We start from the raw sequence: 85,815 nt of genomic DNA, 5'->3' as shown, positions 1-85,815 counted from the left end.
CGCGTCCCGATCGTGACGACCGGAGACGGGGTATCAACATATCTGGCGTTGACTTTTGGCACGCTGTTGAGTTCTCAAGGAACGGTCGCTTCCTTCGTACTCACCCTCTCGGGCTTTCCTCCGGGCTTCCCTTCGGTCTTGCGTTTCCGACTCTATCAGATCCTTTCGGGCCTGATTTCCGATCGGTGCCATCCTGCTTGAGCGGGATATTGGCGTGTCGTGGGCTTCCGGCTTTCGCCTGTCGGCCTTTCGACATTCACTACGTTAGCGGATTCCCTCGGTGACTCATAATCGAGTCCCGCGCGTTCGAATTCGGACACGCGGGCGCGCCGAAATCGACCCCGTTCGAGGGGGTGAGGCTAGGTAGTGGGTTGGCCGCTCCGGCTGCAGACGACTGCCGTACCCGGTTCAGCGGCTCGGGCCACATTACGCACCTTCGGGAGGCGAGTCAACTTCGGCGCCGCCGGGGGACGTGGGCCCGGTAGGGGCTCACCGTCGGGTCGCCGGCGATCCAGAAGCGCCACGGATGGACGCCGCCGTCGCCGCCCTCGCCGGCGACTCCGGTGCGCGGTCCGCTGCGTACCTGGTCGGGCGGGACGGGGCTGCCGGTCAGGACGCGCATCGGGGTCTCGCCGGCGGCGCAGGCGTCGGTGCCGTCCAGGGCGCGGTCGACGTCGAGCGCGGTGGCCAGCCTGGCCGGGCCTTTGGCCAGTTCCTTGTCGTTGCGGGCCGAAAGGCGGCGCTTCCGGGCCGCCTCCACGCCTTCGACGACCTCCCCGGCGCGCAGCAGGACGGCGCTCGCCCTGCCCTCGGGGCCACAGACCAGGTTCATGCAGTGCCACATGCCGTAGGTGAAGTAGACGTACAAGTGTCCGGGCGGGCCGAACATCACCTCGGTGCGCGGGGTGCGGCCGCGGTAGGCGTGGGAGCCGGGGTCGTTGGGGCCGTCGTAGGCCTCGACCTCGGTGAGGCGGACGGTGATCGGGCCGTCCGGGGTGGTGCGGACCAGGAGGCGGCCGAGGAGGTCGGGGGCGACGTCCAGGACGGGGCGGTCGAAGAACTTCCTGGGCAGGGGCGTACGGTCCGGGGGCGCGATCATGCCGTCCGAGGGTAGTGCAGTCGGTGCGGAACCGGCGGGGGCCGGATCGCGTTTGTAGGGGTCAAGCGTCCAATCGTCAAGGGAGAGTCATGGCGTTCAAGAAGCTGCTCGCGAGCCTGGGGGCCGGTGGGGCGTCGGTCGAGACCGTGCTGACCGAGGTCAACGTGGTGCCGGGCGGCGTCGTCCAGGGTGAGGTGCGGATCCAGGGCGGGTCCGTGAACCAGGACATCGAGGGCCTCTCGGTCGGGCTGCAGGCCAAGGTCGAGGTGGAGAGCGGCGACCAGGAGTACAAGCAGGACATCGAGTTCACCAAGGTGCGGCTCGGTGGTGCCTTCGAGCTCCAGGCGGGGGCCGTGCACGCGGTGCCGTTCGGGCTGGAGATCCCCTGGGAGACGCCGATCACGATGATCGACGGGCAGTCGCTGCGCGGGATGCACATCGGTGTGACGACCGAGCTGGAGATCGCCCGTGCGGTGGACTCCGGTGACCTGGACCCGGTCAACGTGCACCCGCTGCCGGCGCAGCAGGCGATCCTGGACGCCTTCATCCAGCTGGGCTTCCGCTTCAAGAACGCGGACATGGAGCGCGGGCACATCCGCGGCACGCGGCAGCGGCTGCCGTTCTACCAGGAGATCGAGTTCTACCCGCCGTCGCAGTACCGCGGGCTGAACCAGGTCGAGCTGAGCTTCGTGGCCGACGAGAACGCCATGGACGTCGTCCTGGAGATGGACAAGAAGCCGGGGCTGTTCAGCGAGGGCTCGGACACCTTCCGGTCCTTCCAGGTCGGTCTGCGCGACTACCAGGGCACCGACTGGGCGGCCTACCTCAACCAGTGGCTCTCCGAGGTCGGCAGCCGGCGCAACTGGTTCTGAGCCCTGAACCCTTAGGCTCGGAAACCACTGACTCCAGAACTTCCAGGAGGTACCGAGGTGACCGAGCTCAAGCGGCGGCCGCTCCCCCATGACTTCCATCCGCCCGTGCCGTCGTTCACGGTGACGAGCGAGGACGTCGAGGAAGGGGCGGCCCTCAAGAGCGCTCAGGTCCAGGCGGAGGGCAACACCTCGCCGCAGCTGCGCTGGTCGGGCTTCCCGGCCGGGACCAAGAGCTTCGCCGTGACGTGCTACGACCCGGACGCGCCCACGGGCAGCGGGTTCTGGCACTGGGTGCTGTTCGACATCCCGGCGTCGGTGACCGAGCTGCCGGCGGGTGCGGGCGGTGGCGCGTTCGAGGGGCTGCCCGAGGGTGCCGTGCACGCGCGCAACGACTACGGGTCGAAGGACTTCGGCGGCGCCGCCCCGCCGCCCGGGGACGGCCCGCACCGGTACGTCTTCACGGTGTACGCGGTGGACCAGGAGAAGCTGGGTCCGGACGCGGACGCCTCCCCGGCCGTCGTCGGCTTCAACCTGCGGTTCCACACGATCGCGCGCGCCCAGCTGATCGGGGAGTACGAGGTTCCGGCACAGGGCTGAGCAAGCCGGTCGGTCCCGGAACGTTTGCCCGCCTCTGGTCTTGAAATAGATCAGGGGCGGGCATTTTTTATTGCGTTGTCCATCCCGGCGCGCCCGTCCAGAGTTGATCCGGGCCCGCCGGGGGGTGGGCAGGTGCACACGGGAGGTGGGCCGGATGCGTGACACGCTGGTGCTGAACGCGAGCTTCGAGCCGCTGTCGACGGTGACGTTGAACCGAGCCGTCGTTCTGGTGCTCCAGGACAAGGCCGTCGTCGAGCAGGCCCACCCCGAACTGCGGATGCGCGGGGCGGACGTGGAGATACCCGCGCCCCGGGTGATCCGGCTGTGCCGGTACGTCCGGGTGCCGTTCCGAAGACAAGCCCCGTGGTCCAGGCGGGGCGTGCTGGTCAGGGACCGGCACCGGTGCGCGTACTGCGGACGCCGGGCCACGACCGTGGACCACGTGGTGCCGCGGTCGCAGGGCGGTCAGGACACCTGGCTGAACACCGTGGCCGCCTGCGCCGAGGACAACCACCGCAAGGCGAACCGGACTCCGGAGGAGGCCGGGATGGCGTTGCTGCGCCAGCCGTTCGAGCCGACCCCCGCCGACGCGATGCTGCTGGCCGCCGGACACGGGGACTTCACGGCGCTTCCCGCCTGGCTCGGGGCCGACGCGGCCTAGGCGGCCATGCGGGCCTTGGCGGCCACGCGGAGCCTTGAGCTGCTCCGCGCGGCCGCGAGGGGCCGGTCTCAGTCGATGAGCGGCTTCTCGCGCCGTTCGGTGCCGCCGTTGTCGCCGGACGAGCCGCCGTTGCCCGGAGTCCCGCCCGTGGGGCCGAAGTTGCCCATGGCGCCGGACAGGCCCTTGAGGGCGTCGCCGATCTCGCTGGGCACGATCCAGAGCTTGTTGGCGTTGCCCTCGGCGATCTTCGGGAGCATCTGGAGGTACTGGTAGCTGAGGAGCTTCTGGTCGGGGTCGCCGGCGTGGATGGCCTCGAAGACCGTACGGACGGCCTGGGCCTCGCCCTCGGCGCGCAGGGCGGCGGCCTTGGCCTCACCCTCGGCGCGCAGGATCTGGGACTGCTTCTCGCCCTCCGCGGTGAGGATGGCGGCCTGCCGGGTGCCCTCGGCGGTGAGGATCGCGGCGCGCTTGTCCCGGTCGGCGCGCATCTGCTTCTCCATCGAGTCCTGGATGGACGTCGGCGGCTCGATGGCCTTCAGCTCCACGCGGTTGACGCGGATGCCCCACTTGCCGGTGGCCTCGTCGAGGACTCCGCGCAGGGCCGCGTTGATCTCCTCGCGGGAGGTCAGCGTGCGCTCGAGGTCCATGCCGCCGATGATGTTGCGCAGGGTGGTGACGGTGAGCTGCTCGATCGCCTGGATGTAGCTGGCGACCTCGTAGGTGGCGGCCCGGGCGTCGGTCACCTGGTAGTAGATGACGGTGTCGATGTTCACGACCAGGTTGTCCTGGGTGATCACCGGCTGGGGCGGGAACGGCACGACCTGTTCGCGCAGGTCGATGCGGTTGCGGATGGTGTCGATGAACGGGACCACGATGTTGAGGCCCGCGTTCAGGGTGCGGGTGTAGCGGCCGAAGCGCTCGACGATGGCCGCGCTGGCCTGTGGGATGACCTGGATGGTTTTGATCAGGGCGATGAAGACCAACACCACCAGAATGATCAGGACGATGATGACCGGTTCCATCGTGTTTCCCCGTTCCCCTTCTCCGCCTCGGCGCTCGGAAGATCTCGTGCCTGCTGAAGATCTTGTTCGTCGAGTCTGACAGACCGCCACTCAACTCGGGGGGCGTTCGGTTCAGTTGAGTCGTGCGAGGTCAGATGACGATCGCGGTGGCTCCTTCGATGTCCACGACGTCCACCTCCTGGCCGACCTCGTAGGCGCGGCCGGTGTCGAGGGAGCGCGCGGACCAGATCTCCCCGGCGAGCTTGATGCGGCCGCCCGAGCCGTCGACGCGCTCCAGGACCACGGCCTGCCTGCCCTTCAACGCGTCGATGCCGGTGGCGAGTTGGGGCCGCTGCCGGGTGTGGCGCGCGGCGATGGGCCGTACCACGGCGATGAGGGCGACCGAGACGACGACGAAGGTGAGCACCTGGACCACGGCGTCGAACCCCAGCCCGGCGACGGCGGCCGCCGCGACGGCGCCCACCGCGAACATGCCGAACTCGGGCATCGCGGTGACCACGAGCGGGATTCCGAGCGCTGCCGCGCCGACGAGCCACCACACCCATGCGTCGATGTCGTTCACATGGTCATGGTAGGGCCGCCGCCGTGCCGCGGACAGGGCGCGAAGGGCCGGGACGCCGCGGCGGCCGGGCGGGCGCGCCGGACGGGGCCTCAGGAGAGGGGCAGGCCCTGGGCGGTCCAGCGTTCGCCGACCTGCTGCACCACGAGCGGGAGGCCGAAGCAGCGGGAGAGGTTGCGGGAGGTCAGCTCCAGCTCCAGCGGGCCGGCGGCGAGGACCTTGCCCTGGCGGATCATGAGCACGTGCGTGAAGCCGGGGGCGATCTCCTCGACATGGTGGGTGACCATGATCATGGAGGGTGCGATGGGGTCGCGGGCGAGCCGGCCGAGGCGGCGCACCAGGTCCTCGCGGCCGCCGAGGTCGAGGCCGGCGGCGGGCTCGTCGAGCAGCAGCAGCTCGGGGTCGGTCATCAGGGCGCGGGCGATCAGGGTGCGCTTGCGCTCGCCCTCGGAGAGGGTGCCGAAGCGGCGGTCGAGGTAGTCGCTCATGCCGAGGCGGTCGAGGAAGGCGCGGGCGCGCTGCTCGTCGACGTCCTCGTACTCCTCCTGCCAGCCGGCCGTCATGCCGTAGGCGGCGGTGAGCACGGTCTGGAGCACGGTCTGGCGCTTGGGGAGCTTCTCGGCCATGGCGATGCCGGCCATGCCGATGCGGGGGCGCAGGTCGAAGACGTCGACGCGGCCGAGGGTGTCGCCGAGGACGGTGGCGGTGCCCTTGCTGGGGAAGAGGTAGCTGGAGGCGACGTTCAGAAGGGTGGTCTTGCCCGCGCCGTTGGGGCCGAGGATGACCCAGCGCTCGCCCTCCTTCACCGACCAGGAGACCTGGTCCACCAGAGCCCGGCCCTCGCAGACCACGGATACGTCCTGAAGCTCCAGAACATCGCTCATGAGCGCGTTGTCTCCCCTTGCAGTGCGGCCGGTCTCGGCTGTCGCGTACGGCTGTGGCTCGGGCCGCCGCGCCGGTGGGCGCAGCCCCTACGAAATCTACGCCACCGGCGCGGCGCTCCATTCCATCGGTCGGGTCCTTAGGGTGGAGGCATGCTCGTGGAACCGCGTTCAGGACGCCTTGCCGCATGGGGAAATGCCCTATTGGCCGGACTCGTCTCGCCGGATGACGCCGTGCTCACCATCGTGGGCGGGGACGCCGTGCACCGGGTGGAGGGGCTGCCGGGCGAAGCGGCGCCGGTCGGACTCACACTCGCGCTGGGACGGCTGCGGGCGCTGGGGGTGTCGGGGCTGCGGGTGGCGCTGCCGGCGCCGGGGCATCCGCTGGGGCTGAGCGGGCCGCCGGAGTTCAACGCGCGGGCGCTGGAGGCGGAGGAGGCCGTGGTCTGTCACGGCGCCGCGTACGGGCTGGTGCCGGAGGTGTCGGAGGCCGGGCCGGACGGTGACGTCCATGTCGAGGTGGTGTGGCACTGCCTCCCGGTGCGCCAGGCGCCGCCGGCCGACGTGCCGTCGCTGGGTGAGGCCGAGCGGGAGCTGGCGGAGGCGCTGCGGGAGGCGACGGAGGTGCTGTCGCGGCTGGACCTCGCCGGGTCGGGGCCGGTGGCCGAGGCGGCGATCGACGCGTACCGGGCGCGGGCCGAGAAGGGCCGGGAGGTGCTGGCGCCCGGGTATCCGCCGCGGGCGGTGCGGGTGCTGGAGCTGGCGCAGCGGGTGGGGCTGCTGGTGTCGCTGGCGTACGGCAACGGGCACGGGGCCGCGGTGAGCGCCTCGGAGATGGCGGCCAGGTCGCACGCGCTGCGGCCGGTGGAGCGCACGGCCCGGCGGGCGCAGGTGGCGGCGTACAACGCGGTGGTGGAGGAGCGCGAGCGGGGCGTCCGGTAGGCGGGCGGGTCGCGGAGGACCCCCGAGCGGTCAGGGGCTCGGGGGCCTTCGCGGGCGGACCTGCCTCGGCGGTTCCTCAGTGGTACTGAGTGGTCCTCGGCGGTCCTCAGCGGTTCCTCAGTGGTCGAGGCCGACGTTGCCGAGGGCCGGGTTCCGCGCTCCGCCGGCCGGCGGGCGGGGCGGAGGGCGTTTCAGCCGGTCACATCGTGACGTACGGCCCACAGGGCGGCCTGGGTGCGGTCGGCGAGGTCGAGCTTCATGAGGATGTTCGACACGTGCGTCTTGACGGTCTTCTCGGACAGCACCAGGGCGCGGGCGATCTCGCGGTTGGAGCGGCCGTCCGCTATCAGAGCGAGCACCTCGCGCTCCCGCTCGGTGAGCGAGCCGCCCCGGCCCTGACCGGCGCCCGTCTCGTCCTGGGAGAGCAGCATGCCCGCGACCTCCTGCTGGAGCAGGACGTGCCCGGCGTGGACGGAGCGGATGGCACCGGCGAGGGCGTCGGGGTCCACGTCCTTGTAGACGTACCCGGCGGCTCCCGCGCGCAGGGCGGGCACCACCGTGCGCTGCTCCGTGAAGCTGGTGACGACGAGCACGCGCGCCGGGTTGCCGAGGTCGCGCAGCCGGCGCAGCGCCTCGACGCCGTCCATGCCCGGCATCTTCACGTCCATGAGGACGACGTCCGGGCGCAGCTCCTCGGCGCGGGCGACCCCGTCGGCGCCGTCGGCGGCCTCGCCCACCACCTCGATGTCGTCCTGCACCTCCAGGAAGGTGCGCAGGCCCCGGCGGACCACCTGGTGGTCGTCGACGAGCAGCACCCTGATCGCCTCAGGCACCGGGGACCTCCATCTCGATCGTGGTGCCCTTGCCGGGCGCCGATTCCACCCTCAGCGTGCCACCGACCCCGCTCGCCCGGTCCCGCATGGAGACCAGGCCCAGGTGGCGTCCGGCGCGGCGGACGGTGTGCGGGTCGAAGCCGGTGCCGTCGTCGGTGACGCGCAGGACGGCGCCGCCGCCGCGCCTGCCGAGGCGGACGTCGACGTGCGCGGCGCCGGAGTGGCGCAGCGCGTTGTGCAGGGCCTCCTGGGCGACGCGCAGCAGGGCTTCCTCCTGGGCGGCGGGCAGGGCGCGGAAGCCGGTGCCGGTGAAGGTGACGCGGGCGCCGTGGGCGCGGTCCAGGACCTGGATCTGGGTGCGCAGGGTGGCGAGCAGGCCGTCCTCGTCGAGGCCGGCGGGGCGCAGCTCGACGACGGCGGCGCGCAGCTCGTCGGCGGCCTCGGCGGCGAGCGCGGCGACCTGGTGCAGCTCGCCCTTGGCGCGGGCGGGGTCGCGGTCGACCAGGGCGGCCGCCGCCTGGGCGGTCAGGCGCAGGGAGAACAGCTTCTGGCTGACGGCGTCGTGCAGCTCGTGGGCGAGGCGGGAGCGCTCCTCGGCGATGGTCAGCTCGCGGCTGCGCTCGTACAGACGGGCGTTGGTGAGGGCGATGGCGGCGTGCTGGGCGAGGATGGCGAGCAGTTCCTCGTCCTCCTCGGTGAAGCGGCAGGTGCCCCCCGGTGCCGGGTGCGGGGTGCCGTCCTGCGGGGAGCACCGTTTGTTGGCGAGGAAGAGGGCGCCGATGACCTCGTCGCCGTCGCGGACGGGCAGGCCGAGGAAGTCGGACATCTCGGGGTGTGCGGGCGGCCAGCCCTCGAAGCGGGGGTCGGTGCGGACGTCGGCGAGGCGCTCGGGGCGGGCCTCGTGCAGCATCGCGGCGAGGATGCCGTGCTGGCGCGGCAGCGGGCCGATCGCCTTCCACCGCTCGTCGCTGACGCCGTCGACGACGAACTGGGCGAAGCCGCCGTGGTCGTCGGGGACCCCGAGCGCGGCGTACTCGGCGCCGAGCAGCTCGCGGGCGGAGGCGACGATCGTCTTGAGGACGTCGCGCACCTCCAGGTGCCTGCTCATGGCCAGCAGCGCGGCGCTGACCGCGGCGAGGCCGGAGCGGGGTCCGTTGTTCATGGTCCTCACGGTACCGGCGGGTGCCGGCGCTGCGGATCGGACCGGGGGCGGCCGGACCTGGTCCGGGAGGCGTAGGGCGACCGGTCTACGCCTCCCGGCCGCGACTCGGGTGTGGGCGCGGACCGGCCGGGCAGGAGAGGAAGGGTCCCGGCACGGGCCGCACCCGGCGCCGGTCGCGACGGGGCGGCGCGGGCCCCGGCCGGGCGCGGGTAGCCGGGCGCGGGTGGCCGGGCGCGGCAGAGCAGGGCGGCCCGGCGGCACACCCTCGGACCGGCGGGACAGCCGGGACGGCGCGGGCCCCCGGGCCGGGCTCGAGTGAAGAGAGGGCGGAGCGGCCTCGCGTCGCCGGCCTCTCGCCGCGGGTGGTCGACAGGCCCGCCATGGGACTCACTCAGTGCATTGCGAGCGCAACACACGGTAAGAACGCCGTGTGTCCGCTGTGAGCCCGCGCATAGGGCGCACATCACGTACTAGTGGACATAGGAGATGTACCGCCCCCGCACGAACGGGGCGGACTGCCTAATCTGTCCCGATTTGCCCCTCCCTGATCCACTACCGGGCATCGTACGTCACACCTTTGCCACGGCATTTTGCGGCCGCTAAGAATTGCTCACGTCGCTCAGCGCCGCGGGTTCCGCCCCGCGGCGTTCGTGCGGGTCGGAAGATCCCCCGCCGGACGAAGAGCGATCTCCGCGCTATTCGAAGAGGTCCCGCCTGCTATGCCCAAGAACATCTTCGCTCGAGCTCATAGTCGTGCCCTGACCAAGCAGCACAAGATCGCGCTCGCCGGTGTCTCCACCCTCGGTGCCGCCGCCCTGGCCTTCTCCACCGTTCCCGGCCACGCCGACACCCAGGTGACCGGCGCCCCGGCCGCCGCCACCGCGCAGGTGGCGTACGGCACCCAGCCGATCAAGGACGTCAAGGGCACGGTCACCGACCAGCTGGCCACCCGGACCGTCAAGATCGACGCCATCGCCGCGCAGAAGAAGGCCGCCGCCGACGCCGCAGCCGCCAAGAAGGCCGAGGCCGCCGCGAAGGCCGCCGCCGCCAAGAAGGCCGTCGCCGACGCCGCCGCGAAGAAGGCCGCGCAGGAGCGCGCCGCGGAGGCGGCCGCGAGCCGCTCCGTGCAGCGCCCGCAGATGCAGACGGTGGCCGCGAAGACGTACGCGAACAACCTGGACGGCTGGATCCGCCAGGCCCTGGACATCATGCACTCCAAGGGCATCCCCGGCAGCTACAACGGTCTGCACAAGAACATCATGCGCGAGTCCTCCGGCAACCCCCGCGCCATCAACGACTGGGACATCAACGCCATCAACGGCGTCCCGTCCAAGGGTCTGCTGCAGGTCATCCCGCCGACCTTCAACGCCTACCACGTCGCCGGCACCTCGTGGAACATCTACGACCCGGTCGCCAACATCACCGCCGCCGCCAACTACGCGGCCGACAAGTACGGCTCGATCGACAACGTCAACAGCGCGTACTGAGGTCGGCGCGGACCTCTGAGTGACGCGGAAGGGCGGCACCCCCTCGGGGATGCCGCCCTTCGCGGTGGGTGGGTGCGGTTACTTCCGCATCACCTCGGGCTCGTGCCGGCGCAGGAAGCGGGCGACGAGGAAGCCGCAGGCCACGCCGAGGACGACCAGGGCGGCCATGTCCATGCCCCAGGCGGACGCCTGGTGGTCCCACAGCGGGTCCGTGTCGGTGGGGTCGTCGGCATTGGGCGCGATGTTGTTGAAGTCCAGCGTGGTGCCGGCGGCGGCCACGGCCCAGCGCGACGGCATCAGGTACGAGACCTCGTTGACGCCCGGGGCGCCGTGCAGGGTGAACAGGCAGCCGGTGAACACGACCTGGATGATCGCGAACATCACCAGCAGCGGCATGGTCTTCTCGGCGGTCTTCACCAGCGAGGAGATGACCAGGCCGAACATCATCGAGGTGAAGCCGAGCGCCATGACCGGCAGGCACAGCTCCAGCAGCGTGGAGCCGCCCAGGACCAGGCCCTGGTCGGGGATCTCCCGGCTGGAGAAGCCGATCAGGCCGACCATCAGCCCCTGGAGCACCGTGACCGCGCCGAGGACGACGACCTTGGACATCAGGTACGCCGACCGGGACAGGCCGGTCGCGCGCTCGCGCTCGTAGATGACCCGTTCCTTGATCAGCTCGCGGACGGAGTTCGCGGCGCCCGCGAAGCACGCGCCGACGGCGAGGATCAGCAGGACCGTGGTCGCCGTGCCGTTCGGGATCGGCACGTGGGTGCGCGGGTTGACCGGGTTGACCAGCAGGCCCTTGTCGGAGTCGATCAGCAGGCTGACCGCGCCGAGCACCGCCGGCAGGATCACCGTGAGCGCCAGGAAGCCCTTGTCGGAGGCGATGACCGCCACGTACCGGCGGATCAGGGTCAGCAGCTGCGAGCCCCAGCCCTGCGGCTTGGGCGGCTTCATCGCCTGCGGCGGCGGCATGGCTACGGACTGCGGGGCGACGGCGTCGATGTCCGCGGCGTACATCTGGTAGTGCTGCGAGCCCTTCCAGCGGCCCGCCCAGTCGTAGTCGCGGTAGTTCTCGAAGGCGGAGAAGACGTCGGCCCAGGTGTCGTAGCCGAAGAAGTTCAGCGCCTCCTCGGGCGGGCCGAAGTAGGCGACCGCACCGCCCGGCGCCATCACCAGCAGCTTGTCGCAGATCGCCAGCTCGGCCACGGAGTGGGTGACGACCAGGACCGTACGGCCGTCGTCGGCGAGACCGCGCAGCAGCTGCATCACGTCGCGGTCCATGCCCGGGTCGAGGCCCGAGGTCGGCTCGTCCAGGAAGATCAGCGACGGCTTGGTGAGCAGCTCCAGGGCGACCGAGACGCGCTTGCGCTGGCCGCCGGAGAGCGAGGTGACCTTCTTGTCCTTGTGGATGTCCAGCTTCAGCTCGCGCAGCACCTCGTCGATGCGGGCGCTGCGCTCCTGCGCCGTGGTGTCGGCCGGGAAGCGCAGCTTGGCCGCGTACTTCAGGGCCTTCTTGACGGTCAGCTCCTTGTGCAGGATGTCGTCCTGCGGGACCAGACCGATGCGCTGGCGCAGCTCGGCGAACTGCTTGTACAGGTTGCGGTTGTCGTAGAGCACCTCGCCCTGGTTGGCGGGCCGGTAGCCGGTGAGCGCCTTGAGCAGGGTGGACTTGCCGGAGCCGGACGGGCCGATGACCGCGATCAGGGACTTCTCGGGGACGCCGAAGGAGACGTCCTTCAGGATCTGCTTGCCGCCGTCGACCGTGACGGTCAGGTGGCGCGCGGAGAAGGAGACCTCACCGGTGTCGACGAACTCCTCGAGGCGGTCGCCGACGATACGGAAGGTGGAGTGGCCGACACCGACGATGTCCGTCGGGCCGAGCGGCTGCGAGCCGCCCTTGGCGATCGGCTGGCCGTTGACGTACGTGCCGTTGTGCGATCCGAGGTCGCGGATCTCGAAGCGGCCGTCGGGCATCGAGTGGAACTCGGCGTGGTGGCGGGAGACCTGGAGGTCGGAGACGACCAGCTCGTTCTCCAGGGCGCGGCCGATGCGCATGACCCGGCCGAGGGAGAACTGGTGGAACGTGGTCGGGCTGCGGTCGCCGTAGACCGGCGGCGCCCCCGCGCCACCACCGGACACCTGCTGCGGGTAACCGTCACCCGGCCCGCCCTGCTGCGGGATCGCGGCGGCCTGCTGCGGCTGCGGCCAGCCGGCCTGCGGCGCCTGCTGCGGCGGGACCGGGTGCTGCGGGGCCGGGTGCTGCGGGGCGTGCTGCGGCGGGGCCCAGCCGGGGCCCGCGGCCTGCGCGGCGTACGGCGTGGCCTGCGGCTGCTGCCGGGGCTGGGCGACGGCCGCGGCGCCGGAGAGATTCAGCCGGGGCCCGTCGGTCGCGTTGCCGAGGTGCACGGCCGAGCCCGGCCCCAGCTCCGTCCGGTGCACCCGCTGCCCCTGCACGAACGTGCCGTTGGTGCTGCCGTGGTCCTCGATGACCCAACCGCGGCCGTCGAAGCCGACGGTGGCGTGCCGCCAGGAGACCCTGGCGTCGTCGAACACGATGTCACCCTGCGGATCGCGCCCGAGGGTGTAGGACCTGGACGGATCGAGCGTCCAGGTCCGTCCGTTAGTTTCCAGTACGAGTTCCGGCACTCCATGCCCCATGAGTAGTCCCCCGAGTTACCCCCATCACAGGGAGTCTAGGGATGTCGAACATCGTCGGGAACTATTTCAGGCTCCGCCCCCTGACCGAAACCCGGGCCTTGTGAAGGGCGCGTACACGCGCTCCGATCCGCCCCGTTGACGGGGTTGAAACCGGCCCGGAGAGTGGTAATCCCCCGCGAGGGGGACATGCGCGGCGCCGCTGCGGCGCCGCCGATCGGGGGGCCTGCCATGAGCGCTGCCACGGGCGTCGACACCGCGCGGCACGGCACGGGACTGCCGTGGACGGACATCCTGCTGTCCGCGATCGCCGCGGTGAGCTGGGCGTTGGCCGGGATGGCGGGCGCCGCCGCGCTCGGCCTGCACCTGCTGGGCGCGGACGCGCGGGGATCGCTGGGCCCGATGACGGCGGCCGTGGTGGCGCTGGCGGTCGGTGGTTCGGTCACGCCGTCCGGTGACGTGTCCGCCTTCGGACTGTCAGGGGCCGAGGCGACGACCGCCATCGAGATCACGCCACTGGGCGTCAGCCTGGTGGGCGCCCTGCTGCTGGCCTGGCTCTTCCTGCGATCCCTGCGGACGGCCGCGGTTGTGCTCCCGCCGGCCGAACTCCTGGCCCGCGCGGGGACGTTGCTCGCGCTGTTCACGGCGATCCTCGGCGGGCTCGCCTGGGCGGGTCACGACGTCGTCACCATCGACGGCGGCGCGCTCGGCCTCGACGGGCTGCCGGGCGGCGGTCGCGGTGGCGGCAGCGGGATCGGCATCCCCGGCGTCGGGGACCTGGGCGACCTCGGCGGGCTGCTCCCGGACCGCGTCGGTGACCTGGTGGACGCGCGGGCGGCGGTGGGGTTCACGGTGGACACGGCGGCCACCCTGCTCGCTGGCCTGTGCTGGTGCGCCGCCGTGCTGCTGATCGCCCTGCTCGCCTCCCGCCGGACGCCCCTGCCGCCCGGCTGGGACGCCGTGCACCGCGTCGTACGGCCGGTCGTCTCCTCGCTGGTCACCGTGGGACTGCTGGCCGTGGCGGCGGGGTGGGCGGCGGCCGGTTACGCGGCGATCGGTGACGACCACCCCCGGCGCATCGCCGGCGCCGCCCTCCTCGGGGCGCCCGACGGGGTCTGGCTCGGGGTGCCCCTGGGCCTGCTCGTCCCCTGGGACGGCGAGGCCACCGGGCCGCTCGCCGCACTGCTGCCCCATCCCCTGGACGACCTGCTCGCCGAGCGCTCCGGCAAGCCGGTGACGCTGGGGCGGCTGGCGGAGCTGGACGGACGGGTGTGGCTGCTCGCGGTCGCCGCCGCGCTGACGCTGCTGCTGGCCGGAGTGCTCACGGCGGTACGGACACCGGTGCCGATGAGGAACCGGGTACCGACGGGGCCCGGAGCGGGATCCGGGGCCGGGTCCGGCGGTGCGCGGGGTGGGCCGGGTGCGCGGCGCGGTGCGCTGGGGTTCGCGGGCCGGTGCGCGCTGCGGCTGGGCCTCGCCTGCGCCCTCGCCCTGCCGTTCCTCACCTGGCTGACAGGCGTGTCCGTGACCGCCTCGCTGTCCGTCCTCGGCGTCGACGCCTTCGGCGCGGGCGTCGAGCTGCACGGCCACCTCGGCGCGGCGCTGCTCCTGGGGGCGGTGTGGGGAGCGGTGGCGGGAGGCACGGGAGCGCTGCTGGCGTGGGCGACGGGATCGGCGGGGGCGCGGGTCGCCTGGCGGGCGGCGGGTGCGGGGGCCGGAGTGGGCCCGGGCGGTGTGCAGCGAGGTGGCTCCGGGGGCGGGGAGCGCGGTGGGGCGGATGGGGCGCGAGGTGGCACGGGGAGCGGGGATGTCGGGCCGTATGCGCGGAGCACGCCGTACCGCCCGCCGAATCCCGGGACCAACCCGTACCTTCGGATGCCGGTCGAGCCGCGGGACGGTGACGGCGGCGCGGTGGTGTCCGCGGGTCCGGCACCGGCCGGGGCGGTGCCGCAGGACGGGGACGTGCACGGCGCTGCGACCATGACGGGCCCGTTCGCGCAGCTGCCCCTCTCCCCGCGCGACCGCCCCGGGCAGCCGCCGGGCGACCGGACGCGGAACGCGTCCGACGGTCCGCCGCCGCCCCCTCCCCCGCCGCCGCCGAGGAGACCGGGTCCCCGGGGATGACGCCGGACAGCGGTACGGGCGGGCGGGCCGGCGCGGAGGCCCCTGCCCCGCCGCCGCACGGCCGGTACGGCGCCGCCGGAGCCGGGGCGGCAGTGGCGGCACAGCCCGGCCGGAGGCGGGGTCCTGCGGGCCTGGACCGGCGGCCGAGGGCGGACCGGGCGGCGAACGGCGGACCGGGCGCCGAAGCGTCCGGCGGCCCGGTGCCCGGGCCGGGCGCGCGTCCGCCGGATGTGGCGCCTGTACGGCTGCTGAGCTGGGCCGGCGCCGGCCGCTGGGCGGGGCCGCCGGTCCGCGCGGGGCGCCGGTGGCCGCAAGCGCGTAGCATCACGGCCGTGGCCGGTGGGCCATCCCTCCGCCACCGGTTCGACACCCATTGTTCCGTGTCCGTCAGGCGGACCGCATGGGCGGACGGCACGGGGTGCCGGTTACGGTGGTGACACCATGAGCGCTTCGCAGACCTCCGAGGTCCCCACTCTCCTCGTCAAGATCTTCGGCAAGGACAGGCCGGGCATCACGGCCGGCCTCTTCGACACCCTCGCCGCCTACTGCGTCGACGTGGTCGACATCGAGCAGGTCGTCACCCGGGGACGTCTGGTGCTGTGCGCACTGGTCACTCCCCCGGCGGCCGGGCTGGAGGGCGATCTGCGGGCGACCGTGCACAGCTGGGCCGAGTCGATGAAGATGCAGGCGGAGATCCTCTCGGGTCGCGGCGACAACCGGCCGCGCGGGCTCGGCCGCTCCCTGGTGACCGTCCTCGGCCACCCGCTGACCGCCGAGTCGACGGCCGCCATCGCCGCCCGGATCGCCAAGGCCGGCGGCAACATCGACCGTATCTTCCGGCTGGCCAAGTACCCGGTGACCGCCGTGGAGTTCGCCGTCTCCGGAGTGGAGACCGAACCGCTGCGCACCGCCCTGGTCTCGGACGCCGCCGCCCTCGGTGTCGACATCGCCGTGGTGTCGGCGGGGCTGCACCGCAGGGCCCAGCGCCTGGTAGTCATGGACGTGGACTCCACCCTGATCCAGGACGAGGTGATCGAACTCTTCGCCGCGCACGCCGGCTGCGAGGACAAGGTCGCCGAGGTGACGGCGGCGGCGATGCGCGGGGAGCTGGACTTCGAGCAGTCCCTGCACGCGCGGGTGGCGCTGCTCGAGGGGCTGGACGCCTCGGTGGTGCAGAAGGTGCGCCGTGAGGTCCGGCTGACCCCGGGCGCGCGGACCCTGATCCGTACGCTGAAGCGGCTCGGCTACCAGGTGGGCGTGGTCTCCGGCGGCTTCACCCAGGTCACCGACGACCTCAAGGAGCGGCTGGGGCTGGACTTCGCCCAGGCCAACACGCTGGAGATCGTCGACGGGAAGCTGACCGGCCGGGTCACCGGGGAGATCGTGGACCGGGCGGGCAAGGCACGGCTGCTGCGCCGGTTCGCCGCCGAGGCGGGTGTGCCGCTGGCCCAGACGGTGGCGATCGGTGACGGCGCCAACGACCTCGACATGCTGAACGCCGCCGGGCTGGGCGTCGCCTTCAACGCCAAGCCGGTGGTCCGGGAGGCCGCGCACACGGCGGTGAACTTCCCCTTCCTCGACACCGTGCTCTATCTGCTGGGCATCACCCGGGAAGAGGTCGAGGCGGCCGACACCCAGGACGAGTCCTACGACGACATTCCCGCCGAGGTCCGCGAGGACCGGCGCGAGGACCGCGACGACGACGTCCACGAGCCGGATCAGGCGGTCGAGGCCGCGGCAGGGGCCGGGGCTGAGGGCGGCGGAGCATAGAGCCGCACGGGCCCCGGGGCAGGGTCCGGACGAGTGCCGGGCGGCCCGGCGCCGTGGCGGTGCCGGGCCGTCGTCATGAGGTGACCATGGAAGTCAGCCGGATCGTGAGGCCATCCGGATCAGGGGTCATCCGGACCTTGTGGTCATCCGGACCCTGAGGTCATTCGGACGGGGCCCAGTAGTCCACCAGCGTGGCCGCTCCCGGCTCCAGGCTCTTCCAGGAGCCGTCGTAGGACAGGACGGCGTAGGCGGCGGCGGGGAAGCCCCGGCGGCCCATTCGCTGTCCGGCATCGCCCTCGGCCGACCCGGAGAGGATCTCGGCCAGGCCGTGCACCCCGGGGTTGTGACCGATCAGGATCACGCTCTGCACGTCGTCGGGAAGCTCGTTGAACACGGCGATCAGCTCACCCGGCGAGGCCTCGTAGACCCGCTCCTCGTAGACCGTTCTCGGCCGGTGCGGCAGCTCGTGGACGGCGAGCTTCCAGGTCTCGCGGGTGCGGACCGCGGTGGAGCAGAGGGCCAGATCGAGGGGGACGCCCATGTCGGCGATCTTGCGCCCGGCCACGGCGGCGTCCATGCGGCCCCGCTCGGCGAGCGGCCGCTCATGGTCGGTCACCTGGGGCCAGTCGGCTTTCGCATGCCGGAAGAGGACGATCCTGCGGGGTTCTGCGACGCTCATGCAACCCAGCTTCGCACGAAACAGACCACCCGGCGCAGGGAGTTGACATGCGGCTTCGCCACGGGAGGGGCCGTCTACCGGCGGGCGAGAAGCTGCTGGAGGTGCTCGAACACGTGAGTGATACCGGGGCCGTCCGTCGCCGCCTGGGCGTCGGACGGGTTCAGTATCAGCATCAGCAGGGCGACGAAGGCGAGCGCGGGCAGGGCGAGGGCCCACCAGGGCAGCCGGCTGTCGATGCCGCCCCTGGCCGACGAGGGGGGCCGGGTGTGCGTGTGCGCCGCCGGCATGATCGCCTCCGCTGGTCTCGGCGTGATCCGTGTGCTCGCGACCGGCTGTCGCGGTCACGTCTCGACGCTACGGGCTGTGCGGGCGCCGACCCATCCGGCGATCCACCCACTTGACCCTGACCCTGGCCCCCTAGGGGATGGGGGGCCAGCCCTACCCTCCGCCGGCGGGCAGGCGCCCGGGACCGGCAGCCGCTCAGGAACGCCCGGCCCGTGCGCGGGCCGACGGATCGGTCAGGGAGAGGCGATCGTCGCGATGACGGCGATGACGATGAAGATGGCGAAGAACGAGCCGAAGACCAGCAGCATCTTCTTCTGGCCGTTCTTGGGATGCGGATCGAGCACTGGCATACGGCAAGTCTCCCATCTCCGCGCGGCGCCCGGTGCCGCGGGGCGGCTCAGCGCGTCGCCTCGTCCTCCACCGTGCGGTCGCGGCCCGCCAGGACGCCCACCGCCATCTGCGGGAGCATCAGGCCGGCCATGAGCGCGATCGGCAGGCCCCAGCCGCCGCTGTGCTGGTAGAGGACGCCCACCAGGAGCGGACCCGGGATGGAGATCAGATAGCCGGTGCTCTGGGCGAAGGCGGACAGCTGGGCGACGCCCGCGCCGGTCCTGGCCCGCATCCCGACCATGGTCAGGGCGAGCGGGAAGGCGCAGTTGGAGATGCCGAGCAGCACGGCCCAGGCCCAGGAGCCGCCGGCCGGGGCGAGGTACAGACCCGCGTAGCCGGCGAGTCCGCAGACGCCCAGGGCCAGCACGATCGGGCCCTGGTGGGGCAGACGGGTGGCCAGCCGGGGGATGACGAAGGCGAGCGGCACGCCCATCACCATGGTGACGGCGAGCAGTACGCCGGCCGTGCCCGCGGGGACGCCCGCGTCCCGGAAGATCTGCGCCATCCAGCCCATGGTGATGTAGGCCGCGGTGGCCTGGAGCCCGAAGAAGACCGCGAGCGCCCAGGCGGTACGGCTGCGGGTGATGCGCAGCGGGGCGTGGGCGGACGGGGTGGCGGCACCGGTGCCGGAGGCGGCGGCCGAGGCAGGGGCGGGGGCCGGTCCCCGGTCGCGGACCAGCGGGAGCCACGGCAGCACCGCGGCCGCGGCGAGGCCCGCCCACACGGCGAGGCCGGACCGCCAGTCGCCGCCCATCGCGTCGGTCATCGGCACGCTGACGGCGGCCGCTAGGGAGGTGCCCAGGGCGAGTGCCATCGAGTACAGGCCGGTCATGGAACCCACCCGGTCGGGGAACCAGCGCTTGACGATGACCGGCATCAGGACGTTGCTGACCGCGATGCCCATGAGGGCGAGCGCGGTGGCGGCCAGGAATCCGGCCGTGCCGCCCGCGTACGGCCGTATCAGCAGGCCGGCCGCGATGGCCGCCATGCCGGCGCAGACCACGGCGGCCGGGCCGAAGCGGCGGGCGAGGCGGGGTGCCATGACGCCGAACAGCGCGAAGCAGAGCGGGGGCACGGAGGTGAGCAGCCCGGCCACGCTGCCGCTCATGCCGAGCCCGTCGCGGACCTCCTCCAGGAGGGCGCCCGAGCTGGTGATGGCGGGGCGGAGGTTGAGCGCGGAGAGCACGATGCCGACGACGACCAGCCGGGCCGCCCACGCGCGCGTGGCGGGTACGGAGGAGCCCGCTCCCTCGTGCGCCGGACCCGTCGTCGGGGTCGCGGTTGTGCCGGTGCTGCTCCCGGGTGTCGTGCGTGTGTCCTCGCGTCCCATGCCGACCATCATAGAATCATGGGATGATTGGTTGTCCATTCCCGGGGCGGCGTCCCGGGGCCCTCGCGTGCGAAGGTGTGCCATGCCCCTGAGCCACCCCCGCCGTTCGGCCCTGTCCGAGCAGGTCATCGCCGAGCTGCGGCACCAGATCACCTCGGGCGAGTGGCCGGTCGGCTCCCGCATCCCGACCGAGCCGGAGCTGGTCGAGCAGCTCGGCGTCGCCCGCAACACCGTCCGCGAGGCGGTCCGCGCGCTCGCGCACAACGGCCTGCTGGACATCCGCCAGGGCTCGGGGACGTACGTCGTGGCCACCAGCGAGCTGGCCGGCGTGATGCACCGGCGCTTCGCCGACGCCGATCCGCGCCACATCGCCGAGCTGCGCGCCGCGCTGGAGTCGGCCGCGGCGAAGCTGGCCGCCGAACGGCGCACCGAGAAGGACCTCAAGCAGCTGGACGCCCTCCTGGTGCGGCGCGAGGAGGCCTGGGCCACGGGCGAGGCGGAGGCCTTCGTGGCCGCGGACGCCACCTTCCACCTGGCGGTGGTGGCCGCCTCCCACAACGACGCCATGACGGCGGTCTACGCGGACCTGGGCGAGGTGCTGCGGGACTGGCTGCGCGCGGACGTCGGCGCCGAGCTGACGCCGCACAGCCACATGGACCACACCCGGCTGGTGGACGCCATCCGCGCGGGGGACGCGGAGACGGCCGCCGCGGAGGCCGCCGCCTATCCCTTCCTGTGCCGCCCGGACCGGTTCAGCGCACGTCCTGGTGACTGACCCAGGCCGAGCCGACCTCCTCCCAGCAGCGGCCGGTCAGCCGTACGGTCATCGCCGGTCCGGTGTCGGCCGGGGCGCTGTCGGTGTCGATGTCCCACCAGCGCGCGCACTCGATGTGCAGGCGCACCCGGTCGGTGTCGACGTAAGGGTTGTGACAGTAGGCCACCACGTGGGAGCCGCGCACGGCCGTCCGGCACTCGGCGCCGAACAGGCGCGGTGCGGGGGGCTTGCCGTCGCTCACGCCCGCGTGGGGCGTCGCGTCGTACGCCACGCAGACGACGAGGGTCACGGCGACGGTCGCTGAGGCCAGGCTGCGGAACAGGCGCACAAGGGGATCTCCTCGGCCGGGCTGCGGAGAAAAGCGCGGGTGAACGCCTGTCCAGGGTGCGCCGCGCGGGCCGGTGCGCGCCCGGCCGGTGAGCCGAACGGGTGACGCCCCGCCTCCCGCGCGTGCGGGGAGGCGGGGCGTCGGCGGTACGGGAGGGTCAGGCGCCGATGGCGTGCAGACCGCCGTCCACGTGGATGATCTCGCCGGTGGTCTTCGGGAACCAGTCGCTCAGCAGGGCGACCACGCCGCGGCCGGCCGGCTCCGGGTCCTTGAGGTCCCACTCCAGGGGCGCGCGGCTGTCCCAGACGGAGGCCAGCTCCGCGAAGCCCGGGATGGACTTGGCGGCCATGGAGCCGATCGGGCCGGCGGAGACGAGGTTGCAGCGGATGTTCTGCTTGCCCAGGTCACGCGCCATGTAGCGGCTGGTGGCCTCCAGGGCGGCCTTGGCCGGGCCCATCCAGTCGTACTGCGGCCAGGCGAAGGAGGCGTCGAAGGTGAGGCCGACCACCGAGCCGCCGTTCTGCATCAGCGGCAGGCAGGCCATGGTGAGCGACTTCAGGGAGAACGCCGAGACGTGCATGGCGGTGGCGACGGACTCGAACGGCGTGTTGAGGAAGTTGCCGCCGAGCGCGTCCTGCGGGGCGAAGCCGATGGAGTGCACGACGCCGTCCAGGCCGCCCAGCTCCTCGCCGACCACGTCGGCCAGGCGCGCCAGGTGCTCGTCGTCGGTGACGTCCAGCTCGATGACCTTGGTGGGCTTGGGCAGCTTCCTGGCGATGCGCTCGGTCAGCGTCGGCCGCGGGAAGGCGGTCAGGATGATCTCGGCGCCCTGCTCCTGGGCGAGCTTGGCGACGTGGAAGGCGATGGAGGACTCCATCAGCACACCCGTGACCAGGATGCGCTTGCCCTCGAGAATTCCGCTCATGTGATCAGTGACCCATTCCCAGTCCGCCGTCAACAGGGATGACGGCTCCAGTGATGTACGAGGCGTCGTCGGAGGCGAGGAACCGCACCGCCGCGGCGACCTCCTCCGGCTGCGCGTAACGGCCCAGCGGGACCTGCGTCACGATGTTCGCACGCTGCTCGTCGGTGAGCGCCTTGGTCATGTCGGTGTCGACGAAACCGGGCGCGACGACGTTGAAGGTGAGGTTGCGCGAGCCCAGCTCGCGGGCGAGGGAGCGCGCGAAGCCGACCAGGGCGGCCTTGGAGGCGGCGTAGTTGGCCTGGCCGGGGCCGCCGTAGAGGCCCACGACCGACGAGATCAGGACGACCCGGCCCTTCCTGGCGCGCAGCATGGCCCGGTTGGCGCGCTTGACGACGCGGAAGGTGCCGGTGAGGTTGGTGTCGATGACCGAGGTGAAGTCCTCCTCGGTCATGCGCATCAGCAGCTGGTCCTTCGTGATGCCGGCGTTGGCGACCAGGACCTCGACCGGGCCGTGCTGGTCCTCGATCTCCTTGTAGGCCTGCTCCACCTGTTCGGTGTCGGTGATGTCGCACTTCACGGCGAGGAAGCCGGCCGGCGGCTCACCCGAGCGGTACGTGATCGCGACCTTGTCGCCGGCGTCGGCGAAGGCGCGGGCGATGGCGAGGCCGATGCCCCGGTTGCCTCCGGTGACGAGAACCGAGCGGCTCAACGGATCACCCTTTCGATAGCGGTCTGCCTGGTCCGCCCGGACACCTGGATGACAGGCGGCTTCCTCGAAAACCTATCGGTAAGCCCTCTCGCCCGGCCAAGCGGGCACCGACAGTGGCACGCGGGAGTGACTGTCGGGTCCCTACAGAAACGCCCCGGACACGACCGGAAAGGCATGGAGGCGGTGCGAAACCTGTGGTCCGGGCGGCGCCGCCGCGACATGATCGGACCGACAGGCCACGACAGCAGGGAGACCTCCGTGCCTCATTCCATCGACGAAGCCTTCACGGCGCTGCCGCTGCGGGCCCTGGCCGATGCCGCGCTGGCACGCGCGCGTGCGCTGGGGGCCGAGCACGCGGACTTCCGGTTCGAGCGGGTCCGCAGCGCCTCCCGGCGGCTGCGGGACGCCAGGCCCGCCGGCTCCTCGGACACCACGGACCTGGGGTACGCGGTGCGCGTGGTGCACGGCGGCACATGGGGCTTCGCCTCCGGGGTGGACCTGAGCATGGACGCCGCCGCGAAGGTGGCCTCGCAGGCGGTGGCGATGGCGAAGCTGTCGGCGCGGGTGATCGGGGCGGCCGGGTCGGTCGAGAGGGTGGAGCTGGCCGACGAGCCGGTGCACGCCGAGAAGACCTGGGTGTCGTCGTACGAGATCGACCCGTTCTCGGTGCCGGACGAGGAGAAGGCCGCGCTGCTGGCCGACTGGAGCGGGCGGCTGCTGGCGGCGAACGGCGTGGACCACGTCGACGCCTCGCTGCTCACCGTGCACGAGAACAAGTTCTACGCCGATACGGCGGGCACCGTGACCACGCAGCAGCGGGTGCGGCTGCATCCGCAGCTGACGGCGGTGTCGGTCGACGACTCCAGCGGCGAGTTCGACTCGATGCGGACCGTCGCACCGCCGGCCGGGCGCGGCTGGGAGTACCTGACGGGCACCGGCTGGGACTGGGAGGGCGAGCTGGAGCGGATGCCGGAGCTGCTCGCCGAGAAGATGCGCGCGCCGAGCGTCGAGCCGGGCCTGTACGACCTGGTCGTCGACCCGTCGAACCTGTGGCTGACGATCCACGAGTCCATCGGGCACGCCACCGAGCTGGACCGCGCGCTCGGCTACGAGGCCGCGTACGCCGGCACCTCCTTCGCCACCTTCGACCAGCTGGGCACGTTGCGGTACGGCTCGGAGCTGATGAACGTCACCGGGGACCGGACCGCCGAGCACGGCCTGGCGACCGTGGGCTACGACGACGAGGGCGTGCAGGCGCAGTCCTGGGACCTAGTGAAGGACGGCACGCTCGTCGGCTACCAGCTGGACCGCAGGATCGCGCGGCTGACCGGCTTCGAGCGGTCCAACGGGTGCGCGTTCGCCGACTCGCCGGGACACGTGCCCGTGCAGCGCATGGCCAACGTGTCACTGCGGCCGGACCCGGCCGGGCTGTCCACCGAGGACCTCATCGGCGGCGTCGACCGGGGCATCTACGTCGTCGGGGACCGCTCCTGGTCGATCGACATGCAGCGCTACAACTTCCAGTTCACCGGGCAGCGCTTCTTCCGGATCGAGAACGGGCGGATCACCGGGCAGCTGAAGGACGTCGCCTACCAGGCCACCACGACCGACTTCTGGGGTTCGATGGCGGCCGTCGGCGGCCCGCAGACGTATGTCCTGGGCGGTGCCTTCAACTGCGGCAAGGCCCAGCCGGGCCAGGTCGCCGCGGTGTCCCACGGCTGCCCGTCGGCCCTGTTCAAGGGCGTCAACATCCTCAACACCACGCAGGAGGCCGGTCGATGAGCGCCCGTACCAGCAAGCCGCACGAGATCGTCGAGCGGGCCCTGGCGCTGTCCCGGGCCGACGGCTGCGTGGTGATCGCCGACGAGCACTCGACCGCCAACCTGCGCTGGGCGGGCAACGCGCTGACCACCAACGGCGTGACCCGCGGCCGTACGCTCACGGTGATCGCGACCGTGGACGGCGCGGAGGGGACGGCCTCCGGTGTGGTATCCCGGTCGGCGGTGACGGCCGACGAGCTGGAGCCGCTGGTGCGGGCCGCCGAGGCCGCCGCGCGCGGCGCCGGGCCGGCCGAGGACGCCCAGCCGCTGGTGACGGGGGTGCCGGAGGCGCCGGACTTCCGCGACGCGCCCGCCGAGACGTCCTCCGCCGTGTTCGCGGACTTCGCGCCCGCCCTCGGTGAGGCGTTCGCACGCGCGCGTGCGGGCGGCCGGGAGCTGTACGGCTTCGCCAACCACGAGCTGGTGTCGACCTACCTGGGCACGTCGACGGGGCTGCGGCTGCGGCACGACCAGCCCACCGGGCTGCTGGAGCTGAACGCCAAGTCCCCCGACCGGACGCGTTCGGCGTGGGCGGGCCGCTCCACCCGGGACTTCAAGGACGTCGACCCGGGCGCCCTGGACGCGGAGCTGGCCGTGCGGCTGGGCTGGGCCGAGCGGCGCGTGGAGCTGCCGGCGGGCCGCTACGAGACGCTGCTGCCGCCGACGGCGGTCGCCGACCTGCTCATCTACCAGCTGTGGTCGGCGTCGGGCCGGGACGCGGCCGAGGGGCGGACGGTGTTCTCCAGGCCCGGCGGCGGCACCCGGATCGGCGAGCGGCTGACCGACCTGCCGCTGACCCTGCGCAGCGACCCGGACGAGCCGGGGCTGCAGTCCGCGCCGTTCGTGGTCGCGCACTCCTCCGGGGGCGACCAGTCGGTGTTCGACAACGGGCTGCCGGTGCGGGCCACCGAGTGGATCGGCGGCGGCGAGCTGCGCAACCTGACCACCACCCGGCACAGCGCCGGTCTGACCGGGCTGCCGGTAGCCCCGGCGATCGGCAACCTGGTGCTGGACGGCGGGCAGGACCGGTCGCTCGAGGAGATGGTCGCCGCGACCGGGCGCGGGCTGCTGCTGACCTGCCTGTGGTACATCCGGGAGGTGGACCCGGCGACGCTGCTGCTGACCGGGCTGACCCGGGACGGCGTCTACCTGGTGGAGAACGGCGAGGTGACCGGGGAGGTGAACAACTTCCGGTTCAACGAGTCGCCGGTGGGCCTGCTCGGGCGGGCCACGGAGGCGGGGCGCACGGAGCAGACGCTGCCGCGCGAGTGGAGCGACTGGTTCACCCGGGCCGCGATGCCGCCCCTGCGGGTCCCCGATTTCAACATGAGCAGTGTCAGCCAGGGCGTATAACCTCGTAGGCGGCTGTCGCCCGACCGCCGCACGATCATCCTAGGAGATACGAGAAACGTGACGGACATCGTCGACGACCTGAAGTGGCGGGGGCTGTTCTCCCTGTCCACCGACGAGGACGCTTTGCGCAAGGCGCTCGCGGACGGTCCCGTCACGTTCTATTGCGGCTTCGACCCGACTGCGCCGTCGCTGCACGTGGGGCACCTGGTGCAGGTGCTCACCGTGCGCCGGCTCCAGCAGGCCGGGCACCGGCCGCTGGCCCTGGTCGGCGGCGCCACGGGCCTGATCGGCGACCCGCGCCCGACCGCGGAGCGCACGCTGAACGACCCGGAGACGGTCGCCGGCTGGGTGGACCGGCTGCGCGGCCAGATCGAGCCGTTCCTGTCCTTCGAGGGCGAGAACGCGGCCGTCATGGTCAACAACCTGGACTGGACCGCGGGCCTGTCCGCGATCGAGTTCCTGCGGGACATCGGCAAGCACTTCCGCGTCAACAAGATGCTGACCAAGGACTCCGTGGCCCGGCGCCTGGAGTCCGACCAGGGCATCAGCTACACCGAGTTCAGCTACCAGATCCTCCAGGGCATGGACTTCCTCCAGCTGTTCCGGCGCTACGGCTGCACGCTCCAGCAGGGCGGCAGCGACCAGTGGGGCAACCTCACGGCCGGCCTGGACCTGATCCACCGGCTGGAGCCGCACGCCCAGGTGCACGCGCTGGCGACGCCGCTGATGACCAAGGCGGACGGCGCCAAGTTCGGCAAGACCGAGGGCGGCGCCGTCTGGCTCGACCCGGAGATGACGACGCCGTACGCGTTCTACCAGTTCTGGCTGAACGTGGACGACCGGGACGTCTCGACGTACCAGCGCATCCTGTCCTTCAAGTCCCGCGAGGAGCTGGAGGAGCTGGAGCGGCAGACCGCGGAGCGTCCGCAGGCCCGGGCCGCGCAGCGCGCGCTGGCGGAGGAGCTGACGACGCTGGTGCACGGCGCCGACCAGACGGCCGCCGTGATCGCCGCGTCGAAGGCGCTGTTCGGCCAGGGCGAGCTGGCGGACCTGGACGAGCGGACGCTGGCGGCGGCGCTGTCGGAGGTGCCGCACATCCGGGTCGCCGAGCCGCGTCCGGTGGTCGACCTGTTCGCCGAGGTCGGACTGGTCGCCAGCAAGTCGGCCGCGCGCCGCACGGTGAAGGAGGGCGGCGCCTACGTGAACAACGCGAAGGTGACCGCCGAGGACGCCGTACCGGCGCGGGAGGACCTGCTGCACGGGCGGTGGCTGGTGCTGCGGCGCGGCAAGAAGAACCTGGCGGCCGTGGAGGTCGTGGACGCGTAGGCCGTCCGGCGGATCGGACCGGGGGGAAGGCGGCGGCTCGCCCGCGCGCCGCTCCCCCCGGTCCTCGCCCGCGGGTGAGGCGCGGTTCAGACGCGCTGTCTGCGCTTGCCGAGGGTCGCCACGTAGAGCCTGTCGACGGCGAACACGATGATGACCGCCGCGATGAGCTGGAAGGCGTGCCGGCTCCAGTCGATGCCGGGGGTCGCCTCGACCCCGAGGGCGCGGGCGAGGGCGTTGCCCGCGATGGCGCCCAGGATGCCGCAGATGGTCGTCAGCCAGAGCGGGCTGTGCTGTTTGCCCGGGATGACCGCCTTGGCGATCAGGCCCAGCACGAAGCCCACGATGATCGCCCACAGCCAGCCCATGGCCGCCTCCTCGTACGCCGGTGGGTGAGCAGTACGGCCAGTGTCGGTCCGGCGACGGCGGGTCGCACGCCGGGTGCCGCCGGACGCGGTACGGCCGGGCGGCGTCCGCGCGGGTGCCCGGCGACCCGGGGGCGGGGCCGGCGCGGACGCGGCGTACCGTGGAAGCTGCCCGGCCGGTTCCGTGCCGGGCGGGCACGGGTGGTGCGGCGGGAAGTCCGATGCGGGCGGATGGTGGAATGCGATGCGGAAACAGCACGGTGGCGGCGGCGCCCAGGTGTTCCGGATCACCGGAGCCCGGACGGGCCTGGCCGAGGACGTGCGGGGCCGGCAGCGGCGGTACGTCATCTCGATGACGATCCGCACGATCTCGGTGATCCTCGCGGCCACCCTCTGGAACGTCGAACGGTACGTCGCGATCGTGGCGCTGGTGCTGGGCGCGGTGCTGCCCTACATCGCGGTGGTGGTGGCCAACGCCGGGCGTGAGCGACCGCCGTCCCTGCCGTCGACCTTCGTGACGGTTCCGCTGCGGCCGATGATCGCCCCGCCGGTGGACCAGGACGCGCCCGGGGAGTCCGCGGTCGCCGACACGCCGGTGGACCCGGCGGCCGGGGTGCCCGGTGAACGGCCCGACCACGTGTGACCACCGGGGACGCCGGGGCCCGCGGTGGCCGCCGGGCCAAGCTCAAATAAAGCTCAGATCAATCGTGCGGTTCCAGTGCCGGGCGACGGGCTACCCGTGACATACTTCGTACGCGCTCCGCATCCCCCGTCGGAGCGACAGACCGACGCCGGGCAGCTCCCCCCGTGGCTGCTCGGCGTCGCCTTGTCGGGGCGCCGTTTCCGTGCCGCTTCCTGTGAGACTTCCTGTGAGTGACGAGACCCCCATCTGCTCCGCCAAGGGCTGCCGTACCGACGCCGTGTGGGTGCTGGCGTGGAACAACCCCAAGATCCACACTCCGGAGCGGCGCAAGACCTGGCTGGCCTGCGAGGAGCACCGCGAGCACCTCGCGCAGTTCCTCGGCGTACGGGGCTTCTTGAAGGACGTCGTCCGCCTCGAGGACTGGGTGGCACCGGAGGGCGGCTAGCGCCGGAGTGGCCGGCGCCGCGGGGTGGCTAGCCTCCGATCGCCGACATCGGGCGGTCCGGCTGTACGAACGACGGGTCGTCCAGGCCCGCGCCGGCCTTCTTGCCCCACATCGCCAGCCGCCAGATGCGGGCGATCTCCTCGTCGGGCGCGCCGGAGCGCAGCGCGCCGCGCAGGTCGGTCTCCTCGGTGGCGAACAGACAGGTGCGCACCTGGCCGTCGGCGGTGAGCCGGGTGCGGTCGCAGGCGGCGCAGAAGGGCCGGGTGACGGAGGCGATGACACCGACCCGGTGCGGGCCGCCGTCGACCAGCCAGCGTTCGGCCGGGGCCGAGCCGCGCTCGTCGGCGCCCTCCGGGGTGAGGTCGAAACGGGTGCGCAGGGAGGCCAGGATGTCCCCGGCGGTGACCATGCCCTCACGCTTCCAGCCGTGCTGGGCGTCCAGCGGCATCTGCTCGATGAAGCGCAGCTCGTAGGCGTGCTCGACGGCCCAGGCCAGCAGGTCGGGGGCCTCGTCGGCGTTCAGGCCCGGCATCAGCACCGAGTTGACCTTGACGGGGGTCAGCTCCGCCTCGCGGGCGGCCTGGAGTCCCTCGAGGACGTCCCGGTGGCGGTCGCGCCGGGTGAGGGTCTTGAACACCTCGGGGCGCAGCGTGTCCAGGGAGACGTTGACCCGGTCCAGGCCCGCGGCCTTCAGGGCGGCCGCGGTGCGCTTGAGACCGATGCCGTTGGTGGTCAGGGACATCCGGGGGCGCGGTTCCAGGGCGGCTACGCGCTCCACGATGGAGACGAGGCCGGGGCGCAGCAGGGGTTCGCCGCCGGTGAAGCGGACCTCCTCGACGCCGAGGACGGCGACCGCTATGCCGATGAGGCGCACGATCTCGTCGTCCGTGAGCAGGTCCGGCTTGGCCAGCCACTGCAGGCCCTCCTCGGGCATGCAGTAGGTGCAGCGCAGGTTGCACCGGTCGGTCAGCGAGACCCTGAGGTCGGTGGCCACTCGGCCGAAGGTGTCGATGAGCACGTTGGGCCCCCTCCCGCGGTTCGGATCGATCTGTTCCGTCACTGGGAAGCCTACGTGAGCGCACCGACAGGGACAGCGGCCCGATCCCACGAGGTGGGACGCGGCCGCGTCGTAGGACCCTACGATCCCGCCGACGCGGCCGCTCCGTGGGAAGCGTCAGTGCGCGCCCGTGCCGGTGAGCGAACGCACCTCCAGTTCGGCGTACTTGCCGGTGTCCGGTGCCTCCTTGGACAGCAGGGTGCCGACGACGCCCAGCAGGAAGCCGACCGGGATGGAGATCAGGCCGGGGTTCTCCAGCGGGAACCAGTGGAAGTCGACGTCGGGGAACATCGAGGTCGGCTTGCCGGACACCACCGGTGAGAACAGCACCAGGCCGACCGCGGTGACCAGGCCGCCGTAGATCGACCACAGGGCGCCCGCGGTGGTGAACCGCTTCCAGAACAGGCTGTACAGGATGGTCGGCAGGTTGGCGGAGGCGGCGACCGCGAAGGCCAGGGCGACCAGGCCGGCGACGTTGAGGTCGCGGGCGAGGGCGCCGAGCAGGATCGAGACGGCGCCGATGCCGATGGTGGCGTAGCGGGCCGCGCCGATCTCCTGCTTCTCGGTGGCCTGGCCCCGCTTGATGACGTTGGCGTAGATGTCGTGGGCGAAGGAGGAGGACGAGGCCAGGGTCAGGCCCGCGACGACCGCGAGGATGGTGGCGAAGGCGACGGCGGAGATGGTGGCCAGCAGGATCGCGCCCCAGGTGGAGTCGACGCCGCCCAGGTGCAGGGCGAGCAGGGGCGCCGCGGTGTTGCCGGCCTTGTTGGAGGCGATGATCTCGTCGGGTTCGATCAGCGCGGCGGCGCCGAAGCCGAGGGCAAGGGTCATCAGGTAGAAGACGCCGATCAGGCCGATCGCCCAGATGACGGACTTGCGGGCGGCCTTGGCGGTGGGGACGGTGTAGAAGCGGATCAGGATGTGCGGCAGGCCCGCGGTGCCCAGGACCAGGGCGACGCCGAGCGAGAGGAAGTCCAGCTTGGTGGTGCCGGTGGCGCCGTACTTCAGTCCGGGTTCCAGGAAGGCGGAGCCCTTGCCGCTGTTGTCGGCGGCCTTGCCGAGCAGGTCGGAGAGGTTGAAGTCGAACTTCAGCAGCACCAGGAAGGTCAGCAGCAGCGCGCCGATGATCAGCAGGACGGCCTTGACCATCTGCACCCAGGTCGTGCCCTTCATGCCGCCGATGGTGACGTACACGATCATCAGGACGCCGACCAGGGCGACGATGCCGATCTTGCCGCCGTCGCTGGTGATGCCGAGCAGCAGCGAGACCAGGACGCCGGCGCCCGCCATCTGGGCCAGCAGGTAGAAGATCGAGACTACGATCGTGGAGACGCCGGCCGCGGTGCGCACCGGGCGCTGGCGCATCCGGTAGGCGAGGACGTCGCCCATGGTGTAGCGGCCGGCGTTGCGCAGCGGCTCGGCGACCAGCAGCAGGGCGACCAGCCAGGCGACGAGGAAGCCGATGGAGTACAGGAAGCCGTCGTAGCCGAAGAGGGCGATGGCGCCCGCGATGCCCAGGAAGGACGCGGCGGACATGTAGTCACCGGAGACGGCGAGGCCGTTCTGGAAGCCGGTGAACTGCCGTCCGCCCGCGTAGAAGTCGGCGGCGTCCTTGGTCTGCCGGCCCGCCCAGACCGTGATGACGAGGGTCGCGACGACGAAGACCGCGAACAGGGTGATGATCAGGGTCCGATGCTCACTGGCCTCGCCGGCGGCGAGCAGGGTGTGCGGTGCGGGGCTCATGCGCCGCCCTCCATCCGGTTCTTGATGGCCTGGGCCTTGGGGTCGAGCCGGGTGGCGGCGTGGCGCGCGTACCACCAGGCGATGAGGAACGTGGTGAGGAACTGGGCGAGGCCCAGCACGATCGCCACGTTGACGTTGCCGGCGACCTTGGTGCCCATGAAGCCGCCCGCGTAGTTGGACAGCAGGACGTACAGCAGGTACCAGGCGATGAAGCCGACGGTCAGCGGGAAGGCGAATCCCCGGTGGGCGCGGCGCAGTTCACCGAACTCCGCGCTGTGCTGCTCCTCGGTGAACTTCTCGGCGGACGGGAGCCGGTGCTGCGCGTTCGAGGGGGGCGGTGTCTCGGTGGCCACGGAGTCTCCTCGCTTACGGACGTGCGGTTCGCTTCGGACGTGCGGTTCGCTTCGGACGTGCGGTTGCCGGTCCCGCCCGGACAATGGATCACGTGACGACCTGTGCTGTCACGACCCCGGTGCGTGAAAACCGGCAGGGGGCCTCGATCCTGCTGGCGGTTCCTGCTCAAGGTCACGGCGCCACGCGTGGACCGGTTCAACCCCGTCGGCCTCTTTCGGGTGGCGGGTGTCTGTGGATAGCTTCGCCCTGCACCGCTCGTCATGCACCTGCCCGGCCAGCCACCCCGGCCCGGGCGGTTTCGTTTCCGGATGATGTGGAGACCCCATGGCTCATCTGCGCTCCGGACGGCGGCTCATGCTCGCCGTTCCGGTCGTGCTGTCGCTCACCGCCTCCCTCGGCTTCCTGCCGGGAACGGCCTCGGCGGCCCCGGCCACGGCATCGGCGGCGCGCGCGGCCGGCGGCCCGGCGGCCTTCGACGGCCCGGAACTGGCGTACGTCGTCAACACCCGCACCGACCCCCGCACACTGCGGTCGGTGCGCGCGGCGATCGTCCGCGACGGCGGCACCGTCGTCGCGTCCTACGACCGGATCGGTGTGATCGTCGTCCACTCCGCGAACCCGGAGTTCGGTGCGCTGCTGCGGGCCGTGCCCGGGGTGCAGTCGGCGGGCGCCACCCGTACGGCGCCGCTCAGCGCGACCGGGACCACCGGCGAGGGCGCGGTCCAGGTGCTGTCGAAGGCGGAGGCCGCGAAGGTCTCAAGCAGCGCGGCCGCGGGCGAGGAGCCCCTGGAGGCCGACCAGTGGGACCTGCGGGCGATAGGCGCCGACCGGGCCGCCCGGATCGACCCGGGCAGCGACCGGGTGACCGTCGCCGTCATCGACACCGGGGTCGACGACACCCACCCGGACATCGCGCCGAACTTCTCGGCCGCCCAGTCCGCGAACTGTGTCAGCGGCAGGGCCGACACCACGTACGGGGCCTGGCGGCCGGCGGACGCCGACCACTACCACGGCACGCACGTGGCCGGGGAGATAGCCGCGGCCCGCAACGGCGTGGGCGTGGCGGGCGTGGCGCCGGGCGTGAAGGTCGCGAGCATCACGGTGGCGCAGCCCGACTCGACGCAGCTGTTCTACCCGGAGAGCGTGGTCTGCGCCTTCGTGTTCGCCGCCGACCACGGTGTCGAGATCACCAACAACAGCTATTACGTGGATCCCTGGATGTACAACTGCATGGACGATCCGGACCAGCGTGCCATCGTCGACGCGGTGGGCAGGGCCGAGTCGTACGCCGAGCGCAGGGGCACGCTCAACGTGGCGTCGGCGGGCAACTCCGGCGACGACCTCGACGCCTCGTCCCTGACCGACGACTCCAGCCCCGACGACTCGGTCCCGGTGCCCCGGACGGTGGACCCGCACACGTGCTTCGACGTGCCGACCCAGCTGCCGGGGGTGGTCACGGTCAGCGCGGTCGGTGTGACGGGCGCCAAGTCGTACTACTCCAGCTACGGCCGGGGTGTCATCGACGTGGCGGGTCCGGGCGGTGACAAGTATCAGATCCCGGACACGCCGTCGAAGAACGGGCGCATCCTGTCGACCCTGCCGAACGGCGCGTACGGCTTCCTCCAGGGCACGTCGATGGCCTCCCCGCACGTCGCCGCCGTGGCCGCGCTGCTGAAGTCCGCCCACCCGCACGCCACTCCTGCCCAGTTGCGGGCGCTGCTGAAGGCCCAGGCGGACAACCCCGGTTGCCCGGCCGGCCCCTACGACGGCGACGGCGACGGCGTCGTGGACGCGACCTGCACCGGCGGCCGGCACGTCAACAGCTTCTACGGTCACGGCGTCGTGGACGCGCTGCGGGCGGTCGAGTGACCTGCGCGCGGCGCCCGGTGGTCTGACCCGGGCGCCGCCGCGCCGGCGGCACCTGGGGCCACCTGGCCGGCACCTCGATACACGGCGTCCACCGTGCCGTCCGCGTCGATGTCGTAGGGGCCGGACCGGCGGCGTATGTTGATTGAGTCAATCATGCATAGTGGAATCATGACTGCGATCAGCTCAGCCTGGGCCGCCCTGGACGGCGATCCCGCCCTGCTCGACCGGGTGGACACCCTGGAGCGGGCGGGCGTGCTCACCGCGCGCCTGCCCGTACGGAAGCTGGCCCGCGCCTGTGTGGGCGCCTGCGCGCTGGCCGCCGCCGAGCTGGGCGCACGGCGGGCGGGGCTCGCCGGGGTCCCGGCCGCGCGGGTCGACGACGGCGCCGTGGCGGCCGCCTTCCACAGCGAGCGGCACCTGCTGGTGGACGGGCGGGCGCCGGTCTCCTTCGCGCCGTTGTCGCGGTTCTGGCGCACCGCCGACGGCTGGGTGCGCACCCACGCCAACTACCCGCACCACCGGGCGCGGCTGCTGGGCGCGCTGGGACTGCCGGACACCGCCACGCAGGAGGACGTGGCCGCGCTGCTGGCCGGGCGGGCCGCCGTGGAGGTGGAGGACACGGTCCAGGGCGCGGGCGGGCTCGCGGTCGCGCTGCGCACTCCGGCGCAGTGGGCCGCGCACGCGCAGGCCGCCGAGGTGGCGGCGCGCCCGCTCGTCGAACGCGGCCGGCTGGACGGCGGACACGCGCGCGTGCTGCCGCCGCTCGACCCCGCCGCCCGCGCCCTGCTGCCGACGGCCGGGCTGCGCGTGCTCGACCTGACGCGGGTCCTCGCGGGCCCCGTCGCCACCCGGACTCTCGCGCTGCTCGGCGCCGACGTCCTGCGCCTGGACGCGCCGTGGCTGCCCGAACTCGCCGACGCCCACGCCGACACGGGCTTCGGCAAGCGGTCGGCGGTCCTCGACCTGGCCGCCGGGCGCGACACCTTCGAGGAGCTGCTGGCCTCGGCGGACGTCGTGGTCACCGGCTACCGGCCGGGCGCCCTCGACCGCTTCGGGCTCTCCCCGCAGGCACTCGCCGAGCGGCGGCCCGGGCTCGTCGTGGCCCAGATCTCGGCATGGGGCGCGTACGGGCCCTGGGGCGGGCGGCGCGGCTTCGACAGCCTGGTGCAGGTCGCGACCGGCATCGCGGCGCTGGAGGGGCGGGGCGGGGAGCCCGGCGCCCTGCCCGCGCAGGCACTGGACCACGGCACCGGCTATCTGCTGGCCGCGGCCGTGCTGCGGGCGCTGACCGAGCGGTCGTACGACGGGGGCGGCCGGTTCGTGCGCCTCGCCCTCGCCCGGACCGCGCGCTGGCTCACCGACGAGATCCGGCCGGAGCCGCCCGCCGTGGCGTCACCCGCCGGGACGCCGGGCAGCGGGACGCCGGACACCGCGGCGCGCGACACGGGCGCGCCGTTCACCGGGCCGGACGCCTGGCTGGCCGGGGCGGACAGCGGGCTGGGACGGCTGCGGTACGCCCGGTCGCCGGTGGCGTTCACGGGCGGCCCCGCCGACTGGAACCGGCCCCCGTCGCCCTGGGGTTCGGACCCGGCTCGGTGGGCGTGAGCGCCCGAGCGGACGTGAACGCCCGAGCGGCCCGGTGGTCACCACCCCTCGGCAGGGCGCGCGTCTAGACCCCGGCCGCGCCGAGCAGCGTTCCGGCCGCGTAGGTGACGCCCATCGCCAGTGCGCCGCCCGCCATGTTGCGCAGCACCGCGCGCACCGGGGGCGCAGCGCCCAGGCGGGCGCTGCTCCAGCCGGTGAGGGCGAGCGCGGCCAGCACCGACCCGACGGTGACCGTGAGCCGCCAGGGCGCCGGCGGGAGCACGATGGCCAGCAGCGGCAATAGGGCGCCCGCCGTGAAGGACAGGAAGCTGGCCCAGGCGGCGTGCCAGGGGTTGGTCAGCTCGTCGGGGTCGATCCCCAGCTCCACGCGCGCGTGGGCGCGCAACGCGTCCCGTTCCGTCAGCTGGACCGCCGCCTCCCGGGCCACCTCCCGTGACATGCCGCGCTCGTGCAGCAGCACGGTCAGCTCCTCCAGTTCCGCCTCCGGCTGTTCGCGCAGCTCCCGCCGCTCGACGGCCAGGGCCGCCATCTCCGAGTCCCGCTGGGTGGAGACGGACACGTACTCCCCCGCCGCCATCGACATCGACCCGGCGAGCAGCCCGGCCAGGCCCGCGGTGAGCAGGGCGGCCCGGTCGTCCGTGGCCCCGGCCACCCCGACGACGAGCCCGGCCGTGGACACGATGCCGTCGTTGGCGCCGAGCACGGCGGCCCTCAGCCAGTTCAGCCGCGAGCCCAGCGCGCCGTGGGTCTCGGCATGGGGTGGTTGCGTCACAGCACGGAGGATCGCACCCCGGGCCGCGCCGCACCGGCACCGACGCGTAACCGTGCTTGAGCGTGCGGAACTTGACGCCGGGTCGGGTGCGGGGCACGCGCGCGCGGTTCGAACGGGCCCTCACGAAAGGGCCGCTGGGGAGCCTGCGGGGCCGGACTGTCAGTCGTGGCCCGTATCCTCAGTGACCATGCTCGAAGACCCCATGACCGCAGCGTCCTCCGCCACCGAGTGGCCGGCCGCGTATCCGCTGGGATACGCGGTCGTTGACGTGGAGACCACGGGACTGGCCCGTGACGACCGGATAATCTCCGCCGCCGTCTACCGGCTGGACGCCCGCGGCGAGGTCGAGGACCACTGGTACACGCTGGTCAATCCCGAGCGCGATCCGGGCCCGGTGTGGATCCACGGTCTGACGAGCGAGGTGCTCGAGGGCGCGCCCCTCTTCCAGGACGTCGCCGGGGAGTTCGCCGCCCGGCTCGACGGCCGGGTCCTGGTCGCGCACAACGCCGTCTTCGACTGGCAGATGATCGCGCGCGAGTACGCGCGCGTGAAGCGCGAGGCCCCGGTACGCCAGCGGCTGTGCACCATCGCACTGTCCAAGGAGCTGGGCCTGCCGCTGCCCAACCACAAGCTGGAGTCCCTGGCGGCGCACTTCGGGGTGGTGCAGCAGCGGGCGCACCACGCGCTGGACGACGCGCGCGTGCTGGCGGAGGCGTTCCGGCCGAGCCTGCGGGCCGCGGCGGCGGGTGGCGTACGGCTGCCGCTGCTGGAGTGCCGCCCGCTGACGGAGTGGTCGGACACGCCCCGGATCGGCCGGCAGGCGAGCGGGGGCTACGCCGGCCGGTCGCCGGGCGGTTGGCGGCAGTCCCGGAAGCGGCCCGCCTGCCCGTATCCCAACCCGGGCCGCTACGAGGAGGGCAAACGCCTCAAACAGGGCATGCGGGTGGCCTTCTCCGGGGACACCTCGGTCGACCGGGAGCTGCTGGAGGACCGCGCCGCCGAGGCGGGACTGCACGTGGCGACCAGCCTGTCCCGGCTGACCAGCCTGCTGGTCACCAACGACCCCGGCTCGCACACGTCCAAGGCGGTCAAGGCCCGGCAGTACGGGACGCCGGTGGTGGACGAGGCGGCGTTCGGGCAGCTGCTCGGGGATGTCGAGCCGGCCGAGGGGTGACCGTACGGATGGGTGATTGCCGCGCGACTCGCCCGGCGGCCGCTCGCCCGGGCGGCCGGTGACGGCTCACTCTGTGGCGCATGGCGACCTGCGAAGTATGCGGCAATGACTACGGAATGTCCTTCGAGGTGCACGCGCAGGGCGCGGTGCATGTCTTCGACTGCTTCTCCTGTGCGATCCACCGCATGGCCCCCATCTGCGAACACTGCCGGGTGCAGATCATCGGGCAGGGCGTGGAGGCGGACGGCCACTGGTACTGCGGTGCCCACTGCGCGCGGGCGGAGGGGAAGGCGGGCGTCGTCGACAAGGTCTGACGGCGTCCGGCCCGGCGCCCGCCCCGACGGCGGCCCGGCCCTCCGCCGCGGCGGGTGCCCGGAATGCCGCCCCGCCCACCGGGACGGCATTCCGGGCACCCGCCGCAGGACACTCCGGTACCCGCCGCACGGCATCCCCGGCCGCGGAGGTACCTTCGTGGGGTGTACCGCTTCCTCCTGACCCGCCAGTGGGTGATCCTCACCCTCGTCGCGATCGCGCTCGTCCCGACGATGATCAAGCTGGGTTTCTGGCAGGAGCACCGCTATCAGATGCGGACCGACCGCAACCAGCTCGTCTCCCGGGCGCTGCACGCCGAGCCGGTGCCCGTGGAGCGGCTGACCTCCCCCGGGCACGCCGTGACGACCGGCCAGAAGTACCGCACCGTGACCGCGACCGGCACCTTCGACACCGCCCGGGAGGTCGTCGTGCGCCGCCGGGTCAACGCCGACGACGAGGTCGGCTTCCACGTCCTGACCCCGTTCGTGCTGACCGACGGCAAGGTGCTGCTGGTCAACCGGGGCTGGATCCCGGCGAGTGCCTCGCAGACGGCCTTCCCGAAGATCCCGGCCCCGCCCGCCGGCCGCACCACCGTCACCGGGCGGCTGATGGCCGACGAGACGACCGCGGCGAGCGGCATCAAGAACGTCAAGGGCCTGCCGGCCCGGCAGATCATGCTGATCAACAGCGGGGCGGAGGCGCGGCGGCTCGGCGCCTCGGTGCTCGGCGGCTACATCCAGCAGACGGGGCCCGCCCCGAAGGGCGGCACGCCGCAGCAGATCTCCGACCCGGGCAGCGAGGACGCTCCACTGAACTACGCCTACATGATCCAGTGGTGGCTGTTCGCGGCGGCCGTCCCGGTGGGCTGGTGGTTCCTGGTCCGCCGCGAGGTCCGCGAACAGGCGGAGGCCGCCGGGGAGCGGACCGAGGAGTCCGCCCCGGCACCGGTGTGACCCGGGTGACCGTGTGACCGGTGTGCCCCACCCGGCCGCATGTCCTGATTGCCCCTCCCGGCCACCGGGAACCTGGACTGCGTGCAAGCCCGTATCGAGGACTACGCCCTCATCGGCGACGAGCAGACCGCGGCCCTGGTCGGCCGGGACGGCTCCATCGACTGGCTGTGCCTGCCGCGCTTCGACTCCCCCGCCTGCTTCGCCAGGCTGCTGGGCGACGAGGGCAACGGCCACTGGCGCATCGCCCCGCTGGGAGCGGGGACCTGCACCCGCCGCGCCTACCGCCCCGACACCCTCGTCCTGGACACCGAGTGGGAGACCGACGCGGGCACGGTGCGCGTCACCGACCTGATGCCGCAGCGCGACCGCGCCCCCGACGTCGTACGCATCGTGGAGGGCGTCAGCGGCCGCGTCACCGTCCGCAGCACCCTGCGGCTGCGCTTCGACTACGGCTCGATCGTGCCGTGGATGCGCCGCTCGCACGGCCACCGGGTGGCGGTCGCCGGCCCGGACTCCGTGTGGCTGCGCACCGAGCCGTCCGTGCACGCCTGGGGCGAGGACTTCGGCACGCACGCGGAGTTCACCCTCACCGAGGGCCGGCGGGTCGCGTTCGTCCTCACCTGGCACCCCTCGCACGAGCCGCGCCCGCCGCTGATCGACCCCTACGACGCGCTGCGCACCAGCGTCACCTCCTGGCGCCGCTGGACCGCCCGCTGCCGGTACGACGGGCCCCACCGGGACGCCGTGATCCGCTCGCTCATCACGCTCAAGGCCCTCACCTACGCGCCCACGGGCGGCATCGTGGCGGCCGCCACCACCTCGCTGCCCGAGGAGCCGGGCGGCGTGCGCAACTGGGACTACCGCTTCTGCTGGCTGCGGGACGCCACCCTCACCCTCGGCGCGCTGCTCGCCGCCGGCTACCACGGGGAGGCCGGCGCCTGGCGCGACTGGCTGGTGCGGGCCGTCGCGGGCGACCCGGCGGACCTTCAGATCATGTACGGGCTGGCGGGTGAGCGGCGGCTGCCGGAGACGGAGCTGCCCTGGCTGCCGGGGTTCGCGGACTCCCGCCCGGTGCGCACCGGCAACGGCGCGGTCGACCAGCTCCAGCTGGACGTGTACGGCGAGGTGATGGACTCGCTGGCGCTGGCGCGCGCGGCGGGCCTGCCGACCCGGCCGCACATGTGGTCCCTGCAGTGCGCGCTGGTGAAGTTCCTGCGCACGGCGTGGCGGCAGCCCGACGAGGGCCTGTGGGAGGTGCGGGGCGGCCGGCGGCCGTTCGTGCACTCCAAGATGATGGTCTGGGTGGCCGTCGACCGCGCCGTGCGCGCGCTGGAGGAGCACCAGGACCTGGAGGGCGACCTGGCGGGCTGGCGCGCCCTGCGCGACGAGGTGCACCAGGAGGTGTGCGAGAAGGGCTACGACGCCGAGCGCAACACCTTCACCCAGTCCTACGGCTCGCGCGAACTCGACGCCGCTCTGCTGCTGATGCCCCGCACGGGCTTCCTGCCGCCGGACGACCCGCGGGTGACCGGCACGGTCGACGCGATCCGCGCGAACCTCGGCCACCACGGCTTCCTGCGCCGCTACGACGCCGGGGAGTCGGCCGTCGACGGGCTGCCGGGCAGCGAGGGCGCCTTCCTGGCCTGCTCGTTCTGGCTCGCGGACGCCCTGCACCTGACCGGCCGCACCGAGGAGGCCAGGGAGCTGTTCGAGCGGCTGGTCGGCCTCACCAACGACGTCGGGCTGCTGGCGGAGGAGTACGACCCGGTCACGGGCCGCCAGCTCGGCAACTTCCCGCAGGCGTTCAGCCATGTCGGCCTGGTCAACACCGCCCTGGCCCTGTTCGGGGACCAGCGGGCAGGATAGGGGCATGGATCTTGGACTGAAGGACCGGGTGTACGTGCTCACGGGCGCCACCCGCGGGCTGGGCAACGCCGCCGCGCGTGAACTCGTCGCCGACGGGGCGAAGGTGGTCGTCACGGGCCGGGACGCCGGGCGGGTCGCCGACGCGGCGGCCGCGCTGGGCCCGGACGCGGCCGGGGTGGCCGTCGACAACGCCGCCCCCGGGGCCGCCGGGCAACTGTTCGAGGCCGCCCGCGAGCGCTTCGGCCGCCTCGACGGCGTGCTGATCAGCGTGGGCGGGCCGCCACCCGGGTTCGTCGCCGACAACACCGACGAGCAGTGGCGGGACGCCTTCGAGTCGGTGTTCCTCGGTGCCGTGCGGATCGCCCGCGCGGCGGCCGCGGAGCTGGGAGAGGGCGGTGTCATCGCCTTCGTGCTGTCCGCCTCGGTGCACGAGCCGATCCCGGGGCTGACCGTCTCCAACGGGCTGCGGCCGGGGCTCGCCGGGTTCGCCAAGTCGCTCGCCGACGAACTGGGGCCGCGCGGCATCCGGGTGGTCGGGCTGCTGCCGTCGCGCATCGACACCGACCGGGTGCGGGAGCTGGACGCGCTGTCCGCCGACCCGGCGGTCACCCGGGCGGCGAACGAGTCGCGCATCCCGCTGCGCCGGTACGGCACGCCGGAGGAGTTCGGCCGGGTCGCGGCGTTCCTGCTGTCCCCGGCGGCCTCCTACCTGACCGGCATCATGGTGCCGGTGGACGGCGGCATGCGGCACGGCTTCTGAGGGCGCCGTCCGAGCGCGCCGCCCGTCACCGGGTGGGGGCGGTCGTCAGGTGACCCGTTCCGCCCGGTGCCGGACCGCCCGCAGGCGTACCTCCGCGGGCAGCTTCGCCAGGCCGGCCGACTCGCGCGCGTGGGTCAGCCCCCGGTCGGTGAGGTCGCCGAGCACGGCGCCCGGGTCGACGTGCGGCTCGAGCCGGAGCCGGACGCGGGCCCGCGGCGCACGGCGACGGCCGGTCAGCCGCACCCGGGTGCCGGCCACCCCGTCCTGGCGTTCCGCGTCCTCGGCGAGCACCCCTTCCAGGGCCCGGCCCCGCAGCAGGGCGCCCTCGCCGTCACCGGTGTCCACGACGACCTCTCCGAGGCGGCGCCGGCGCAGGACGGCGATCAGCCACCACAGGGCGAGCAGGACCAGCACCGCCAGCGCGGCGATGACGGCGGGCCACCACCAGCCGGCGCCCCGCCAGCGCGTCCGCTCGGCGACGGAGAGCAGCACGTCGTGCCGTCCCTGGTGGAGCCACCAGGAGGGCGAGGGCGCGCCCAGGCCCACGGCGAGCACCGACCCGCCGACGGCGAGCAGCAGCAGTCCGGCGAGTGCGAGCAGTACGCGGTTGACGGTCTTGAGCACCGCCCTCACCCCTTCCGTCCGGGCCGTACGACCCGCACCGCGGGCGCCGGCGGATGGCTCAGGCCGAGTCCCCGGACCGCGCCGGTGAGCGCGGTCTCCAGCTCGGCGCGTACCTCGTCGAGTTCCCGGAAGTGCACGACCGCGCGGACGTCGGCCCGGCGCCGGCCCATCCGCACCCGCGCCGACCGCACCCCGGAGACCTCCATGGCCCGGTCGCGCAGCACCAGCGCGGCGGCGTCGCGCCCGAGCCCGGCCCGGACGTCCGGGTGCGGGCGCCGCATCGGCAGCAGGTGCCGCAGCCCCGGGGTGAGCGCCAGCACGAGAAGCCAGAGGCCGAGGGCGGCGGCGACCGCCGCGCCGGCCAGCACCCAGGTGTCGTCCAGCGGCCGCTCGGCGAGCTGGCGGGCCAGCACGCGGCGCCCGTGCAGCGCGGGGCGGTGGACGCGTACGGCGACGATGTCGTACAGCAGGACGCCCGCGCCGAGCAGGACCAGGGCGGCGACGATGCCCGCCGGGACCCGGCGCGAGGACCAGAAGCGGCCGCTGCCGTCCGCAGGCGGCGGCGCCCCGGACCCGGGCTTCTCCACCGTGACGGGCAGGGGCTCGGTGGTGCTCTCGGTCCCCCGGGGTTCGCTCATCGCGTCCTCCCCTGTACGGCGCCGGGTACCGGTGCCGGATGCAGCCGCTCCACCTGGACGGCGACCTCCGGGACCGTCATGCTCACCAACGCGCCTACCCGCTCGGTGACCTGACGACGCACCGCCGCGCAGCGGGCCCCGATGTCGTCCGGGTAGCCGAGTTCGACCTGGACGCTGACCCGGGCGCTGCCGTGGCGCACCACGACACTGGCGTGGGGCTTCTGGGCGCCGGCCGGCAGCGGGCCGAGCGCCTCGCGCGCGGCCTGCGCGGCGATCTTGGCGACGACCCGGTCGGCGATCCGGGTCGCCCCGCGTTCACCGGACGGCACGGCGCCCGGATGTCCGTACATCTCGGCGGCGTCCCCGCTCGCGGACGTCACCCTCCGTCACCGCATCCGGTCGCGCCCACCGCCGCGGCGGTGGAAGAAGTCACCCGGTTCCAGGTCGCCGTCCAGGAAGAGGCCGACGACCAGCCCGACGGCGCCCAGCACCGCCACCAGGACGAAGGCCCCGAAACCGCCGAAGTACCCGGCGAACGCCAGCGTCATCCCGGCGATCATGCCGACCACGGCCTTGCTCATGAAGCGCTCCTCAGATGTGTTGGGCCGGTGGGCCGGCGTGCCTCACTGGATCCGGGGCGCCGGCTCCTCCTCCTCTTCCTCGTCCGGCAGCTTGACGTCGCCCACCGCGATGTTGACCTCGACCACCTCGAGGCCGGTCATCCGCTCGACGGCGGCGATCACGTTCTCCCGCACCTCGCCGGCGACGTCGGTGATGGAGACGCCGTAGTCGACGACGATGTCCAGGTCGAGCGCGGTCTGCACCTCGCCGACCTCGGCCTTCACCCCGCGGGTCACCGACTTCCCGCCGCCGGGCACCCGGTCGCGTACCGCCCCGAAGGTGCGGGACATGCCGCTGCCCATGGCGTGCACGCCCGGCACGTCGCGTGCCGCGAGCCCCGCGATCTTCTCGACGACTCCGTCGGCGATGGTGGTCCGGCCCCGCGTCGACGGGTCGCCGCCGCCTCGTCCGAGGTTCTTGCGCAACTGCGACTGGGCTCCCGTTTCGCCCTGTGCTGTCCGGTTCGGGTCGCTCATCTCGGTCATCGCCGTACGTCCCTTTCGGTCGTCCTCTGTGACCACCGTAAGCGCGCTGGCGCGCTCGCGCGCCATGGATGCGGCAGGCTGGAGGAATGACGGCCGATCAGTGGACCCAGACGGTACGGCAGCGGCTGCGCCTCGGGAGACTGCTGCCGCTCGGCGGCCCGCCCGACGGCGCGTGGATCGCGGAGGGCGCGGCCCGGTCGGCGCTGGAGCGCGCGGTGGCGCCGGCGGTGCCGGGGGTGCGGCTGCGTTCGCTGCGGATCGCGCTCGCCGACCCGGAGGACTTCGGGGAGAGCGCCGTACCGGCGCCGCCGAGCGCGCTGCCCCCGGGGCCGCTGCGGCTGACCGCGGACGTCGCCGCCGGGCCTGACGAGCCGCTGCCGGCGGTGGCCGCGCGGCTGCGGCTGGCCCTGGCGACGGCGGCGACGGAGGTGCTGGGGCTGGCGGTCGCCGAGGTGGACCTGCGGGTGACCGAGCTGCTGGCGGACGGGGCCCCGGCCGCGCCGGCTCCCCCGCCGCCCCCGGCGCCGGCCCCGCAGGCCACGGACCCCGACGAGGTCCTCGCCCGGGCCGCCGCGCTGGCCGTCCCCGGCGTCGTCGGGACGACCGGCACCCTGGGCCGGGCGGTGCACATCGAGCGGCGGCCCGCGCCGGACGCGCTGCCGCGCCGCCATGTCCGCATCGAGGTGGTGGTGAGCGCGGAGCACCGGGCCGTGGACGTGGCCCGGCGGGTGCGCGCCGCCGTGGGAGCGGCCCTGGGGGACGACCCGAGCGTGGCGGTGCTGGTCACGTCGGTGACCTGAGGGTCACTCCGCCAGGCCCGCCAGGTCCCGCAGCCGCCGGGCCTGGGCGGCGCGCTCGGCGGCGCGCTGCTCGTCGTAGGTGCGGCCGGCGGCGCCGCGCAGCAGCGCCTTGGTCTCCACGACGGCGTCGCGCGGGGCGGCGAGCAGCGCCGCCACCAGGTCCCGCACCGCCCCGTCGAGTTCGGCGGCCGGCACGGCGAGGTTGGCCAGCCCGGAGGCGACGGCCTCCTCGGCCTGCACGAAGCGCCCGGTCACGCAGATCTCCAGGGCGCGGGCGTAGCCGACCAGGCCGACCAGCGGATGCGTCCCGGCGAGGTCGGGCACGATGCCCAGAGCGGTCTCGCGCATGGCGAACTGCACGTCGTCCGCGACGATGCGCAGGTCGCAGGCGAGCGCGAGCTGGAAGCCGGCGCCGATGGCGTGCCCCTGGACGGCGGCGACGGACACCAGGTCGGTGCGCCGCCACCAGGTGAACGCCTCCTGGAAGCCGGCGATGGCCGCGTCCAGGTCGGCGTCCGCGCTGCGCGCCAGCTCGGTGAACGTGGGCTCGCCGGGGATGCCCTCCGGCGTGAACATCTGCCGGTCGAGACCGGCGGAGAAGGACTGTCCCTCACCGCGCAGCACGACGACGCGGACGGAGCCCGGCAGCAGCCGGCCGGCCTCGGCCAGCGCCCGCCACAGGGCGGGGCTCTGGGCGTTGCGCTTGGCCGGGTTGGTCAGCGTCACCGTGGCGAGCGCGTCGTCGACGGTGAGCCGTACGCCGTCCTTGTCGAGTACGGGAATGAGGTCCTGGTCGGGCGAAGCCATGGGGCGCCTCCGATGGGTGCGGTCGTCGCGCTGCGGGACCACGGCGGTTCACCGCGGTCGGGCACAGCTAAGTGACTGCACAGTAACCACCCGGTCGATGGGGTTCTCGCCCCGGGCCCCTCACGGGACCGGGGTGAGACCGACCGGGTGGCCACCATCGAAGCCGAGGGGCCCCCGGGGAGTCAGGACGACGTCGGGGCCTTCTTGCCCCGGGTCGCTCCGCCACGCCCACGCAGCGTGACGCCCGACTCGCTCAGCATCCGGTGGACGAAGCCATACGAGCGGCCGGTCTCTTCGGCCAGCGCCCGGATGCTCGCACCGGAGTCGTACTTTTTCTTCAGGTCTGCCGCGAGCTTGTCGCGCGCGGCGCCGGTCACCCGGCTGCCCTTCTTCAGAGTCTCGGCCACCCGTGCCTCCTCATGGGAAGTGCGCTCTGGTCTCCTCATGATCACCCCTCCGGGGCGGGATGGCCACCCATTCGGCAAGGTCCGTGAGACAAGGTTGTGACGACAGGAGCGCGTCCCCACATGCGGAATCCGCCATTCCAAGTCGATCCGTCGGCGGGGCCGAACGGGTGATCTGGGGAACTCCCAGGTCAGAGACGCGCGACGGCCGACCCCTTGTCGACAAAGGGATCGGCCGCAAAATCCGTGTACGACACACCTCGATACGAGGAGATCTCACACAGATGATGGATCACCGGTGGGCCGAATGATCCATGGCCGGTTCCCTGGTCAGGGCGCCGGGCACCCGGTCGCCCGCCCCGGCCGGGCAGCCGGTCAGGCGAGGGCGACCAGGTCCGCGTAGTCGGCGCCCCACAGGTCCTCCACGCCGTCGGGCAGCAGGATGATCCGCTCCGGCTGGAGCGCCTCGACGGCACCCTCGTCGTGGGTGACCAGGACCACCGCGCCCTTGTAGGTGCGCAGCGCGCCGAGGATCTCCTCGCGGCTGGCCGGGTCGAGGTTGTTGGTGGGCTCGTCCAGGAGCAGCACGTTGGCCGAGGAGACGACCAGGGTCGCCAGCGCGAGCCGGGTCTTCTCGCCGCCGGAGAGCACCCCGGCGGGCTTGTCGACGTCGTCGCCGGAGAACAGGAAGGAGCCGAGCACCTTGCGCACCTCGACCAGGTCGAGGTCGGGCGCGGCCGAGCGCATGTTCTCCAGGACCGTGCGCTCGGGGTCGAGGGTCTCGTGCTCCTGGGCGTAGTAGCCCAGCTTCAGGCCGTGGCCCTCGATCACCTGGCCGGTGTCGGGCTTCTCCACCCCGCCGAGCAGGCGCAGCAGGGTGGTCTTGCCGGCGCCGTTGAGGCCGAGGATGACCACCCGGGAGCCCTTGTCGATGGCCAGGTCGACGTCGGTGAAGATTTCCAGCGAGCCGTAGGACTTCGACAGGCCCTCGGCCGTCAGCGGGGTCTTGCCGCAGGGCGAGGGGTCGGGGAAGCGGAGCTTGGCGACCTTGTCGGACTGGCGGACCGCGTCCAGCCCGGCCAGCAGCTTGTCGGCGCGCCGGGCCATGTTCTGCGCGGCGACGGTCTTGGTGGCCTTGGCGCGCATCTTGTCGGCCTGCGAGTGCAGCGCGGCGGCCTTCTTCTCGGCGTTGGCGCGCTCGCGCTTGCGGCGCTTCTCGTCGGCCTCGCGCTGCTGCTGGTAGAGCTTCCAGCCCATGTTGTAGACGTCGATGTGGGCGCGGTTGGCGTCCAGGTAGAACACCTTGTTGACGACCGTCTCGACCAGGTCGACGTCGTGGCTGATGACGATGAAGCCGCCGCGGTAGGTCTTGAGGTAGTCGCGCAGCCAGACGATGGAATCGGCGTCGAGGTGGTTGGTCGGCTCGTCCAGCAGCAGGGTGTCCGCGTCGGAGAACAGGATGCGGGCCAGCTCGATACGGCGGCGCTGACCGCCGGAGAGGGTGTGCAGGGGCTGGCCGAGCACGCGGTCGGGCAGGTTCAGCGCGGCGGCGATGGTGGCGGCCTCGGCCTCGGCGGCGTACCCGCCCTTGGTGAGGAACTCGGTCTCCTGGCGCTCGTACTGCCGCATGGCCTTCTCGCGGGTGGCGCCCTGGCCGTTGGCGATGCGCTGCTCGTTGTCGCGCATCTTGCGGATCAGGACGTCGAGGCCGCGGGCGGAGAGGATGCGGTCGCGGGCGAGGACGTCGAGGTCGCCGGTGCGGGGGTCCTGGGGGAGGTAGCCGACCTCGCCGGAGCGCGTGATGGTGCCGGCGGCGGGGACGCCCTGGCCGGCGAGGCACTTGGTGAGCGTGGTCTTGCCGGCGCCGTTGCGGCCGACCAGGCCGATGCGGTCGCCCTTGGCGACCCGGAAGGTGGCGTTCTCGATGAGGACGCGCGCACCGGCGCGCAGCTCGATACCGGAGGCGGAGATCACGGACAGACTCCAGAGCGGATGGGTGGCGGGAAGGTTGGCTGAGGGCGTTCCCGCCGTCTAATGCGCGAGGAGAATGGCCATGGGCCAAGTCTAACGGTGCGATGCAAGCGCTTTTTCTGCGTCGCGGTCGTCGCCGTCCGGGTCGTTGCCGAGGGCCTCGCGGTGCGGGGCGATCGGGCCGAGGTCGTCGACGGCGACGAGCTGCGCGGTCCAGGCGCCCCGGGCGCAGGGCTGGGCGACGAGCAGGGCGGTGCCGTGCCGGGCGGCCGCGCCGGACCGGAACGCGCAGCCCGGCCGGGCGGGCAGCATCCAGCGCAGGTCGCCGTCGAGGGTGCGGTAGGCGGTGATCCGGGCCGGGGTGACGACGGCGAGCATGCCGCGGCCGAGGGGGCGCAGGACGCCGGTGCCGCCCCGGGCGCGCAGCCAGCCGGCGGTCGCGGGCAGGGCCCGGTGCCAGCGCACCGAGTGGCCGTCGGTGGCGGTCAGGAGGCCGTCGTCCCAGAGCGCGACCACGTGCCCGCGCGCGGGCAGCACGGCGAGCGGCCGGTGCCCTTCGCGCGCGTAGCGCCAGCGCAGCCGTCCGGAGCCCGGGTCGTAGGCCTCGACGGCCCGGGCCCCGGCACGCGCGCGTGGCGCCGCCCGGCCGCCGTGCGCGCCGGTGAGGCGGTCCCCGTAGGGCGCCGGGCGCAGCTCGTGCACCGCGCCGAGGGCGAGGAGCGCGAGGAGCAGCCAGAGGACGGCCCGCGGGACGCGCGGCGGGGTGCGCGCGGGCGAGGGGGTTTCGGGGGCGGCCGGCGGGGTCACCCTGTGCGGCAGAACGGCCACCGGTCCCCTTTCGGTGTCCGCTGTGTCCCGCGCGGGGTCGCACGCCCGCGGATCAGGCGGAGAGCGTAGGGGGACGGGGCGGGCGGACGGGCGGGACACGGCGGCCGGGTGCGGGTGCGTCACCCGTGCGGCGGCCGTCCGGCGGGTCACGCCGGAGGCAGGGTGCGGACGGCCCCGGGGCGGACCCGGGCGGAGGGCGGTAACCGGTGCAGTTCGACGACGACGCGGATCTGGACACCTCGGAGGTCCAGGATGTGCGCGGGGGCGGGATCCCGGGCGGGAAGGCGACCGTGGGCGGCGGGATCGCCGGGCTGGTCGTCCTGCTGGTGGGGCTGTTCCTGGGCGTCGGCCCCGACCAGCTGGGCCTGTCCTCCGGCGGCGACTCCCCCGCGCCCGCCGGCTCCTCCCTGGCCGAGGTGCAGCGCGACTGCCGCACCGGGCGGGACGCGAACGCCCGGGAGGACTGCCGCATGGTGGCGGTCGTCAACAGCGTGCAGGACTACTGGGCCCGGGAGCTGCGGCGGCGCGGCGGGAGCTACGGCACCTCCCTGACCGTCTTTTTCGGCGGCCGGGTCGGCACGGCCTGCGGGACGGCGACCTCGGAGGTCGGGCCGTTCTACTGCCCCGGCGACCGGAAGGTCTACCTGGACCTGGGCTTCTTCGACGAGCTGCAGACGAAGTTCGGCGCCACCGGCGGCCCCTTCGCGCAGGCCTACGTGGTGGCGCACGAGTACGGCCACCACGTGCAGGACCTGGCGGGCACGCTCGGCCGGTCGCAGGACGGCCTGACCGGGGCGCGCAGCGCCTCGGTCAGTGTGGAGCTGCAGGCGGACTGCTACGCGGGCGTCTGGGCGCACCACGCGACGACGGTGCCGGACGAGTCGACCGGGCGGCCGCTGATCACCAGCCTCACCGAGGCCGACATCACCGACGGCCTCGACGCGGCGGCGGCCGTCGGCGACGACCGCATCCAGGAGCGGTTCCAGGGGCGGGTGACGCCGGACACCTGGACGCACGGGTCGGCGGCGCAGCGGCAGCAGTGGTTCCGGCAGGGCTACCGGACCGGGGACATGGACCGCTGCGACACCTTCGGCTGAGCACGCCGGGCGCGGTCACCGGGCGTTGTCGGTGCCGGGTGCCAGACTGGGCGGCAGTCCGGATCGCCGGTTGTGCGGCGACTTCTTCCGGAGGCACCGGTTCACGAGGGAGTGATCGGCATGGCAGGCACGGGCGGCGGGCGACCGAGCATGTTTCCGACGCTGTTGTACGCGGACGCCAAGGCGGCGATCAGACAGCTGACGGAGGCCTTCGGCTTCACCGAGCTGTCGGTGTACGAGGCCGGGGACGGCACGGTGATGCACGCCGAGCTGGTGCAGGGCAACGGCGTGGTGATGCTCGGGTCGAAGGGCCGCGGCGGGCTGTTCGACACGGCGATGAAGGGCGCGGGTCCGGCGGGGGTGTACGTCGTCGTGGACAACGTCGACGCACACCACCAGCGGGCCGTGGAGCACGGCGCGGAGATCCTGATGCCTCCGACGGACCAGGACTACGGCTCCCGGGACTACATGGCCCGGGACGCCGAGGGCAACATCTGGAGCTTCGGCACGTACGCGCCCGAGATCGGCGGCTGACGCGCCCCGCCCGGCCGCTCAGCCTCCGGTGTGCACCTGGAAGGCGGCCCGGCGCACCGCCTTGGCGAGGGCCGGGTCGGGGTGGGCCGCGGCGAGCGCGACCAGCACCTGCACGGTGCGCGGATGGCCGACGGCGCGCACCTCGTCCAGCAGCTGCGGGACGGTCGGCTGCACGGCGGACTCCAGGTGCCGCACCAGCATCGGGGCCTCGCCGTGGTCGGCGACGGCGGCGGCGGTGTCCACCCACAGCCAGGTGGCCTCCTGCCGGGTGAGCACCTCGTGCGCGTCCTCGGGGTCGATCCCGTCGTGCTCGGCGAGCCACAGCAGGGCGTACGGCCGCAGCGCCGGCTCGTCGAGGACCGAGCGGACGTCGGGTTCGGCGGGGGCGCCGACGACGCGCAGCGCCTCGAAGGCGAGCCCGCGCAGCAGGGCGTCCTCGCCGCGGGCGGCGTCGATCAGCTCGCTCACGGCGCTGCCCACGGTGCGGGCGGCGAGCCAGGCGCGGTATTCGGCGCGGGCCGCGTTGGGGCGCAGCTGGGCGCAGCCGCGGAGCATGCTCTCGGCGGGCTGCTCGATGTTGCCGGCGGGGCTCTGCGCGGCCACGCAGATCTGCTCCAGCTTGACCCAGACCGCCCAGCTGCCCAGCGGGGTGAGCGTGGCCTGGCCGTCACCGCAGGTCAGGGCACCGACGGAGGCGAGGGCGTGCAGGGCCCAGTCGAGCAGCGGGGCGAGGGCCGCGTCCTCGGCGGGAGCGGGCCGCGCCGCGGCGGCGACGATCGCCGGGACCGCGGCGAGCGCGGGGGCGGCGGGGCTCCCGGCGCCGGGCGTGTAGGGGACCTCGCAGCGCTCGGTGCGCAGTTCGGTGACGCGCTGCCGGAGCAGGTCGAGCAGCTGCTCGACCGGGACGGGGCCGGCCGACAGCTGGAGGAAGGACAGCACCTGGGGCATGGCCGAGACGACCTCGGCGACCGCGGAGGGCTCGTGGTCGGCGGGCTCCGGGTAGGCGAGCGACCAGGCGTCGAACAGGGCGACCCAGCCGCGCAGGACGGCGCTGTCGTCGCGGTCCCAGGCGCGCAGCCGCCAGCCGGGGCGGGCGCTGTCGCCGTGCACCTCGACGAGTCCGGCTAGCCGGGCGGTGTCCCAGTCGGCCCGCACCTGGGCCGCGGTGAGGCCGAGGTCGGCCGCGGCGCGTTCGGCGGTCGCCGGGGAGAGGGTGGCCTTGCCGTCGTCGGTGCCGCCGTCCCTGCCGGGTCCGAGGGAGGCGTCGGCCCAGTGGGCGACGCGGGCGGCGCCCGCGAGGCCGGAGCGGGCCATTCTGGCCAGTTCGGCGGGGGCGGGGGTGCCCTCCGGCGGCCGGGGTGCGGGGCGGCGCGGGCGCCGCTGGTTCACAGCTCTGGGGGCGGCGGCCAGGGGTCGCGGTCGGACGAGTCGGAGCCTGGAGTCGCGCGGGATACGGGACGTCACGGGTGCAGTCTTCCGGTTGACGGTCCGAAAACCCAAACGGAATGTCACGGCGGGCGACGGGGCCGGACGGCGTACGCGCCCGGACGGGGCTCGCGCAGGCGTGATCCGGCCAGTGGTACGGGGTTAAACGGAATGGTCGCCGCCGGGACCGGGCGGACCGTGCGGACAGGGTCACAGCAGGGGGGTCAGAAAGCGGCGCAGCCGCTCCTCGTACTCCGCCGGGCCGGCGTTCCACATGGCCGCGTGCGGGGCGTCGCGGACGGTGTGCAGGGCGGCGAGGCCCGGGTTGCGGGCGGCGAGGCGGCGGGAGAGGTGCCAGGGGGCGACCGTGTCGCCGGGGCCGTGGACGATCAGCGTCGGCACCGTGACCGGTTCGCTGCCGCCGCTCGCGCCGGCGTGGGCCGGACGGCTCCCGGCGGACCGGTCGGCCTCCAGTCCCGCGCGGCCCTGCGCGGCCCGCACCGCGAGCGGCAGCAGGGGTTCCGGGGTGTGCCGGGCCCGGGCGAGGGCGCGCAGCGTGGCCTCCCAACTGAGCACCGGCGAGTCCAGGACCAGCCCGGCGACGCGGTCGCGCAGCGGGGAGCGGGCGGCGGCGCGCAGCGCCATGGTGGCGCCGGTGGACCAGCCGTACAGCACGACGCTGCGGGCGCCGTGGCCGACGGCGTAGCGGATCGCCGCGTCCACGTCGCGCCACTCGGTCGCGCCGAGGTGGTTCAGCCCGTCCGGCGGGCGGGGGGCGCCGGGGTCGCCCCGGTAGGCGAGGTCGAGCACCGGCAGGCGGCGGCTGTGCAGGAACTCCATGACGTTCATGGGGTGCTCGCGGGTGGTGCCGAGGCCGTGCACGGTGATGACCCACATGTCGCGGTAGCCGGGCACGTACCAGGCGGGCAGCGCGCCGAGTTCGCCGGGCACCTCGACGTCGGAGTGGTCGAGGCCGAGGGCGGTGCCGGGGTCGCCGGTGTGCACGTTCGGGGTGAGCCGGACGCGGTCGCCGGCGTGCGGGGTGCCGCGGGTGACGCGGTCGAGGCGGCGTACGACGGTGTCGGCGGTGGGGGCGGCGCCCTCCACGACGGGGCCGACGACGGCGTGCGAGCCGTGACCGGTGAGGCCGTAGGTGCCCGGGCGCAGGGAGGCCAGGTCGCGGGTCAGGGTGATCTGTCCGGCGGCCGTGCCGTGCACGGTGAGCCGGGGTTCGGTGGGCAGGGGGCGGCCGGCGGGGGCCTTCAGCGCGGCGTCGCTGGCGAGCCGTCCGGCGGCCACCGAGGCCGCGCCGGCGGCCAGGACCGCGGTGACCGCGGCGGCGGTCGCTCTGGCAGTGCGCACGCCTCCAGTGTCCGGGCGCGGTCCGGCACCGGCCAGCGGGAAGGGCGCACGGGGTGACGTCCGCCCGGCCGCCGGCGACCGGGACGCCCAGGTGGCCCGGAACGCCGACGAGGCCGCCGCGGTCCACGGCGCCCACGGCGGGCGCCGGGAGCCTGCGAAGCGGGGAAGGGGCCGGAAGAGGGGGAAGGGGAGCTGGGGGCGGGGGAAGCGGGGCGTGCGGGACTGGGGTCGGCGGGGCGCGTGGCTGCCGTGCATCGGGTCACCTCCGTTGGCCGTACCCCTTAAGGCGTTCCCCCGCTTCGGCGAGTTGTGCCTCCGACAGCAGGGACGGGGTCAGGCCGGGCACGGAGGAGGCCGTCAGCCACAGCCGGCACATCCACTCCAGCTGGGCGGTGCGGTCGTAGGCCTGGTCGAGGCCGGCGCCGTAGGTGAGGGTGCCGTGGTTCTGCATCAGGCAGCCGGAGCGGCCGTCGAGGGCGCGCACCACGCGGGCGGCCAGTTCCTCGGTGCCGTAGGTGGCGTAGGGGGCGACCCGGACGGGTCCGCCGAGGGTCCCGGTCACGTAGTGCACCGCGGGCAGTTCGCCGACCAGGGTGGAGACGGCCGTGGCGTGCACGGCGTGGGTGTGCACGACGGCCCCGGCGCCGGTGGCGCGGTAGACGGCGAGGTGCAGGGGCAGCTCGCTGGTCGGGACCAGGGTGCCGAGGACCTGCCGGCCGTCGAGGCCGACGCCGGTGATGTCGTCCGGGGTGAGCCGGTCGTAGGGCACGCCGGAGGGGGTGACCAGCACGGTGTCCCCGACGCGTACGGAGACGTTGCCCGAGGTGCCGACGACCAGTCCGTCGGCGACGGTGCGGCGGGCGGTGGCGACCAGCGCCTCCCACGCGCGGGCCGTCCTCCCGTCGTCGCCCGGTCCCGCGACCGGTGTGTCCTCCGGGCCGTCGCCCGCTTCCCGCTGTCCCCACCGCTGTTCGGCCATACGGCGATCCTGCCAGTCCGCGCCGGGCGGACCGGCCTCCCGGCGGGGCGACGGCGGCGGGCGCCCGCGGGGTGACCGGAATCTCTTCCACGGCTCCCGGGACCGGCCGGCGGGGTCCGCGCGGGGGCGGAGCCCGGACGCCACACGGGCCGCCGGGCGTGGCGGAGCGCGGACCCCGGATTTGTGACACCGGTATGCCTGGCCCAGTTCACCTTCCGTTCACCCGGGGTGCTTACGTTCGTCGCGCCAACGACCTCTGAACGATTGCCTGGGTACATGGAAAGCTTCTCGCTGATCCTCGCGATTGTGGTAGTGACCGCACTCGCGTTCGATTTCACGAACGGTTTCCACGACACCGCCAACGCGATGGCCACCACCATCTCGACCGGTGCCCTCAAGCCCAAGGTCGCGGTGGCCATGTCCGCCGCATTGAACCTTGTGGGCGCTTTCCTCTCCGTGGAGGTCGCCAACACGATCTCCAAGGGGCTCGTCGACGAGACGGGCATCCGTCCCGAGGTCATCTTCGCCGCCCTGGTCGGCGCGATCCTCTGGAACCTGGTCACCTGGCTGGTGGGTCTGCCCTCCAGCTCCTCGCACGCCCTGATGGGCGGTCTGATCGGCGCCACCGTCGCCTCGGCCGGCCTCGGCGCGGTCCACGGTGACGTGCTGGTCACCAAGGTCCTGATCCCGGCCGTGGCCGCCCCGGTGGTGGCGGGCGTCGCGGCGATGTTCGCCACCCGGTTCTCCTACGCGCTCAGCCGCGGCGCCGAGGGCGAGGCGACCCGCAAGGGCTACCGCGCCGGCCAGATCGCCTCCGCCGGCCTGGTCTCCCTCGCGCACGGCACCAACGACGCGCAGAAGACCATGGGCATCATCACCCTCGCGCTGATCGCGGGCGGCGCGGTCGACCCGGGCTCCAACCCTCCCACCTGGGTGATCCTCTCCGCGGGCCTCGCCATCGCGCTCGGCACCTACCTCGGCGGCTGGCGCATCATCCGCACCATGGGCAAAGGCCTGACCGACCTCCAGCCGCAGCAGGGCTTCGCCGCCCAGACCAGCGCCGCGACCGTCATCCTGGCCTCCGCCCACCTGGGCTTCTCCCTGTCGACCACGCACTCCGTCTCCGGTTCGGTGATGGGCGCCGGTCTCGGCCGCAAGGGCGGCGTGGTCCACTGGTCCACGGCCACCCGCATGTGCGTCGCCTGGGTGCTGACGCTCCCGGCGGCCGCGCTGGTCGGCGCGCTCGCCGAGTCCGTGACGGACCTGGGCGACTGGGGCACCGCCACCGTCGCCGTCTTCCTGGTGGCCTCCGGTGCCGCGATCTGGAAGCTGTCCCGCCGGGAGGTCGTGGACGCCTCCAACGTCCTGGGCGCCGACGAGCCCGCCGGTGTGGTGACCACCGCCATCGCCGCCGTGGCCCCGCCGCCCGCCGGCCCCGTCACCGCGGACCTGACGGCCACCATCGCCGCCCCGGTCCCGGCCCTCTCCGTCCCGGCCGCCCCCGTCCCGGCCGGCGCGGTCACCGCCGCCCCCGTGGCGGTCGGCGCCGAACCGGCCGTCCCGCCGGCCGCCACCGTCTGACCCGAGCACCCGGTCACCGACCCGGTGACCAGAAAGCAGCACCGATATGCAGATCGACTGGGCAGCCCTCGGCTCCGTCTTCGGCGTCAGCCTCGTGGTCACCGTGGCCCTGGTGGCCCTGTTCACCCTCGGCGTCGCCGGCCTCTCCCGCCGTGAGCGGGCCGCGGCCCGGGGCGACTCCGCCGTCCTCGCCGTGACCGGCTCCTACGTGTGCTTCACCGCCTGCGCGGCGGCGGTGGCGTACGGCATCTTCCTGATCATGGCCAAGGCCTGATCCCGGGTGGCCGGCCACCGGGCCGGCCGCCGTCCGACGGGCTCCTCCCGCCGGTTCCGCTCAGCCGGGGCCGGGGAGGAGCCTTTCGCATGCCGTGTGCGGCGGGCGGGACCTGACGGGCGGTCGGCCGGGGGTGTGGGCCTGAGCACACTCTCCTCCCGCAGGTCAACGGCAAGTTGACGGCCGTTCCGGGGGCGTGGTGGACTGCCGGGGCCACTACGGCGGCAGAAGAGGAAGCCGGTGCGATTCCGGCGCGGTCCCGCCACTGTCACCGGGGTAGTACACCCCGGGAGCCAGGAACTCTCGCCGCCGGTCTCGTCGAACCAGGGCGTGGACACCCTGAGTGAGGACACACACCGCATGCTCGGCTGCCGATCGAGGCTCAGCACCAGGCCCGCGCTCCCCGCCGTACCCGACCCCACGGCCGGCTGAGCCGATGGGTGCCGATCGCGTCTTCGCGTACGGCGCCGCCGCCGGCCTCCTCGGTGACCTGCTCCTCGGCGACCCCCGCCGCGGGCATCCGGTCGCCGTGTTCGGACGGGCGGCCGGCGCCGTGGAACGGGTGCTGTGGCGCGACCACCGCGGCCGGGGCGTGCTGCACACCGCCGTGTGCGCCGGTGGCGCCGTCGCCCTCGGTGTGCTGGCCGAACGCGCCGTACGCCGCTCCCCCGCCGCCTCCGTCGCCCTGACCGGCGCCGCCACCTGGGCCGTCGTCGGCGGCACCTCGCTCGCCCGGGAGGCCCGGGCCGTCGGACGCGCCCTGGAGGCGGGCGACCTGGCCGCCGCGCGGGCCCGGCTGCCGCACCTGTGCGGCCGCGACCCGCAGACCCTGGACGCCGACGGGATCGCCCGGGCGGTCGTGGAGTCCGTCGCCGAGAACACCTCCGACGCCGTCGTGGGCGCCCTGGTGTGGGGCGCCGCCGCCGGAGTGCCGGGGCTGCTGGGCTTCCGCGCGGTGAACACGCTCGACGCGATGGTCGGGCACCGCTCGCCCCGCTACCGGCGCTACGGCTGGGCCTCCGCCCGCCTCGACGACCTCGCCGGATGGCCCGGGGCCCGGCTGACCGCCGCCCTCGCCGCCCTCGCCGGGCCCGACCCGCGCGGCGCGCTGCGGGCCTGGAAGGCCGACGCGCACCGCCACCCCAGCCCCAACGCGGGCCCCGTGGAGGCCTCGTTCGCGGGAGCGCTCGGGGTGCGGCTGGGCGGCACGCTCTCCTACGCCGGGCGCGTCGAACACCGGCCCGTGCTCAACGGGGACGCCGGACGCGCCGTCCGGGTCACCGACGTCGACCGGGCCGTGCGGCTCTCGCGCCGTGTCCAGCTGCTCGCGCTCGGCGTCACGGCCGCCGCGCGCCTCCTCGGGAAAGGACGGTGCGGATGAGCGGCGGGCTCCTGGTCGCCGGCACCACCTCCGACGCCGGCAAGAGCGTCGTGACGGCCGGGATCTGCCGGTGGCTGGTGCGGCAGGGCGTGAAGGTCGCGCCGTTCAAGGCGCAGAACATGTCGCTGAACTCCTTCGTCACGCGGGAGGGCGCGGAGATCGGCCGGGCGCAGGCCATGCAGGCCCAGGCCTGCCGCATCGAGCCGACCGCGCGGATGAATCCCGTGCTGCTCAAGCCCGGTGGCGAACAGAGCAGCCAAGTGGTGCTGCTGGGCAGGCCGGTGGGCGAGCTGAGCGCCCGCGGCTACCACGGCGGGCGCCAGCAGCGGCTGCTGGGCACCGTGCTGGACTGCCTCGCCGAGCTGCGCGGCACCTACGACGCGGTGATCTGCGAGGGGGCCGGTTCGCCCTCGGAGATCAATCTGCGGCGCACCGACATCGTGAACATGGGGATCGCGCGGGGCGCCCGGCTGCCCGTGCTCGTGGTCGGCGACATCGACCGCGGCGGCGTCTTCGCCTCCTTCTTCGGCACCGTCGCGCTGCTCTCCCCCGAGGACCAGGAGCTGGTCGCCGGCTTCCTGGTCAACAAGTTCCGCGGTGACGTGTCGCTGCTGGAGCCGGGGCTGGACATGCTGCACGGGCTCACCGGACGGCGCACCTACGGCGTGCTGCCCTTCCGGCACGGCCTCGGGATCGACGAGGAGGACGGGCTGCGGGTCTCCCTGCGCGGGACCGTCCGGGAGTCCAGCACCGCCCCGCCCGTCGGTGAGGACGTGCTGCGGGTCGCCGTCTGCGCGATCCCGCTGATGTCCAACTTCACCGACGTCGACGCGCTGGCCGCCGAACCGGGCGTCGTGGTGCGGTTCGTGGACCGGCCGGAGGAGCTGGCCGACGCCGACCTCGTCGTCATCCCCGGCACCCGGGGGACCGTACGGGCCCTGAAGTGGCTGCGGGAGCGGGGGCTCGCGGCGGCCGTCGCGCGCCGGGCCGCCGAAGGACGGCCCGTACTCGGCGTCTGCGGGGGCTTCCAGATCCTCGGCGAGCACATCGAGGACGACGTGGAGAGCCGCCAGGGTCACGTCGAAGGGCTCGGCATCCTGCCCGTGCGGGTGCGGTTCGCCCGCGAGAAGACCCTCACCCGGCCCGTGGGCGAAGCCCTCGGCGAGCGGGTCGAGGGGTACGAGATCCACCACGGGGTCGCCGAGGTCGGCGGCGGCGAGGCGTTCCTGCGCGACGCCGGCGGACACCCCCTCGACGGCTGCCGCGTCGGGCAGACCTGGGGCACGCACTGGCACGGATCGCTGGAGTCGGACGGCTTCCGGCGCGCCTTCCTGCGCGAGGTGGCGGCCGCCGCGGGCCGCCGGTTCGTGCCGGCCCCGGACACCTCCTTCGCCGCGCTGCGCGAGGAGCAGCTGGACCGGCTCGGCGACCTGATCGAACAGCACGCGGACACCGACGCGCTCTGGCGGCTCATCGAGTCGGGCGCGCCGCAAGGACTGCCTTTCATTCCACCGGGAGCGCCCGCATGAGCACAGTGTTGTTGTTGTCCACCGCCGACACGGATCTGCTGGCGGCCCGGGCCTCCGGCGCCTCCTACCGCATCGCCAACCCGACCCGGGTGGACGTGGCACAGGAGCTGCCCGCCCTCCTGGAGGGCGCCGGCATCGCCGTCGTACGGCTGCTCGGCGGGAAGCGGGCCTGGGAGGACGGGCTGGCCCGGCTGAGGGCCTCCGGCGTCCCGACCGTCCTCCTGGGCGGCGAGAGCGTCCCGGACGCCGAGCTGATGGCCGAGTCGTCGGCGCCGGCCGGCGTCGTCGCGGAGGCGCTGCGGTACCTGGTCGAGGGCGGCCCGGAGAACCTGACCGAGCTGGCCCGGTTCCTGTCGGACACCGTGCTGCTGACGGGTGAGGGGTTCGTCGAGCCGCAGAAGATGCCCGAGTTCGGCGTGCACGGCGACCGGCCCGCCGTCGAGGGCCGCCCCACCGTCGGCGTGCTCTTCTACCGGGCCCACGAACTCAGCGGCAACACCGCCTTCGTGGACACCCTGTGCGACGCGATCGAGGCGCGCGGCGCCAACGCCCTGCCGGTGTACTGCGGTTCGCTGCGCGGCGCGGACACCGGGCTGTACGACATCCTCGGCCGCGCCGACGCCCTGGTCGCCACCGTGCTGGCCGCGGGCGGCACGCACGCCTCGCAGGCGTCGGCGGGCGGGGACGAGGAGGCGTGGGACATCGGTGCGCTGGCCGACCTGGACGTGCCGGTGCTGCAAGGGCTGTGCCTCACCTCGTCCCGGGCCGCCTGGGCGGAGTCGGACGCCGCCCTCTCCCCGATGGACGCGGCCATGCAGGTCGCCATCCCGGAGTTCGACGGACGGCTGATCACCGTGCCGTTCTCCTTCAAGGAGCAGGGGCCGGACGACGTCCCCGTGTACGTCGCCGACCCCGAGCGGGCCGCGCGGGTCGCCGGCATCGCCGTACGCCACGCCCGGCTGCGGCACAAGCCGAACGCCGAGAAGAAGCTCGCGCTCGTCTTCACCGCCTACCCGACCAAGCACTCCCGGGTCGGCAACGCCGTGGGACTGGACACGCCCGCCTCGGCGGTACGGGTGCTGGACGCGCTGCGGGAGGCCGGGTACTCCCTGACCGAGTACCCGGCGGGCGGCGACGAGCTGATCCACCGGCTCATCGCGGCCGGCGGCCACGACGTGGAGTGGCTGACCGAGGAGCAGCTGGCCGCCGCGCCCGCGCGCGTGCCGCTCGCCGACTACCGGGCGTGGTTCGACACGCTCGACCCGGCCCTGCGCGAGGGGATGCTGGAGGCCTGGGGCGAGCCGCCCGGCAGCCTCTACGTCGACGGCGACGACATCGTGCTCGCCTCCCTGCGGTTCGGGAACGTCGTCGTCATGATCCAGCCGCCGCGCGGCTTCGGGGAGAACCCGATCGCGATCTACCACGACCCCGACATGCCGCCCTCGCACCACTACCTGGCGGCCTACCGGTGGCTGGAGAACAGCTTCGGCGCCGACGCGATCGTGCACATGGGCAAGCACGGCACGATGGAGTGGCTGCCGGGCAAGGGACTCGGCCTCGGCGCCGGCTGCGCCCCCGACGCCGTGCTCGGCGAACTCCCCCTCGTCTACCCGTTCATCGTCAACGACCCCGGCGAGGGCACCCAGGCCAAGCGGCGCGGGCACGCCACGGTCGTCGACCACCTCGTGCCGCCGATGGCGCGGGCCGACACCTACGGCGACCTGGCCAAGCTGGAGCAGCTGCTCGACGAGTACGCGCTCGTCTCCGACCTGGACCCGGCCAAGGCACCGGCCGTACGCGCGCAGATCTGGACGCTGGTGAAGGCGGCCGAGCTGCACCACGACCTGCACGTGGACGACCAGCCCGACGACGAGGCGTTCGACGAGTTCGTCATGCACATCGACGGCTACCTGTGCGAGATCAAGGACGTCCAGATCCGCGACGGCCTGCACATCCTGGGCGGCGGCCCGGTGGGCGAGCCGCGGGTGAACCTGGTGCTGGCCGTGCTGCGCGCCTCCCAGGTGTGGGGCGGGCAGGCGAACGCGCTGCCCGGTCTGCGGGCCTCGCTCGCCGCCCACTTCGGGCTGGTGGAGAAGGAGCTGCTGGCCGAGCCGGGCGCGCCGCTGAAGGTGCCCGCGGAACTGACGGACCTGGTGGCGGGGCCGGGCCGGACGGCCGCCGACGCCGTCGACCTGCTGGAGCAGCTGTGCCGGCGGTTCGCGCAGGGCCTGGAGGAGCGCGGCTGGGCGGCGGCGGAGTGCGGCGCGCTGGTGCGCGAGGTGCTGGGCACGGAACTCGCCGACGCGCAGGCCGTGCTGGAGTTCGCCTGCACCGAGGTGGTGCCCCGGCTGGCCCGCACCGGCGACGAGATCGGTCACATCCTGCGGGCCCTGGACGGCGGTTACGTCCCCGCGGGCCCGTCGGGATCGCCGACGCGCGGTCTGGTCAACGTCCTGCCGACCGGCCGCAACTTCTACTCCGTCGACCCCAAGGCGATCCCCTCCCGGCTCAGCTGGGAGGTCGGGCAGTCGCTCGCGGACTCGCTGGTGCAGCGCTACCTCCAGGACACCGGCGGGTACCCGACGTCGGTCGGCCTGACGGTCTGGGGCACGTCCGCGATGCGCACCCAGGGCGACGACATCGCGGAGATCCTGGCGCTGCTGGGCTGCCGCCCGGTCTGGGACGACGCCTCGCGCCGGGTCACCGGCTTCGAGATCGTCCCGCCGGCCGAACTGGGCCGGCCGCGCATCGACGTCACGGTCCGCATCTCCGGGTTCTTCCGCGACGCCTTCCCGCACGTGGTGGGGCTCATCGACGACGCGGTGCGGGCGGTGGCCGAGCTGGACGAGCCGCCCGAGTCCAACTTCGTGAAGGCGCACGCCGACGCGGACACCGCCGAGCACGGCGACCGGCGCCGGGCCACGGCACGGGTCTTCGGCTCCAAGCCGGGCGCGTACGGCGCCGGTCTGCTGCCGCTGATCGACGCCCGCAACTGGCGCTCGGACGCGGACCTCGCCGAGGTGTACGCGGTGTGGGGCGGCTACGCCTACGGGCGCGGGCTGGACGGGCGGGCCGCCCGCGGCGACATGGAGACGGCGTTCCGGCGGATCGCGGTGGCGGCGAAGAACGTCGACACGCGCGAGCACGACCTGGTCGACGCGGACGACTACTTCCAGTACCACGGGGGCATGGTGGCCATGGTGCGGCACCTGACGGGCGCGAGCCCCGAGGCCTACGTCGGCGACTCCGCCGTCCCGGACCAGGTGAGGACCCGCACGCTCGGCGAGGAGACGCACCGGGTGTTCCGCGCCCGGGTGGTCAACCCGCGCTGGATGGCGGCGATGCGCCGGCACGGCTACAAGGGCGCCTTCGAGATGGCGGCGACCGTGGACTACCTGTTCGGCTACGACGCCACGGCCGGGGTCGTGGACGACTGGATGTACGAGAAGTTGTCGGCGGAGTACGTCTTCGACGCCGAGAACCGGGACTTCATGAAGCAGTCCAACCCGTGGGCGCTGCGCGGCATCACCGAGCGGCTGCTGGAGGCGGCCGACCGGGGCCTGTGGGCCGAGCCGGACGCGGACACCCTGGAACGGCTGCGGGAGACGTACCTGGAGCTGGAAGGCGACCTGGAGGGCGACGAGAAGTGACCACTCCCTTTCCGTTCACGGCCGTCGTCGGACAGGACGACCTGCGTCTGGCGCTGCTGCTCAACGCCGTGAGCCCCGCCGTCGGCGGGGTGCTGGTGCGCGGCGAGAAGGGCACCGCCAAGTCCACGGCGGTGCGCGCGCTCTCGGCGCTGCTGCCCCCGGTGGACGTGGTGACCGGCTGCCGCTTCTCCTGCGACCCCGCGGCGCCGGACCCGGCGTGCCCGGACGGGCCGCACGAGCCGGGAGCCTCCGGGTCGCGTCCGGCGCGCATGGTGGAGCTGCCGGTCGGCGCCTCCGAGGACCGGCTGGTCGGCGCCCTCGACATCGAACGGGCCCTCGCCGAGGGCGTGAAGGCCTTCGAGCCGGGGCTGCTGGCCGCCGCGCACCGCGGCATCCTCTACGTCGACGAGGTCAACCTGCTCCACGACCACCTGGTCGACCTGCTGCTCGACGCGGCCGCGATGGGCGCCTCCTACGTCGAGCGCGAGGGCGTCTCCGTACGGCACGCGGCGCGTTTCCTGCTGGTCGGCACGATGAACCCGGAGGAGGGCGAGCTGCGGCCGCAGCTGCTGGACCGGTTCGGGCTGACCGTCGAGGTGGCCGCGTCGCGGGAGCCGGAGCAGCGCGTGGAGGTCGTGCGGCGGCGGCTGGCGTACGACGACGACCCCGCCGCCTTCGCCGCCCGGTGGGCCGCGGAGGAGGGCGCCGTACGGGCGCGGATCACGGCGGCGCGGGAGCTGCTGCCGTCGGTGCGGCTGGGCGACGGGGCGCTGCGGCAGATCGCGGCGACCTGCGCGGCGTTCGAGGTGGACGGCATGCGGGCGGACATCGTGATGGCCCGGACCGCGACCGCGCTGGCCGCCTGGGCCGGGCGGACGGACGTGCTCGCCGAGGACGTGCGGCAGGCGGCGCTGCTGGCGCTGCCCCACCGCAGGCGGCGCAATCCCTTCGACGCGCCCGGGCTGGACGAGGACAAGCTGGACGAGACGCTGGAGCAGTTCGCCGGCTCCCCCGGCGACGACGACCCCGACCCCGACCCCGATCCCGACGGCCCAGACGGGCCGGAAGGCGGCGGTGGCGGACAGCCGCCGCGGGGCGGCGAGGGTCCGGCGGGCGGTGACGGCGCCGCACGCCCCGAGGCCGGCGCGGACGGGGAGCCGCGCGGCGCGGGAGCGGGCGAGCAGGCGCCGGTGGCGGCCGCCGAGCCGTTCCGCGCCAAGGCGCTGAGCGTGCCCGGCGTCGGCGAGGGCGCCGCGGGCCGGCGGTCCCGGGCGCGGACCGAGCACGGGCGGACCACCGGGGCCCGGCGCCCGCGCGGCGCGCTGACCAAGCTGCACCTGGCGGCGACCGTGCGGGCCGCCGCTCCGCACCAGCGGGCGCGGGGCCGGTCCGGGCCGGGTCTGGTGGTGCGCCGGGACGACCTGCGGCAGGCGGTCCGTGAGGGGCGCGAGGGCAACCTGGTGCTGTTCGTGGTGGACGCCTCCGGGTCGATGGCGGCGCGGCAGCGGATGAGCGCGGTGAAGGGCGCCGTGCTGTCGCTGCTGCTGGACGCCTATCAGCGGCGGGACAAGGTGGCCCTGGTGACCTTCCGCGGCGCGGACGCGCAGGTCGCCCTGCCGCCCACCTCCTCGGTGGACGCGGCGGCGGCCCGGCTGCAGTCGCTGCCCACCGGGGGCCGGACACCGCTGGCCGCCGGGCTGCTGCGCGCCCACGAGGTGCTGCGGGTGGAGCGGCTGCGGGACCCGGCGCGGCGGGCGCTGGTGGTGGTGGTGACCGACGGACGGGCCACCGGTGGCCCGGAGCCGGTCGCGCTGGCGGGGCGGGCGGCCCGGCTGCTGGCGGCCGGCTCGGTCGCCTCCGTGGTGGTGGACTGCGAGTCGGGACCCGTGCGGCTGGGGCTGGCCGGACGGCTCGCCCAGGACCTCGCGGGTACGGCGGTGACGCTCGGGGAACTGCGGGCGGACGCGATCGCCGGGCTGGTCAGGGATGTGCAGGGGACGTCGAGGAGGGCCGCGTAATGCCGCAGGGACAGCCGAGTGCCGTACCGGACGACGGGCTGACGACCCGGCAGCGCCGCAACCGGCCGCTGGTCGTCGTCCACACGGGCGTCGGCAAGGGCAAGTCGACCGCCGCGTTCGGGCTGGCGCTGCGCGCCTGGAACCAGGGGTGGCCGATCGGGGTGTTCCAGTTCGTCAAGTCGGCGAAGTGGAAGGTCGGCGAGGAGAACGCGCTGCGCGTGCTCGGCGCCTCCGGCGAGGGCGGCAGCGTCGACTGGCACAAGATGGGCGAGGGGTGGTCCTGGGTCCAGCGGGACCAGCAGCTGGACAACGAGGAGAAGGCCCGCGAGGGCTGGGAGCAGGTCAAGCGGGACCTGGCCGCCGAGACGTACCGGCTGTACGTGCTGGACGAGTTCGCCTACCCGATGCACTGGGGCTGGGTCGACACCGACGAGGTCGTGCGGGTGCTGCGCGACCGGCCCGGGACCCAGCACGTCGTGATCACCGGGCGGAACGCGCCCGCGGCGCTGGTGGAGTTCGCCGACCTCGTCACCGACATGTCCAAGGTGAAGCACCCGATGGACGCCGGGCAGAAGGGGCAGAGGGGCATCGAGTGGTGACCTCCGCCCCGGTGCCCCGGCTGGTCGTCGCCGCGCCGTCGTCCGGCAGCGGCAAGACCACCGTGGCCACGGGGCTGATGGCGGCGCTGACCGGGCGGGGGCTCGCCGTCTCCCCGCACAAGGTCGGGCCGGACTACATCGACCCCGGCTACCACGCGCTCGCCACCGGGCGGCCCGGGCGCAACCTCGACGCCTACCTGTGCGGGCCGGAGCTGGTCGCCCCGCTGTTCCTGCACGGGGCGCGCGGCTGCGACATCGCGGTCGTCGAGGGCGTGATGGGGCTGTACGACGGGGCCGCCGGGGAGGGTGAGCTGGCCTCCACCGCCCAGGTGGCGAAGCTGCTGCGGGCGCCGGTGGTGCTGGTGGTGGACGCGTCGTCGCAGTCGCGGTCGGTGGCGGCGCTGGTGCACGGCTTCGCGTCCTGGGACCCGGGGGTGCGGATCGGCGGCGTGATCCTGAACAAGGTGGCGTCGGACCGGCACGAGGAGCTGCTGCGGGAGGCGCTGGACGGCGCCGGGGTGCCCGTGCTGGGCGTGCTGCGGCGGGTCGCGCAGGTGGACGTGCCGTCGCGGCACCTGGGGCTGGTGCCGGCCGCCGAGCGGCGGGAGCAGGCGGTGGAGGCTGTGGCCGCGATGGCGGCGCAGGTCTCGGCCGGCTGCGACCTGGACGCGCTGGTCGCGCTGGCGCGCGGTGCGGGCGCGCTGCCGGACGACGCCTGGGACCCGGCCGGGGCGCTGGACCCGGCCGGGGCGGCGGGCGCCGGCCGCCCGGACCGGCCGGTGGTGGCGGTGGCCGGCGGGGAGGCGTTCACGTTCTCCTACGCCGAGCACACCGAGCTGCTGCGGGCCGCCGGTGCCGACGTCGTGCCCTTCGATCCGCTGCGCGACGAGCGGCTCCCGGAGGGGACGGCCGGGCTGGTGATCGGCGGCGGCTTCCCCGAGGTGTACGCCGCCGAGCTGTCCGCCAACGAGCCGCTGCGCACGGCCGTCGCCGCCCTGGCCCTGAGCGGCGCGCCGGTCGCCGCGGAGTGCGCCGGGCTGCTCTACCTGTGCCGGGAGCTGGACGGGCGGCCGATGTGCGGGGTGCTGGACGCCGCCGCCCGGATGACCGGGCGGCTGACCCTCGGCTACCGGGACGCCGTCGCCGTCGGCGACAGCGTGCTCGCGGCGGCCGGGACCCGGATGCGCGGGCACGAGTTCCACCGCACGGTGGTCGGGCCCGGCGCGGGAGCGGCGCCCGCCTGGGGCGTGCGCGCCCCCGAGCGGCGCGTCGAAGGTTTCGTGCAGCAGGGCGTGCACGCGAGTTATCTGCACACGCACTGGGCGTCCGAGCCCGGTGCGGCCCGTCGGTTCGTGGAGAGGTGCCGGACGTCATGAGCAGCAGGCTGATCGGAGTCGGGGTCGGTCCCGGGGACCCGGAGCTGGTGACCGTCAAGGGGGTCAACGCCCTGCGGGCGGCGGACGTCGTGGTCGTCCCGGTGATGGCCGCGGCCGACGGGACGGACGGCGGTGAGCGCGGGCGCGCGGAGGCGACCGTGCTGCACTACGTGCCCGCCGAGAAGGTGGTGCGGGTGGTGTTCGCGCTGAACGAGCGCAGCGACCGGGCGCGCCGCGAGGCCGCCTGGGACGTGGCCGGCGAGCGGGTGGCTCAGCTGCTGCGCGGCCGGGGGTGCGTCGCCTTCGCGACCATCGGCGACCCCAACGTGTACTCGACGTTCACCTATCTCGCGCAGACGATCGCCGGGCTGGTGCCGGGCGTGGTGGTGGAGACGGTGCCCGGGATCACCGCCATGCAGGACCTCGCCGCGCGCTCGGGGGCGGTCCTGACCGAGGGCACCGAACCGCTGACGCTGGTGCCGGTCACCGCGGGTTCGGCCGTGCTGAAGGAGGCCCTCGCCGGGCCGGGGACGGTCGTGGCCTACAAGTTCGGGCGGCAGGCCGCGGAGGTCGCCGAGGCGCTGCGGGAGACCGGGCGGCTCGGGGACGCGGTGTGGGGCTCGGCGCTCGGGCTGCCCGAGGAGTCGGTGCGCCCGGCCGCGGAACTGGCCGGTCAGCCGCTGCCGTACCTCTCCACGCTCATCGCGCCGCCGCGGCGCGAGGGCGGCCGGGGCGGCAAGCTGTGAACCGTCCCCCGCTGCGGACCCGGGCGGCCGTACGGCCGGTCCCGCGGTCAGCCGGAGAGGCCCACCAGCAGCCAGATCAGCGCCGCGCCGGCCACCGTGCACAGCACGGTCGAGCGGGCGGCGTGTTCGTGGTGGGCCTCGGGCAGGATCTCGGCGGCCGCGAGATAGAGCAGTACGCCGCCGAAGAGGGCGAGATAGCCGCCGAGCACCCCCTCCGGGATGGTGAACAGGGCGGTCGACAGGGCGCCCAGGACGGGTGCGCAGGCGTCCGCCACCAGCATGGCGACCGCTCGGCGGCGGGCGTTGCCGTAGAGGCTGGTGAGGGTGAAGGTGTTGAAGCCGTCGGCGAAGTCGTGGGCGATGACGGCCAGCGCCACGGTCGCGCCCATGCCGCCGCCCACCTGGAAGGCCGCGCCGATCGCCACGCCGTCCATGGCGCTGTGACCGACCATGGCGCCCGCCGCCGTGAGGCCCACCTCGGGCACCCGGTGGCCGTGCTCCTCACCGCCGTGGGCGGCCTGGCGGACGGCGAGCAGCCGTTCCACCAGATGGGCCAGCAGGAAACCGGTCACGAACAGCAGCAGGGCCGCCGGCACGCCGAACACCTCCTGGCCGGCCGCGCGCAGCGCCTCCGGCAGCAGGTCCAGGCCGACCACGCCCAGCATCAGACCGCCCGCCAGGCCCAGCACCAGGTGGCGACGGTCGGTCACGCGCTGTGCCGTCCAGCCGCCGGCCAGCGTCATCAGGAACGCGCCGAGCGCGACGAAGACCGCCATGGGCCCTTGCTATCCGATCGACCCCCGATCGCGCACATCCGGCCACGTACCAATCCGACCACACTGTGATATTTCGCATGAGAGGACCTCTTCCCATGGCCGATGCCCCCACCGGCAAGGTGACCTTCGTCGGGGCCGGCCCCGGCGCCGCCGACCTGCTGACGTTCCGGGCCGCGCGCGCCATCGCCGAAGCCGACGTGGTGATCTGGGCGGCCAGCCTGGTCCAGGCGGAGGTCCTCCAGCACGCGCGCGAGGACGCGGAGATCCTGGACTCGGCGGTGCTGTCCCTGGAGGACGTCGTGGCCGTCTACCGGCGGGCCCGCGCGGACGGCCTGCGGGTGGCCCGTATCCACTCCGGCGACCCGGCGCTGTGGGGCGGCACGCAGGAGCAGCTGGACCGGTGCGCCGAGATCGGCATCGCGACGGAGATCGTGCCCGGGGTGTCGTCCTTCTCCGCCGTCGCCGCCATCGCGCAGCGCGAGCTGACCGTCCCGGAGGTGGCGCAGTCGGTCGTGCTGACCCGGCTGGGCGGCGGCAAGACGCCGATGCCGCCCGGTGAGGAGGTGCGCGAGTTCGCCCGGCACGGCACCACCATGGCGGTCTTCCTGTCCGCCGCCCGCAGCGGCCAGCTGGTGCGGGAGCTGCTGGAGGGCGGCTACCCGGCCACCACCCCGGTCGTCGTCGCCCACCAGGTGACCTGGCCGGAGGAGCTGGTGGTGCGCTGCACCATCGGCACGCTGGAGGAGACGGTCAAGGAGCACAAGCTGTGGAAGCACACGCTGTTCCTGGTCGGCCCGGCCCTGGACGCCCACGGCACCCGCTCGCACCTGTACCACCCCGGCCACTTCCACGGCTTCCGCAAGGCCGACCCCGAGGCGCGCCGGGAGCTGCGCGAGCGCGGGGCGAGCACATGACCCCGGCGATCACGGTCGTCGGCACGGGCACGGGGGCGCCCTGTCCGCCGGACGTCCTGGCCGGGGCCCGGCTGGTCGTCGGCGGCCGGCGGCACCTGGACGCCGTACGGCTGCCGGAGGGTGCCCGGCAGGTGGTGCTCGGGCCGCTGGCGCCCGCCCTGGACACGGTCGGGGAGTACCTGGGCAAGGAGCTGCCGGTCGTGGTGCTGGCCTCCGGGGACCCGGGGTTCTTCGGGATCGTGCGGGCGCTGGCCGAGCGGTTCGGCCCCGGCCGGCTGGACGTGCGGCCCGGGGTGTCCTCCGTGGCCACCGCCTTCGCCCGGCTCGGGCTGCCCTGGGACGACGCGGTCGTGGTCAGCGCGCACGGGCGGGAGCTGCGTACGGCCGTCAACGTGTGCCGGGCGCACCCGAAGGTCGCCGTGCTGACCGGGCCCGGGGCGGGTCCGGCCGAGCTGGGCGCCGCGCTGCCCGGGGGGCGGGTGCTGGTGGTGGCGAGCGCGCTCGGCGATCCGCTGCGCGAGCGCGTGGAGCGGGTGACGCCCGCCGAGGCCGCGGCCCGCGACTGGGGGACGGCGGTGAGCGTCGTGCTCTGCCTGGACGAGCGGCGGGCGCTGGGCGGGCCGCGCACGGTCGCCGGGGTGCCCGGGCGGCCGGCGCGCTGGGCGCTGGCGGAGGACGAGTTCGCCCACCGCGACTCGATGATCACCAAGTTCGAGGTGCGGGCGCTGGCACTGGCCCGGCTCGGGCCGCGCCTGGGCGAGCTGGTGTGGGACGTCGGCGCGGGCTCGGGCTCGGTGGCGGTGGAGTGCGCCCGGCTGGGCGCCGCCGCCGTCGCCGTGGAGAAGAGCGCGGACGGCGTCGCGCGGGTCCGAGCCAACGCGGCCGCGCACGGCGTCGACGTGGACGTGGTCCACGGCACGGCACCGGACGCGCTGGCCGCCCTGCCCGACCCCGACGCCGTGTTCGTCGGCGGCGGGGGCCGCGAGCTGCCCGCCGTGGTCGCCGCGTGCGCGCGGCGGGCCCGGCGGACGGTGGTGGTCGCCGTGGCCGCCCTGGACCGGGTGCCGGTGGCGCGCGAGGCGCTCACGGCCGCCGGGTTCGACTGCGACGGCGTGCTGTTGCAGTCGTCGCGCCTGGCACCGCTGCCCGGCGACGTGACCCGCCTCGCGGCGGCCAATCCGGTTTTCCTGCTGTGGGGTGTGCGGCCCCCGGCGTCCGACGACATCGAAGGAGTTGCTCAGTGATCGGCCTGATTTCCGCCACCGCGGCGGGGGCGCTGGCGCGGGACCGGCTGGCGGCCGCGTGGCCGGAGCGCACGCGCGTGTACGAGGGCGACGTCAAGGACGCCGTCCGGCGGGCGTTCGCGGAGTGCGAGCAGCTGGTGTGCTTCCTGGCCACGGGGGCGGTGGTCCGGCTGGTCGCGCCGCTGCTGCGGGGCAAGGCGGCCGACCCGGGCGTGGTCTGCGTCGACGAGGCCGGACGGTTCGCCGTGTCGCTGCTGGGCGGGCACGGCGGCGGTGCCAACCGGCTCGCCCGCGAGACCGCCTCGGTGCTGGGCGCACAGCCCGTGGTGACGACCGCGACCGACGCGGCCGGGCTGCCCGGGCTCGACGACCTCGGGTTGCCCGCCGAGGGCGCCGTGGCGGCGGTCTCGCGGGCGCTGCTGGACGGCGAGGACGTCGTGCTGGAGGCCGAGGTGCCCTGGCCGCTGCCGCCCCTGCCGACGGTCCCCCCGGAGTCGGCGGCGCCCGGCGCGTACACCGTCCGGGTGACGGACCGGGCCGTCGCGCCCGGCGCCCGGGAGGTGCTGCTGCGGCCGCCGTCGCTGGTCGTCGGGGTCGGCTCGGCCACGGAGGTGCCCGCGGCGGAGGTGCTCGGCCTTATCGAGGACGCGCTGCGGGAGGCCGGTCTGTCGGCGGCGTCCGTCGCCGAACTCGCCACCGTCGACGCCAAGTCCGGCGAGCCCGGCATCGTCGCGGCCGCCGAACGGCTCGGGGTGCCCCTGGTGACGTACCCGGCGCAGGCGCTGGCCGCGGTCGCGGTGCCCCACCCCTCCGACGCGCCCCTCGCTGCGGTCGGCACCCCCTCGGTCGCCGAGGCCGCCGCCCTGCTGCGCGGCGGCGAACTCCTCGTGCCCAAGCGGAAGTCGGTACGGCGGGACGGGCGCCCGGCGATGGCGACCTGTGCCGTCGTCCGGCGGCCCGGGCGCGGCCGGCTCGCGGTGGTCGGGCTCGGTCCCGGCGCCCGGGACCTGCTGACCCCGCGCGCCGAGGCGGAGCTGCGGCGCGCCTCGGTGCTGGTCGGGCTGGACCAGTACGTCGACCAGATCCGCGATCTGCTGCGGCCCGGCACCCGGGTGCTGGAGTCCGGGCTCGGCGCGGAGGAGGAGCGGGCCCGCACGGCGGTCGCCGAGGCCCGCCGGGGACACGCGGTGGCGCTGATCGGCAGCGGCGACGCGGGGGTGTACGCCATGGCGTCGCCCGCGCTCGCCGAGGCCTCGGACGACATCGACGTGGTCGGCGTGCCGGGCGTCACCGCGGCGCTCGCGGCCGCGGCGGTGCTGGGCGCCCCGCTCGGCCACGACCACGTGTCGATCAGCCTGTCCGACCTGCACACACCGTGGGAGGTCATCGAACGCCGGGTACGCGCGGCCGCCGAGGCCGACCTCGTGGTCACCTTCTACAACCCCCGCTCGCGCGGCCGGGACTGGCAGCTGCCGAAGGCCCTGGCGATCCTCGCGGAGCACCGGGACCCGGCCACGCCGGTGGGCGTCGTACGCAACGCCTCGCGGCCGGACGAGTCGGGCCGGGTGACGGCCCTGGGCACGCTGGACCCGGCGACCGTCGACATGATGACGGTCGTCACCGTGGGCAACACCGCGACCCGGACCGTCGCCGGGCGCATGGTGACGCCGCGCGGCTATCGCTGGCAGCACGCCACGACGAACGGCTCCGCGGTGACGGACGGCTCCGCGGCGACCGGTGGTCCGGCCGCGGGACAGGAGGGCGGCCGGTGAACCGGGTGGTCCATCCCATCGAGCAGGAGTCCTTCCGGCGGCTGCGGTCCCGGCTGGACACCTCGCACTTCCCGCCGCTGACCCGGGCGGTGGTGGAGCGGGTCATCCACTCCGCCGCCGACCTGGACTACGCGGCCGACCTCGTCACGGACGAGGGCGACCTGACCCGGGCGCACGCGGCGCTGCACGCCGGGGCGCCGGTCGTGGTGGACGTCGAGATGGTCGCCGCGGGCATCACCCGGCGGGAGACCGTCTGCCGGCTGAAGGACGCCACCGCGGGCCCCGGGCTGACGCGTTCGGCGCACGCCGTCCGGCTCGCCTACGAGCAGGTCGGGCCCGGCGCCCTGTGGGTGATCGGCTGCGCGCCGACCGCCCTGGAGGAGCTGCTCACCCTGGACGCCTCCCCCGCGCTCGTCATCGGCCTGCCCGTCGGCTTCGTCGGCGCGGCCGAGTCCAAGGCCGCGCTGCGCGCGAGCGGACTGCCCGCCGTGAGCAACGTGTCCGAGAAGGGCGGGTCGGCGGTCGCCGCCGCCGCGCTCAACGCCCTGCTGTACCACCCCGTTCCACTTGAGGAGACATCGTGACCACCCCGCCGCCCGCTCTGCTCATCGCCGGCCACGGCACCCGTGACGAGGCCGGGGCCGAGGCGTTCCGGGACTTCGTGCGGCGCCTGGGCCACCGCCACCCCGAGCTGCCCGTCGCCGGCGGCTTCATCGAGCTGTCCCCGCCGCCGCTGGGCGAGGCCGTCGCCGAGCTGGTCGGCAGGGGCGTACGCCGGTTCGCCGCGGTGCCGCTGATGCTGGTGTCGGCCGGGCACGCCAAGGGCGACATCCCGGCGGCGCTGGCCCGGGAGAAGGAGCGGCACACCGGCATCTCCTACACCTACGGCCGGCCGCTGGGCCCGCACCCGGCGCTGCTGAAGGTGCTGGAGCGGCGCCTGGACGAGGCGCTGGGCGGCGCGGCGCAGGCCCCCGGGGACCGGGCGGACGTCACCGTGCTGCTGGTCGGCCGCGGCTCCACCGACCCGGACGCCAACGCCGAGGTCTACAAGGCGGCCCGGCTGCTGTGGGAGGGGCGCGGCTACGCCGGGGTGGAGACGGCGTTCGTGTCGCTGGCGGCGCCGGACGTGCCCAGCGGGCTGGACCGGTGCGCCCGGCTGGGCGCGCGGCGGATCGTCGTCCTGCCGTACTTCCTGTTCACCGGCGTGCTGCCGGACCGGGTGCGGCAGCAGACCGGGGACTGGGCGGCCGCGCACCCGGAGGTGGAGGTGCGGTCGGCGGACGTCATCGGACCCGAGCCGGAGCTGCTGGACCTGGTGATGGAGCGCTACCGCGAGGCCGTCGGGGGCGATGTGCGGATGAACTGCGACTCGTGCGTGTACCGCATAGCGATGCCGGGCTTCGAGGACAAGGTGGGTCTGCCGCAGCAGCCGCACTTCCACCCGGACGACGACGGCCACCACCACGGGCACGGTCACGGGCACGGTCACGGGCACGGAGGGCACACCCACAGCCATGCGCACTGAGAGCACCGCGGCCGGCGCGGGCCGCGCGGGCACCGGTGGCGGCGGCGGTGACACCGGGCACGACCTGCGTCATCACGGGGACGCCGAGGTGCGCGACGGCGGGGCCGGGCTGGTCGACCTCGCCGTCAACGTCCGGGCCGGCACGCCGCCGCCCTGGCTGCGCGAGGAGATCGCCGCCTCCCTGTCGTCCCTCGCGGCCTACCCGGACGGGCGGGCCGCGCGGGCGGCGGTGGCGGCGCGGCACGGGCTGCCGGTGGACCGGGTCCTGCTGACCGCGGGGGCCGCCGAGGCGTTCGTGCTGCTGGCCCGGGCGCTGGCGGTGCGCCGCCCGGTGGTGGTGCACCCGCAGTTCACCGAGCCCGAGGCGGCCCTGCGGGACGCGGGGCACACGGTGGGCCGGGTGCTGCTGCGGGCCGAGGACGGCTTCCGGCTCGATCCGGCGGCCGTGCCCGGGGACGCGGACCTGGTGGTGATCGGCAACCCGACGAATCCGACGTCGGTGCTGCACCCGGCCGGGGTGATCGCCGCGCTCGCCCGTCCCGGGCGCACGCTGGTGGTCGACGAGGCGTTCATGGACGCGGTCCCGGGTGAGCGGGAGGCGCTGGCCGGGCGTACCGACCTGCCCGGTCTGGTCGTGCTGCGCAGCCTGACCAAGACGTGGGGGCTGGCCGGGCTGCGCATCGGGTACGTGCTGGCCGCCCCGGAGGTCGTCGGCGCGCTGGAGCGGGCCCAGCCGCTGTGGCCGGTGTCGACGCCCGCGCTGGCCGCCGCGCGCGCGTGCGTGGCACCCCGGGCGCTGGCCGAGGCCGGGCACGCGGCGCACCGGATCGCCGCGGACCGGGCCCACCTGGTGGCGCGGCTGCGCGCCCTCGGCGAGCGCGGCGTGCGCGTGGTGGAGCCCGCCGAGGGGCCGTTCGTCCTGATCCGGGTGGAGGGCGCCGCCGCGGTACGACGGCGCCTGCGCGACCTCGGTCACGCCGTGCGCCGGGGGGACACGTTCCCGGGGCTCGGCGAGGAGTGGCTGCGGGTGGCGGTGCGGGACCGGGACACGGCGGACGGGTTCCTGCGGGCCCTCGCCGTGGCACTCGACCCGGCGACGACGACGTCAACGGCCTGAGCCGGTGCGCCCTGGGGCGGTCGCCGAGGCACCGGGGGTGCCGTCAGCTCTCGCGGCGGCGGGCCACGGCGACCGCTCCCCCGCCGGTCAGCAGCAGCGCGAGCGCGCCGCCCGCCCTGCGGGTGAAGGGTCAGGCAAGGTGGGTCACTTCCATCGCGGAGTTCCCGCACGCCTCTGCGATTCACCGAGCACAGGCGTTCCCTCCGGCCGCCCCGTCCGCCGCCTCCCGGCGGCTACCCCACGACCCGCCCCCTGAGCACCACCCGGCGCGGCGCCGCCAGCACCCGTACGTCCGCGCGCGGGTCGGTCTCGTAGACCACCAGGTCCGCCGGGGCGCCCTCCTCGAGGCCGGGGCGGCCCAGCCAGGCGCGGGCGGCCCAGGTCGCCGCCGACAGCGCCTCGGCCGGCGGAATGCCCGCGGTGACCAGTTCCGCGACCTCGGCGGCGACCAGGCCGTGGGCGAGCGAGCCGCCGGCGTCGGTGCCGACGTACACCGGGATGCCGGCGTCGTAGGCGCCGCGGACGGTGTCGTAGCGCCGCTCGTGCAGCCGGCGCATGTGGGCCGACCAGCGCGGGTACTTGCTCTCGCCGCCGTCCGCGAGCCGCGGGAAGGTGGCGATGTTGACGAGGGTGGGCACGATCGCCACGCCGCGCTCCGCGAACAGCGGGATCAGATCCTCCGTCAGACCAGTGGCGTGTTCGACGCAGTCGATGCCCGCCTCGACCAGGTCGCGCAGGGAGCTCTCGGCGAAGCAGTGCGCGGTGACGCGGGCGCCCAGGCGGTGGGCCTCGGCGATGGCCGCCTCGACCGCCTCGCGCGGCCAGCAGGCCGACAGGTCGCCGAGGTCGCGGTCGATCCAGTCGCCGACCAGTTTCACCCAGCCGTCGCCGCGGCGGGCCTCCCGGGCGACGAACTCGACCAGCTGGTCCGGCTCGATCTCGTGGGCGTAGTCGCGGATGTAGCGGCGGGTGCGGGCGATGTGGCGTCCGGCGCGGATGATCTTCGGCAGGTCGGCGCGCTCGTCGATCCAGTGGGTGTCGACGGGCGAGCCCGCGTCGCGGATCAGCAGGGTGCCGGCGTCCCGGTCGGTCAGCGCCTGCTTCTCGGCCACGTCCGGGCCGACCGGGCCGTGCGCGCCGAGGCCCACGTGGCAGTGGGCGTCGACCAGGCCGGGCAGCGCCCAGCCCTCGACGGTCCGGACGTCGCGGGCGCCGGCGGGACGCTCGTAGCAGACGCGGCCGCCGATCACCCACAGGTCGTCGCGGACGTCGTCGGCGCCCGGTCCGACGAGAATCCGTCCCTTCACGTGCAGCACCGAGTGATCGCTCATGTACGGCACCCTAAAGGCTGCCCCGCGGTACCCGGAGGGCGGTCACCCGCCGGTCCCGGCCGGCCGGTCCGGGCCGTCCTCCCCGTCCTCCTCCACCCGGGCCATCGCCGGGTCGAGCAGGCGGGCCAGGAAGTGGCGGGTGCGTTCGTGCCGGGGAGCGCCGATGACCTGGCCGGGAGTGCCGTCCTCGACGATCACACCGCCGTCCATGAAGACCACCCGGTCGGCGACCTCACGGGCGAAGGACATCTCGTGGGTGACGACCATCATGGTCATGCCCTCGTCGGCGAGCATCCGCATGACCGCCAGGACGTCGCCGACCAGCTCGGGGTCGAGGGCCGAGGTCGGCTCGTCGAAGAGCATCACCTCCGGGCCCATGGCCAGGGCGCGCGCGATGGCCACCCGCTGCTGCTGGCCGCCGGAGAGGGAGGCGGGGTAGGCGTCCGCCTTCTCGGCGAGGCCCACCCGGAGCAGGTTCTGCGCGGCCACCTCGGCGGCGGCCGCCTTGTCCCGGCGCAGCACCCGCCGCTGCGGCAGGGTGAGGTTCTCGGTCACGGTCAGGTGCGGGAACAGGTTGAACTGCTGGAACACCATGCCGATACGGCGGCGTGCGGCGTCGATGTCGACGTCCGGGTCGGTGAGTTCGGTGCCGCCGACGACGACCCGGCCCGCGCCGGGTTCCTCGAGCAGGTTCACGCAGCGCAGCAGGGTGGACTTGCCGGAGCCGGAGGGGCCGATGACGCAGACCACCTCGCCCTGGCCGATCTCCAGGTCGACGCCGCGCAGGACGTGGTTGTCGCCGAAGGACTTGTGCAGCCCCTGGACGCTGATCTCGCTGCGGCTCACCGGATCTCCTCCTGGGCCTTGGCCTCCATGCGGCGCACGACGAAGCCGAGCGGGACGGTGACCAGCAGGTAGCACAGTCCGGCGACGAGGATCGGCGTGGAGTTGGCGGTCGTGCTGGCCAGGTCGCGGCCGAACTTGGACAGGTCCCGCTCCTCCAGGGTGACGCCGAGGAGCAGCACCAGGGAGGAGTCCTTGAACAGGATGACCAGTTCGTTGGTCAGCGGCGGCAGGATGATCCGCACCGCCTGCGGGATGACGACGGAGACCATGGCGCGGGCGGGCGAGAAGCCCAGCGAACGGGCCGCCTCCATCTGTCCCTTGGGCACCGCCTGGATGCCGGCGCGGAACGTCTCGGCCATGTAGGCGGCGCCCACCAGGCCGAGCGCGAGGGCGGCCTTGCCGTAGGTGCCGCCGACGATCTCCGTGCCGGGGAAGGCCAGGGGGACGGCCACGGCGATGAACACGAAGATCAGCAGGGCCGGGAGGCCGCGGAAGATCTCGATGTAGAGGCCGGCCAGCCACCGGTAGGGGCCGACGGAGGACAGCCGCATCAGGGCGATGAGCAGGCCGAGGGCCAGGCCGACGGCGAACCCGGACGCCGTGTACAGCACGGTGTTCTTCAGCGCGAGGGTGATCACGTCCGGGAACATCTGCCGGGCGATGTCGCCTTGCGCGAACTGGTTCCGCAACCGGCCCCAGTCGGCCGTGAAGCCGACGGCGATCAGGGCCGCGACGAAGACGGCGTACTGGATGCCCCGGGACAGCCGGCGCCGCTGCCGCCGGGTCATCCCCTTCTTCTTCGGCCTCGGTTCTGCGGTGGTGTCGGTCATGGGGTTCAGGATGCGGCCGGGGAGGCGGCGGAGGCGTCGTACGGGCCGATCCACTGCTCGTACAGCTTCTTGTAGGTGCCGTCGGCCTTCGCCGAGGTGATCGCCTTGTCGATGGCCTCGCGCAGGGCGGTGTTGCCCTTCTTCACCGTGAAGCCGTACTGCTCGCCGGTCTTGAGGTTGTCGACGACCTGGAAGGCGCCGGCGTTGGCCTTGTCCTTCAGCCAGCCCTGCACGACCGGGTAGTCGATGATGACGGCCTGGACCTGGCCGGTGCGCAGGCCGTTGAGGACGGCGTCGGAGGATTCGAAGGAGACCGGGTCGTAGCCCTTGCTCCGGGCGTAGTCCTCGCCGGTGGTCTGCGCCTGCGCGCCGAGCTTCCTGCCCTTGGCCTTGACGTCGGCGAGCGAGCCGATGCCGCTCTTCCTGTCGACGAGGACGGCCTGGGTGGCCTCGAAGTACGGGACGGAGAAGTCGACGTTCTTCTTGCGCTCGTCGGTGATCGTCATACCGGCGGCGGCGAGGTCGCAGGCGCCGGAGTTGAGGAAGGCGCCGGTCTTGAAGTTCTCGAACGGCGTGTCGAGGATCTGCTGCCGGACGCCGAGGTCCTTGGCGACGAGGTCGATGAGGGAGACGTCGAAGCCCTGCACCTTGCCGTCGATCTCCGACTGGAACGGCGGGTAGGGCAGGTGGGTGCAGGTGGTCAGCTGCCCGGCCTTGACGAGGTGGACCCCCTTCACGGTGGTCTTGCCGCTCCCCCCGTCGTCCGACGAGGTGCAGCCGGCCACGGCGAGGGCGAGCCCGGCGGTCACGGTGGTGGCGGCCAGGAGGCGGGTCCGGCGGCCGAGGAGCGTGTGCATGGGGGGTCTCCTAGGGTAAGCTATGGGTTCCGATTATAAGGAAATGTTTGGGTCTCTCAAAACAAACCGATGGCTTCGGGCCCGTCCGGCCTAAGAAGTCGGCGGTCGAAGAGGGTCCGAGGGGCGGGAGTTACGCTCGTCACCGTCGATCTCCCCCGGGTCCTGGCGGACCCCTCGTGAGCGAAGAGAGCAGCGCTGTGACCCACCCCTTCCTCGATCTGCCCCCGCTGACCGCCGAGCGCTTCGCCGCCGTCGAGGACCGGGTGGCCCGGCTGCTGGACACCCGGCACGACGTCCTGGTCACCCAGGGCGAGGCGCTGCTGCCGCTGGAGGGCGCGATCCGGGCGGCGGCCGGGCCGGGGACGACCGCGCTGAACGTGATCACGGGGCCGTACGGGCAGACCTTCGGCGGCTGGCTGCGGGACTGCGGCGCGACCGTCCACGACCTGGCGGTGCCCTACCACACGGCCGTGACGGCGGCGCAGATCCGGGAGGCCTTCGCCGAGCACCCGGAGATCGACTTCGTCTCCCTGGTGCACGCGGAGGCCGCGACCGGCAACACCAACCCGGTGGCCGGGATCGGCGAGGCGGTACGGGAGCAGGGCGCGCTGTTCTACCTGGACGCCGTCGCCTCCGTGGGCGCCGAGCCGGTGCTGCCGGACGCCTGGGGCGTGGACCTGTGCGTGATCGGGGCGCAGAAGGCGATGGGCGGGCCGGCCGGGGTGTCGGCGGTGTCGGTGAGCGAGCGGGCCTGGGCCCGGATGGCGGCCAACCCGCACGCCCCGCGCCGCTCCTACCTCTCCCTGCTGGACTGGAAGGAGCGCTGGATCGACGGCGGCCGCCGGGCGCTGCCGCACGCCCCGGCCCAGCTGGAGATGCTGGCGCTGGAGGCGTGTCTGGAGCGGATCGAGGCGGCGGGCCTGGACGCGGTGATGGCCCGGCACCGCCGTGCCGCGCACGCCACCCGGGCCGGGGCCCTGGCCCTGGGCGGGGGCCTGGAGCCGTACGTGACCGACGCGAAGGACGCGGCGCCGGTCGCGACGACGCTGCGGGTGCCGTCCGGGGTGGTGGCGTCGGAGCTGGTGGCCCGCGCGCTGGAGAGCGACCCGGCGCTGCCGCTGGCCGCGGGCGGCGGGGCCCTGGCGAAGGAGATGGTCCGGGTCAACCACTACGGCGCCGACGCCACGCCGGCCGCGGTGCGGGCGAGCCTGGCGGCGCTCGGCGCGGCGCTGGCCGAGCGGGGGCTGCCGGTGGACGTGGCCGCGGCCCACCGGGCGGCCGACGAGGCCGGTGCGGGCGCGGGCGGCTGAGAGCCGGGCGGCGGTCGGGCGCCGGACACCGGCGCCCGCACCGGAATGCGCATTCAATTGAGCTTCACCATGTCCGCCCAATCATTCCTGCTATTTCCCTCATACGCACCCGCCGAGAGTTTCCGTCATTCTGCTGCCCGCTTTTTGCGAAGCTAAACAGAAGGTTCTTCGGGGAGCTTTCGGCGGGTTCTCGACCTGTGACGGACTGCACAGCGGAAGCGATTTGCCCCGATATTTGGCGGTACTTTTCCGGCATTTCGCCGAAGCGTTCCAGGGCCCCACGCCATCCGATCGTGCGTTTTCGCATTTGCCTCGCTAAATTCAAGCCGTATGACTGCCGCACAAGCAGACCTGCTCATCGACCGACCGGCGGTGACCGACGGAGCCGCCCTCTGGCGCATCGCCAGGGATTCGAAGACCCTCGACCTGAACTCCTCGTACAGCTATCTGCTGTGGTGCCGGGACTTCGCCGACACGTCCGCCGTGGCCCGCGGCGCCGACGGCCGGCCGATCGGTTTCGTCACCGGGTACGTGCGGCCGGAGGACCCCGGCACCCTGCTCGTCTGGCAGGTCGCGGTGGACTCCGCGCACCGCGGCCGCGGCATCGCCGCCGCGCTGCTGGACGGCCTGACCGCGCGGCTGGCCGCCGAGCGCGGCATCACCGCCGTCGAGACCACGATCACGCCGGACAACACCGCCTCCGAGCGGCTGTTCACGTCGTACGCCGCCCGGCACGGGGCCACCGTCGCCCGCGAGGCGCTGTTCGCCGCCGACCTGTTCCCGGACGGTCCGCACGCGCCGGAAGTGCTGTACCGCATCGGCCCGCTGACCAAGCCGTCGCCGACCCACCCGTCGTACTGAGGAGCGCACCACCGTGACCATCACCCAGCCCGATCTCAGCGTCTTCGAGACCGTCGAGTCCGAGGTGCGCAGCTACTGCCGCGCCTGGCCCACGGTCTTCGACCGGGCCCGGGGCAGCCGGATGTACGACGAGGACGGCCGCGACTACCTGGACTTCTTCGCCGGGGCCGGCTCGCTCAACTACGGGCACAACAACCCGGTGCTGAAACGGGCGCTGCTCGACTACCTGGAGCGCGACGGGGTCACCCACGGCCTGGACATGTCCACCACGGCCAAGCGGACCTTCCTGCGGACCTTCCAGGACCTGGTGCTGCGTCCGCGCGACCTGCCGTACAAGGTCATGTTCCCGGGCCCCACCGGCACCAACGCCGTCGAGTCGGCGCTGAAGCTGGCCCGGAAGGTCAAGGGCCGCGAGGCGATCGTGTCCTTCACCAAGGCCTTCCACGGCATGTCCCTGGGCTCGCTCGCCGTGACCGGCAACGCCTTCAAGCGGGCCGGTGCCGGTGTGCCCCTGGTGCACGGCACGCCGATGCCGTTCGACAACTACCTCGACGGCCAGGTGCCCGACTTCCTGTGGTTCGAGCGCCTGCTGGAGGACCAGGGCTCCGGGCTGAACAAGCCCGCCGCCGTGATCGTGGAGACGGTCCAGGGCGAGGGCGGCATCAACGTGGCGCGCCCGCAGTGGCTGCGCGCGCTGGCCGGTCTGTGCGAGCGCCAGGACATGCTGCTGATCGTCGACGACATCCAGATGGGCTGCGGCCGTACGGGCGCCTTCTTCTCGTTCGAGGAGGCCGGGATCACGCCCGACATCGTCACCGTCTCCAAGTCCATCAGCGGCTACGGGCTGCCGATGTCGCTGTGCCTGTTCAAGCCCGGACTCGACGTGTGGGAGCCGGGCGAGCACAACGGCACCTTCCGCGGCAACAACCCGGCGTTCGTCACCGCCACCGCCGCCCTGGAGACGTACTGGACCGACGGCTCGGCCATGGAGAAGCAGACCCGGGCCCGTGGCGAGCAGGTCGAGCGGGCGCTGATCTCCGTCACCGAGGAGAACCTCGCCGACGTGAAGGAGTACCGGGGCCGGGGCCTGGTGTGGGGTCTGGAGTTCCACGAGAAGGCGCGCGCCGAGCGGGTCGCCCGGCGGGCCTTCGAACTCGGGCTGCTGATCGAGACGTCCGGCCCGCAGAGCGAGGTCGTCAAGCTGCTGCCCGCCCTGACCATCACCCCGGACGAGCTGGACGAGGGCCTGAGCGTCCTCGCCCGCGCCGTCCGGGAGACCGTCTGACCGTCACCGTCCGAACCACCACGACCCGGGAGGGATCGCACCACCGTGATCGTCCGATCGTTCAAGGAGATCGAAGGCACCGACCGGCACGTGAAGGCGGCGTCCGGCACCTGGGAGAGCAAGCGGATCGTCCTCGCCGGGGAGCGGGTCGGCTTCTCCCTCCACGAGACGGTCCTGTACGCCGGGACCGAGACGTCGATGTGGTACGCCAACCACGTCGAGGCCGTGGTCTGCGTCGAAGGCGCGGCCGACCTCACCGACCACGAGGCCGGTACGACGCACTCGATCACGCCTGGCACCATGTACCTCCTCGACGGGCACGAACGGCACACGCTGCGCGTGCGGGAGGACTTCCGCTGCATCTGCGTGTTCAACCCGCCGGTGACCGGGCGGGAGGACCACGACGACAACGGCGTCTACCCGCTGCTCACCGAGGACGAGGAGACGTGACGACGCCACCGTGACGGCGCCCGGCGCGCCGGGTCGGCCCTTCAGTCCGACAGCGCGTCCAGCAGACGGTCCACGTCCGCGGGTGTGTTGTACAGGTGGAAGGCGGCGCGCAGGTGGCCCGCGCGGTCGGAGACCTCGATGCCGGCGCGGCCGAGTGCGGGCTGGCGGGCGCCGAGCCCGGGCACCGAGACGATCGCCGAGCCGGGGGCGGGCACGGGCTCGTGGCCGAGCGCCGCGAGCCCGGCCCGGAACCGGTCGGCGAGCGCCAGGTCGTGGGCGTGGACGGCCTCGACGCCCAGCTCCTCGATCAGGGCGAGGGCGGGACGCAGCCCGGCGTAGGTGAACAGGGCCGGGGTGAGGTCGAAGCGCCGGGCGGAGCGGGCCGGTTCGGCGACCGGCCCGTAGCAGCTGTTCCAGGGTTCCTCGGCCCCGACCCAGCCGGAGAGCAGCGGGCTCAGGCCGCCGAGGTCCTCCGGGACGGTGAGGAAGGCCGCGCCGTGCGGTCCGAGCAGCCACTTGAAGGAGACGGTCGCCGTGAAGTCGTATGCGCCGGCGTTCACCGGCAGCCAGCCCGCGGCCTGGGAGAAGTCCACGTAGGTGCGCGCCCGGTGGGTGCGGGCGGCCTCGCGCAGGGCGGCCAGGTCGGCGATCCGCCCGTCGGCGGACTGTACGGCGCTGACCGCGACGAGCGCGGTGCCGGGCCGGACGGACTCGGCGATCCGCTCCAGCGGGACGGTGCGGACCTTGAGGTCGCCGCGGACGTGGAAGGCGTTGAGCACGGAGGTGAAGTCGTCCTCGGCCGTCAGGACCTCGGCGCCCGGCGGCAGGGACGCGGCGATCACACCGGTGTGCGCGGCGACCGAGGCGCCCGCCGCGACCCGGGTGACGGGGACACCGGCGAGCCGCGCGTAGGCGGCCCGGCAGCTCTCCACGTTCTCGTGCAGCGGGGTCAGCGGCCGGCCCTCGGCCCGCAGGACGGCGGCCTCGTGCAGGGCGGCGACGGTCCGGGCGGGCAGCAGACCGTTGCTCGCGGTGTTGAGGAAGGTGTGCGCGGGGGCGAACTCGGCGCGGACGAGGCTCTCGAACGTTCCCGTTGTCTCCATGACTCCACTCTGGAGCCCGCCGCGCTGAAAGTCCATCACCCGCTTTCGCGCCTACCCCCCAAGACTTCCTTATACGAGGGTTCCCGCCTGCGCTTCTAGGCCTGCGGCACCGCGCATCCGTCCGGACCGCAGGCGCCGGCGTCACCCTGGCCGACGGCGGTCAGCGGCGAGCGCGCGTCCCAGGCCTGCCGCAGCACCTGGGCGAAGACCTCGGCGGGCTGGGCCCCGGAGACGCCGTAGGCGCGGTCGAGGACGAAGAAGGGCACGCCGCGGGCGCCGAGCCGGGCGGCCTCCCGCTCGTCGGCGCGGACCTCCTCGGCGTAGGCGCCCGGGTCGGCCAGCACCCGGCGGGCGGCGTCCGCGTCGAGGCCCGCCTCCACCGCCAGCTCCACCAGCCGCTCGTCGCCCTCGGTGAACAGGGAGCGCTCCTCGGCGAAGTTGGCCCGGTACAGGATCTGGATCAGCTCGTCCTGCCGGCCGTGTTCCTTGCCGAGGTGCAGCAGGCGGTGCAGGTCGAAGGTGTTGCCGTGGTCGCGGCCGCGGGTGCGGTAGTCGAGGCCCTCGGCGGCCGCCCGGGCGCCCAGCTCCTCCTCGCCGGCCTGCGCCTGCGCCTCGCTCATGCCGTACTTCGCGGTGAGCATGCTGATCACCGGCTGGGTGTCGCCCTTGGCGCGGCCGGGGTCCAGTTCGAAGGAGCGGTGCACCACCTCGACCTGCTCGCGGTGCGGGAAGGCGGCCAGCGCCTTGTCGAAGCGGGCCTTGCCCACGTAGCACCAGGGGCAGGCGATGTCGCTCCAGATCTCGACGCGCATGACGACGGTTTCCTCCGGGTCGTTCGGGGTGGGTACGGAGGCTGTCTCCGCCGCAGGGTGTGAACGGCCGGACGGCGCCGGTCATTCCCCGGGGGCACCGCGTGGCGCGGGTACCGGTGACGGCCGCCCGCTCAGCTGCCGTCCCGCAGATCGGCCGGCGGGGCGGACCGGAACTCGATGCGGTCGTAGGTCACCGCGCAGCCCTCCCCCACCGGCGACTGGGCCAGGAAGCCGACCAGGGCGGCGCCGGTCTCCCGCTCGCCGCCCAGCGTGAACAGCCGGACGAAGGTCCAGTGCTCGCCGTCGCGGGAGGCGTGGCAGGCGAAGGCCCGGCCGGTGCGGCTGATCCGCAGCCAGGCCGCGTCGCCGTCCACGGTGAAGGAGTTGGCGTCGTCGGAGTGGTCCCGGGTGACCACCGTGCAGATGGTGGGGACGTCCGGGGAGTACTCCAGGCACAGCTTGGCCCAGGCACGGTCGCCGACGTGGACGTAGAGCGCCCCCGCGTCGAAGGCACCGGCGAAGTCCACGGTGACCCGTGCGATCAGCTGGAAGTCGCCCTCGGGCGCCCCCAGCAGCCGGGGGGCGTCGGAGGCGGACTCCAGCGCCTCCCCCGTGGGCGGCACGAAACGGTCCTGGCGGGCACCGGCCCGCCCGGTCAGCAACCCGTCCGCGTAGGACCAGGCGCCGTCGGGACCGTGGGGGCGCAGCGGGAAGGGCAGTTCGGGAATGCGCACGGGCGTCGTCCGGGGGTCGGGGTCGGAGGTCGTGGGTGGGAAGCCGGGGGCCGGCCGCGGGTGGGCGGGGCACCGGCGCGCGGCCGGCCGGACGGGAGCCGGCGGCCGCGCGCGGCCGCGCCCGTCCCGGGTTACCGCTCCAGCACTCCGTCGAACCGCCGGGGCAGGCCCAGCGGGTTGTCGTCCCGCAGCTCCGGGGGCAGCAGGGCCTCCGGCGCGTTCTGGTAGGCGACCGGGCGCAGCCACCGCTCGATGGCGGTGCCGCCGACGGACGTCGACGTGGACGTGGTGGCCGGGTAGGGGCCGCCGTGGTGCTGCGCGGGTGCCACCGCGACCCCGGTCGGCCACCCGTTCACCAGCACCCGTCCGGCGAGCGGCGTCAGCTCCGCGAGGATCTGCCCGGCCCGGCCCGCGCCGGCCGCCTCCTCGCCCGAGACGTGGACGGTCGCGGTGAGGTTGCCCGGCAGCCGGGACAGCACGGCGGAGACCTGCGCCTCGTCGTCGTAGCGGACCACGACGGTGACCGGCCCGAAGCACTCCTCCAGCAGCAGGTCGTACTCGCCCCCGGCGGTCAGCCGCCGGGCGTCGACCGTGAGGAACCCGGCGCTGACCGTGTGCTCGCCGCCGGCGCCCGGTGTCACCGGCGACTCCACGCCGGCCAGCTTCGCCCGCTCGGCGGTCCCGGTGAGGAAGTTCTCCCGCATCCGGTGGTCGAGGAGCACACCGGCGTCGGTGTCGCTGACCGCGTCCGTGAGGGACTCGACCACGCCGTCGCCGGCCGCGCCGGACGGCACCAGGACCAGGCCCGGCTTGACGCAGAACTGGCCGACGCCCATGGTCATGGACCCGGCGAGCCCGGCGCCGATGTCCGCGCCGCGCTCGGCGGCCGCGGCCTCGGTCACCACCACGGGGTTGAGGGAGCCCAGCTCGCCGTGGAACGGGATCGGCACCGGCCGCGCGGCCGCCGCGTCGAACAAGGCGCGGCCCCCGCGCACCGAGCCGGTGAAGCCGGCGGCGGCCACCAGCGGGTGCTTGATCAGCTCGACGCCCGCCTCGAAGCCGTGCACCAGGCCGACGACGCCCGCCGGGATGCCGTGCGCGGCGGCGGCCCGGCGCAGCACCTTGGCGACCAGCTCGGACAGGGCCGGGTGGTCGGGGTGGCTCTTGACGACCACCGGGCAGCCCGCCGCCAGTGCGCTGGCGGTGTCGCCGCCGGCCACGGAGAAGGCGAAGGGGAAGTTGGAGGCGGAGTAGACGGCGACCACGCCGAGCGGGATCTTGTAGCGGCGCAGGTCGGGGACGGGCGGGGTGGCGGTGTCGTCGGGGTGGTCGATGACGACGTCGAGGTAGGCGCCCTCCTCGACGATGTCCGCGAAGGCGCGCAGCTGGTAGCAGGTGCGGGCCAGTTCGCCGGTCAGCCGGACCGGGCCGAGGGCGCTCTCGGCGTCCGCGGTCTCCACCAGGCCGTCCTTGGCCGCGTCGAGCCCGTCGGCGGCGGCCCGCAGGAAGGCGGCGCGGACGCCGCGGTCGGCCAGGGAGCCGCGCGCGGCGTGGGCGGCCCGGACGGCCTCGTCCACCTCCTGGGCCGTGGCCTCCACCGCGACCTGCTCACGCTGCTTCCCGGTGCGCGGGTCGACACTCCAGACTGGTGCTGCTGCCACCGCGGGTCCCTCCACATGTCATGCCGCAGTACGGGGGTCATGCCTCGCAGTCGTTCGATATACTGAACGCTGTCTCTGATGATGAATACACCGGAGACTATTTGGCGTCCAACGAAGGGGTCAAGGGCGATGTCGGCAGCCGAGACAGGCGGCGGG

At 74.0% G+C, this 85,815-nt stretch carries 84 protein-coding genes and 1 riboswitch (1 of these 85 only partly in view); of the genes, 44 read left to right on the top strand and 40 right to left on the bottom strand.

Going from position 1 to position 85,815, the window contains the following annotated elements:
• A partial coding sequence (locus ACZ6CZ_RS28215) for a hypothetical protein (protein ID WP_469026617.1) occupies positions 1-201 on the top strand: 201 nt, incomplete at its 5' end.
• Positions 202-448: 247 nt separating this feature from the next.
• On the opposite strand, the gene ACZ6CZ_RS28210 is transcribed toward ACZ6CZ_RS28215, so the two are convergent.
• Positions 449-1,099 carry a DNA-3-methyladenine glycosylase gene (locus tag ACZ6CZ_RS28210; RefSeq protein ID WP_469026614.1) on the bottom strand — a complete coding sequence of 217 codons (651 nt, stop codon included), beginning with the start codon at positions 1,097-1,099 and terminating at the stop codon, positions 449-451.
• Between the two features lie 89 nt (positions 1,100-1,188).
• On the opposite strand from ACZ6CZ_RS28210, the gene ACZ6CZ_RS28205 reads away from it, so the two are divergent.
• From ACZ6CZ_RS28205 to ACZ6CZ_RS28195, 3 genes are all read left to right on the top strand, one after another.
• A complete protein-coding gene (locus ACZ6CZ_RS28205) occupies positions 1,189-1,971 on the top strand; it encodes a sporulation protein (RefSeq protein ID WP_469026612.1) in 783 nt (260 codons plus the stop codon).
• A gap of 57 nt (positions 1,972-2,028) precedes the next feature.
• Positions 2,029-2,568: a YbhB/YbcL family Raf kinase inhibitor-like protein gene (locus ACZ6CZ_RS28200; protein ID WP_469026610.1), complete on the top strand. Its 540-nt coding sequence runs from the start codon at positions 2,029-2,031 to the stop codon at positions 2,566-2,568.
• 154 nt (positions 2,569-2,722) lie between these two features.
• Positions 2,723-3,229, top strand: coding sequence for an HNH endonuclease (locus tag ACZ6CZ_RS28195; RefSeq protein ID WP_469026607.1), 507 nt, complete (start codon positions 2,723-2,725; stop codon positions 3,227-3,229).
• 68 nt (positions 3,230-3,297) lie between these two features.
• Here ACZ6CZ_RS28195 and ACZ6CZ_RS28190 read toward each other — a convergent pair whose 3' ends face one another.
• The 3 genes from ACZ6CZ_RS28190 to ACZ6CZ_RS28180 all read right to left on the bottom strand — a co-directional run bounded on the left by ACZ6CZ_RS28190 (position 3,298) and on the right by ACZ6CZ_RS28180 (position 5,694).
• Positions 3,298-4,251, bottom strand: coding sequence for an SPFH domain-containing protein (locus ACZ6CZ_RS28190; RefSeq protein ID WP_469026605.1), 954 nt, complete (start codon positions 4,249-4,251; stop codon positions 3,298-3,300).
• 130 nt (positions 4,252-4,381) lie between these two features.
• Complete coding sequence (locus tag ACZ6CZ_RS28185; RefSeq protein WP_469026603.1) at positions 4,382-4,813, bottom strand: NfeD family protein; 432 nt, start codon at positions 4,811-4,813, stop codon at positions 4,382-4,384.
• 89 nt (positions 4,814-4,902) lie between these two features.
• A complete protein-coding gene (locus ACZ6CZ_RS28180) occupies positions 4,903-5,694 on the bottom strand; it encodes an ABC transporter ATP-binding protein (RefSeq protein WP_469026600.1) in 792 nt (263 codons plus the stop codon).
• A gap of 150 nt (positions 5,695-5,844) precedes the next feature.
• On the opposite strand from ACZ6CZ_RS28180, the gene ACZ6CZ_RS28175 reads away from it, so the two are divergent.
• Positions 5,845-6,633 (top strand): hypothetical protein, encoded by a 789-nt coding sequence (locus ACZ6CZ_RS28175; protein WP_469026598.1) that lies wholly within the window; start codon positions 5,845-5,847, stop codon positions 6,631-6,633.
• Positions 6,634-6,824: 191 nt separating this feature from the next.
• Here ACZ6CZ_RS28175 and ACZ6CZ_RS28170 read toward each other — a convergent pair whose 3' ends face one another.
• Positions 6,825-7,466, bottom strand: coding sequence for a response regulator (locus ACZ6CZ_RS28170; protein ID WP_469026596.1), 642 nt, complete (start codon positions 7,464-7,466; stop codon positions 6,825-6,827).
• The gene (locus ACZ6CZ_RS28165) at positions 7,459-8,628 is read right to left on the bottom strand and encodes a GAF domain-containing sensor histidine kinase (RefSeq protein WP_469026592.1); all 1,170 of its coding nucleotides are present in this window, start codon (positions 8,626-8,628) and stop codon (positions 7,459-7,461) included. The genes ACZ6CZ_RS28170 and ACZ6CZ_RS28165 overlap by 8 nt, the downstream gene beginning before the upstream one ends.
• 719 nt (positions 8,629-9,347) lie before the next feature.
• On the opposite strand from ACZ6CZ_RS28165, the gene ACZ6CZ_RS28160 reads away from it, so the two are divergent.
• Positions 9,348-10,115 (top strand): transglycosylase SLT domain-containing protein, encoded by a 768-nt coding sequence (locus ACZ6CZ_RS28160; protein WP_469026590.1) that lies wholly within the window; start codon positions 9,348-9,350, stop codon positions 10,113-10,115.
• Positions 10,116-10,193: 78 nt separating this feature from the next.
• Here ACZ6CZ_RS28160 and ACZ6CZ_RS28155 read toward each other — a convergent pair whose 3' ends face one another.
• A complete protein-coding gene (locus ACZ6CZ_RS28155) occupies positions 10,194-12,776 on the bottom strand; it encodes an ABC transporter ATP-binding protein/permease (RefSeq protein ID WP_469026588.1) in 2,583 nt (860 codons plus the stop codon).
• 228 nt (positions 12,777-13,004) lie between these two features.
• Between ACZ6CZ_RS28155 and ACZ6CZ_RS28150 the strand changes: the two genes are divergently transcribed.
• Entirely contained in the window at positions 13,005-14,897 is a 1,893-nt protein-coding gene (locus ACZ6CZ_RS28150) for a streptophobe family protein (RefSeq protein ID WP_469026586.1), read from the top strand.
• A gap of 441 nt (positions 14,898-15,338) precedes the next feature.
• Complete coding sequence (gene serB, locus ACZ6CZ_RS28145) at positions 15,339-16,667, top strand: phosphoserine phosphatase SerB (RefSeq protein WP_469026583.1); 1,329 nt, start codon at positions 15,339-15,341, stop codon at positions 16,665-16,667.
• Positions 16,668-16,827: 160 nt separating this feature from the next.
• On the opposite strand, the gene ACZ6CZ_RS28140 is transcribed toward serB, so the two are convergent.
• The 4 genes from ACZ6CZ_RS28140 to ACZ6CZ_RS28125 all read right to left on the bottom strand — a co-directional run bounded on the left by ACZ6CZ_RS28140 (position 16,828) and on the right by ACZ6CZ_RS28125 (position 19,351).
• Positions 16,828-17,346, bottom strand: a complete 519-nt coding sequence (locus tag ACZ6CZ_RS28140; RefSeq protein WP_469026581.1) for a SixA phosphatase family protein — start codon at positions 17,344-17,346, stop codon at positions 16,828-16,830.
• A gap of 74 nt (positions 17,347-17,420) precedes the next feature.
• A complete protein-coding gene (locus tag ACZ6CZ_RS28135) occupies positions 17,421-17,633 on the bottom strand; it encodes a hypothetical protein (RefSeq protein ID WP_469026578.1) in 213 nt (70 codons plus the stop codon).
• 231 nt (positions 17,634-17,864) lie between these two features.
• Positions 17,865-17,981: an SGM_5486 family transporter-associated protein gene (locus ACZ6CZ_RS28130; RefSeq protein ID WP_469026576.1), complete on the bottom strand. Its 117-nt coding sequence runs from the start codon at positions 17,979-17,981 to the stop codon at positions 17,865-17,867.
• 47 nt (positions 17,982-18,028) lie between these two features.
• Positions 18,029-19,351: a CynX/NimT family MFS transporter gene (locus tag ACZ6CZ_RS28125; RefSeq protein ID WP_469026573.1), complete on the bottom strand. Its 1,323-nt coding sequence runs from the start codon at positions 19,349-19,351 to the stop codon at positions 18,029-18,031.
• An 82-nt stretch (positions 19,352-19,433) separates the two neighbouring features.
• Between ACZ6CZ_RS28125 and ACZ6CZ_RS28120 the strand changes: the two genes are divergently transcribed.
• Positions 19,434-20,126, top strand: coding sequence for a FadR/GntR family transcriptional regulator (locus ACZ6CZ_RS28120; protein ID WP_469026571.1), 693 nt, complete (start codon positions 19,434-19,436; stop codon positions 20,124-20,126).
• On the opposite strand, the gene ACZ6CZ_RS28115 is transcribed toward ACZ6CZ_RS28120, so the two are convergent.
• From ACZ6CZ_RS28115 to fabG, 3 genes are all read right to left on the bottom strand, one after another.
• The gene (locus tag ACZ6CZ_RS28115) at positions 20,104-20,454 is read right to left on the bottom strand and encodes a hypothetical protein (protein WP_469026569.1); all 351 of its coding nucleotides are present in this window, start codon (positions 20,452-20,454) and stop codon (positions 20,104-20,106) included. The genes ACZ6CZ_RS28120 and ACZ6CZ_RS28115 overlap by 23 nt on opposite strands.
• Positions 20,455-20,611: 157 nt before the next feature.
• Positions 20,612-21,379 carry an enoyl-ACP reductase FabI gene (gene fabI, locus ACZ6CZ_RS28110; RefSeq protein WP_469026567.1) on the bottom strand — a complete coding sequence of 256 codons (768 nt, stop codon included), beginning with the start codon at positions 21,377-21,379 and terminating at the stop codon, positions 20,612-20,614.
• Positions 21,380-21,383: 4 nt separating this feature from the next.
• The gene (fabG, locus tag ACZ6CZ_RS28105; RefSeq protein WP_469026564.1) at positions 21,384-22,088 is read right to left on the bottom strand and encodes a 3-oxoacyl-[acyl-carrier-protein] reductase; all 705 of its coding nucleotides are present in this window, start codon (positions 22,086-22,088) and stop codon (positions 21,384-21,386) included.
• A gap of 258 nt (positions 22,089-22,346) precedes the next feature.
• Here fabG and ACZ6CZ_RS28100 point away from each other — a divergent pair, with 258 nt between their 5' ends.
• The 3 genes from ACZ6CZ_RS28100 to tyrS are packed head-to-tail and all read left to right on the top strand — an operon-like array spanning position 22,347 to position 26,587.
• On the top strand, positions 22,347-23,870 hold the full coding sequence (locus tag ACZ6CZ_RS28100) for a TldD/PmbA family protein (protein ID WP_469026562.1): 1,524 nt from the start codon (positions 22,347-22,349) through the stop codon (positions 23,868-23,870).
• A complete protein-coding gene (locus ACZ6CZ_RS28095) occupies positions 23,867-25,261 on the top strand; it encodes a metallopeptidase TldD-related protein (RefSeq protein WP_469026559.1) in 1,395 nt (464 codons plus the stop codon). The genes ACZ6CZ_RS28100 and ACZ6CZ_RS28095 overlap by 4 nt, the downstream gene beginning before the upstream one ends.
• A 57-nt stretch (positions 25,262-25,318) precedes the next feature.
• Entirely contained in the window at positions 25,319-26,587 is a 1,269-nt protein-coding gene (gene tyrS, locus ACZ6CZ_RS28090; protein WP_469026557.1) for a tyrosine--tRNA ligase, read from the top strand.
• Between the two features lie 86 nt (positions 26,588-26,673).
• Here the strand turns inward: tyrS and ACZ6CZ_RS28085 are convergent, their stop codons facing one another.
• On the bottom strand, positions 26,674-26,952 hold the full coding sequence (locus ACZ6CZ_RS28085; protein ID WP_469026554.1) for a GlsB/YeaQ/YmgE family stress response membrane protein: 279 nt from the start codon (positions 26,950-26,952) through the stop codon (positions 26,674-26,676).
• Positions 26,953-27,193: 241 nt separating this feature from the next.
• Here ACZ6CZ_RS28085 and ACZ6CZ_RS28080 point away from each other — a divergent pair, with 241 nt between their 5' ends.
• Positions 27,194-27,592 (top strand): DUF3099 domain-containing protein, encoded by a 399-nt coding sequence (locus tag ACZ6CZ_RS28080; protein ID WP_469026552.1) that lies wholly within the window; start codon positions 27,194-27,196, stop codon positions 27,590-27,592.
• Positions 27,593-27,818: 226 nt separating this feature from the next.
• Positions 27,819-28,037 carry a hypothetical protein gene (locus tag ACZ6CZ_RS28075; protein ID WP_469026550.1) on the top strand — a complete coding sequence of 73 codons (219 nt, stop codon included), beginning with the start codon at positions 27,819-27,821 and terminating at the stop codon, positions 28,035-28,037.
• A gap of 28 nt (positions 28,038-28,065) precedes the next feature.
• On the opposite strand, the gene moaA is transcribed toward ACZ6CZ_RS28075, so the two are convergent.
• The 3 genes from moaA to ACZ6CZ_RS28060 all read right to left on the bottom strand — a co-directional run bounded on the left by moaA (position 28,066) and on the right by ACZ6CZ_RS28060 (position 31,190).
• Entirely contained in the window at positions 28,066-29,055 is a 990-nt protein-coding gene (gene moaA, locus ACZ6CZ_RS28070; RefSeq protein ID WP_469026546.1) for a GTP 3',8-cyclase MoaA, read from the bottom strand.
• A gap of 156 nt (positions 29,056-29,211) precedes the next feature.
• Positions 29,212-30,837 carry a solute symporter family protein gene (locus tag ACZ6CZ_RS28065; RefSeq protein WP_469026543.1) on the bottom strand — a complete coding sequence of 542 codons (1,626 nt, stop codon included), beginning with the start codon at positions 30,835-30,837 and terminating at the stop codon, positions 29,212-29,214.
• On the bottom strand, positions 30,834-31,190 hold the full coding sequence (locus tag ACZ6CZ_RS28060) for a DUF485 domain-containing protein (protein WP_469026541.1): 357 nt from the start codon (positions 31,188-31,190) through the stop codon (positions 30,834-30,836). The genes ACZ6CZ_RS28065 and ACZ6CZ_RS28060 overlap by 4 nt, the downstream gene beginning before the upstream one ends.
• Positions 31,191-31,515: 325 nt before the next feature.
• Between ACZ6CZ_RS28060 and ACZ6CZ_RS28055 the strand changes: the two genes are divergently transcribed.
• Together ACZ6CZ_RS28055 and ACZ6CZ_RS28050 are read left to right on the top strand one after the other, a co-directional pair.
• Positions 31,516-33,060 carry a S8 family serine peptidase gene (locus ACZ6CZ_RS28055; protein ID WP_469026539.1) on the top strand — a complete coding sequence of 515 codons (1,545 nt, stop codon included), beginning with the start codon at positions 31,516-31,518 and terminating at the stop codon, positions 33,058-33,060.
• A gap of 168 nt (positions 33,061-33,228) precedes the next feature.
• A complete protein-coding gene (locus ACZ6CZ_RS28050; protein WP_469026537.1) occupies positions 33,229-34,665 on the top strand; it encodes a CoA transferase in 1,437 nt (478 codons plus the stop codon).
• 64 nt (positions 34,666-34,729) lie between these two features.
• On the opposite strand, the gene ACZ6CZ_RS28045 is transcribed toward ACZ6CZ_RS28050, so the two are convergent.
• Complete coding sequence (locus ACZ6CZ_RS28045) at positions 34,730-35,437, bottom strand: VIT1/CCC1 transporter family protein (RefSeq protein ID WP_469026535.1); 708 nt, start codon at positions 35,435-35,437, stop codon at positions 34,730-34,732.
• Positions 35,438-35,624: 187 nt separating this feature from the next.
• Between ACZ6CZ_RS28045 and ACZ6CZ_RS28040 the strand changes: the two genes are divergently transcribed.
• The 5 genes from ACZ6CZ_RS28040 (at position 35,625) to ACZ6CZ_RS28020 (ending at position 40,502) form a co-directional block, all read left to right on the top strand.
• Entirely contained in the window at positions 35,625-36,611 is a 987-nt protein-coding gene (locus tag ACZ6CZ_RS28040; RefSeq protein WP_469026533.1) for a DEDDh family exonuclease, read from the top strand.
• 80 nt (positions 36,612-36,691) lie between these two features.
• Positions 36,692-36,925: a hypothetical protein gene (locus ACZ6CZ_RS28035; RefSeq protein WP_469026531.1), complete on the top strand. Its 234-nt coding sequence runs from the start codon at positions 36,692-36,694 to the stop codon at positions 36,923-36,925.
• Positions 36,926-37,087: 162 nt separating this feature from the next.
• Positions 37,088-37,876 carry an SURF1 family cytochrome oxidase biogenesis protein gene (locus tag ACZ6CZ_RS28030; protein ID WP_469026528.1) on the top strand — a complete coding sequence of 263 codons (789 nt, stop codon included), beginning with the start codon at positions 37,088-37,090 and terminating at the stop codon, positions 37,874-37,876.
• An 81-nt stretch (positions 37,877-37,957) separates the two neighbouring features.
• Positions 37,958-39,742 (top strand): glycoside hydrolase family 15 protein, encoded by a 1,785-nt coding sequence (locus ACZ6CZ_RS28025; RefSeq protein WP_469026525.1) that lies wholly within the window; start codon positions 37,958-37,960, stop codon positions 39,740-39,742.
• A gap of 4 nt (positions 39,743-39,746) precedes the next feature.
• Positions 39,747-40,502, top strand: a complete 756-nt coding sequence (locus ACZ6CZ_RS28020) for an SDR family oxidoreductase (RefSeq protein WP_469026523.1) — start codon at positions 39,747-39,749, stop codon at positions 40,500-40,502.
• Between the two features lie 45 nt (positions 40,503-40,547).
• Here ACZ6CZ_RS28020 and amaP read toward each other — a convergent pair whose 3' ends face one another.
• Genes amaP through ACZ6CZ_RS27995 form a run of 5 tightly spaced genes read right to left on the bottom strand, consistent with a single transcriptional unit; the run spans position 40,548 to position 42,870 of the window.
• Complete coding sequence (amaP, locus tag ACZ6CZ_RS28015) at positions 40,548-41,135, bottom strand: alkaline shock response membrane anchor protein AmaP (protein ID WP_469026520.1); 588 nt, start codon at positions 41,133-41,135, stop codon at positions 40,548-40,550.
• Positions 41,132-41,764 (bottom strand): DUF6286 domain-containing protein, encoded by a 633-nt coding sequence (locus ACZ6CZ_RS28010; RefSeq protein WP_469026518.1) that lies wholly within the window; start codon positions 41,762-41,764, stop codon positions 41,132-41,134. Before ACZ6CZ_RS28010 ends, amaP begins: the two co-directional genes overlap by 4 nt.
• Positions 41,761-42,114 carry an Asp23/Gls24 family envelope stress response protein gene (locus ACZ6CZ_RS28005; protein WP_469026630.1) on the bottom strand — a complete coding sequence of 118 codons (354 nt, stop codon included), beginning with the start codon at positions 42,112-42,114 and terminating at the stop codon, positions 41,761-41,763. The genes ACZ6CZ_RS28010 and ACZ6CZ_RS28005 overlap by 4 nt, the downstream gene beginning before the upstream one ends.
• Before the next feature lie 36 nt (positions 42,115-42,150).
• Complete coding sequence (locus tag ACZ6CZ_RS28000) at positions 42,151-42,345, bottom strand: hypothetical protein (protein WP_469026515.1); 195 nt, start codon at positions 42,343-42,345, stop codon at positions 42,151-42,153.
• Positions 42,346-42,387: 42 nt separating this feature from the next.
• Positions 42,388-42,870: an Asp23/Gls24 family envelope stress response protein gene (locus tag ACZ6CZ_RS27995; RefSeq protein WP_469026512.1), complete on the bottom strand. Its 483-nt coding sequence runs from the start codon at positions 42,868-42,870 to the stop codon at positions 42,388-42,390.
• 86 nt (positions 42,871-42,956) lie between these two features.
• Between ACZ6CZ_RS27995 and ACZ6CZ_RS27990 the strand changes: the two genes are divergently transcribed.
• Positions 42,957-43,670, top strand: a complete 714-nt coding sequence (locus ACZ6CZ_RS27990; RefSeq protein WP_469026510.1) for a nucleopolyhedrovirus P10 family protein — start codon at positions 42,957-42,959, stop codon at positions 43,668-43,670.
• A gap of 3 nt (positions 43,671-43,673) precedes the next feature.
• On the opposite strand, the gene ACZ6CZ_RS27985 is transcribed toward ACZ6CZ_RS27990, so the two are convergent.
• The 4 genes from ACZ6CZ_RS27985 to ACZ6CZ_RS27970 form a co-directional block, all read right to left on the bottom strand.
• Entirely contained in the window at positions 43,674-44,477 is an 804-nt protein-coding gene (locus tag ACZ6CZ_RS27985; protein ID WP_469026507.1) for an enoyl-CoA hydratase/isomerase family protein, read from the bottom strand.
• A gap of 182 nt (positions 44,478-44,659) precedes the next feature.
• Positions 44,660-44,884: a helix-turn-helix domain-containing protein gene (locus ACZ6CZ_RS27980; RefSeq protein ID WP_469026505.1), complete on the bottom strand. Its 225-nt coding sequence runs from the start codon at positions 44,882-44,884 to the stop codon at positions 44,660-44,662.
• 372 nt (positions 44,885-45,256) lie between these two features.
• Positions 45,257-46,855 carry an ABC-F family ATP-binding cassette domain-containing protein gene (locus ACZ6CZ_RS27975; RefSeq protein WP_469026503.1) on the bottom strand — a complete coding sequence of 533 codons (1,599 nt, stop codon included), beginning with the start codon at positions 46,853-46,855 and terminating at the stop codon, positions 45,257-45,259.
• 90 nt (positions 46,856-46,945) lie between these two features.
• Entirely contained in the window at positions 46,946-47,680 is a 735-nt protein-coding gene (locus ACZ6CZ_RS27970) for a PQQ-binding-like beta-propeller repeat protein (RefSeq protein ID WP_469026500.1), read from the bottom strand.
• 206 nt (positions 47,681-47,886) lie between these two features.
• On the opposite strand from ACZ6CZ_RS27970, the gene ypfJ reads away from it, so the two are divergent.
• Both ypfJ and ACZ6CZ_RS27960 read left to right on the top strand, forming a co-directional pair.
• A complete protein-coding gene (gene ypfJ, locus ACZ6CZ_RS27965; RefSeq protein ID WP_469026498.1) occupies positions 47,887-48,777 on the top strand; it encodes a KPN_02809 family neutral zinc metallopeptidase in 891 nt (296 codons plus the stop codon).
• 120 nt (positions 48,778-48,897) lie between these two features.
• Positions 48,898-49,311, top strand: coding sequence for a VOC family protein (locus ACZ6CZ_RS27960; protein WP_469026495.1), 414 nt, complete (start codon positions 48,898-48,900; stop codon positions 49,309-49,311).
• An 18-nt stretch (positions 49,312-49,329) separates the two neighbouring features.
• Here ACZ6CZ_RS27960 and ACZ6CZ_RS27955 read toward each other — a convergent pair whose 3' ends face one another.
• From ACZ6CZ_RS27955 to ACZ6CZ_RS27945, 3 genes are all read right to left on the bottom strand, one after another.
• Positions 49,330-50,775 carry a hypothetical protein gene (locus ACZ6CZ_RS27955; RefSeq protein WP_469026493.1) on the bottom strand — a complete coding sequence of 482 codons (1,446 nt, stop codon included), beginning with the start codon at positions 50,773-50,775 and terminating at the stop codon, positions 49,330-49,332.
• Between the two features lie 171 nt (positions 50,776-50,946).
• Complete coding sequence (locus ACZ6CZ_RS27950) at positions 50,947-52,098, bottom strand: alpha/beta hydrolase (protein WP_469026491.1); 1,152 nt, start codon at positions 52,096-52,098, stop codon at positions 50,947-50,949.
• Between the two features lie 259 nt (positions 52,099-52,357).
• Entirely contained in the window at positions 52,358-53,077 is a 720-nt protein-coding gene (locus ACZ6CZ_RS27945) for a class II aldolase/adducin family protein (protein WP_469026489.1), read from the bottom strand.
• A 276-nt stretch (positions 53,078-53,353) separates the two neighbouring features.
• Between ACZ6CZ_RS27945 and ACZ6CZ_RS27940 the strand changes: the two genes are divergently transcribed.
• The 9 genes from ACZ6CZ_RS27940 to cobI all read left to right on the top strand — a co-directional run bounded on the left by ACZ6CZ_RS27940 (position 53,354) and on the right by cobI (position 66,231).
• The gene (locus ACZ6CZ_RS27940; RefSeq protein WP_469026486.1) at positions 53,354-54,658 is read left to right on the top strand and encodes an inorganic phosphate transporter; all 1,305 of its coding nucleotides are present in this window, start codon (positions 53,354-53,356) and stop codon (positions 54,656-54,658) included.
• A gap of 46 nt (positions 54,659-54,704) precedes the next feature.
• Positions 54,705-54,932, top strand: coding sequence for a hypothetical protein (locus ACZ6CZ_RS27935; RefSeq protein ID WP_469026484.1), 228 nt, complete (start codon positions 54,705-54,707; stop codon positions 54,930-54,932).
• A 183-nt stretch (positions 54,933-55,115) separates the two neighbouring features.
• Positions 55,116-55,257: riboswitch (cobalamin riboswitch) on the top strand.
• Between the two features lie 111 nt (positions 55,258-55,368).
• Positions 55,369-56,313, top strand: a complete 945-nt coding sequence (locus ACZ6CZ_RS27930; protein WP_469026481.1) for a cobalamin biosynthesis protein — start codon at positions 55,369-55,371, stop codon at positions 56,311-56,313.
• Positions 56,310-57,842: a cobyric acid synthase gene (locus tag ACZ6CZ_RS27925; RefSeq protein WP_469026479.1), complete on the top strand. Its 1,533-nt coding sequence runs from the start codon at positions 56,310-56,312 to the stop codon at positions 57,840-57,842. Before ACZ6CZ_RS27930 ends, ACZ6CZ_RS27925 begins: the two co-directional genes overlap by 4 nt.
• Positions 57,839-61,492 carry a cobaltochelatase subunit CobN gene (gene cobN / locus ACZ6CZ_RS27920; protein ID WP_469026476.1) on the top strand — a complete coding sequence of 1,218 codons (3,654 nt, stop codon included), beginning with the start codon at positions 57,839-57,841 and terminating at the stop codon, positions 61,490-61,492. Before ACZ6CZ_RS27925 ends, cobN begins: the two co-directional genes overlap by 4 nt.
• Entirely contained in the window at positions 61,489-63,510 is a 2,022-nt protein-coding gene (locus ACZ6CZ_RS27915; RefSeq protein WP_469026474.1) for a putative cobaltochelatase, read from the top strand. The genes cobN and ACZ6CZ_RS27915 overlap by 4 nt, the downstream gene beginning before the upstream one ends.
• Positions 63,510-64,109 (top strand): cob(I)yrinic acid a,c-diamide adenosyltransferase, encoded by a 600-nt coding sequence (gene cobO, locus ACZ6CZ_RS27910; RefSeq protein WP_469026471.1) that lies wholly within the window; start codon positions 63,510-63,512, stop codon positions 64,107-64,109. Before ACZ6CZ_RS27915 ends, cobO begins: the two co-directional genes overlap by 1 nt.
• Positions 64,103-65,485, top strand: coding sequence for a cobyrinate a,c-diamide synthase (locus tag ACZ6CZ_RS27905; RefSeq protein ID WP_469026469.1), 1,383 nt, complete (start codon positions 64,103-64,105; stop codon positions 65,483-65,485). Before cobO ends, ACZ6CZ_RS27905 begins: the two co-directional genes overlap by 7 nt.
• Positions 65,482-66,231 carry a precorrin-2 C(20)-methyltransferase gene (cobI, locus tag ACZ6CZ_RS27900; protein WP_469026467.1) on the top strand — a complete coding sequence of 250 codons (750 nt, stop codon included), beginning with the start codon at positions 65,482-65,484 and terminating at the stop codon, positions 66,229-66,231. The genes ACZ6CZ_RS27905 and cobI overlap by 4 nt, the downstream gene beginning before the upstream one ends.
• A gap of 47 nt (positions 66,232-66,278) precedes the next feature.
• On the opposite strand, the gene ACZ6CZ_RS27895 is transcribed toward cobI, so the two are convergent.
• A complete protein-coding gene (locus ACZ6CZ_RS27895) occupies positions 66,279-67,007 on the bottom strand; it encodes a ZIP family metal transporter (protein WP_469026464.1) in 729 nt (242 codons plus the stop codon).
• A gap of 95 nt (positions 67,008-67,102) precedes the next feature.
• On the opposite strand from ACZ6CZ_RS27895, the gene cobM reads away from it, so the two are divergent.
• The 6 genes from cobM to cobC are packed head-to-tail and all read left to right on the top strand — an operon-like array spanning position 67,103 to position 73,579.
• On the top strand, positions 67,103-67,921 hold the full coding sequence (cobM, locus tag ACZ6CZ_RS27890) for a precorrin-4 C(11)-methyltransferase (protein ID WP_469026462.1): 819 nt from the start codon (positions 67,103-67,105) through the stop codon (positions 67,919-67,921).
• Complete coding sequence (gene cbiE / locus ACZ6CZ_RS27885; RefSeq protein WP_469026459.1) at positions 67,918-69,165, top strand: precorrin-6y C5,15-methyltransferase (decarboxylating) subunit CbiE; 1,248 nt, start codon at positions 67,918-67,920, stop codon at positions 69,163-69,165. The genes cobM and cbiE overlap by 4 nt, the downstream gene beginning before the upstream one ends.
• A complete protein-coding gene (cobJ, locus tag ACZ6CZ_RS27880; protein WP_469026456.1) occupies positions 69,162-70,937 on the top strand; it encodes a precorrin-3B C(17)-methyltransferase in 1,776 nt (591 codons plus the stop codon). Before cbiE ends, cobJ begins: the two co-directional genes overlap by 4 nt.
• Positions 70,934-71,521: a precorrin-8X methylmutase gene (locus ACZ6CZ_RS27875; protein ID WP_469026453.1), complete on the top strand. Its 588-nt coding sequence runs from the start codon at positions 70,934-70,936 to the stop codon at positions 71,519-71,521. Before cobJ ends, ACZ6CZ_RS27875 begins: the two co-directional genes overlap by 4 nt.
• Positions 71,518-72,462, top strand: coding sequence for a sirohydrochlorin chelatase (locus tag ACZ6CZ_RS27870; RefSeq protein ID WP_469026450.1), 945 nt, complete (start codon positions 71,518-71,520; stop codon positions 72,460-72,462). Before ACZ6CZ_RS27875 ends, ACZ6CZ_RS27870 begins: the two co-directional genes overlap by 4 nt.
• Positions 72,452-73,579 (top strand): Rv2231c family pyridoxal phosphate-dependent protein CobC, encoded by a 1,128-nt coding sequence (cobC, locus tag ACZ6CZ_RS27865; protein ID WP_469026447.1) that lies wholly within the window; start codon positions 72,452-72,454, stop codon positions 73,577-73,579. The genes ACZ6CZ_RS27870 and cobC overlap by 11 nt, the downstream gene beginning before the upstream one ends.
• A 233-nt stretch (positions 73,580-73,812) precedes the next feature.
• On the opposite strand, the gene ACZ6CZ_RS27860 is transcribed toward cobC, so the two are convergent.
• The 4 genes from ACZ6CZ_RS27860 to ACZ6CZ_RS27845 are packed head-to-tail and all read right to left on the bottom strand — an operon-like array spanning position 73,813 to position 77,443.
• A complete protein-coding gene (locus tag ACZ6CZ_RS27860; protein ID WP_469026444.1) occupies positions 73,813-74,910 on the bottom strand; it encodes an amidohydrolase family protein in 1,098 nt (365 codons plus the stop codon).
• 42 nt (positions 74,911-74,952) lie between these two features.
• A complete protein-coding gene (locus ACZ6CZ_RS27855) occupies positions 74,953-75,756 on the bottom strand; it encodes an amino acid ABC transporter ATP-binding protein (RefSeq protein WP_469026442.1) in 804 nt (267 codons plus the stop codon).
• Positions 75,753-76,586 (bottom strand): amino acid ABC transporter permease, encoded by an 834-nt coding sequence (locus tag ACZ6CZ_RS27850; RefSeq protein WP_469026439.1) that lies wholly within the window; start codon positions 76,584-76,586, stop codon positions 75,753-75,755. Before ACZ6CZ_RS27850 ends, ACZ6CZ_RS27855 begins: the two co-directional genes overlap by 4 nt.
• Before the next feature lie 5 nt (positions 76,587-76,591).
• Positions 76,592-77,443 (bottom strand): transporter substrate-binding domain-containing protein, encoded by an 852-nt coding sequence (locus ACZ6CZ_RS27845; RefSeq protein ID WP_469026436.1) that lies wholly within the window; start codon positions 77,441-77,443, stop codon positions 76,592-76,594.
• A gap of 197 nt (positions 77,444-77,640) precedes the next feature.
• Between ACZ6CZ_RS27845 and ACZ6CZ_RS27840 the strand changes: the two genes are divergently transcribed.
• The 4 genes from ACZ6CZ_RS27840 to ACZ6CZ_RS27825 all read left to right on the top strand — a co-directional run bounded on the left by ACZ6CZ_RS27840 (position 77,641) and on the right by ACZ6CZ_RS27825 (position 81,349).
• A complete protein-coding gene (locus ACZ6CZ_RS27840) occupies positions 77,641-78,753 on the top strand; it encodes a pyridoxal-phosphate-dependent aminotransferase family protein (protein ID WP_469026627.1) in 1,113 nt (370 codons plus the stop codon).
• A 330-nt stretch (positions 78,754-79,083) separates the two neighbouring features.
• Complete coding sequence (gene ectA / locus ACZ6CZ_RS27835; RefSeq protein WP_469026434.1) at positions 79,084-79,614, top strand: diaminobutyrate acetyltransferase; 531 nt, start codon at positions 79,084-79,086, stop codon at positions 79,612-79,614.
• Between the two features lie 13 nt (positions 79,615-79,627).
• Positions 79,628-80,899: a diaminobutyrate--2-oxoglutarate transaminase gene (ectB, locus tag ACZ6CZ_RS27830; protein WP_469026431.1), complete on the top strand. Its 1,272-nt coding sequence runs from the start codon at positions 79,628-79,630 to the stop codon at positions 80,897-80,899.
• Positions 80,900-80,944: 45 nt separating this feature from the next.
• Positions 80,945-81,349, top strand: coding sequence for an ectoine synthase (locus ACZ6CZ_RS27825; protein ID WP_469026429.1), 405 nt, complete (start codon positions 80,945-80,947; stop codon positions 81,347-81,349).
• Between the two features lie 41 nt (positions 81,350-81,390).
• Here ACZ6CZ_RS27825 and ACZ6CZ_RS27820 read toward each other — a convergent pair whose 3' ends face one another.
• The 4 genes from ACZ6CZ_RS27820 to ACZ6CZ_RS27805 form a co-directional block, all read right to left on the bottom strand.
• Positions 81,391-82,452: an aminotransferase class V-fold PLP-dependent enzyme gene (locus ACZ6CZ_RS27820; RefSeq protein WP_469026427.1), complete on the bottom strand. Its 1,062-nt coding sequence runs from the start codon at positions 82,450-82,452 to the stop codon at positions 81,391-81,393.
• Between the two features lie 95 nt (positions 82,453-82,547).
• Complete coding sequence (locus ACZ6CZ_RS27815) at positions 82,548-83,264, bottom strand: DsbA family oxidoreductase (protein WP_469026424.1); 717 nt, start codon at positions 83,262-83,264, stop codon at positions 82,548-82,550.
• Between the two features lie 131 nt (positions 83,265-83,395).
• A complete protein-coding gene (locus tag ACZ6CZ_RS27810) occupies positions 83,396-83,998 on the bottom strand; it encodes a DUF1349 domain-containing protein (RefSeq protein ID WP_469026422.1) in 603 nt (200 codons plus the stop codon).
• Between the two features lie 131 nt (positions 83,999-84,129).
• Positions 84,130-85,659 (bottom strand): aldehyde dehydrogenase (NADP(+)), encoded by a 1,530-nt coding sequence (locus ACZ6CZ_RS27805; protein WP_469026419.1) that lies wholly within the window; start codon positions 85,657-85,659, stop codon positions 84,130-84,132.
• A 129-nt stretch (positions 85,660-85,788) separates the two neighbouring features.
• On the opposite strand from ACZ6CZ_RS27805, the gene ACZ6CZ_RS27800 reads away from it, so the two are divergent.
• A protein-coding gene (locus tag ACZ6CZ_RS27800; RefSeq protein WP_469026417.1) for an IclR family transcriptional regulator crosses the window boundary here: on the top strand, positions 85,789-85,815 show its 5' portion. 747 nt of this gene lie beyond the right edge of the window; 27 of the gene's 774 nt are visible here — the first part of the coding sequence; the start codon lies at positions 85,789-85,791; the stop codon falls past the right edge of the window.

The organism is Streptomyces sp. NPDC041135 (assembly GCF_055592085.1).
Note: the sequence above shows the minus strand (reverse complement) of the source record. Positions and strands in the feature narration are given on the sequence as shown.

Bases quoted from the DNA above. Each gene is read 5' to 3' on its own strand.
- ACZ6CZ_RS28210 (WP_469026614.1), bottom strand. From the start codon at position 1,099: ATGATCGCGCCCCCGGACCGTACGCCCCTGCCCAGGAAGTTCTTCGAC.
- ACZ6CZ_RS28205 (WP_469026612.1), top strand. From the start codon at position 1,189: ATGGCGTTCAAGAAGCTGCTCGCGAGCCTGGGGGCCGGTGGGGCGTCG.
- ACZ6CZ_RS28195 (WP_469026607.1), top strand. From the start codon at position 2,723: ATGCGTGACACGCTGGTGCTGAACGCGAGCTTCGAGCCGCTGTCGACG.
- ACZ6CZ_RS28190 (WP_469026605.1), bottom strand. From the start codon at position 4,251: ATGGAACCGGTCATCATCGTCCTGATCATTCTGGTGGTGTTGGTCTTC.
- ACZ6CZ_RS28180 (WP_469026600.1), bottom strand. From the start codon at position 5,694: ATGAGCGATGTTCTGGAGCTTCAGGACGTATCCGTGGTCTGCGAGGGC.
- ACZ6CZ_RS28175 (WP_469026598.1), top strand. From the start codon at position 5,845: ATGCTCGTGGAACCGCGTTCAGGACGCCTTGCCGCATGGGGAAATGCC.
- ACZ6CZ_RS28165 (WP_469026592.1), bottom strand. From the start codon at position 8,628: ATGAACAACGGACCCCGCTCCGGCCTCGCCGCGGTCAGCGCCGCGCTG.
- ACZ6CZ_RS28160 (WP_469026590.1), top strand. From the start codon at position 9,348: ATGCCCAAGAACATCTTCGCTCGAGCTCATAGTCGTGCCCTGACCAAG.
- ACZ6CZ_RS28155 (WP_469026588.1), bottom strand. From the start codon at position 12,776: ATGGGGCATGGAGTGCCGGAACTCGTACTGGAAACTAACGGACGGACC.
- ACZ6CZ_RS28150 (WP_469026586.1), top strand. From the start codon at position 13,005: ATGAGCGCTGCCACGGGCGTCGACACCGCGCGGCACGGCACGGGACTG.
- serB (WP_469026583.1), top strand. From the start codon at position 15,339: ATGAGCGCTTCGCAGACCTCCGAGGTCCCCACTCTCCTCGTCAAGATC.
- ACZ6CZ_RS28140 (WP_469026581.1), bottom strand. From the start codon at position 17,346: ATGAGCGTCGCAGAACCCCGCAGGATCGTCCTCTTCCGGCATGCGAAA.
- ACZ6CZ_RS28135 (WP_469026578.1), bottom strand. From the start codon at position 17,633: ATGCCGGCGGCGCACACGCACACCCGGCCCCCCTCGTCGGCCAGGGGC.
- ACZ6CZ_RS28130 (WP_469026576.1), bottom strand. From the start codon at position 17,981: ATGCCAGTGCTCGATCCGCATCCCAAGAACGGCCAGAAGAAGATGCTG.
- ACZ6CZ_RS28125 (WP_469026573.1), bottom strand. From the start codon at position 19,351: ATGGGACGCGAGGACACACGCACGACACCCGGGAGCAGCACCGGCACA.
- ACZ6CZ_RS28120 (WP_469026571.1), top strand. From the start codon at position 19,434: ATGCCCCTGAGCCACCCCCGCCGTTCGGCCCTGTCCGAGCAGGTCATC.
- fabI (WP_469026567.1), bottom strand. From the start codon at position 21,379: ATGAGCGGAATTCTCGAGGGCAAGCGCATCCTGGTCACGGGTGTGCTG.
- ACZ6CZ_RS28095 (WP_469026559.1), top strand. From the start codon at position 23,867: ATGAGCGCCCGTACCAGCAAGCCGCACGAGATCGTCGAGCGGGCCCTG.
- ACZ6CZ_RS28085 (WP_469026554.1), bottom strand. From the start codon at position 26,952: ATGGGCTGGCTGTGGGCGATCATCGTGGGCTTCGTGCTGGGCCTGATC.
- ACZ6CZ_RS28080 (WP_469026552.1), top strand. From the start codon at position 27,194: ATGCGGAAACAGCACGGTGGCGGCGGCGCCCAGGTGTTCCGGATCACC.
- ACZ6CZ_RS28065 (WP_469026543.1), bottom strand. From the start codon at position 30,837: ATGAGCCCCGCACCGCACACCCTGCTCGCCGCCGGCGAGGCCAGTGAG.
- ACZ6CZ_RS28055 (WP_469026539.1), top strand. From the start codon at position 31,516: ATGGCTCATCTGCGCTCCGGACGGCGGCTCATGCTCGCCGTTCCGGTC.
- ACZ6CZ_RS28050 (WP_469026537.1), top strand. From the start codon at position 33,229: ATGACTGCGATCAGCTCAGCCTGGGCCGCCCTGGACGGCGATCCCGCC.
- ACZ6CZ_RS28040 (WP_469026533.1), top strand. From the start codon at position 35,625: ATGCTCGAAGACCCCATGACCGCAGCGTCCTCCGCCACCGAGTGGCCG.
- ACZ6CZ_RS28035 (WP_469026531.1), top strand. From the start codon at position 36,692: ATGGCGACCTGCGAAGTATGCGGCAATGACTACGGAATGTCCTTCGAG.
- ACZ6CZ_RS28020 (WP_469026523.1), top strand. From the start codon at position 39,747: ATGGATCTTGGACTGAAGGACCGGGTGTACGTGCTCACGGGCGCCACC.
- ACZ6CZ_RS28010 (WP_469026518.1), bottom strand. From the start codon at position 41,764: ATGAGCGAACCCCGGGGGACCGAGAGCACCACCGAGCCCCTGCCCGTC.
- ACZ6CZ_RS28005 (WP_469026630.1), bottom strand. From the start codon at position 42,114: ATGTACGGACATCCGGGCGCCGTGCCGTCCGGTGAACGCGGGGCGACC.
- ACZ6CZ_RS28000 (WP_469026515.1), bottom strand. From the start codon at position 42,345: ATGAGCAAGGCCGTGGTCGGCATGATCGCCGGGATGACGCTGGCGTTC.
- ACZ6CZ_RS27995 (WP_469026512.1), bottom strand. From the start codon at position 42,870: ATGACCGAGATGAGCGACCCGAACCGGACAGCACAGGGCGAAACGGGA.
- ACZ6CZ_RS27990 (WP_469026510.1), top strand. From the start codon at position 42,957: ATGACGGCCGATCAGTGGACCCAGACGGTACGGCAGCGGCTGCGCCTC.
- ACZ6CZ_RS27985 (WP_469026507.1), bottom strand. From the start codon at position 44,477: ATGGCTTCGCCCGACCAGGACCTCATTCCCGTACTCGACAAGGACGGC.
- ACZ6CZ_RS27960 (WP_469026495.1), top strand. From the start codon at position 48,898: ATGGCAGGCACGGGCGGCGGGCGACCGAGCATGTTTCCGACGCTGTTG.
- ACZ6CZ_RS27945 (WP_469026489.1), bottom strand. From the start codon at position 53,077: ATGGCCGAACAGCGGTGGGGACAGCGGGAAGCGGGCGACGGCCCGGAG.
- ACZ6CZ_RS27940 (WP_469026486.1), top strand. From the start codon at position 53,354: ATGGAAAGCTTCTCGCTGATCCTCGCGATTGTGGTAGTGACCGCACTC.
- ACZ6CZ_RS27935 (WP_469026484.1), top strand. From the start codon at position 54,705: ATGCAGATCGACTGGGCAGCCCTCGGCTCCGTCTTCGGCGTCAGCCTC.
- ACZ6CZ_RS27930 (WP_469026481.1), top strand. From the start codon at position 55,369: ATGGGTGCCGATCGCGTCTTCGCGTACGGCGCCGCCGCCGGCCTCCTC.
- ACZ6CZ_RS27925 (WP_469026479.1), top strand. From the start codon at position 56,310: ATGAGCGGCGGGCTCCTGGTCGCCGGCACCACCTCCGACGCCGGCAAG.
- cobN (WP_469026476.1), top strand. From the start codon at position 57,839: ATGAGCACAGTGTTGTTGTTGTCCACCGCCGACACGGATCTGCTGGCG.
- cobO (WP_469026471.1), top strand. From the start codon at position 63,510: ATGCCGCAGGGACAGCCGAGTGCCGTACCGGACGACGGGCTGACGACC.
- cobI (WP_469026467.1), top strand. From the start codon at position 65,482: ATGAGCAGCAGGCTGATCGGAGTCGGGGTCGGTCCCGGGGACCCGGAG.
- ACZ6CZ_RS27895 (WP_469026464.1), bottom strand. From the start codon at position 67,007: ATGGCGGTCTTCGTCGCGCTCGGCGCGTTCCTGATGACGCTGGCCGGC.
- cobM (WP_469026462.1), top strand. From the start codon at position 67,103: ATGGCCGATGCCCCCACCGGCAAGGTGACCTTCGTCGGGGCCGGCCCC.
- cbiE (WP_469026459.1), top strand. From the start codon at position 67,918: ATGACCCCGGCGATCACGGTCGTCGGCACGGGCACGGGGGCGCCCTGT.
- cobC (WP_469026447.1), top strand. From the start codon at position 72,452: ATGCGCACTGAGAGCACCGCGGCCGGCGCGGGCCGCGCGGGCACCGGT.
- ACZ6CZ_RS27860 (WP_469026444.1), bottom strand. From the start codon at position 74,910: ATGAGCGATCACTCGGTGCTGCACGTGAAGGGACGGATTCTCGTCGGA.
- ACZ6CZ_RS27850 (WP_469026439.1), bottom strand. From the start codon at position 76,586: ATGACCGACACCACCGCAGAACCGAGGCCGAAGAAGAAGGGGATGACC.
- ACZ6CZ_RS27845 (WP_469026436.1), bottom strand. From the start codon at position 77,443: ATGCACACGCTCCTCGGCCGCCGGACCCGCCTCCTGGCCGCCACCACC.
- ectA (WP_469026434.1), top strand. From the start codon at position 79,084: ATGACTGCCGCACAAGCAGACCTGCTCATCGACCGACCGGCGGTGACC.
- ACZ6CZ_RS27820 (WP_469026427.1), bottom strand. From the start codon at position 82,452: ATGGAGACAACGGGAACGTTCGAGAGCCTCGTCCGCGCCGAGTTCGCC.
- ACZ6CZ_RS27815 (WP_469026424.1), bottom strand. From the start codon at position 83,264: ATGCGCGTCGAGATCTGGAGCGACATCGCCTGCCCCTGGTGCTACGTG.